The organism is Streptomyces sp. NBC_00820, assembly GCF_036347055.1.
Taxonomy (GTDB): Bacteria; Actinomycetota; Actinomycetes; order Streptomycetales; family Streptomycetaceae; genus Streptomyces.
On the sequence record NZ_CP108882.1, the window covers coordinates 2,161,535 to 2,276,877 of the forward strand.

95 protein-coding genes and 1 tRNA gene (2 of these 96 running past the window's edge) are annotated in these 115,343 nt (G+C 71.7%); 41 read left to right on the plus strand and 55 right to left on the minus strand.

Translation table 11 applies throughout. The features are described 5' to 3' along the window. Nucleotides 1-700, minus strand: partial view of a 30S ribosomal protein S1 gene (rpsA, locus tag OIB37_RS09895; protein ID WP_330457173.1) — the 5' end (the start) only. Its footprint begins 800 nt before the window's first position; the window shows 700 of its 1,500 coding nt (coding positions 1-700); its start codon is at nucleotides 698-700; the stop codon falls past the left edge of the window. A 388-nt stretch (nucleotides 701-1,088) separates the two neighbouring features. Between rpsA and OIB37_RS09900 the strand changes: the two genes are divergently transcribed. Together OIB37_RS09900 and hrpB are read left to right on the plus strand one after the other, a co-directional pair. Continuing rightward, a complete protein-coding gene (locus OIB37_RS09900) occupies nucleotides 1,089-1,916 on the plus strand; it encodes a class I SAM-dependent methyltransferase (protein ID WP_443058259.1) in 828 nt (275 codons plus the stop codon). Between the two features lie 185 nt (nucleotides 1,917-2,101). Beyond that, nucleotides 2,102-4,699, plus strand: a complete 2,598-nt coding sequence (gene hrpB / locus OIB37_RS09905) for an ATP-dependent helicase HrpB (protein ID WP_330457174.1) — start codon at nucleotides 2,102-2,104, stop codon at nucleotides 4,697-4,699. Nucleotides 4,700-4,802: 103 nt separating this feature from the next. Here hrpB and OIB37_RS09910 read toward each other — a convergent pair whose 3' ends face one another. Continuing rightward, nucleotides 4,803-6,566, minus strand: a complete 1,764-nt coding sequence (locus tag OIB37_RS09910) for a lytic transglycosylase domain-containing protein (RefSeq protein ID WP_330457175.1) — start codon at nucleotides 6,564-6,566, stop codon at nucleotides 4,803-4,805. A 324-nt stretch (nucleotides 6,567-6,890) separates the two neighbouring features. Here OIB37_RS09910 and OIB37_RS09915 point away from each other — a divergent pair, with 324 nt between their 5' ends. Next, nucleotides 6,891-7,874, plus strand: a complete 984-nt coding sequence (locus OIB37_RS09915; RefSeq protein WP_330457176.1) for a DUF4184 family protein — start codon at nucleotides 6,891-6,893, stop codon at nucleotides 7,872-7,874. A 738-nt stretch (nucleotides 7,875-8,612) separates the two neighbouring features. Here OIB37_RS09915 and polA read toward each other — a convergent pair. Beyond that, nucleotides 8,613-11,336 carry a DNA polymerase I gene (gene polA, locus OIB37_RS09920; protein WP_330457177.1) on the minus strand — a complete coding sequence of 908 codons (2,724 nt, stop codon included), beginning with the start codon at nucleotides 11,334-11,336 and terminating at the stop codon, nucleotides 8,613-8,615. Nucleotides 11,337-11,827: 491 nt separating this feature from the next. Between polA and OIB37_RS09925 the strand changes: the two genes are divergently transcribed. The 15 genes from OIB37_RS09925 to OIB37_RS09995 all read left to right on the plus strand — a co-directional run bounded on the left by OIB37_RS09925 (nucleotide 11,828) and on the right by OIB37_RS09995 (nucleotide 29,930). Then, entirely contained in the window at nucleotides 11,828-14,107 is a 2,280-nt protein-coding gene (locus OIB37_RS09925; RefSeq protein WP_330457178.1) for an FdhF/YdeP family oxidoreductase, read from the plus strand. Between the two features lie 56 nt (nucleotides 14,108-14,163). Next, nucleotides 14,164-14,628, plus strand: coding sequence for a hotdog fold thioesterase (locus OIB37_RS09930; RefSeq protein ID WP_330457179.1), 465 nt, complete (start codon nucleotides 14,164-14,166; stop codon nucleotides 14,626-14,628). Between the two features lie 699 nt (nucleotides 14,629-15,327). Further along, the gene (locus tag OIB37_RS09935; protein WP_330457180.1) at nucleotides 15,328-16,341 is read left to right on the plus strand and encodes a threonine ammonia-lyase; all 1,014 of its coding nucleotides are present in this window, start codon (nucleotides 15,328-15,330) and stop codon (nucleotides 16,339-16,341) included. Nucleotides 16,342-16,461: 120 nt separating this feature from the next. Next, complete coding sequence (locus tag OIB37_RS09940) at nucleotides 16,462-17,679, plus strand: hypothetical protein (RefSeq protein ID WP_330457181.1); 1,218 nt, start codon at nucleotides 16,462-16,464, stop codon at nucleotides 17,677-17,679. Then, nucleotides 17,676-18,887 (plus strand): aminotransferase class V-fold PLP-dependent enzyme, encoded by a 1,212-nt coding sequence (locus OIB37_RS09945; RefSeq protein WP_330457182.1) that lies wholly within the window; start codon nucleotides 17,676-17,678, stop codon nucleotides 18,885-18,887. The genes OIB37_RS09940 and OIB37_RS09945 overlap by 4 nt, the downstream gene beginning before the upstream one ends. Continuing rightward, nucleotides 18,884-20,452, plus strand: a complete 1,569-nt coding sequence (locus tag OIB37_RS09950) for an amino acid adenylation domain-containing protein (RefSeq protein ID WP_330457183.1) — start codon at nucleotides 18,884-18,886, stop codon at nucleotides 20,450-20,452. The genes OIB37_RS09945 and OIB37_RS09950 overlap by 4 nt, the downstream gene beginning before the upstream one ends. Continuing rightward, the gene (locus tag OIB37_RS09955) at nucleotides 20,449-20,706 is read left to right on the plus strand and encodes a phosphopantetheine-binding protein (RefSeq protein ID WP_330457184.1); all 258 of its coding nucleotides are present in this window, start codon (nucleotides 20,449-20,451) and stop codon (nucleotides 20,704-20,706) included. The genes OIB37_RS09950 and OIB37_RS09955 overlap by 4 nt, the downstream gene beginning before the upstream one ends. After that, nucleotides 20,703-21,707: a TauD/TfdA family dioxygenase gene (locus tag OIB37_RS09960; RefSeq protein ID WP_330457185.1), complete on the plus strand. Its 1,005-nt coding sequence runs from the start codon at nucleotides 20,703-20,705 to the stop codon at nucleotides 21,705-21,707. Before OIB37_RS09955 ends, OIB37_RS09960 begins: the two co-directional genes overlap by 4 nt. Before the next feature lie 73 nt (nucleotides 21,708-21,780). After that, the gene (locus OIB37_RS09965; protein WP_330457186.1) at nucleotides 21,781-22,746 is read left to right on the plus strand and encodes a DMT family transporter; all 966 of its coding nucleotides are present in this window, start codon (nucleotides 21,781-21,783) and stop codon (nucleotides 22,744-22,746) included. Continuing rightward, entirely contained in the window at nucleotides 22,739-23,635 is an 897-nt protein-coding gene (locus OIB37_RS09970) for a thioesterase II family protein (protein WP_330457187.1), read from the plus strand. Before OIB37_RS09965 ends, OIB37_RS09970 begins: the two co-directional genes overlap by 8 nt. Nucleotides 23,636-24,024: 389 nt before the next feature. Then, on the plus strand, nucleotides 24,025-25,254 hold the full coding sequence (locus tag OIB37_RS09975) for a branched-chain amino acid ABC transporter substrate-binding protein (protein ID WP_330457188.1): 1,230 nt from the start codon (nucleotides 24,025-24,027) through the stop codon (nucleotides 25,252-25,254). Nucleotides 25,255-25,379: 125 nt separating this feature from the next. Beyond that, complete coding sequence (locus OIB37_RS09980; protein ID WP_330457189.1) at nucleotides 25,380-26,312, plus strand: branched-chain amino acid ABC transporter permease; 933 nt, start codon at nucleotides 25,380-25,382, stop codon at nucleotides 26,310-26,312. A gap of 5 nt (nucleotides 26,313-26,317) precedes the next feature. After that, nucleotides 26,318-28,135, plus strand: a complete 1,818-nt coding sequence (locus OIB37_RS09985; protein ID WP_330457190.1) for a branched-chain amino acid ABC transporter permease — start codon at nucleotides 26,318-26,320, stop codon at nucleotides 28,133-28,135. A gap of 5 nt (nucleotides 28,136-28,140) precedes the next feature. Further along, nucleotides 28,141-29,217, plus strand: coding sequence for an ATP-binding cassette domain-containing protein (locus OIB37_RS09990; protein ID WP_330457191.1), 1,077 nt, complete (start codon nucleotides 28,141-28,143; stop codon nucleotides 29,215-29,217). Continuing rightward, nucleotides 29,214-29,930, plus strand: a complete 717-nt coding sequence (locus OIB37_RS09995) for an ABC transporter ATP-binding protein (protein ID WP_330457192.1) — start codon at nucleotides 29,214-29,216, stop codon at nucleotides 29,928-29,930. Before OIB37_RS09990 ends, OIB37_RS09995 begins: the two co-directional genes overlap by 4 nt. Nucleotides 29,931-30,023: 93 nt before the next feature. On the opposite strand, the gene OIB37_RS10000 is transcribed toward OIB37_RS09995, so the two are convergent. Next, nucleotides 30,024-30,680: an ANTAR domain-containing response regulator gene (locus OIB37_RS10000; protein ID WP_330457193.1), complete on the minus strand. Its 657-nt coding sequence runs from the start codon at nucleotides 30,678-30,680 to the stop codon at nucleotides 30,024-30,026. 100 nt (nucleotides 30,681-30,780) lie between these two features. Here OIB37_RS10000 and OIB37_RS10005 point away from each other — a divergent pair. Both OIB37_RS10005 and OIB37_RS10010 read left to right on the plus strand, forming a co-directional pair. Continuing rightward, nucleotides 30,781-30,853, plus strand: a tRNA-Leu gene (locus OIB37_RS10005). A gap of 103 nt (nucleotides 30,854-30,956) precedes the next feature. After that, nucleotides 30,957-31,718, plus strand: coding sequence for a helix-turn-helix domain-containing protein (locus tag OIB37_RS10010; protein ID WP_330457194.1), 762 nt, complete (start codon nucleotides 30,957-30,959; stop codon nucleotides 31,716-31,718). A 6-nt stretch (nucleotides 31,719-31,724) separates the two neighbouring features. On the opposite strand, the gene pyk is transcribed toward OIB37_RS10010, so the two are convergent. The 6 genes from pyk to OIB37_RS10040 all read right to left on the minus strand — a co-directional run bounded on the left by pyk (nucleotide 31,725) and on the right by OIB37_RS10040 (nucleotide 40,615). Next, nucleotides 31,725-33,161: a pyruvate kinase gene (pyk, locus tag OIB37_RS10015; protein ID WP_330457195.1), complete on the minus strand. Its 1,437-nt coding sequence runs from the start codon at nucleotides 33,159-33,161 to the stop codon at nucleotides 31,725-31,727. 217 nt (nucleotides 33,162-33,378) lie between these two features. Continuing rightward, complete coding sequence (locus tag OIB37_RS10020) at nucleotides 33,379-34,083, minus strand: SIMPL domain-containing protein (RefSeq protein WP_330457196.1); 705 nt, start codon at nucleotides 34,081-34,083, stop codon at nucleotides 33,379-33,381. Nucleotides 34,084-34,260: 177 nt separating this feature from the next. Beyond that, nucleotides 34,261-35,679, minus strand: a complete 1,419-nt coding sequence (locus tag OIB37_RS10025) for a lysine N(6)-hydroxylase/L-ornithine N(5)-oxygenase family protein (protein ID WP_330457197.1) — start codon at nucleotides 35,677-35,679, stop codon at nucleotides 34,261-34,263. Next, the gene (locus OIB37_RS10030) at nucleotides 35,676-37,034 is read right to left on the minus strand and encodes a pyridoxal phosphate-dependent decarboxylase family protein (protein ID WP_330457198.1); all 1,359 of its coding nucleotides are present in this window, start codon (nucleotides 37,032-37,034) and stop codon (nucleotides 35,676-35,678) included. The genes OIB37_RS10025 and OIB37_RS10030 overlap by 4 nt, the downstream gene beginning before the upstream one ends. A 514-nt stretch (nucleotides 37,035-37,548) precedes the next feature. After that, a complete protein-coding gene (pepN, locus tag OIB37_RS10035) occupies nucleotides 37,549-40,038 on the minus strand; it encodes an aminopeptidase N (RefSeq protein WP_330457199.1) in 2,490 nt (829 codons plus the stop codon). Nucleotides 40,039-40,264: 226 nt separating this feature from the next. After that, nucleotides 40,265-40,615, minus strand: coding sequence for a chorismate mutase (locus tag OIB37_RS10040; RefSeq protein WP_330457200.1), 351 nt, complete (start codon nucleotides 40,613-40,615; stop codon nucleotides 40,265-40,267). A gap of 115 nt (nucleotides 40,616-40,730) precedes the next feature. Between OIB37_RS10040 and OIB37_RS10045 the strand changes: the two genes are divergently transcribed. Further along, nucleotides 40,731-41,645, plus strand: coding sequence for a hypothetical protein (locus OIB37_RS10045; protein ID WP_330457201.1), 915 nt, complete (start codon nucleotides 40,731-40,733; stop codon nucleotides 41,643-41,645). Nucleotides 41,646-41,873: 228 nt separating this feature from the next. Continuing rightward, nucleotides 41,874-42,794: a rhomboid family intramembrane serine protease gene (locus OIB37_RS10050; RefSeq protein ID WP_330457202.1), complete on the plus strand. Its 921-nt coding sequence runs from the start codon at nucleotides 41,874-41,876 to the stop codon at nucleotides 42,792-42,794. Between the two features lie 134 nt (nucleotides 42,795-42,928). On the opposite strand, the gene OIB37_RS10055 is transcribed toward OIB37_RS10050, so the two are convergent. The 3 genes from OIB37_RS10055 to OIB37_RS10065 form a co-directional block, all read right to left on the minus strand. Then, nucleotides 42,929-44,392: a glutamate synthase subunit beta gene (locus OIB37_RS10055; protein ID WP_330457203.1), complete on the minus strand. Its 1,464-nt coding sequence runs from the start codon at nucleotides 44,390-44,392 to the stop codon at nucleotides 42,929-42,931. Next, a complete protein-coding gene (gene gltB / locus OIB37_RS10060; protein WP_330461809.1) occupies nucleotides 44,385-48,902 on the minus strand; it encodes a glutamate synthase large subunit in 4,518 nt (1,505 codons plus the stop codon). The genes OIB37_RS10055 and gltB overlap by 8 nt, the downstream gene beginning before the upstream one ends. A 500-nt stretch (nucleotides 48,903-49,402) precedes the next feature. Then, nucleotides 49,403-50,134 carry a VIT1/CCC1 transporter family protein gene (locus tag OIB37_RS10065; RefSeq protein ID WP_330457204.1) on the minus strand — a complete coding sequence of 244 codons (732 nt, stop codon included), beginning with the start codon at nucleotides 50,132-50,134 and terminating at the stop codon, nucleotides 49,403-49,405. 384 nt (nucleotides 50,135-50,518) lie between these two features. On the opposite strand from OIB37_RS10065, the gene OIB37_RS36280 reads away from it, so the two are divergent. From OIB37_RS36280 to OIB37_RS10100, 7 genes are all read left to right on the plus strand, one after another. Continuing rightward, nucleotides 50,519-52,375 carry an ADP-ribosylglycohydrolase family protein gene (locus OIB37_RS36280; RefSeq protein WP_443058134.1) on the plus strand — a complete coding sequence of 619 codons (1,857 nt, stop codon included), beginning with the start codon at nucleotides 50,519-50,521 and terminating at the stop codon, nucleotides 52,373-52,375. Next, complete coding sequence (locus OIB37_RS10075; RefSeq protein WP_330457205.1) at nucleotides 52,372-53,487, plus strand: ADP-ribosylglycohydrolase family protein; 1,116 nt, start codon at nucleotides 52,372-52,374, stop codon at nucleotides 53,485-53,487. Before OIB37_RS36280 ends, OIB37_RS10075 begins: the two co-directional genes overlap by 4 nt. An 8-nt stretch (nucleotides 53,488-53,495) precedes the next feature. After that, nucleotides 53,496-54,680, plus strand: coding sequence for an ADP-ribosylglycohydrolase family protein (locus tag OIB37_RS10080; protein WP_330457206.1), 1,185 nt, complete (start codon nucleotides 53,496-53,498; stop codon nucleotides 54,678-54,680). Further along, nucleotides 54,668-56,029 carry an ADP-ribosylglycohydrolase family protein gene (locus OIB37_RS10085; protein ID WP_330457207.1) on the plus strand — a complete coding sequence of 454 codons (1,362 nt, stop codon included), beginning with the start codon at nucleotides 54,668-54,670 and terminating at the stop codon, nucleotides 56,027-56,029. Before OIB37_RS10080 ends, OIB37_RS10085 begins: the two co-directional genes overlap by 13 nt. Continuing rightward, nucleotides 56,026-56,919 carry a ribokinase gene (rbsK, locus tag OIB37_RS10090; RefSeq protein ID WP_330457208.1) on the plus strand — a complete coding sequence of 298 codons (894 nt, stop codon included), beginning with the start codon at nucleotides 56,026-56,028 and terminating at the stop codon, nucleotides 56,917-56,919. Before OIB37_RS10085 ends, rbsK begins: the two co-directional genes overlap by 4 nt. A gap of 230 nt (nucleotides 56,920-57,149) precedes the next feature. After that, nucleotides 57,150-58,277 carry a CaiB/BaiF CoA transferase family protein gene (locus OIB37_RS10095; RefSeq protein WP_443058260.1) on the plus strand — a complete coding sequence of 376 codons (1,128 nt, stop codon included), beginning with the start codon at nucleotides 57,150-57,152 and terminating at the stop codon, nucleotides 58,275-58,277. Then, nucleotides 58,274-59,095, plus strand: a complete 822-nt coding sequence (locus OIB37_RS10100) for an HpcH/HpaI aldolase/citrate lyase family protein (protein ID WP_330457210.1) — start codon at nucleotides 58,274-58,276, stop codon at nucleotides 59,093-59,095. Before OIB37_RS10095 ends, OIB37_RS10100 begins: the two co-directional genes overlap by 4 nt. Nucleotides 59,096-59,215: 120 nt before the next feature. Here OIB37_RS10100 and lgt read toward each other — a convergent pair whose 3' ends face one another. The 11 genes from lgt to hisI all read right to left on the minus strand — a co-directional run bounded on the left by lgt (nucleotide 59,216) and on the right by hisI (nucleotide 68,571). Then, entirely contained in the window at nucleotides 59,216-60,289 is a 1,074-nt protein-coding gene (gene lgt / locus OIB37_RS10105) for a prolipoprotein diacylglyceryl transferase (RefSeq protein ID WP_330457211.1), read from the minus strand. An 84-nt stretch (nucleotides 60,290-60,373) separates the two neighbouring features. Then, nucleotides 60,374-61,144: a DsbA family protein gene (locus OIB37_RS10110; protein ID WP_330457212.1), complete on the minus strand. Its 771-nt coding sequence runs from the start codon at nucleotides 61,142-61,144 to the stop codon at nucleotides 60,374-60,376. 128 nt (nucleotides 61,145-61,272) lie between these two features. Then, complete coding sequence (trpA, locus tag OIB37_RS10115; protein ID WP_330457213.1) at nucleotides 61,273-62,091, minus strand: tryptophan synthase subunit alpha; 819 nt, start codon at nucleotides 62,089-62,091, stop codon at nucleotides 61,273-61,275. Further along, the gene (trpB, locus tag OIB37_RS10120; protein ID WP_330457214.1) at nucleotides 62,088-63,371 is read right to left on the minus strand and encodes a tryptophan synthase subunit beta; all 1,284 of its coding nucleotides are present in this window, start codon (nucleotides 63,369-63,371) and stop codon (nucleotides 62,088-62,090) included. The genes trpA and trpB overlap by 4 nt, the downstream gene beginning before the upstream one ends. 387 nt (nucleotides 63,372-63,758) lie before the next feature. Further along, nucleotides 63,759-63,950, minus strand: a complete 192-nt coding sequence (gene trpM, locus OIB37_RS10125; protein ID WP_330457215.1) for a tryptophan biosynthesis modulator TrpM — start codon at nucleotides 63,948-63,950, stop codon at nucleotides 63,759-63,761. A 24-nt stretch (nucleotides 63,951-63,974) separates the two neighbouring features. Continuing rightward, the gene (gene trpC / locus OIB37_RS10130; RefSeq protein WP_330457216.1) at nucleotides 63,975-64,784 is read right to left on the minus strand and encodes an indole-3-glycerol phosphate synthase TrpC; all 810 of its coding nucleotides are present in this window, start codon (nucleotides 64,782-64,784) and stop codon (nucleotides 63,975-63,977) included. Nucleotides 64,785-64,930: 146 nt separating this feature from the next. Continuing rightward, entirely contained in the window at nucleotides 64,931-65,323 is a 393-nt protein-coding gene (locus tag OIB37_RS10135) for a DUF2752 domain-containing protein (RefSeq protein ID WP_330461810.1), read from the minus strand. 175 nt (nucleotides 65,324-65,498) lie between these two features. Further along, nucleotides 65,499-65,759: an HGxxPAAW family protein gene (locus OIB37_RS10140; protein ID WP_330457217.1), complete on the minus strand. Its 261-nt coding sequence runs from the start codon at nucleotides 65,757-65,759 to the stop codon at nucleotides 65,499-65,501. 215 nt (nucleotides 65,760-65,974) lie between these two features. Then, a complete protein-coding gene (locus OIB37_RS10145) occupies nucleotides 65,975-66,616 on the minus strand; it encodes a TIGR02234 family membrane protein (protein WP_330457218.1) in 642 nt (213 codons plus the stop codon). 60 nt (nucleotides 66,617-66,676) lie between these two features. Then, nucleotides 66,677-68,158: an anthranilate synthase component I gene (locus tag OIB37_RS10150; protein ID WP_330457219.1), complete on the minus strand. Its 1,482-nt coding sequence runs from the start codon at nucleotides 68,156-68,158 to the stop codon at nucleotides 66,677-66,679. A gap of 11 nt (nucleotides 68,159-68,169) precedes the next feature. Beyond that, nucleotides 68,170-68,571 carry a phosphoribosyl-AMP cyclohydrolase gene (gene hisI, locus OIB37_RS10155; RefSeq protein WP_330457220.1) on the minus strand — a complete coding sequence of 134 codons (402 nt, stop codon included), beginning with the start codon at nucleotides 68,569-68,571 and terminating at the stop codon, nucleotides 68,170-68,172. 82 nt (nucleotides 68,572-68,653) lie between these two features. On the opposite strand from hisI, the gene OIB37_RS10160 reads away from it, so the two are divergent. Both OIB37_RS10160 and OIB37_RS10165 read left to right on the plus strand, forming a co-directional pair. Then, nucleotides 68,654-69,289, plus strand: coding sequence for a TIGR03085 family metal-binding protein (locus tag OIB37_RS10160; protein ID WP_330457221.1), 636 nt, complete (start codon nucleotides 68,654-68,656; stop codon nucleotides 69,287-69,289). Between the two features lie 19 nt (nucleotides 69,290-69,308). Further along, nucleotides 69,309-69,707, plus strand: coding sequence for a VOC family protein (locus OIB37_RS10165; RefSeq protein WP_330457222.1), 399 nt, complete (start codon nucleotides 69,309-69,311; stop codon nucleotides 69,705-69,707). A gap of 83 nt (nucleotides 69,708-69,790) precedes the next feature. On the opposite strand, the gene OIB37_RS10170 is transcribed toward OIB37_RS10165, so the two are convergent. The 10 genes from OIB37_RS10170 to hisD form a co-directional block, all read right to left on the minus strand. Continuing rightward, a complete protein-coding gene (locus tag OIB37_RS10170) occupies nucleotides 69,791-70,987 on the minus strand; it encodes an MFS transporter (protein WP_443058261.1) in 1,197 nt (398 codons plus the stop codon). Between the two features lie 104 nt (nucleotides 70,988-71,091). Continuing rightward, nucleotides 71,092-71,679: an ArsR/SmtB family transcription factor gene (locus tag OIB37_RS10175; RefSeq protein ID WP_330457224.1), complete on the minus strand. Its 588-nt coding sequence runs from the start codon at nucleotides 71,677-71,679 to the stop codon at nucleotides 71,092-71,094. An 85-nt stretch (nucleotides 71,680-71,764) separates the two neighbouring features. Next, nucleotides 71,765-72,520, minus strand: a complete 756-nt coding sequence (gene hisF / locus OIB37_RS10180) for an imidazole glycerol phosphate synthase subunit HisF (RefSeq protein ID WP_330457225.1) — start codon at nucleotides 72,518-72,520, stop codon at nucleotides 71,765-71,767. Continuing rightward, nucleotides 72,517-72,912: a RidA family protein gene (locus OIB37_RS10185; protein WP_330457226.1), complete on the minus strand. Its 396-nt coding sequence runs from the start codon at nucleotides 72,910-72,912 to the stop codon at nucleotides 72,517-72,519. The genes hisF and OIB37_RS10185 overlap by 4 nt, the downstream gene beginning before the upstream one ends. Further along, nucleotides 72,909-73,634: a bifunctional 1-(5-phosphoribosyl)-5-((5-phosphoribosylamino)methylideneamino)imidazole-4-carboxamide isomerase/phosphoribosylanthranilate isomerase PriA gene (priA, locus tag OIB37_RS10190; RefSeq protein WP_330457227.1), complete on the minus strand. Its 726-nt coding sequence runs from the start codon at nucleotides 73,632-73,634 to the stop codon at nucleotides 72,909-72,911. Before priA ends, OIB37_RS10185 begins: the two co-directional genes overlap by 4 nt. 3 nt (nucleotides 73,635-73,637) lie before the next feature. Further along, nucleotides 73,638-74,279 (minus strand): imidazole glycerol phosphate synthase subunit HisH, encoded by a 642-nt coding sequence (gene hisH, locus OIB37_RS10195; RefSeq protein ID WP_330457228.1) that lies wholly within the window; start codon nucleotides 74,277-74,279, stop codon nucleotides 73,638-73,640. Next, entirely contained in the window at nucleotides 74,276-74,440 is a 165-nt protein-coding gene (locus OIB37_RS10200; protein ID WP_330457229.1) for a hypothetical protein, read from the minus strand. The genes hisH and OIB37_RS10200 overlap by 4 nt, the downstream gene beginning before the upstream one ends. A 4-nt stretch (nucleotides 74,441-74,444) precedes the next feature. After that, nucleotides 74,445-75,038, minus strand: coding sequence for an imidazoleglycerol-phosphate dehydratase HisB (gene hisB / locus OIB37_RS10205; protein WP_330457230.1), 594 nt, complete (start codon nucleotides 75,036-75,038; stop codon nucleotides 74,445-74,447). Continuing rightward, nucleotides 75,035-76,159: a histidinol-phosphate transaminase gene (locus tag OIB37_RS10210; protein WP_443058135.1), complete on the minus strand. Its 1,125-nt coding sequence runs from the start codon at nucleotides 76,157-76,159 to the stop codon at nucleotides 75,035-75,037. Before OIB37_RS10210 ends, hisB begins: the two co-directional genes overlap by 4 nt. After that, entirely contained in the window at nucleotides 76,156-77,505 is a 1,350-nt protein-coding gene (gene hisD, locus OIB37_RS10215; protein ID WP_330457231.1) for a histidinol dehydrogenase, read from the minus strand. The genes OIB37_RS10210 and hisD overlap by 4 nt, the downstream gene beginning before the upstream one ends. A 226-nt stretch (nucleotides 77,506-77,731) precedes the next feature. Between hisD and OIB37_RS10220 the strand changes: the two genes are divergently transcribed. The 4 genes from OIB37_RS10220 to ybaK all read left to right on the plus strand — a co-directional run bounded on the left by OIB37_RS10220 (nucleotide 77,732) and on the right by ybaK (nucleotide 81,929). After that, on the plus strand, nucleotides 77,732-79,309 hold the full coding sequence (locus tag OIB37_RS10220) for an oxidoreductase (RefSeq protein WP_330457232.1): 1,578 nt from the start codon (nucleotides 77,732-77,734) through the stop codon (nucleotides 79,307-79,309). 234 nt (nucleotides 79,310-79,543) lie between these two features. After that, nucleotides 79,544-80,602, plus strand: coding sequence for a hypothetical protein (locus OIB37_RS10225; protein ID WP_330457233.1), 1,059 nt, complete (start codon nucleotides 79,544-79,546; stop codon nucleotides 80,600-80,602). Nucleotides 80,603-80,613: 11 nt separating this feature from the next. Then, entirely contained in the window at nucleotides 80,614-81,354 is a 741-nt protein-coding gene (locus OIB37_RS10230) for an LON peptidase substrate-binding domain-containing protein (RefSeq protein ID WP_330457234.1), read from the plus strand. 23 nt (nucleotides 81,355-81,377) lie between these two features. Then, nucleotides 81,378-81,929 (plus strand): Cys-tRNA(Pro) deacylase, encoded by a 552-nt coding sequence (ybaK, locus tag OIB37_RS10235; protein ID WP_330457235.1) that lies wholly within the window; start codon nucleotides 81,378-81,380, stop codon nucleotides 81,927-81,929. 90 nt (nucleotides 81,930-82,019) lie between these two features. Here the strand turns inward: ybaK and OIB37_RS10240 are convergent, their stop codons facing one another. The 4 genes from OIB37_RS10240 to OIB37_RS10255 all read right to left on the minus strand — a co-directional run bounded on the left by OIB37_RS10240 (nucleotide 82,020) and on the right by OIB37_RS10255 (nucleotide 86,147). Next, nucleotides 82,020-82,700 (minus strand): AAA family ATPase, encoded by a 681-nt coding sequence (locus OIB37_RS10240; RefSeq protein WP_330457236.1) that lies wholly within the window; start codon nucleotides 82,698-82,700, stop codon nucleotides 82,020-82,022. Between the two features lie 34 nt (nucleotides 82,701-82,734). Next, nucleotides 82,735-83,556 carry an ABC transporter permease gene (locus OIB37_RS10245; protein ID WP_330457237.1) on the minus strand — a complete coding sequence of 274 codons (822 nt, stop codon included), beginning with the start codon at nucleotides 83,554-83,556 and terminating at the stop codon, nucleotides 82,735-82,737. A 214-nt stretch (nucleotides 83,557-83,770) separates the two neighbouring features. Continuing rightward, on the minus strand, nucleotides 83,771-84,784 hold the full coding sequence (locus OIB37_RS10250; RefSeq protein ID WP_330457238.1) for an ABC transporter ATP-binding protein: 1,014 nt from the start codon (nucleotides 84,782-84,784) through the stop codon (nucleotides 83,771-83,773). Nucleotides 84,785-84,929: 145 nt separating this feature from the next. Next, nucleotides 84,930-86,147, minus strand: a complete 1,218-nt coding sequence (locus OIB37_RS10255; protein WP_330457239.1) for an NYN domain-containing protein — start codon at nucleotides 86,145-86,147, stop codon at nucleotides 84,930-84,932. 225 nt (nucleotides 86,148-86,372) lie between these two features. Between OIB37_RS10255 and OIB37_RS10260 the strand changes: the two genes are divergently transcribed. Then, complete coding sequence (locus OIB37_RS10260) at nucleotides 86,373-86,549, plus strand: hypothetical protein (RefSeq protein WP_330457240.1); 177 nt, start codon at nucleotides 86,373-86,375, stop codon at nucleotides 86,547-86,549. Between the two features lie 71 nt (nucleotides 86,550-86,620). Here OIB37_RS10260 and dnaE read toward each other — a convergent pair whose 3' ends face one another. Continuing rightward, nucleotides 86,621-90,160, minus strand: a complete 3,540-nt coding sequence (gene dnaE, locus OIB37_RS10265) for a DNA polymerase III subunit alpha (RefSeq protein WP_330457241.1) — start codon at nucleotides 90,158-90,160, stop codon at nucleotides 86,621-86,623. Nucleotides 90,161-90,460: 300 nt separating this feature from the next. On the opposite strand from dnaE, the gene OIB37_RS10270 reads away from it, so the two are divergent. From OIB37_RS10270 to OIB37_RS10285, 4 genes are all read left to right on the plus strand, one after another. After that, entirely contained in the window at nucleotides 90,461-91,801 is a 1,341-nt protein-coding gene (locus tag OIB37_RS10270) for a DUF2252 domain-containing protein (protein ID WP_330457242.1), read from the plus strand. A 69-nt stretch (nucleotides 91,802-91,870) separates the two neighbouring features. Continuing rightward, nucleotides 91,871-92,560, plus strand: coding sequence for a hypothetical protein (locus OIB37_RS10275; RefSeq protein ID WP_330461812.1), 690 nt, complete (start codon nucleotides 91,871-91,873; stop codon nucleotides 92,558-92,560). A 105-nt stretch (nucleotides 92,561-92,665) separates the two neighbouring features. After that, entirely contained in the window at nucleotides 92,666-93,484 is an 819-nt protein-coding gene (locus OIB37_RS10280) for a thioredoxin domain-containing protein (RefSeq protein WP_330457243.1), read from the plus strand. Between the two features lie 94 nt (nucleotides 93,485-93,578). Then, nucleotides 93,579-95,258, plus strand: coding sequence for an alkaline phosphatase D family protein (locus OIB37_RS10285; RefSeq protein WP_330457244.1), 1,680 nt, complete (start codon nucleotides 93,579-93,581; stop codon nucleotides 95,256-95,258). Nucleotides 95,259-95,262: 4 nt separating this feature from the next. Here the strand turns inward: OIB37_RS10285 and OIB37_RS10290 are convergent, their stop codons facing one another. The 6 genes from OIB37_RS10290 to OIB37_RS10315 form a co-directional block, all read right to left on the minus strand. Beyond that, nucleotides 95,263-95,835, minus strand: a complete 573-nt coding sequence (locus OIB37_RS10290) for a dienelactone hydrolase family protein (RefSeq protein ID WP_330457245.1) — start codon at nucleotides 95,833-95,835, stop codon at nucleotides 95,263-95,265. An 83-nt stretch (nucleotides 95,836-95,918) separates the two neighbouring features. After that, complete coding sequence (locus OIB37_RS10295) at nucleotides 95,919-97,505, minus strand: Na+/H+ antiporter (protein ID WP_330457246.1); 1,587 nt, start codon at nucleotides 97,503-97,505, stop codon at nucleotides 95,919-95,921. 128 nt (nucleotides 97,506-97,633) lie between these two features. Then, complete coding sequence (locus OIB37_RS10300) at nucleotides 97,634-98,101, minus strand: GNAT family N-acetyltransferase (protein WP_330457247.1); 468 nt, start codon at nucleotides 98,099-98,101, stop codon at nucleotides 97,634-97,636. Continuing rightward, complete coding sequence (locus tag OIB37_RS10305) at nucleotides 98,098-99,042, minus strand: RluA family pseudouridine synthase (protein WP_330457248.1); 945 nt, start codon at nucleotides 99,040-99,042, stop codon at nucleotides 98,098-98,100. Before OIB37_RS10305 ends, OIB37_RS10300 begins: the two co-directional genes overlap by 4 nt. Before the next feature lie 102 nt (nucleotides 99,043-99,144). Further along, the gene (lspA, locus tag OIB37_RS10310; RefSeq protein ID WP_330457249.1) at nucleotides 99,145-99,789 is read right to left on the minus strand and encodes a signal peptidase II; all 645 of its coding nucleotides are present in this window, start codon (nucleotides 99,787-99,789) and stop codon (nucleotides 99,145-99,147) included. A 67-nt stretch (nucleotides 99,790-99,856) separates the two neighbouring features. Beyond that, entirely contained in the window at nucleotides 99,857-100,825 is a 969-nt protein-coding gene (locus tag OIB37_RS10315) for a TraR/DksA family transcriptional regulator (RefSeq protein WP_443058262.1), read from the minus strand. A gap of 1,054 nt (nucleotides 100,826-101,879) precedes the next feature. Here OIB37_RS10315 and ileS point away from each other — a divergent pair. Beyond that, nucleotides 101,880-105,017, plus strand: a complete 3,138-nt coding sequence (gene ileS / locus OIB37_RS10320; protein ID WP_330457251.1) for an isoleucine--tRNA ligase — start codon at nucleotides 101,880-101,882, stop codon at nucleotides 105,015-105,017. Between the two features lie 548 nt (nucleotides 105,018-105,565). Here the strand turns inward: ileS and OIB37_RS10325 are convergent. The 10 genes from OIB37_RS10325 to murD form a co-directional block, all read right to left on the minus strand. Continuing rightward, on the minus strand, nucleotides 105,566-106,837 hold the full coding sequence (locus OIB37_RS10325; RefSeq protein ID WP_330457252.1) for a DivIVA domain-containing protein: 1,272 nt from the start codon (nucleotides 106,835-106,837) through the stop codon (nucleotides 105,566-105,568). A gap of 52 nt (nucleotides 106,838-106,889) precedes the next feature. Beyond that, nucleotides 106,890-107,180: a YggT family protein gene (locus OIB37_RS10330; RefSeq protein ID WP_330457253.1), complete on the minus strand. Its 291-nt coding sequence runs from the start codon at nucleotides 107,178-107,180 to the stop codon at nucleotides 106,890-106,892. A 50-nt stretch (nucleotides 107,181-107,230) separates the two neighbouring features. Continuing rightward, nucleotides 107,231-107,872: a cell division protein SepF gene (locus OIB37_RS10335; protein WP_330457254.1), complete on the minus strand. Its 642-nt coding sequence runs from the start codon at nucleotides 107,870-107,872 to the stop codon at nucleotides 107,231-107,233. 128 nt (nucleotides 107,873-108,000) lie between these two features. Then, a complete protein-coding gene (locus tag OIB37_RS10340) occupies nucleotides 108,001-108,720 on the minus strand; it encodes a YggS family pyridoxal phosphate-dependent enzyme (protein ID WP_330457255.1) in 720 nt (239 codons plus the stop codon). A gap of 6 nt (nucleotides 108,721-108,726) precedes the next feature. Beyond that, nucleotides 108,727-109,491 (minus strand): peptidoglycan editing factor PgeF, encoded by a 765-nt coding sequence (gene pgeF / locus OIB37_RS10345; RefSeq protein ID WP_330457256.1) that lies wholly within the window; start codon nucleotides 109,489-109,491, stop codon nucleotides 108,727-108,729. Next, nucleotides 109,488-110,702: a cell division protein FtsZ gene (ftsZ, locus tag OIB37_RS10350; protein WP_330457257.1), complete on the minus strand. Its 1,215-nt coding sequence runs from the start codon at nucleotides 110,700-110,702 to the stop codon at nucleotides 109,488-109,490. Before ftsZ ends, pgeF begins: the two co-directional genes overlap by 4 nt. Nucleotides 110,703-110,980: 278 nt before the next feature. After that, complete coding sequence (locus OIB37_RS10355) at nucleotides 110,981-111,775, minus strand: cell division protein FtsQ/DivIB (protein ID WP_330457258.1); 795 nt, start codon at nucleotides 111,773-111,775, stop codon at nucleotides 110,981-110,983. Between the two features lie 26 nt (nucleotides 111,776-111,801). Continuing rightward, nucleotides 111,802-112,890: an undecaprenyldiphospho-muramoylpentapeptide beta-N-acetylglucosaminyltransferase gene (gene murG, locus OIB37_RS10360; protein ID WP_330457259.1), complete on the minus strand. Its 1,089-nt coding sequence runs from the start codon at nucleotides 112,888-112,890 to the stop codon at nucleotides 111,802-111,804. A 6-nt stretch (nucleotides 112,891-112,896) separates the two neighbouring features. Then, nucleotides 112,897-114,258, minus strand: coding sequence for a putative lipid II flippase FtsW (gene ftsW / locus OIB37_RS10365; RefSeq protein ID WP_330457260.1), 1,362 nt, complete (start codon nucleotides 114,256-114,258; stop codon nucleotides 112,897-112,899). A gap of 67 nt (nucleotides 114,259-114,325) precedes the next feature. Next, nucleotides 114,326-115,343: the 3' portion of a UDP-N-acetylmuramoyl-L-alanine--D-glutamate ligase gene (gene murD / locus OIB37_RS10370; RefSeq protein ID WP_330457261.1), read on the minus strand. It continues 425 nt past the right edge of the window; 1,018 of the gene's 1,443 nt are visible here — the last part of the coding sequence; its start codon lies off the right edge, out of view; its stop codon occupies nucleotides 114,326-114,328.

Below are 115,343 nucleotides of genomic sequence, written 5' to 3' on the forward strand. Positions count from 1 at the left end.
CGCCACCCAGGTCCACGAAGGCACCGAAGTTGACGATCGAGGAGACGACGCCGGAGCGGACCTGACCCTTCTGGAGGGTCGTGAGGAACGTCTGGCGAACCTCGGACTGGGTCTGCTCCAGCCAGGCACGGCGGGACAGGACCACGTTGTTGCGGTTCTTGTCCAGCTCGATGATCTTGGCCTCGAGCTCCTTGCCCACGTAGGGCTGGAGGTCGCGGACACGGCGCATCTCGACGAGGGAAGCCGGCAGGAAGCCACGGAGGCCGATGTCGAGGATGAGACCACCCTTGACAACCTCGATGACGGTACCGGTGACGATGCCGTCCTCTTCCTTGATCTTCTCGATGGTGCCCCAGGCGCGCTCGTACTGGGCGCGCTTCTTCGAGAGGATCAGGCGGCCTTCCTTGTCCTCCTTCTGGAGAACCAGGGCCTCGATCTCGTCGCCGACCTTGACGACCTCGTTCGGGTCGACGTCGTGCTTGATCGAGAGCTCGCGGCTCGGGATGACACCTTCGGTCTTGTAACCGATGTCGAGCAGGACCTCGTCCCGGTCGACCTTCACGATGACGCCGTCGACGATGTCGCCGTCGTTGAAGTACTTGATCGTCTCGTCGATCGCGGCGAGGAAGGCTTCCTCGTTACCGATGTCGTTGACCGCAACCTGCGGGGTGGTGGCGGTGGTCTCGGTGCTGCTCGTCATGTGGAAAAGGGCTCCGGTACGGACATTGAAGTCGTAGGCACAACTCACGCCAGGAACCCGTTTCGCACTGATGAAGCCGGACAGCCAAGGAAGCGCCACACCTACGAGCACCAAGTGCCCTGTGGCGCCTCGAAAACCGAGGGGACATACAACAGATGCGAGCACAGCCTGCTAGGTCTGAGGTGCGCAGGCTCGCAGCGCAACTTGTAGCATACGGGGGCAGCCGGGCAGGGTCAATGCGCGAAGGCGCACACCCCGGGCGGATCACCGCATACCCGGCACAAGAAATGTCCCAACAGGCCGCGCAGGACTGCGAAACCCCTTCTTTGAGACGCGTTTCCTGACACGCGCCCGGCGGGATGCACGGAAGAGTACGACGAGGGAGCCCATCATCCAAGAGCCGGAGCAGCTCGACCCTGAGGGGATCGAGCCCGAAGCCACCCGACGTGACGCCGGGATCGCGGAGAGCAGCCGCGCCAACCGGGGCTGGTGGGACCGCAACGCGGACGAGTACCAGGTCGAGCACGGCACCTTCCTCGGTGACGACCGCTTCGTGTGGGGCCCGGAGGGCCTGGACGAGGTGGAGGCCGAGCTGCTCGGCCCGATCGAGGAGCTGAAGGGCAAGGACGTCCTGGAGATCGGCGCGGGTGCGGCCCAGTGCGCGCGCTGGCTGGCCGCCCAGGGTGCCCGGCCGGTGGCCCTGGACCTCTCGCACCGCCAGCTCCAGCACGCGCTGCGGATCGGCGGATCGTTCCCCCTCGTCTGTGCCGACGCGGGCGCGCTGCCCTTCGCGGACGGTTCCTTCGACCTGGTCTGCTCGGCCTACGGGGCGCTGCCCTTCGTCGCGGACCCGCGGCTGGTGCTGCGCGAGGTGCGGCGGGTGCTGCGGCCGGGCGGGCGGTTCGTCTTCTCGGTGACCCACCCGATCCGCTGGGCGCTCCCCGACGAGCCCGGCCCGGAGGGGCTGACGGTGGTGTCGTCGTACTTCGACCGCACCCCCTACGTCGAGCAGGACGAGCAGGGGAACGCGGTGTACGTCGAACACCACCGCACCGTCGGTGACCGTGTCCGGGACGTCGTCGCCTCGGGCCTGCGGCTGGTGGACCTGGTGGAACCGGAGTGGCCGGCCTGGAACACCTCGGAGTGGGGTGGCTGGTCCCCGCTGCGCGGCAACCTGATCCCCGGCACGGCGATCTTCGTCTGCGAGCGGGACTGAGAGCTCCCTTCTTATGCGCGCCCGTGCGCGCGTGCCTTGTGCGCGCGCACGGGCGCGCACGGCGTGGCCCGGCCACGCGTGGCCCGGCCTCGCGTGGCCCGGCCTCGCGTGAGCCCGCGCGCGTGCGGGGCCGTGCCCGCCGTCGTACGGCACGTGCGTGCCCGCCGTCGTACGACACTGGGGGCGTGATCCGCTACGACGCCCTGGACGCGCTGCCCGTGCGCACCGCCCTGCCCGCCCTGACCGAAGCGCTGGACGGGGACGGCACGGCCGTCCTGGTGGCGCCGCCCGGTACCGGCAAGACGACGCTGGTGCCGCTGGTGCTGGCGGGGCTCGTCGGCGGCGGTCCCGCGCGGCGGGTCGTGGTGGCCGAGCCGCGGCGGATCGCGGCGCGGGCGGCGGCCCGGCGGATGGCGTGGCTGCTCGGCGAGAAGCCCGGCGAGAGCGTCGGGTACACCGTGCGCGGCGAGCGGGTCGTGGGGCGGCACACTCGCGTGGAGGTCGTGACGACCGGCGTGCTGCTGCAGCGGCTCCAGCGTGACCAGGAGCTGGCCGGCGTCGACGACGTCGTGCTCGACGAGTGCCACGAGCGGCATCTGGACGCCGACACGGCGGCCGCGTTCCTGTGGGACGTACGGCAGACGCTGCGGCCGGAGCTGCGGCTGGTGGCCGCGTCGGCGACCACGGACGCGCAGGGGTGGTCGCGGCTGCTGGGCGGGGCGCCGGTGGTCGAGGCGGCGGGTGTCTCGTATCCGGTCGAGGCGGTGTGGGCGCCTCCGGTACGGCCGGTACGGCCCCCGCACGGGATGCGTGTCGATCCGGCGCTGCTCGCGCACGTGGCCTCGGTGGTGCGGCGGGCGCTGGCTGAGCGGGACGGCGATGTGCTGTGTTTCCTCCCCGGAGTCGGGGAGATCGCGCGCGTGGCGGGTCAGCTGGGGAATCTGGGGGATCTGGACGTGCTCCAGGTGCACGGCCGGGCGCCGGCCGCCGTACAGGACGCGGTGCTGACGGCCGGGGAGCGGCGCCGGGTGGTGCTGGCGACGTCCGTGGCGGAGTCGTCCCTGACGGTGCCCGGGGTGCGGGTGGTGGTCGACTCGGGGCTGGCCCGGGAGCCGCGGGTGGATCACGCGCGCGGGCTGAGCGGCCTGACGACCGTACGGGCGTCGCGGGCGGCCGGCCGGCAGCGGGCGGGGCGCGCCGGGCGTGAGGCGCCGGGTGTGGTGTACCGGTGCTGGTCCGAGGCCGAGGACGTGCGGCTGCCTGCTTTCCCGGCGCCCGAGATCAAGGTGGCCGACCTGACCGCGTTCGCCCTGCAGACGGCCTGCTGGGGCGATCCGGACGCCTCCGGGCTGGCGTTGCTGGATCCGCCGCCGGGCGGGGCGATGGCGGCGGCGCGGGACGTGCTGACGGCCGTGGGCGCGGTCGACTCCGCGGGCCGGGCCACGGAACTCGGCGTGCGGCTGGGGCGGCTGGGGGTGCACCCCCGACTGGGACGGGCCTTGCTGGACACCTCCGGCGGGGGCGCCGGGGCGGTCGCGCTGCTCTCCGAGGAGGCGCCGCGGGAGTACGGGGACGATCTGGCCGGCGCTCTGCGGCGCGCCCGGCGTGGGGGTGACGCCTACGCGGGACGGTGGCGGAGCGAGGTACGCCGGCTGCGGGGCGTCTCCACGGAGTTCTCCCACCTGCCCGCCCCTGCGCCGCTCTTCCCGGCGGACCGCAGCGGAGTTCCGCCGGCGCGCGCGGACCGGGACGCGGCCGCCGCTTCGATCGCCGCTTCCCCGTCCCGGGTGAGCGGGCGGACGGACGCCGAGGAGGACGGCCTCGTCGGACTGACCGCCGCCCTCGCCTTCCCCGAACGGGTCGCCAGGCTCGATGGCGGGTCGTACCTCATGGTGTCCGGGACGCGGGCCGAGCTCACCGAGGGATCGGCGCTGCGGGGGGCGCCCTGGATCGTCGTGGCCGTCGCCGACCGGCCCGGCGGCAAGGGGCACGCGCGGGTGCGGCTCGGGGCGGCCGTGCACGAGGACGTGGCACGGGCGGCCGCGGGGGCGCTGCTGGAGGAACGCGACGAGGTGCGCTGGGCCGACGGGGACGTCGTGGCGCGGCGCGTCGAGCGGCTGGGAGCCGTCGAGCTGGCCGTACGGCCGCTGCGGGACGTGGCGTCCGGTCCGCTGCGCCGTGCTCTTCTCGACGGGCTCCGGCAGGAGGGGCTCGGACTGTTGCGCTGGTCTCCGGAGGCGGTGGTGCTGCGGCAGCGGCTGGCGTTCCTGCGCGCGCACCTCGGGGAGCCGTGGCCGGACGTGTCGGACGAGGCGCTGTACGCGCGCGTGGACGAGTGGCTGGAGCCCGAGCTGGGCCGGGCCCGGCGGCGGGCCGATCTCGGGCGGATCGACGCCGGGGAGGCTCTCGCGCGGCTGCTGCCCTGGGCGGGCGGGGAGGCCGCCCGGCTGGAGGAGCTGGCTCCCGAACGGATCGCCGTACCGAGTGGGTCCAGGATCCGGATCGACTACGGGGATCCGGAACGGCCGGTGCTCGCGGTGAAGCTGCAGGAGATGTTCGGGTTGCGGGAGACGCCGGCCCTCGCGGGGGTGCCGCTGCTCGTGCACCTGCTCTCCCCCGCCGGCCGGCCCGCCGCCGTCACGGCCGACCTCGCGTCCTTCTGGCGGGACGGCTACCGGGCCGTGCGGGCCGAGCTGCGCGGGCGCTATCCGAAGCATCCGTGGCCCGAGGACCCGGCCGCGGCCGAGCCCACCCGGCACACCAACGCGCGCCTCAGGCGCTGACCCGCAGCGGAGCACGGAGCGGGGCACGGAGCGGGGCGCCCCCTCCGCTCGGGTGGCGAGGTGGAGGGGGCGCCCCGGTGTGCCGTGCGCGTGCGCCGGTCCGTCAGGAGGTCGCCGACGGGTCCGGAGACGGGGTGGACGGGTCGGCCGACGGGGTGGTGGAGGTGTCGGCCGGGGCGACCTTCAGCTCGACGATGAGGGTGGCTCCGCCGGGGGTGGTGAGGCGGAGCAGGAACGTGCCGGTGGTGTCGTCCGCATAGAGCTTCGGCAGGGTGAGCAGGCCCTTGTCGTCGGTCTGGAGGGCGGCGAGGGTGCGTACGGGCTTGCCGTCGGCGTCCTTGAAGTAGGGGCCCTTGTCGTTCTCGGTGGAGTCGTCGGCCGCCTTGATCAGCGTGGCGGTGACCGCCACCTTGTCCGCGACGGCGCCCTTGTAGGCGGCCTTCACCTGGACCTGGTCGGCGAACTCGCCGCCCGGGGTGCAGGTCAGCGGGGTGTCCGCGGTGCGGGCCAGGGTGTCGGCGGCGCGGGCGGTGACGGTGGCGGTGTAGTCGACGCCCTTGGCCTTGTGGCCGACGACCGCGGTGGTGACCTTGAAATCGCCGGTCTTCTCGCCCGCCTGGAGCGCCGGCGCGAGGGCCACTCCCTTGGCGTCGGTGGCGATCGTGGCGACGCTCTCGCCGCCGGCGAAGGTGGCGTCGGTGTCGCCGGTGATGGTGAACCGGACGCGTACCTTGCCCACGGCCGTCCCGGACTTGGTCTCGGCGCGGGTGGCGATCCGCTCGCCGAACGTGTCGCCGGCCATCGCGGTGAGCTGCGCGGTGTCCGCGTCCGCCAGGTGGTCCACGGTGGCGGACGGGGTGGGCGGCTGTGACGGGACCGGCGGGGCCGGGGGCGTGGGGTGCGGGCTCTCGCCGCCACCGCCGGGCTTGTCGGGGCGCGGGTCCGGTGCGGGCGTGGGCTTCGACTGCGGCTTCTGCGGCTTCCGCGGCTCGGAGGGCGTGGTGGGCCTGGAGCGCGGGGTGCTGTCGTCGCTGCGGTGGGAGGGCAGGGTGCCGGTGCCGTCGGGCACGGAGTGGGTGCCCTTGCCGTAGTACTCCATCCAGTTCAGGACCAGGCGCAGGTAGTCCTGGGAGTTGTTGTAGCTGAGGATCGCGCTGTGCAGGTCGGCGTCGCTCGACAGGTCCCAGCCGTTGCGGCACAGGTAGTGGCCGGCGGCGAGCGCGGCGTCGTAGACGTTGTTGGGGTCCTTCTTGCCGTCGCCGTTGCCGTCGCGGCCGGCCCAGGCCCAGGTGGAGGGGATGAACTGCATGGGTCCGACGGCCTGGTCGTAGGCGCTGTTGCCGTCGTAGGCACCGTGGTCGGTGTCCGGGATGAGCGCGAAGCCGTTGCCGTCGAGCTGCGGGCCGAGGATGCGGCCCAGTGTGGTGCCGTCGGCGTCCACCCGGCCGCCGCGGGCCTGGCCGGACTCCACCTTGCCGATGGCGGCGAGGAGTTGCCAGGGCAGGTTGCAGCCCGGCTTGGCGGCGCGCAGGTCGGTCTCGGCCTTCTGGTAGGCCGCGAGGACGGTCGCGGGAATGCCGGCCTCGGCATCACCCTGGACGACCGGCGTGCCGGAAGCAGGCGACGACGGGCCGGGGTTGGGGCTGTTCAGTGGCGGCAGGTCCGTGTAGTAACGCGAGTTGCCGGTGGCGGTCCCGTCGGACGCGGGGTCGGGGACGGGGGTGCTGGCGCCGGCGGCGGCCTGTCTCCCGGGGTCCTCGCCGGTCGCACCCGGAGCCTGGGACGCGGACAGAGCCGCGACCGCTGCCGCTGCCACGGCGGTGGTCGCCGCTCCCTTGCGCAGTCGCCTGCCGAAATGCGCCGCCATAGAGTGAACCCCTCCCGTGGACGTCCCTGACGTCCTTCGCCGTCTGTCTGCCTCGCTCTGGTGTGACGGTCGAGCCGGTGTTCTGGTTGCCCCTGTTCCGCCCTTGCGTCACTGCGACGTGTGTGCAGCCGTGCACCCCGCAGGTCGACCCAGGTGACACTACGACAACATGCTTGGCCCAGACACCCGTTCGCGCCCGTTTTCACCGGTTGACCGACTCCCTTTGTGGCGTCCGGTCCCGATGGGAGGGGGCACCCATACTGGGCGGACTCGATCTCCGGTTCCCCCCCGTCACACAGCCGACGACCGCTCCAGGAGGCTTCGTTGCCGTTCACACTCAGCCACGCGGCGGCCGTGCTGCCCGCCGTCCGCGGGGACGGCAGTGGCCGTGGCCGGCTGGTGCCCTCGGTGCTCGTCGCGGGCTCCTTCGCCCCCGACATGCCCTACTTCGCGGCGAGCGTCGTACCAGGCGGCATGGAGTTCGGGGCGGTCACTCACTCCTTCGCGGGGGTGGTGAGCGTCGACGTGCTCATCGCCTGGGCGCTGGTGACGGCGTGGCTGCTGGTCCGGGAGCCGCTCGTGGCACTGCTGCCCCCGGCCCGGCAGGGCCGGCCGGCCGCCCTCCTGCGCTGTGGCGCGCCACGCACGCGCTTGCGGGCGGTCACCGTGCGGGCGGTCTCCCCGCGGGCCGTCTCCGTGCGGGCGGTCTCCGTGCTGCGGTGGTACGGCTGCGCGGTGCTCGGTGCGCTGACGCATGTCGTGTGGGACGCGTTCACGCACCACGACCGGTGGGGGTCACGGCTGATCCCCGCCCTCGGCCGGGACCTCGCGGGCATGCCGGTGTACACGTGGACGCAGTACGGCTCGTCGGCGCTGGGCGCCATGGTGATCGCGGTCTTCTCGGTACGAGCGCTGCGGCTGACCCCCGCCGGGCAGCCGGCGGGGGTGCCCGCGCTGTCCGTACGGGACCGGTGGTGGGCCGGTGCCGTGATCGGCGGGTGCGCCCTGGCCGGTGCGGTGCTGCGGGCGGCCCGGTGGTGGGACCACCACGCCGCGGCTGCGGCGGCACGGCCCTGGGACCTGGTGCCCACCCTCTGCTTCGGGGCGGGCGCCGGGCTGCTCCTGGGGGTGCTTCTGTACGCGGCCGGGGTCAGGCTGTGGCGTCCGGCCCGGATTCCGGGCGGTCCCGGCGATCACCCGGAACGTCCCGGGCGTCCCGGGCGTCCTGAGGGCCCGCGGAGCCCTGCGCGTGCCGCGCGTCCCGGTGGGACGGTCGGTGCGGGGCGGGACCGGTCGGGCGCTCGGTGAGGGACGCGACGAAGACGGTGAGGGTGCGCCGGGGGCGCGCCTTCGGGACCAGGGCGAGCAGCAGCGCGAGGTAGCCGCGTGCCAGGTCGGGCCACGCGCGCCAGTCGGGGGCGCGGTGGATCCGGGCGGTGAGCCGGCGTCTGAGGTCCTTGACGGTCCTGCGCACCGTCGTGGCCGGGTCGGCGGGGATGCGGGCGGTGCTTGCGTCGTCCGCGAGGGGCGGGACCGGCGAGGCGGGCGTGGCCTGGGCCGAGACGGTGTCCGCCCAGACCAGGATGCCGTTGCGCGCCTCGGGCGTCCGGCGGTGGAGCATGCGTATACCCATGCTCGCAGTGTTGCCGGTACGCGCGGCGGGCGGCGTTCTGGCGGGGGCCACGTGAGTGAAACACCCTCCGGGGGCCGGTGCGGGTGCCTGCGGAGTGAGGGCGACCTTGGCACAGGGCGGGACCGGCGTCGCGGGGTGCGTTGTGGGGCTGCGGTGGGGTGCGGGGGCTGCGGGGGTTGCGGGGGTGCGGTGGGACCGGCACCGCCGGTGCGGCCCGTGGGCGGGCGCCTGCCGGCCCGGCCGTTGCCGGTGCGGCGCAGGGAGCCGGTGCGGCGCAGGGAGCCGGTGCGGCTCTGTGGGGAAGCGCGGCTCTGTGGGGAGGCTGTGGGGCGGGAGGCCCGCGCTGAGGGGGCGCGCTGCGGGGAGGGTGGGCCGTGGTGTGCGGCCCGCCCTCCCCGCTGGATCGCCGAAGGCTAGTGCGCCGCCGACTCCCAGTCCGGGCCTACGCCCACCGAGACGTCCAGGGGGGCGCGGAGGTCGACGGCGTCGGCCATTTCGCGGCGGACGATCTCCTCGACGGTCGCGCGCTCCCCGGGGGCGATCTCCAGGACGATTTCGTCGTGGACCTGGAGCAGCGTGCGGGACTTGAGGTCCGCCGCGCGCAGGGCCCGGTCGACGTTGAGCATGGCGATCTTGACGATGTCGGCCGCGGTGCCCTGGATCGGGGCGTTCAGGGCCATGCGCTCGGCCATCTCGCGCCGCTGGCGGTTGTCGCTGTTGAGGTCGGGCAGGTAGCGGCGGCGGCCGAACAGGGTCTCGGTGTAGCCGGTCGCGCGGGCCTCGTCGACCACCCGGCGCAGGTAGTCCCGTACGCCGCCGAAGCGCTCGAAGTAGGTGTCCATCAGGGCACGCGCCTCGCCCGCCTCGATGTTCAGCTGCCCGGAGAGGCCGAAGGCGGACAGGCCGTAGGCCAGGCCGTACGACATCGCCTTGATCTTGCGGCGCATCTCCGCGTCCACCGCGTCCCGCTCGACCGAGAACACCTGGGAGGCGACCGTGGTGTGCAGGTCCTCGCCGGTGGCGAAGGCCTCGATCAGGCCCTCGTCCTCGGAGAGGTGGGCCATCACGCGCAGCTCGATCTGGCTGTAGTCGGCGGTCATGAGGGACTCGAAGCCCTCGCCGACCACGAAGCCCCGCCGGATCGCGCGGCCCTCGTCGGTGCGGACGGGGATGTTCTGGAGGTTCGGGTCCGTGGAGGACAGCCGGCCGGTCGCGGCCACGGTCTGGTTGAAGGTGGTGTGGATACGGCCGTCGGCGGCGACGGTCTTGATCAGGCCTTCGACCGTGACGCGCAGCTTCGCCTGCTCCCGGTGGCGGAGCATGATCACCGGCAGTTCGTTGGTGGTCTGGCCGGCGAGCCAGGCCAGGGCGTCGGCGTCGGTGGTGTAGCCGGTCTTGGTCTTCTTCGTCTTGGGCAGGGCCAGTTCGCCGAAGAGGACCTCCTGGAGCTGCTTGGGCGAGCCCAGGTTGAACTCGTGGCCGGCGGCCGCGTGCGCCTCCTTCACGGCCTGCTGCACGGCGCCCGCGAAGGTCTGCTCCATGGCCTCCAGGTGGGCGCGGTCGGCGGCGATGCCGTGGCGCTCCATGCGGGCGAGCAGGGCGGAGGTGGGCAGTTCCACGTCCCGCAGCAGGCCGGCGGCGCCGACCTCCTCGAGGCGGCCCTCGAAGGCCTCGCCCAGGTCGAGGATGGCGCGGGCCTGGACCATCAGGGCCTCGGCCTCGGCACCCTCGTCCGCGCCGAAGGCCAGCTGGCCGTCGGCCGCGGCGGCGGGGGCCAGCTCGCGGTGCAGGTACTCCAGGGACAGCGCGTCCAGGTCGAAGGAGCGGCGGCCGGGCTTGACCAGGTAGGCGGCGAGCGCGGTGTCCATGCGCACGCCCTCGACGCTCCAGCCGTGCTCGGCGAGGACGCGCATGGCGCCCTTGGCGTTGTGGAACACCTTGGGGCGCTCGGCGTCGGCGAGCCAGGCCGCGAAGGCGTTCTCGTCGGACTCGTCCAGCTCGGCGGGGTCGAACCAGGCGGCCGCTCCCCCGGCCGCGGCGAGCGCGACCTCGGCGACCGAGCCGGTGCCCAGCGCCCAGGTGTCGACCGTGGCGACGCCGAGCGTCCCGGTGCCGTGCTCGGCGAGCCAGGCGGCCAGTTCGCCGGTGCGCAGGACCGTGCCGTCCAGCTCGACGCCCTCGGTGGCGACCGGGGCGGTCTCGGCCTCCTCCGCGCCGGGGTCGACGGCGTAGAGCCGCTCGCGCAGGGACGGGTTCCTGATCTCCAGGGTGTCCAGGATCATCGCGACGGTCTTGCGGTCGTACGGGGCGCGCTCCAGCTCGGTGACCGTCTTCGGCAGCTCGACCTGGCGCTCCAGCTCCGTGAGGACGCGGTTGAGCTGGACCGACTCCAGGTGGTCGCGGAGGTTCTGGCCGGCCTTGCCCTTGACCTCGTCGACGCGCTCGACCAGCTCGGCGAAGGAGCCGAACTGGTTGATCCACTTCGCCGCCGTCTTCTCGCCGACGCCGGGGATGCCCGGGAGGTTGTCCGACGGGTCGCCGCGCAGGGCCGCGAAGTCGGGGTACTGGGAGGGCGTCAACCCGTACTTCTCGAAAACCTTCTCCGGGGTGAACCGGGTCAGCTCCGAGACGCCCTTCGTCGGGTACAGCACGGTCGTGTTCTCGGTGACCAGCTGGAAGGAGTCGCGGTCGCCGGTGACGATCAGCACCTCGAAGCCCTCGGCCTCGGCCTGGGTGGCGAGGGTGGCGATGACGTCGTCCGCCTCGAAACCGGGTACGGCGAAGCGGGGGGCGTGCATCGCGTCGAGCAGCTCGCCGATCAGCTCGACCTGGCCCTTGAACTCGTCCGGGGTCTTGGAGCGGTTCGCCTTGTACTCGGTGAACCGCTCCGAGCGCCACGTCTTGCGGGACACGTCGAAGGCCACCGCGAAGTGCGTGGGCGCCTCGTCACGCAGGGTGTTGGCCAGCATCGAGGCGAAGCCGTAGATCGCGTTCGTCGGCTGGCCCGTCGCGGTGGTGAAGTTCTCCGCGGGCAGCGCGAAGAACGCGCGGTACGCCAGCGAGTGCCCGTCCATGAGCATCAGACGGGGACGGCCGCCGGGGTTGTTGTCGGTCTTCTTCGCTGCTTTCTCTGCCACGCCCCCGATCCTGCCACGGCCCACTGACACCTGTGGCTCCGCCTGGGTGGGGGCATGGGGTGCCGGGTGCGTGGGGGTCGTCTTTCGGGTGCGGGTGGGTGGGGGCTGGGCGCGCAGTTCCCCGCGCCCCTGGGGGGTGGCCGTGGCGGTCGTCGGGGAGGCGCTGCCCGCCCAAGGGGCGCCGGGTCGGTGCGGAGCGCTTTTCGGGTGCGGGTGGGTGGGGGCTCGGCGCGCAGTTCCCCGCGCCCCTGGGGGGCGGCCGTGGCGGTCGTCGGGGAGGCGCTGCCCGCCCAAGGGGCGCCGGGTCGGTGCGGAGCGCTTTTCGGGTGCGGGTGGGTGGGAGCTCGGCGCGCAGTTCCCCGCGCCCCTGGGGGGTGGCCGTGGCGGTCGTCGGGAGGTGGGGCTGGGACTACCCGGGCGGAATCATTGTCGGTGGGGCGTGGGAGGATCGGCGGCGGTTTGTATCCCGTGCAGTCGAAGGGGAGCGTGCGATGGCGACGAAGCCGCCGATGGGTGATCCGGTTCAGGACGCGCCGGAGGTCGCGGAGCCGAAGCACGCGGCGGCGGGGCTGCCGGCCATCGGGCACACGCTGCGGATCGCGCAGCGGCAGATGGGGGTGCGGCGCACCGCGCTGACGCTGCTGCGGGTGAACCAGGCGGACGGCTTCGACTGCCCGGGCTGCGCCTGGCCGGAGCCGGAGCACCGGCACAAGGCGGAGTTCTGCGAGAACGGCGCCAAGGCGGTGGCCGAGGAGGCCACGCTGCGCCGGGTCACCCCCGATTTCTTCGCCACGCACTCCGTCTCGGCCCTCGCCGGGCGCAGCGGGTACTGGCTGGGGCAGCAGGGGCGGCTCACCCACCCCATGTATCTGCCCGAAGGGGCCGACCACTACGAGCCGGTGACCTGGGAGCGGGCCTTCGGCATCATCGCCGAGGAGATCGCCGCGCTCGGCTCCCCCGACGAGGCCGTCTTCTACACCTCGGGGCGGACCAGCAACGAGGCCGCGTTCCTGTACCAGTTGTTCGCGCGCGAGCTGGGCACCAACAACCTGCCCGACTGCTCGAACATGTGCCACGAGTCGTCCGGCTCGGCGCTGACGGAGACGATAGGCATCGGCAAGGGAAGCGTCCTGCTGGACGACCTCCACCAGGCCGACCTGATCATCGTCGCGGGGCAGAACCCGGGGACCAACCACCCGCGCATGCTCTCGGCGCTGGAGAAGGCCAAGGCGGCCGGCGCGAGGATCATCAGCGTCAACCCGCTGCCCGAGGCGGGCCTGGAGCGGTTCAAGAACCCGCAGACCCCAAAGGGCATGCTCAAGGGCGCGGCCCTCACCGACCTGTTCCTGCAGATCCGCATAGGCGGCGACCAGGCCCTGTTCCGTCTGCTCAACAAGCTGATCCTGGAGACCGGGGGCGCAGTCGACGAGGAGTTCGTGCGCACGCACACCCACGGTTACGAGGAGTTCGCCGCCGCCGCCCGCGCCGCCGACTGGGCGAAGACGCTGGAGGCGACCGGCCTCACCCGCGCGGAGATCGAGGAAGCCCTCGCCATGGTGCTCGCCTCGAAGCGGACCATCGTCTGCTGGGCCATGGGCCTCACGCAGCACAAGCACTCCGTGCCGACCATCCGCGAGGTGGTCAACTTCCTGCTCCTGCGCGGCAACATAGGCCGGCCGGGCGCGGGCGTGTGCCCGGTACGCGGCCACTCCAACGTGCAGGGCGACCGCACGATGGGCATCTTCGAGCGGCCGGCCACGGCGTTCCTGGACGCGCTGGAGAAGGAGTTCGGGTTCACGCCCCCGCGCGAGCACGGCTTCGACGTCGTACGGGCCGTACGGGCGCTGCGTGACGGCGAGGCGAAGGTGTTCTTCGCGATGGGCGGCAACTTCGTCGCCGCCACCCCCGACACCGACGTCACCGAGGCCGCCGTGCGGCGGGCCCGGCTGACCGTGCACGTGTCGACCAAGCTCAACCGCTCGCACGTGGTCACGGGCGCGCGCGCCCTGATCCTGCCGACGCTCGGCCGTACCGAGCGCGATGTGCAGGACGGCGGCGCCCAGTTCGTCACCGTCGAGGACTCCATGGGCATGGTGCACGCCTCGCGCGGGCGGCTGGAGCCGGCGAGCGCGCAGCTGCTGTCCGAGCCGGCGATCGTGTGCCGGATGGCGCGCGCGGTGCTCGGCGAGAACAGCGTCGTGCCGTGGGGGGAGTTCGAGCGGGACTACGCGGCGATCCGGGATCGTATCGCGCGGGTGGTCCCCGGTTTCGAGGACTTCAACGCGCGCGCGGCCCGCCCGGGAGGGTTCACGCTGCCGCACGCCCCGCGTGACGAGCGCCGGTTCCCGACGGCCACCGGCAAGGCGAACTTCACGGCGGCGCCGGTGGAGTACCCGGACCTGCCCGAGGGCCGGCTGCTGCTGCAGACGCTGCGCTCGCACGACCAGTACAACACCACGGTCTACGGCCTGGACGACCGCTACCGGGGCATCACGGGCGGTCGCCGGGTGGTGCTGGTGAACCCGGAGGACGCGCGGGCCCTCGGTGTCGCCGACGGGTCGTACGTGGACCTGGTCGGCGAGTGGAAGGACGGCGTGGAGCGGCGGGCGTCCGGGTTCCGTGTCGTGCACTATCCGACGGCCCGGGGCTGCGCGGCGGCGTACTACCCGGAGACGAACGTGCTGGTGCCGCTGGACGCCACCGCGGACGTCAGCAACACCCCGGCCAGCAAGTCCGTCGTGGTCCGTCTGGAACAATCGGCGACCGACTGAGCGTTTGCTCAGTCGACACCGGATCGACCGGATCGACGAGAACGGAGCCTGGTCCCATGGGCGAGCAGCAGCACGTGAAGTTCCCGCAGGAGATCATCGACGAGTACGCGGCCCTCGGTGTCGACCTGCCCGCGCTGTTCTCGGCAGGACACCTCGGGACGCGGATGGGTGTGCAGGTCCTGGAGGCCTCGCCGGAGCGGGTCGTCGGGACGATGCCGGTGGAGGGCAACACCCAGCCGTACGGGCTGCTGCACGGCGGCGCCTCCGCGGTGCTCGCCGAGACCCTCGGCTCGGTCGGTTCCATGCTGCACGGCGGCGCCTCGAAGGTCGCGGTGGGCGTGGACCTGAACTGCACCCACCACCGCGGGGTCCGCTCCGGCCTGGTCACCGGCGTGGCCACGCCCGTGCACCGGGGCCGCTCGACGGCGACGTACGAGATCGTGATCAGCGACGAGGAGGGGCGCCGGGTGTGCAGCGCCCGGCTGACCTGCCTGCTGCGGGACACCCAGGCGCCGGCCTGAGCCGAGCCGCTCCGGCCCGAGGCCGGGGCGCGCGACGCCGGAACCTGAGCGCGCGACGCCGAGGCCGGGGCACGCACGACCGGGGCCGGGGCATGCGCGGCCCGGGCCGTTGCGCACCGCTGCGGGCCATGTCCCGCAGCGCCGCACCCTGTCCACGCCGGCCGCACCATGCCGCACTGAACATGCCCCGCTGAAACATGCCCCACTGAGCATGTCCCACCGAACCGAGCCGGCGATGCCCCAACCGGACCGGACCGCACCGGACATGACCGCACCGCACCGCACCGGCTGCGCCCCGTTCGAACCGAGCCAATTCCCGCTCGAACCCAGCCAATTACCGCTGTACCGAGCCATCCCGCTCCGCGGCGCGCGGCGGCGGTCCGCACCCTCCGGAGGCGGCCGCCGCCGCGCGTGCTTTCGGCCAGGACACGCCTCCCGGACCCGCCGGACGTCCGCGAACTCCGAGCACGCCGGGCATTGATGCGACTGCTTTGCGCCAATCCCGCAGGCCCGTTCAACCATTTCAAGATCCCGGACCTTCGTTAACAGTCTGCGAAATACTCCAGAAATATTCGCAAGCCGTCCGGCGGCCTGTCGCCAAGAACGCGCAAACTCGCCCCTGTCGGGGGTTGAAGTCGGCGGATCCACTCATTAGGTTCCCATGGGTCGTAAATCTCGCCGGGCGCGTCAGGAGAGACGATGTCGGAGTCATCCGGATTACCTCTGGTGGAGGTCGGAGAGGTCGTGAGCGCCGCGAGGCGGTCCGCCGGGCTGATCCGCCGTACACCGGTTCTGCACCTCGACGTGCCCACGTCCGCGCGGGACGGGGCCGCCGAGCGGGCGGAGGGTCTGCTGCTCAAGGCCGAACACCTGCAACTGCTCGGCTCGTTCAAGATCCGCGGCGCGTACAACGCGATCGCCCTGCTGCCGGAGGACGTGCGCGGCCGCGGCGTCGTCACCTTCTCCAGCGGCAACCACGGCAAGGCGGTCGCCTACGCGGCGGCCCTGCACGGCGTCAAGGCCACCGTGGTCATGCCCGAGACGGCGCCCGGCGTGAAGATCGACGGGGTGCGGGCGCTCGGTGCCACGGTGGAACTGGTCACGCCCGAGCGGCGGGACACCTATCCGTACGAACTCGCGGAACGGACCGGCTCACGGGTCGTGCACCCCTTCGACGCCCGGGACGTCATCGCCGGACAGGGCACGCTCGGCCTGGAGATCCTGCGCCAGGTACCCGACGTCTCGGCCGTCCTGGTGCCCGTCAGCGGCGGCGGCCTGATCAGCGGTGTGGCCGTCGCCGTCAAGGCGCTGCGCCCCGACGTCGCCGTCATCGGCGTGGAGCCGGAGCTCGCGGCGGACGCGGCACAGAGTCTGCGCGACGGCGAGCGGGCCGTGTGGCCGACCGAGCACGTGTACCGGACCCGGGCCGACGGCCTGCGCGCCACCTCGCTGGGCGCACTGCCCTGGGAGCACGTGCGCCGGCTCGTGGACGGCATCGTGACGGTCCCGGAGGACGACATCAGCCGTGCGCTGCGCTGTCTGGCCCGGCACGGGAAGCAGTTGGTGGAGCCGTCGGGAGCAGTCGCCCCGGCGGCCTTTCTGTACGGGCACCACGTCCCCCCACCGGGGGCGGGGCCCGTGGTGAGCGTGGTGTCGGGCGGGAACGCGGATCCCGCCCTGACCGCCGCGGTGCTCACCGGACAGCAGTTCTGAGCGCGATCACCGAATCAGCTCTTTGGGGGACCCTTGTCACCACACATTCCCATGTCGCTGTCCGCGGCATGCGCGGAGGCGGAATTCGCCTACCGTTTCCTGCCTTTCTATCGCGATCTCGTGGACCAGCAGGGCCTGGCCCCGTCCGGGAAGTTATCCGTCGGCACTCCTGAGGCATTCCGGAAACTCCCCTTCACCGGCAAGGCCGATTTCCGGCGCGGATTTCCGGCCCGTGTCGTCAATCACGAGGAAACCCTGCCGGAACTGACGTACACCAGCAGCAGTTCGGGGACCACCGGCGACCGTCTGGTCACCGTGGTGCACCGGCCCCTGCTCGCCGAGCGGATGGCGGTCACCGCCGCCGCCCACCCGGGCCTGAGCGAGCGGCTGTTCGGCGTGGCGCAGCGCAAGGTGGCCCGGCTGGCCGCACCCAACTGCTCCGACGTGGAGTGCGCCACCCCGCTGTCCACCCTCACCGACCGCACGCTGCCCGACGGGACGCTGGTGCTGTCCGTCGCGCACGACGTACTGGCCACCTCCGAGGCGATGGTCGACAAGATCCTCGACGAGCTGACCGCCTACCGGCCCGCCTGGCTCTACGCCGACCCCACCCATCTGGCCTTCCTCTGCGGCCGGCTGCGCGAACGGGGCATCGGCTCGCTGCCCGTGCGCGCCGTCGTCCTCACCTACTCGCTGCTCACCCGGGCCGCGCGCCGCACCGTCACCGCCGCGCTGCCCGAGGGCACTCCGGTGGCCGAGGTGCTGTCCATGTCGGAGTTCGGCTGGCTCGGCATCGAATGCCCCGCCGGGGCACGGCACCTGAACGAGCGGAACTACCACCACGAGATCCTCCGCGACGACGGCAGCGAGGCCGCGACCGGCGAGATCGGCGAACTCGTCGTCACCAGCGTCGGGGACCAGCTCTCACCGCACGTGCGCTACCGCACCGGAGACCTCCTCGAACCCGGCGGCCGATGTCCCTGCGGGGCCGCGGGACGCACCGTGGTCCACCACGGCCGCGCCTCCACCTGCCTCGCCGACGGCACCACCGGCCGCTTCGTGACGGCACGGCAGGCCGACGACGCCCTCGGCGACATCCCGGGCGTGGACCACTACCGGATCGACCAGAGCACCCCCGACACCGCGCACTGCCGGATCATCGCCCGCGCCGACGCCCCGCACGACCCCGTCCCGGCCGTACGCGACCGGCTCCGCGACCTGCTCCCCCGGGTCGGACGCGTCCACGTCACCGCCGTACCCCACATCGAGGCCGAACGCTCGGGCAAGTTCAGCACCTGCTCCGGGCCCGGCCGCACAGCCGAAGGAGCCCTGCTGTGACCGCCGTCGTGGACCTGCGCGCCGACTTCCCGGTCCTCGGCCGCACGCTGGACACGGGCCCCCTCGTCTACCTCGACAACGCCGCCACCTCGCTCAAACCACGCTCGGTGATCGACGCGATGGCCGGCTACTACGACACCGTCAGCGCCAACATCCACCGGGGCAAGCACATCCTGTCCGAGGAGGCCTCCGAACGCTACGAGCAGGTGCGCGCCAGGATCGCCGCACGGCTCGGCGTCGCCCCGCACAACGTGGTGTTCACCGCCAACACCACCGACGGCATCAACCTGGTGGCGGCCGGCCTGCCCCTCACCGCCGACGACCTGGTCGCCCTCCCCCTCGACGCGCACCACTCCGCCCAGCTCCCCTGGCGGGAGCGGTGCCGCACGATGTGGCTGGACGCGAGCGAGCACGCCACCGTCGACGAGGACTCCTTCCGCGCCGCGCTGGACCGCTCGCCCCGGCTGGTCGTCCTCACCGCCTGCTCCAACATCACCGGACACACCGCCGACATCGACCGGCTCACCGCACAGGCCCACGAGGCCGGAGCCTGGACCGTGGTGGACGCCGCACAGCTCGCGCCGCACCGGCTGCCGCGCATCGGCGACCACGTCGACGCCCTGGCCTTCTCCGCACACAAGATGCTCGGCCCCACCGGCATCGGCGTGCTCTGCCTGAGCGACCGCGTGATCGACGCGCTCAGCCCGGCCCGGCTCGGCGGCGGCACCGTCGACTGGGCCGACGCACACGAGTTCCGCCTGCGCCGCGCCCCCTACCGCTTCGAACCCGGCACCCCGAACATCAGCGGCGTCTACGGCCTCGGGGCCGCCCTGGAGTATCTCGACCAGGTCGGCGAGGCCGAACTCGCCGCAAGCGACCACCGCCTGCTGACCGCACTCCTCGCGGCGGCCGAGGCCCGCCCCTACCTCACCGTCCTCGGCGGCCTGTCGGACAAGGACCGGCTGCCCGTGCTGACCGTGACCCTGCGGGGCATCCCCGACCCCTCCCCGCTGGCCCGCGCACTCAGCGACTCCTACGGGGTGATGTGCCGCTCCGGCTACTTCTGCGCCCAGCCGTACTTCGCCGCCCACCAACTGCCCGCGGGCCTGCGCATCGCGCCCTACCTCTACAACACCGAGGCGGAGATCGAGCACACCTTCACCGCGCTCGACGAACTCCACCGCCATCTGGCCCGGGACACGCGATGACCGTACCCGCCGAGGCCCTGTACGAGCGGTTCCGTACCGTCGCCGCCGCCTCCCCCGACCGCACGGCGGTCATCGGCGCCGACGGCGAACACCACACCTACCGGGAGCTGTCCGGTCTCGCCGACGCCGCCACCCAGGCGCTCAGTGCCCGCCTCGGCGGCGAGGACACCGTGGTCGTCGAGGCCGAGCGCTCACCACGCCACCTCGCGGCCCTGCTGGCCGCCTGGCGCCTGGGCCTGGCCTACGTCCCGCTGCGCCACCACGAGACACCGGCACGCCGCGCCCACGTACTGCGGCAGCTCGGCGGGCGCGCCCTGCTGGTCTCCGGCGACGCCCGCTCGGCCCGGGTCTCCCGCGTCGATCCGCGCGTGACCGGAGAGCTGGCCGCACCCCTGCGCTGGCCCACCGGACAGGCCGCCTACGTGGTGTTCACCTCCGGCAGCACCGGCACCCCGAAGGGCACCGTCCTGTCCGCGGAGGGCTTCGCCAACCGGCTCGACTGGAGCCAGGACGCCTACCCGCTCACCCCCGACGACGTACTGCTCCAGCACACCGCCGTCTCCTTCGACTTCGCGGTGTGGGAGACCGCCGCCGCGCTGCTGCACGGCGTCCCCCTGCTGCTCACCGAGGACGGCCGGTACACCGACCCCGAGGAAGCGGTGCACACCGCGGTCCGGCACGGGGCCACCGTCGCCCACTTCGTGCCCTCCGTGCTCTCCCTGGTGGAGATGTCCGGGCTGCTCGCCGACTGGCCCTCGCTGCGGCTGCTGTACTCCGGCGGCGAACAGCTGCGGGGCCCCCTGGCGGCACGGGTGCTGCGCCAGGCACCGCGGGCGCGCCTGGTCAACCAGTACGGCCCCGCCGAGACCTGCGTCGACTCCACCCACCACCCCTGCACACCGCCGCACCCCGAGGGACCGGTCCCCATCGGCCGGGCCATCGACCGCACCCGGCTCACACTCCTCGCGGCCGACGGGCTCGGCCCGGACGCGGGCGAGCTGGTGATCGGCGGCCCCGGCGTCGGCTTCGGCTACCTGGACCCCGCCCAGCCCGCCGGCGACCGCTTCGGACACGACCGGCACGGCCGTACGTTCCGCACCGGCGACCTGGTGCGCCGGCTGCCCGGCGGCGAACTGCTCTTCCTCGGCCGCCGCGACGACCAGCTCAAGGTCGGCGGGGTCCGCGTGGAACTGGGCGAGATCGAGTCGGTCGCCGCCGCCGTGCCCGGGGTGTCCGCCGCCGTGGCCCTCGCCGTGGACGGACCGGAAGGACCGGTCATCGACCTCGTGGTGGAGAGCCGCGACGGCAGCCTGGACCAGCGGGCACTGCGCGCCGCCCTCGCCGAACGCCTGATGGGACCGGTCGCGCCCCGGCGGCTGAAGGTCGTCACCGCGCTGCCCCGCACACCCGGCGGCAAGATCGACCGCTCCCGGCTGCCCGGCCGCGACCACCCCGGACCCCCGGGAACACCCCCGGAACCCCCGCAGTCCCGGTCCTCCTCAACACCGCCCCCGCCCCCAGCACGCCTCACACCTCCCGTACCTGCGAACAAGGAGACACGTTGAACCCCGCGAACAACGCCGTGACCGCGGACGCACAGGCCCGTGTCAGCCAGGTGTGGACGGAGGTCCTCGACTGCCCGCCACCCTCCGCGGACCAGCACTTCTTCGACGACCTCGGCGGCAACTCACTGCTCGCCTACCAGGCGACCGTACGACTGCGCGAGGCCCTGGGCCGGCACGTACCGCTGAAACTGCTCTTCACCGCGCCCAGGTTCGCCGACTACACCGCCCACCTGTCCGGGGAGGCCGCCGTATGACCGGCCAGGACCTCGCACTCGAGGACTGCACGACCCACGGGACGTTCCCGCTCGTGGTGAGCGCCGCCGGCGTCCGGGACGCCCAGGGCTGGGCCACGGCGCACGCCGAACCGCTGCGGGCGGCACTGCACCGGCACGGAGCACTGATCCTGCGCGGCTTCCCGGTGCCCGACGAGGGCGCCTTCCAGGACGTCGTCGGCGCCCTGAGCGGCGGCACCTGGGCCGAGTACCAGGAACGCGCCACGCCCCGCTCGCACGTGACGGGCGCGGTGTTCACCTCCACCGAGTACCCGCCCGACCGCTCGATCTTCGTGCACAACGAGAGCTCCCACGTGCTGCGCTGGCCGCGCCGCCTGTACTTCTGGTGCGGCACCCCCGCGGCCGAGGGCGGGGAGACCCCGGTGTGCGACACCCGGCGCGTGTACCGCGGGCTGGACCCGGCACTGCGGGAGCGGTTCACCACCGAAGGCTGGATCTACCAGCGCACCTTCGGCACCGGCATCGGCTTCAGCTGGCAGTCCGTGTACGGCGTGGACACCTTCGCCGAGCTGGAGGAGTACTGCGCCCGCAACCACGCGGCCCTGCGCCGCGACGGCGACACGGTCCAGGTCCGCTACCGCCGCTGGGCGGCCGTACGGCACCCCGACACCGGCGAGGACAGCTGGTTCAACCACGGTGTCTTCTTCAACCGCTGGAACCTCGAACCGGAGCTGCAGGAGTTCGCCGAGGAACTGGGCGAGTCGGCGCTGCCGTACAACACACTGCACGGGGACGGCACCCCCATCGACCGCGAGGTGATCGAGGAGATCCGGGCGGCCTACGACGCGGCGACGGTCGCCGAGCCGTACCGGGCCGGTGACGTCATGGTCGTCGACAACATCGCCGTCGCCCACGGCCGCAGGCCCTACCGGGGCGCCCGGCGCATCCTGGTCACGATGACCGACCCCACCGACGGCACGGAATTCGCGCCTCCGGACGTGGTGGCCACGCCCGGCTGGTAGAACGTCCGGGAACCGGTGCGGGCCCGCGCGGGGCCCGCACCCTCAGGAGCGAGCACCGAAGGAAGCAACTCTCGTGAACATCGTGCTGTACGCGGTCATCGTGCTCTTCTGGGGCACCACCTGGATCGGCATCAAACTCCAGCTCGGCAGCGTGGACCCGGCCGTGTCGGTCGCCTACCGCTTCCTGCTGGCCGCCGTCTGCATGTTCGTCTGGACCGGCGTACGCAAGCTGCCCATGCGCTTCCCCTTACGCAGCCATCTCCGGCTCGCGCTGGTCGGGTTGCTCATGTACTCCAGCAACTACGTGCTCTTCTACTACTGTTCCGAACACCTGGTCTCCGGCCTGGTGTCGATCATCTTCTGCCTGTCGGTCGGCTTCAACATCCTCAACGGCCGCCTCTTCCTCAAGCGGCCCGTCTCGCGCACCGTGGTCCTCGGCTCGCTCGCCGGAGTGCTGGGCCTCGCCCTGGTGTTCGGCAACGACATCACGCACACCAAGGCCTCCTCGGAGCTGCTGACCGGTGTCCTCCTCGGCCTCGGCGCGACCCTGCTGTTCTCCCTGGGGAACATCACCTCCTCCTGGAACCAGAGCGCGGGCGGCCTGCCGATCGTGCAGTCCACCGCCTGGAGCATGCTGTACGGCGGGGTGTTCACCTCCCTCGGCTGCCTGGCCGCCGGGAACTCCTTCACCGTCGAGCCCTCGTTCCGCTACCTGGCGGGGCTGGTGTACCTGTCCGTGTGCGGCTCGGCGATCGCCTTCGTCACCTATCTGACGCTGCTGTCCCGGATCGGACCGGACCGCGCCGCCTTCGCCACCGTGGCCTTCCCCATCGTCTCCCTCTCCCTGTCCACGGTCTTCGAGGACTACCGGTGGAGCGCCCTCGCCGTGCTCGGCGTGCTGGTCGTCCTGGCGGCCAACGCGGCCATCCTCGCCGGTCCCAGACTGCGCCGGCTGCTGGGCGGGACGGCCCCGGGCGGGACGGCCGAGACGACCGCGGAACCCCGGCCGGTACCGGAGAGCGGACCGCGCCGTGGCTGAGCCGCCGGCCACACCCCCGGACAGCGCGGCGCACACGGGAGGCGCGCCCTCGGACAGCGCGGCACACACGGGCGGCACGCACGCGGGTCTCCCGCCCCAAGGCCGTTACTACCTGCTCCCCTACGCGGGCGGGGGCCCCGCGGCCTACCGTCCGCTGACCGACCACTGGGCGGCCCGCCCGGACCACTCGCCCGCGGTGGTGCCGCTCGCCTGGCGGTCCGGGACGTATCTCGGCACGGGCGGACTGCGCGCCCTCGCGGACGACCTGGCCGGCCGTGTCGCCGCGGACCTTCGGCTTCGACCCGGGCTCCGTTACGGCCTGTTCGGGCACAGCATGGGCGCGCTGGTCGCCTACGAGACGGCCGTCGCGCTCGCCCGCCTCGACTGCCCGGCGCCCGCGGTCCTCGCCGTGTCGGGGCGGGTGGCGCCGCAGTACGGCTACCGGGCCGCCGTCGACCCCCAGGAGCCGGAGAGCACCGCCGAGTACCTGCGTTCCTGCGGCGGCGCGCTCGCCGAGGCCGCCGCGGACCCCGAGTTCGTCGAGCTCGTGCGGGAACGGCTGCGGGACGACGTCCTGCTCGGTGCCGGGCACACGCACCGGGAGCGGCCGCCGCTGCCGGTGCCCGTCGTCGCGTTCGGCGGACGCGACGACCCGCTCGCGGCGCACGCGGAGATGGCGGGGTGGCTGCGGCACGGCGCGGACTCCGGGCGGCTGTGGCTCTTCCCGGGCGGCCACTGGTTCCTGTGGGACCACGTTCCGGCCGTGGCGGCCAGGCTGGAAGAGGCCCTGCGAGCCGCACCGGCCACGGCGAGCGCGCCCACACACGGCGAAACGGCGAAAAGTCCTGCGGAATACCGGGATTCGTTTCCCGAAGGTAACCGTGCGTAATGCGAACGCAATGCGGATTCTTCGATTCCACCCGTCGCCCACCGGCGCACCACCCACCTCGGAGATCCCCCCGGCCGCCTGCGACAACAGAGTCGAGTCATTACCAAAACCCCTGAGACACCTGAAACGATCATGGTGGGTCCTGCGGGTTCTCAACATGCGGACAGGGCGAATCGACGTGAATTCCGTCGTTCCCCCCACGAGGTACCGCTCTGCATTACCTCGTGTCATAACAAGAACGTCACAGCATTGCGCAGACTCTCCTCCACGTTCCCCGCACACGCTTAGAGTCACGGCCAGTCACCGCGCCCACCAGAATCTCAACTTCGGCCTGGCGCGCGGCTCGACCGTTTCCACGGGGAGGCGGTTGTCCAGGGAAAGGACTGATCGTGCGTCAACGTTCGCTCATCGCCATCACCGCCGCTCTGGCCGCGGGAGCACTTACCCTCACCGCCTGCGGCTCGCGCGACAGTGGCGACAAGGACTCGCAGTCCGGCGGCACCACCGTCACCATCGGCGTCGATGCCCCCCTCACGGGCGACCTCTCCGCGATCGGCCTCGGCATCAAGAACTCCGTCGACCTCGCCGTCAAGCAGGCCAACAAGCAGAAGACCGTCGACGGCATCACCTTCAAGACGGAGGCCCTCGACGACCAGGGCCAGCCGTCCGCCGGCCAGCAGAACGCCACCAAGCTCGCCGGTGACAACGGCGTCTACGGCGTCGTCGGCCCGCTGAACTCCTCCGTCGCCCAGTCGATGCAGAAGGTCTTCGACAACGCCAAGCTGGTCGAGGTCTCCCCGGCCAACACCAACCCCAGCCTGACCCAGGGCGACAACTGGGCCACCACCAAGGCGCGCGCGTACAAGTCGTACTTCCGCACCGCCACCACCGACGCCATCCAGGGCCCGTTCGCCGCCGAGTACGTCTACGGCAAGGCGAAGCTGAAGAAGGCCTTCGTCATCGACGACAAGAAGACCTACGGCGCCGGCCTCGCCGCCACCTTCACCGCCAAGTTCAAGGAACTCGGCGGCAAGGTCGTCGGCACCGAGCACATCAACCCCGACGCCAAGGACTACTCCGCCGTCGCCACCAAGGTGAAGAACTCCGGCGCCGACGTCGTCTACTACGGCGGCGAGTACCCGCAGGCCGGCCCGCTCGCCAAGCAGTTCAAGGGCGCCGGCGCCAAGATCCCCCTGGTCGGCGGCGACGCCGTCTACGACCCGACCTACATCAAGCTCGCCGGCCCCGCCAGCAACGGCGACCTCACCACCTCCGTCGGCGCCCCGCTCGACACCCTGCCCTCCGCCAAGGCCTTCCTCGACAACTACAAGGCCGGCGGCTACACCGAGGCCTACGGCGCCTACGGCGGCTACGCCTACGACTCCGCCTGGGCCATCATCCAGGCCATCAAGAAGACCGTCGAGGACAACGACGGCAAGCTCCCCTCCGACGCCCGCGCCAAGATCACCGAGGCCATGCAGGGAGTCTCCTTCGACGGCGTGACCGGCAAGGTCGCCTTCGACGAGTTCGGTGACACCACCAACAAGCAGCTCACCGTGTACTCGGTCAAGGACGGCGCCTGGACCACCGTGACCTCCGGCACCTACAACGGCGGCTGAGGCCCGGCCCACTCCCGCACCACCACCGAGCCGCGCGGGGCGCTGTTCCACAAGCGCCCCGCGCGCACTCGCATCCGGACATCCGGGCACATCCGTCAACATCCGAAAGTCTCGGAGGACTTGCGGTGAACGAACTGCCGCAGCAGCTGGTCAACGGCCTGCTTCTGGGAGCCATGTACGGGCTGGTCGCCATCGGTTACACCATGGTCTACGGCATCGTCCAGCTCATCAACTTCGCCCATGGCGAGATCTTCATGACCGGCGCCTTCGGCGCCCTCACCGTCTACCTGTACGTACTGCCGGACGGCACGTCCATGTGGATCGCCCTGCCCCTCATGCTGCTCGGCGGCATCATCGTCTCCGTCCTCATCGCCGTAGGGGCGGAACGGTTCGCCTATCGCCCCCTGCGCAGCGCACCCCGCCTGGCCCCCCTCATCACGGCCATCGGCCTCTCCCTCGCCCTCCAGCAGGCCGTCTGGGCCTGGTACCCCGACGCCAAGTCCGCCATCACCTTCCCCCAGATCGACGGCGGCCCCTTCCACGTCGGCAGCGTCACCATCCAGACCGGCGACATCTTCCTGATGATCGCCGCCCCCATCAGCATGGCCGTCCTCGCCTACTTCGTCATGAAGACCCGCACCGGACGCGGCATGCAGGCCACCGCCCAGGACCCCGACACGGCCAAGCTCATGGGCATCAACACCGACCGCATCATCGTGGTCGCCTTCGCCCTCGGCGCCGCCTTCGCCGCCGTCGGCGGCGTCGCGGACGGCCTCAAGTACGGCCAGATCGACTTCAAGATCGGCTTCATCCTCGGCCTCAAGGCCTTCACCGCGGCCGTCCTCGGCGGCATCGGCAACATCTACGGCGCCATGCTCGGCGGCATCGCCCTCGGCGTCGCCGAGACCCTCGCCACCGCCTACATCGCCGACCTCCCCGGCATGGACAAATTCGGCAGCCAGTCCTGGGCCGACGTCTGGGCCTTCGTACTTCTCATCCTCGTACTGCTGTTCAGGCCCCAGGGCCTGCTCGGCGAACGCGTCGCGGACAGGGCGTGACACCGATGACCACACAGACCACCACCCCCGAAACCCCCACCGCCGCGACCACGGCCGGCCTCATCGGCATCCCGCCGCACATCGGCCGCGCCCTCGCCACCGCCGGCGGCGGCCTCACCGTCGTCTCCACCTTCCTCGCCTGGACCTGGACCCAGGCCTTCCCCGGCGACCTCACCGTCTACGGCTACCCCGGCGGCCTCCAGGTCCTCGTCCTCATCGGCGGCATCCTCACCACCCTCCTCGGCCTCGCCTCCTACCAGGTCAAGGGCCTGCACCGGCTCGCCCCCGCCGGAGCCGACGCCGCACTGAAGTTCGCGGCCCTCGCCACCTTCGCCACCGCCTGGTACACCGTCCTCGCCATCAGCTACGAACTCGGCGGACTCGTCAACCTCGAACCCGGCGCCTACATCGCCGCCGCCGCCACCCTCGCAGCGTTCACCGGCGCCCTCGCCCTGCCCTTCAAGCGGCCCCAGCCCGAACCCATCGACCCCGACGACACCGGCTGGGAGAAGTTCAAGCACGACGCCGCCCACCGCTGGGAAACCGTCAAGGCCGCCTTCTCCGCCGAAGCCCCCCGCCCCGTCGCCACACTCCCCGCCTACGCCGAGATCCTCATCATCGTCGGCATCATGGCCATCGCCCTGACCGTCTTCACCTACGGCATCGGCACCGAGTACGACGAGCTCTTCATCGGCTTCCTGCTGACCGCCGGCTTCGGCTTCGCCGCACTCAACAAGTCCGGCCTCATCGCCCACGCCTCCCAGATCACCAGCCGCCACCAGAACATCACCGTCTGCGGCGCCTTCGTGACAGCGGCCCTCTTCCCCTTCACCCAGACCAACGACCAGTACGCCACCCTCGGCGTCTACATCCTCATCTTCGCCACCGTCGCACTCGGCCTCAACATCGTCGTCGGCCTCGCCGGACTCCTCGACCTCGGCTACGTCGCCTTCCTCGGCGTCGGCGCCTACGCCGCCTCCCTCGTCTCCGGCTCCCCCAGCTCCCCCTTCCACGTCCACTTCCCCTTCTGGGCCGCCGCCCTCGTCGGCGCCGCCGCCTCCCTCGTCTTCGGCGTCCTCATCGGCGCCCCCACCCTCCGACTGCGCGGCGACTACCTCGCCATCGTCACCCTCGGCTTCGGAGAGATCTTCCGCATCACCGCCAACAACCTCGACGGCACCAGCGGACCCGACCTCACCAACGGCTCCAACGGCGTCTCCTCCATCCCCGACCTCGACATCCTCGGCCTCGACCTCGGCGCCCAGCACGACATCGCCGGCTTCACCATCGGCCGCTTCGCCAACTACTTCTTCCTCATGCTCATCATCACGGCCGTCGTCGTCCTCGTCTTCCGACGCAGCGGCGACTCCCGCATCGGCCGAGCCTGGGTAGCCATCCGCGAAGACGAGACCGCAGCCCTCGCCATGGGCATCAACGGCTTCCGCGTCAAACTCATCGCCTTCGCCGTCGGCGCCTCCCTCGCCGGACTCGCCGGCACCGTCCAGGCCCACGTCACCTACACCGTGACCCCCGAGCAGTACCTCTTCGCCGGCCCCATCCCGCCCAACTCCGCCTTCCTCCTCGCCGCAGTCGTCCTCGGCGGCATGGGCACCATCGGCGGCCCCCTCATCGGCGCCTCCCTGCTCTTCCTCATCCCCAACAAGCTGCAGTTCCTCGGCGACTACCAGCTCTTCGCCTTCGGCGTCGCCCTCATCCTCCTCATGCGCTTCCGCCCCGAAGGCCTCGTCCCCAACAGGCGCAACCAGCTGGAGTTCCACGAAGAAGCCGAAGCACCCGCAGTCCTCAGCAAGGCAGGGGCCTGACCACCATGACCACCGACACCACCACCACACAGGACACCGCCCCCGGCGAAACCGTCCTCGACGCACGCGGCGTCACCATGCGCTTCGGCGGCCTCACCGCCGTCCGCGACGTCGACCTCACCGTCAACAGCGGCGAGATCGTCGGCCTCATCGGCCCCAACGGCGCCGGCAAGACCACCTTCTTCAACTGCCTCACCGGCCTCTACATCCCCACCGAAGGCGAAGTCCGCTACAAAGACGCCGTCCTGCCCCCCAAGTCCTTCAAGGTCACCGCAGCCGGCATCGCCCGCACCTTCCAGAACATCCGCCTCTTCGCCAACATGACGGTCCTCGAGAACGTCCTCGTCGGCCGCCACACCCGCACCAAAGAAGGCTTCTGGTCCGCCGTCCTGCGCCTGCCCAGCTTCCACCGCGCCGAAAAAGCCTCCCGCGAACGCGCCATGGAACTCCTGGAGTTCGTCGGCCTGGAAAACAAGGCCGACCACCTCGCCCGCAACCTGCCCTACGGCGAACAGCGCAAGCTGGAAATCGCCCGCGCACTGGCCAGCGAACCCGGCCTGCTGCTCCTCGACGAACCCACGGCCGGCATGAACCCCCAGGAGACCCGGGCCACCGAGGAACTCGTCTTCGCCATCCGCGACATGGGCATCGCCGTCCTCGTCATCGAGCACGACATGCGCTTCATCTTCAACCTCTGCGACCGCGTCGCCGTCCTCGTCCAGGGCGAAAAACTCCTCGAAGGCGACAGCGCGACCGTCCAGGGCGACGAACGAGTCATCGCCGCCTACCTCGGCGAACCCTTCGAGAACGCCCCCGGCGCAGAGGAAGCCGCAGAGGTCGAAGCAGCCGAAGCGGGAGCCGCCCGAACCGACGCCGAAACCGACGCCGAAACCGACGCCGAGGCCGCCGACGAGGCCGGCACCGAAGCCCAGGCCGACACCGACGCCACCACCGAGGCCGACCCCGAGCCCGCCGACACCGAGCCCGCACCCACGACCGACGCCGCGCCCACGACGGACGACACACCCGCCACGGACGCCACGCCCGGCACGGACACCGCCGGCAAGGAGAACGACCGATGACCGCACTGCTCGAAGTCGAAGACCTCCGAGTCGCCTACGGCAAGATCGAAGCCGTCAAAGGCATCTCCTTCAAGGTCGAAGCCGGCGAGGTCGTCACCCTGATCGGCACCAACGGCGCCGGCAAAACCACCACCCTGCGCACCCTCTCCGGCCTCCTCAAGCCCGTCGGCGGCCAGATCAGGTTCAACGGCAAGTCACTCAAGAAGACCCCCGCCCACCACATCGTCCAACTCGGACTCGCACACTCCCCCGAAGGCCGGCACATCTTCCCGCGCATGACCATCGAGGACAACCTCCGCCTCGGCGCCTTCCTGCGCAGCGACAGAGCCGGCATCGAAAAAGACATCCAGCGCGCCTACGACCTCTTCGCCATCCTCGGCCAACGCCGCAAGCAGGCCGCGGGCACCCTCTCCGGCGGAGAACAGCAGATGCTCGCCATGGGCCGCGCCCTGATGTCCCAGCCCAAACTGCTCATGCTCGACGAACCCTCCATGGGCCTCTCCCCGATCATGATGCAGAAGATCATGGCGACCATCGCCGAGCTGAAGTCCCAGGGCACCACCATCCTGCTCGTCGAACAGAACGCCCAGGCCGCCCTCTCGCTCGCCGACCACGGCCACGTCATGGAAATCGGCAAGATCGTCCTCTCCGGCAGCGGACAGGACCTCCTCCACGACGAATCCGTCCGCAAGGCCTACCTCGGCGAGGACTGACACGGCCACGGCCATGGATTCGGATACGACGGAGGCCCGCGCCCCCACACAGGGGACGCGGGCCTCGTCGTACACACACACCGGATCCGGCGCTCAGCCCTTCTTGGCCTTCTTCTCCTGCGCGTCCGCGATGACCGCCTCCGCGACCTGCTGCATCGACATCCGGCGATCCATCGACGTCTTCTGGATCCAGCGGAACGCCGCCGGCTCCGTCAGCCCGTACTCCGTCTGCAGGATCGACTTCGCCCGGTCCACCAGCTTGCGCGTCTCCAGCCGCAACGAGAGATCCGCGACCTCCTGCTCCAACTGCTTCAGCTCCGCGAACCGCGACACGGCCATCTCGATGGCCGGAACCACGTCACTCTTGCTGAACGGCTTCACCAGGTACGCCATGGCACCGGCGTCCCGGGCCCGCTCGACCAGATCACGCTGCGAGAAGGCGGTGAGCATGAGCACCGGGGCGATCGACTCCTCGGCGATCTTCTCCGCCGCCGAGATGCCGTCGAGCTTCGGCATCTTCACATCGAGGATCACCAGGTCCGGCTTGTGCTCCCGCGCCAGCTCCACGGCCTCCTCCCCGTCCCCGGCCTCGCCGACGACGGAGTACCCCTCCTCCTCCAGCATTTCCTTCAGGTCGAGCCGGATCAGCGCCTCGTCCTCGGCGATGACGACACGGGTCGTCAGCGGAGGCACGTGCGACTTGTCGTCGTCGGGCGCGTCTTCGGGCTGGGGCGACTCGGGGGCGGTCACGGAGGCGGCTCCTTGTTCAGGCAGGGGTCTGACAAGAGCCTACCTAGCTGCGGTAAAGTGGGGGCACGGCGGGTGACCGCCAACCTTCATTTTACAGGAAGCCCCGGTAGTCCAGCGGAAGAGACACGGTGCTCAAACCACCGACAGCGTGGGTTCGAATCCCACCCGGGGCACTTTTCCTTCGATTCCAAGGTCACGATTAAGCGGATGTGCACGTTCTCGTGAACATCCGCTTAATGCTGCGTGTCGCCGCGATCACTCTCACAGAGTGGCCGCATGTACGACATCAGTACACGTAAACGAGCGCTGGCACTGGTCGCCCAGGGGCGCAGTCTGAACTCCGTCAGCAAGGAGACGGGAATCTCCCGGAGCGCAATCCGCTCCTGGCAAACCCGCATCAGTCCGCTGCCGCGCATGCAGCTCACGCCGTGCTCGATGTGCGGGCCGTCGGCCGAACCGCCTGCGGACAAGGCGTCATACAGCTACCTCCTCGGCCTCTACCTCGGTGACGGATGTATCAGCCCCGCGAAAGCCGGCTACTTCCTCCGCATCGCATGCGCCGATGCGTGGCCCGGCCTCATCGATGCCTGCGCCGCCGCGATCGAAGCCGTGAATTCCGGCAAGAAGGCCAGTCGGGTCCAAGCGGTCGGCTACACCTCTGTGGTCGGCTACAGCCGTCACTGGCCCTGCCTCTTCCCTCAGCACGGGCCTGGCAAGAAGCACACCCGCAACATCACGCTCAAACCCTGGCAGCGGGAAATCGTCGACGCTCATCCTTGGGAGTTCATCCGCGGCCTCATCCACTCCGACGGCTGCCGGATCACCAACTGGACGACCCGGATCATCGGTGGCGAGCGCAAGCGCTACGAATACCCGCGCTACTTCTTCACCAACCTGTCGGTGGACATCACGGGACTCTTCACCAGTGCACTGGACAGGGTCCACGTCGAATGGAAGCACGCGAACCGCCGGAACATCTCCGTCGCCCGCAAAGCCTCCGTAGCCCTCATGGACGCCCACGTAGGCCCCAAATACTGACCCCCGCTACTTCGGGCTGTCGTCCTCGCCGACGTGATGGACGCGGACCATGTTCGTGGCGCCGGACACCCCTGGAGGGGAGCCTGCCGTGATCACGACGGCGTCACCCCTCTCGCAGCGGCCGTAGCGGAGCAGCAGTTCGTCCACCTGGTCGACCATCGCGTCCGTGGAGTCCACGTGGGGTCCCAGGAACGTTTCGACACCCCAGGTGAGGCTGAGCCGGGAGCGGGTGGCCTGCTCGGGGGTGAAGGCGAGGAGGGGGATCGGGGAGCGGTAGCGGGAGAGGCGGCGGGCGGTGTCGCCGGACTGGGTGAAGGCGACGAGGAACTTCGCGCCGAGGAAGTCGCCCATCTCGGCGGCGGCTCTGGCGACGGCGCCGCCCTGGGTGCGGGGTTTGTTGCGGTCGGTCAGTGGGGGGAGGCCTTTGGTGAGGATGTCTTCCTCGGCTGCTGTGACGATCTTCGACATGGTGCGGACGGTTTCGACGGGGTGTTTGCCGACGCTGGTCTCGCCGGAGAGCATCACGGCGTCGGTGCCGTCGATGACGGCGTTGGCGACGTCGGAGGCTTCGGCGCGGGTGGGGCGGGAGTTGTCGATCATCGAGTCGAGCATTTGGGTGGCGACGATGACGGGTTTGGCGTTGCGTTTGGCGAGTTTGATGGCGCGTTTTTGGACGATGGGGACTTGTTCGAGGGGCATTTCCACGCCGAGGTCGCCGCGGGCGATCATGATGCCGTCGAAGGCTGCGACGATGTCGTCGATGTTGTCGACGGCCTGGGGTTTTTCGATTTTGGCGATGACGGGGAGGCGTCGGCCTTGTTCGTCCATGATGCGGTGGACGGGGGTGATGTCGTTTCCGCTGCGGACGAAGGAGAGGGCGATGGTGTCGAAGCCGGTGTGCAGGGCCCAGCGGAGGTCGTCCTCGTCTTTGGTGGAGAGGGCGGGGACGGAGACGGCGGCGCCGGGGAGGTTGAGGCCTTTGTGGTCGGAGACGATGCCGCCTTCGATGACGCGGGTGCGGATGCGGGGGCCGTCGATGGTGGTGACTTCGAGGCAGACTTTGCCGTCGTCGACGAGGATGCGTTCGCCTGGGGTGACGTCGGCGGCGAGGCCGGCGTAGGTGGTGCCGCATTGGTGGCGGTCGCCTTGGGCGCCGTCTTCGACGGTGATGGTGAAGGTGTCTGCGGGTTCAAGGAGTACGGGGCCTTCGGTGAAGCGGCCGAGGCGGATCTTCGGGCCTTGAAGGTCGGCGAGGATTCCGACGCTGCGGCCGGTTTCGTCGGCGGCTTTGCGTACGCGCTGGTACCGCTCCTCGTGTTCGGCGTGGGTGCCGTGGCTGAGGTTGAAGCGGGCGACGTCCATTCCGGCTTCGACGAGTGCTTTGATCTGGTCGTACGTGTCGGTGGCGGGTCCCAGTGTGCAGACGATTTTCGCTCGGCGCATGTTTTGAGCCTAGGCCTTACCGGTGGGTAGAGAATCCGGGCCGGGTGGCTGCTCAAGGTCCTTTAGGTAAAGGCTTGTTGACAAGTGTTGAATTGTGCGGCGGCCCGCTCCTTTGAGCGATTTTCGGCTCGGCTTTCGGTCGGCTTTCGGCTTCGCTCTCGGCTCGGCTTTCGGCTCGGCTTTCGGCTCGGTTTCCGGCTCTGCGGGGGTGGTGTGGTCACAGGTTCGGGGGTCGCATGGTGAATCGCGCGCTGACCTGTGCGCTCACGCGCAGGCGCGGGGGTTCGAGGTCGAGGGGTTCGGCGGGGCCTCCGGGTTCGGCGGGGCCGTTCAGGGGGGCCCGGCGAGCGGCGCGTCCGTAGGCCGCGTGGGCCGGGCGGCCGGGTTCTGTTCCGGTGTCGGTGAGTTCGATGAGTGCGGCGATCGTGGTGCCCAGGGATTCGGCGTATTCGCGGGCTCGCTGGAGGGCGTCGGCGACGGCGCGTTGCCGGGCCTGGGTGTGTATGGGTGAGCCGGGGCGCAGGGACCACCAGGGGCCGTCGACGCGGGTGAGTTCCTGGTCGGCGAGGCGGGTGGTGAGTTCGCCGAGGGCGGTGAAGTCGGTGAGTTCGGCGCTGAGGTGGACGTGGCCGAGGTAGGCGCGGACGCGTTCGCCGCGGCCGTGTTCGGAGAGTTCCGGGGTGAGGGTGAGGGTGCCGGTGGACACGTGGGTGACGGCCTGGTCGTAGGACTTGATCAGGTCGAGGGCGGTGGTGTTGCGGCGGGTGAGGTCGTCGAGGGTGGTGCGGCGGTCGCGGCCGCGGGCGGTGACGGTGACGCTGATTCGTGCGAGTTCGGGTTCGGCGTCGAGTTCGGCGTGGCCGCGGGTGGTGAGGAGGGGGGCGTCGGGGGTGCCGTGGGCGGGGGTCGGCGCGGTTGTCATGCGCGTCACTCTGCCATGGGGTCGGTGGGCTCGGTGCTGTCTGTGGGGGGGGCGGTTCGGGCGGGGGCCGTAAGGGGTGCGGGGGTTGCGGGCGGCGGTGCGTGGGGGGCTGTCCGGTAGGGGCTTGGTGGGGTCCGGCACCGCCGTCTTCGTGTTTTTCGTTGTTCTGGGTGTGTGTCACCTGCTGTCGGTGAGTGGGGTGAGTTGTCTGGCTTGGCGGGCTTCGGGGACTCGGGGGGTGGGTTGTTGGAGTCCGAAGGTGGTGAAGGCGGTTCGGGTGGGGAGGGGGTAGGGCTCGTTTCCGGTGAGGGTGTTGAGGATGGTGGCGCTGCGCCAGGCGGCGAGGCCGAGGTCGGGGGCGCCGACGCCGTGGGTGTGGAGTTCGGCGTTCTGGACGTAGATGTTGCAGCCGGTGCTGGTGATGGTGGGGTCGAGGACGAGTCGGAACTCTTCGTCGATGCGGGGGCGTTCGCTGTTGTCGCGGCGGAGGTAGGGGTCGAGTCCGGCGAGGAGTGGGCCGAAGGGGCGTTGGTGGTGGCCGGTGGCGAGGACGACGGCGTCGGTGGTGAGGCGGGAGCGGCTGCCTTGCTGGAGGTGTTCGAGGTGGAGTTCGACTTTGGTGGTGGCGAGGCGGCCTGCGGTGCGGACGCGGACGCCGGGGGTGAGGACGGCGTCGGGCCAGCCGCCGTGGAGGGTGCGGCGGTAGAGCTCGTCGTGGATGGCGGCGAGGGTGCGGGCGTCGATGCCTTTGTGCAGTTGCCACTGGGCGGTGATGAGGCGGTCGCGGACGGGTTCGGTGAGGGCGTGGAAGTAGCGGGTGTGGTCGGGGGTGAAGTGTTCGAGGCCGAGTTTGGAGTACTCCATGGGGGCGAAGGCGGTGGTGCGGCCGATCCAGTGGAGTTTTTCCTGGCCGGCGGGGCGGTGGCGGAGCAGGTCGAGGAAGATCTCGGCGCCGGATTGTCCTGAGCCGACGACGGTGACGTGGTCGGCGGTGAGGAGGGTGGTGCGGTGGTCGAGGTAGTCGGTGGCGTGGATGACGGGGACGCCGGGGGTGTCGGCGAGGGGTTTGAGGGGTTCGGGGATGTGGGGGGTGGTGCCGATGCCGAGGGCGATGTTGCGGGTGTAGGTGCGGCCGAGGGCTGTGGCTTCGCCGTCGGTGTCGAGTTGGGTGTAGTCGACTTCGAAGAGGGTGCGTTCGGGGTTCCAGCGGATGGCGTCGACCTGGTGGTGGAAGCGGAGGGCGGGGAGGTGGTGGGAGACCCAGCGGCAGTAGGCGTCGTATTCGGCGCGTTGGATGTGGAGGTGTTCGGCGAAGTAGAAGGGGAAGAGGCGTTCGCGGGTTTTGAGGTAGTTGAGGAAGCTCCAGGGGTTGGTGGGGTCGGCGAGGGTGACGAGGTCGGCGAGGAAGGGGACTTGGATGGTGGCGCCGTCGATGAGGAGGCCGGGGTGCCAGTGGAAGTCGGGGCGTTGTTCGTAGAAGACGGTGTCGAGGGTGAGGGGGTGGGCGAGGGCGGCGAGGGAGAGGTTGCAGGGGCCGATGCCGATGCCGACGAGGTCGCGGGGGGTGTCGGGCTGGTGGTGTGGGGGGTGGGTCATGCGGGGGTGTGTCCTTCGACGAGTTCGAGCAGGTGTGCGAGGTCGTCCGGTCGGGTGTGGGGGTTGAGGAGGGTGGCTTTGAGCCAGAGGCGGTCGTCGAGCCGGGCTCGGCCGAGGACGGCTCGGCCGTTGTGGAGGAGTGTGCGGCGTATCGCGGCGACGGTGGTGTCGTCGGCGCCGGTGGGCCGGAAGAGGACGGTGGTGAGGGTGGGTTCGCGGTAGAGCTCGAGGCGGGGGTGGTTCTGGACGAGGGTGGCGAGGTGGTGGGCGTGGGCGCAGATCTGGTCGATGAGGGTGGTGAGGCCGTTGCGGCCGAGGGTTTTGAGGGTGACGGCGATCTTGAGGACGTCGGGTCGGCGGGTGGTGCGTAGGGAGCGGTGGAGGAGGTCGGGGAGGCCTGCTTCGGTGTCGTCGTCGGCGTTGAGGTAGTCGGCGCGTTGGTGCAGGGCGGTGAGTTCGTGGGGGTGGGCGACGGCGAGGAGGCCGGCGGCGACGGGTTGCCAGCCGATTTTGTGCAGGTCGAGGGTGACGGTGTGGGCGGCTTGGAGTCCGGCGAGGTGGTGGCGGTGGTCGTTGCTGAGGGCGAGGCTTCCGCCGTAGGCGGCGTCGATGTGCAGGCGGGCGTGGTGGGTGGCGCAGACGGCGGCGATCTGGGGCAGGGGGTCGATGAGTCCGGCGTCGGTGGTGCCTGCGGTGGCGGCGACGAGGTGGGGGCCGGGGTGTGTGGTGAGGGCGGTGTCGAGGGTGGTGGGGTCGAGGGTGCCGTCGGGGGTGGGGAGGATGACGGGGTCGGGGAGGCCGAGGAGCCAGGCGGCGCGGGGCAGGGAGTGGTGGGCGTTGGCGCCGCAGACGAGTCGGAGGGTGGCGTTGTGGGTTTCGCGGGCGAGGAGCAGGGCGAGTTGATTGGACTCGGTGCCGCCGGTGGTGATGAGGGCGTCGGTGAGGCCGATCTCGTGGGCGAGGGCGCGGGTGACCTGGGTTTCGAGGGCGGAGGCGGCGGGGGCTTGGTCCCAGGAGTCGAGGGAGGGGTTGAGGGCGGCGGCGGCGAGGTCGGCGGCGGTGGCGACGGCGAGGGGTGGGCAGTGCAGGTGGGCGGCGCAGAGGGGGTGGGCGGGGTCTGCGGCGCCTTCGGCGAGGGCGTGGACGAGGGTGCGCAGGGCGTCGGGGTCGCCTTGGTCCGGCAGGAGTTCGCCGAGGGCTTGGGTGATGCGGGTGGTGACGGTTTCGGGTCCGCCGGCCGGCAGTGGTCCGCCTCGGGCGTGTGTGCCGGTGGTGAGTGCGTCGAGGACGGTGTCCAGCAGTGGTCGCAGTGCGTCGGGGCCGTGGGGTCCTGAGGCGAGGGGTGGCGTGCTCATGGGCTCTCCTCCGGGGGCGGGGGCTGGGTTCTGTCGTCGGTCTCCTGTTGTCTGCCCGGTGGGCGGGCTGGGCGGCGTCGGGTGGGTGCGTTCGGCGTGCCGGGCTTCGGCTCTCGTACTGGGTGTACGTGGGTCGGGGCCTGGTGCGGCGGGGGTGCGTGCGTGGCGTCGCGGGGCTGGGGGCGTCTCCCACGCCCTTGGGGCAGTGGGGGGAGGGTGTTCGACGGCGGGGCCCAGGGGTGTCCATGGGGTGTGCGACGGGTGCGGGGTGCGGGGTGCGCGGCTGTTCTTCTGCGGTGGTTTCTGCAGGTGCGGCGGTTTCCGTACGGGTGGTTCCCGCTTGTGGGGGAGGTGGCCGTGCGTCCGGACAGCCCAACGATCGGGACCCGAGGGGGGTACTGCCGTGCGGGGAAACCCGCTCGAAGGGGGCGGGGGGCGCGGCGAGGCCGGTCCGCCGTGGGGTGGGCGGACCGGCCTAGGGTGAGTTGAGCGGGTGGGTGGGGCGGGGTGGGTGTCAGGCGCCTCGTACGCGCAGGGCTCGTGCGAGGTCGTCGAGTTCGTCGCCGAGGGTGCGGCGCAGGGCGGGTACGGGGTCGGCGTCTTCGAGGCAGGCGTGGCCGAGGGCGAGGTGTTCGGTGTCGACGGCGTGGCGGGGGAAGGCCCAGCGGCCGGCGGCCATGGCGATGGCGGGGCCGCGGCGGGCGGCGACGGGGAGCGCGTCCTGGTAGTAGCGGGGTACGTATTCCCGTACGAGGTCGGCTTGTTCGGGTTGCCAGAAGCCCTTGGCGGTGGCGGCGAAGAGGTAGTTGGAGAGGTCGTCGCCGGCGAACATGGCGTTCCAGGCGGCGCGTTTGGCGTCGGGGTCGGGGAGGGCGGCGCGGCAGTGGGCGGCGCCTTCCTGGCCGCTGGCGGAGGGGTCGCGGGTGAGTTCGGCGGCGATGGCGGTTTCGTCGACGGCGCCGAGTACGGCGAGTCGGGCGAGGATGCGCCAGCGCAGTTCGGGGTCGAGTTCGGGGCCGCCGGGGACGGTGCCGTCGGTGAGCCAGGCGGCGATGGTGTCGGGGTGGGCGGCGACGTCGATGAAGTGCCGTACGGCGACCAGGCGCAGGCCGGGGTTGTCGCCGTCCTCGGTGCGGCGCATGAGGTCGCGGCAGAGGTCGCCGAGGGTGGTGAGGGCGGCGGGGCGGTCTTCGGGGGCGAGGTAGCGGTCGGCGATGTGGGTGGAGGCGAAGGCGAGGACGCCCTGGACGAGGGCGAGGTCGGTTTCCAGGGGGAGGTGGGCGCGGGCGGTGTCCAGGTAGGCGGCGGGCGGGAGTTCGCCGTCGCGGACGGCGTCCCTGAGGGCGTTCCAGATGACGGCGCGGGTGAGGGGGTCGGGCAGTGCGGAGAGCCCGGTGCGGATCGCTTCGAAGGAGTCGGTGTCGAAGCGGACCTTGGCGTAGGTGAGGTCGCCGTCGTTGAGCAGGAGGAGTGCGGGGCGTTTGCCGAGGGGTTGGGGGGTGGTCTGGGGGATGTCGAGGTCGATGCGTTCGCGCAGGGTGAGGCGGCCTTCGTCGGTGAGGTCGCGGTCGTAGAGGCCTGCGGTGACGCGGTGCGGGCGGCTGCCGGTGCGGTCGACGGTGAGGGTGCGGGTGCCGTCGGTGGTGTCGGTGGCGGTGATGACGGGGGTGAGGGTGTCGACGCCGGTGGTGCGCAGCCAGGCGTCGGCCCAGGCGTGGACGTCGCGTTCGGTGGCGGCGGCGAGGGAGTCGATGAAGTCGGCGAGGGTGGCGTTGGCGAACCGGTGGCGCTGGAAGTGGATGTTGATGCCGGCGAGGAAGTCCTTCTCGCCGAGCCAGGCGACGAGTTGGCGTAGGGCGGAGGCGCCCTTGGCGTAGGAGATGCCGTCGAAGTTGAGGAGGGCGGAGGCGGTGTCGTCGACGGCTTCGGGGGCGACGGGGTGGGTGGAGGGGCGCTGGTCGGCGTCGTAGCCCCAGGCCTTGCGGGTGACGCCGAACTCGACCCAGGGCTGGGTGAAGCGGGTGGCTTCGAGGGTGGTCTGGTAGCCCATGTACTCGGCGAAGGACTCGTTGAGCCAGATGTCGTCCCACCACTGGAGGGTGACGAGGTCGCCGAACCACATGTGGGCCATCTCGTGGGCGATGACCATGGCGCGGGTCTGGCGTTCGGTGTCGGTGACGGCGGAGCGGTAGACGAAGTCGTCGCGGAAGGTGACGAGGCCGGGGTTCTCCATGGCGCCGGCGTTGAACTCGGGGACGAACGCCTGGTCGTAGGAGTCGAAGGGGTAGGGCTCCTCGAACTTCTCGTGGTAGCGGTCGAAGCAGGCGCGGGTGATGTCGAGGATCTCGTCGGCGTCGGCATCGAGGTGGGGGGCCAGTGAGCGGCGGCAGTGGATGCCGAAGGGCAGGCCGCGGTGTTCGGTGGTGACGGAGTGCCAGGGGCCGGCGGCGACGGCGACGAGGTAGGTGGAGATGAGGGGGGTGGTGGCGGCGCGCCAGCGGCCCTGTCCGAGGTGTTCGGTGACGCCGTTGGCGAGGACGGTCCAGCCTTCGGGGGCGGTCACGGTGAGGTCGAAGACGGCCTTGAGGTCGGGCTGGTCGAAGGCGGCGAAGATGCGCTGGACGTCGTCCATGAACATCTGGGTGTAGACGTAGGTCTCGCCGTCGGTGGGGTCGGTGAAGCGGTGCATGCCTTCGCCGGTGCGGGAGTAGCGCATGGTGGCGTCGACGCGCAGTTCGTGTTCGCCGGGGTCGAGGTTCTTCAGCGGGAGGCGGCCGTCGTGGAGGTCGGCCGGGTCGAGGGGCTGTCCGTCGAGCGTGACGGTGCGCAGCTCGGCCGGCTTCAGCTCGACGAACGTGTCCCCGTCGGCCCGTGCGGTGAACCGGATCTCGGTGCGGGAGTCGAAGGTGTCGTCCCCGGTGGTGAGGTCGAGTTCGACGGAGTAGTGGTGGACGTCGAGGAGCTGTGCTCGGAGCTGCGCTTCGTCGCGCGTGAGTACGGACATGCGAGCCATGCTGCCTGATGGTGTGGGCAGCGGACAGGGGTGGCCCGGTACACGGCTTATGTCCGGTCCCGCGCGTTCTCGGGGCGGGTGGCCGGGCCGGTGGTCGGCCGGTGGCCGGGCCGGCCGCAGGGCCGATGTGGCGGGCCGGCCGTCGGGCTGGCCCCCGGGCCGGCCGTCGGGCCGGCCGTCGGGCCGATGTGGCGGGCCGATGTGGCGGGCCGGTGGGTCAGTCGGTCGGCGCGGGCTGTCCGTTGGCGGTGTCCTCGGCGATGCGCTCGTGGTGCCGGATCACCTCGGCGACGATGAAGTTCAGGAACTTCTCGGCGAAGGCGGGGTCGAGGCGGGCGCTTTCGGCGAGGTCGCGCAGGCGGGCGATCTGGCGGGCCTCGCGCGCGGGGTCGGCGGGCGGGAGCTGGTGGAGGGCCTTGAGGCGGCCGACCTGCTGGGTGGCCTTGAACCGTTCGGCCAGCATGTGGACGACGGCCGCGTCGATGTTGTCGATGCTCGCGCGCAGCCGCTCCAGCTCCTCGCGGACGGCGGGGTCGACGTCACCGGTACCGGTGTTGCTGAGGGTCATGGGCCTCAACCCTAAGGGGCGCGGCGCGTCCGGTTCACCAGGGCGGCGTCTTTCCCGGGCGGGCCGGGGCAGTCATAGAGTGGACGGGGACTCCGGCGTCTTTGGGGGTACGGGTGTGGCGAACGGCGGACCGGTCGAGCACGGCTACCCGCATCTGGAGACGGTGCAAGCCGCCGTCACGGCGCTGTACCGGCGGCTGTCGTACGACGTCGTGCGGACCTTCTCGACCAGTGTGGTCCCAGCCGATGTGGCGTTCTGCGACACGGACGACCTTCATCTGGGTGCGCAGCGGGTGGCCCGTGAGATCGTGGGGCACTTCCGGCTGCCGGACGCGCGGCTGATCGTCGGTTTCCGGGAGATGACCCATGCGGCGAACGTGGAACTGGCCGCGGGTCCCGAGTACTTCGTCGAGCTGAACGACCGGTTCCGTACGCATCGCGGGGACATCGGCGCGGCGCTGGCGCATGAGGTGGCCCATGTCTACCTGCACCGGCTGGGGCTGGCGTTCCCCACGACGGCGGAGAACGAGATCCTCACGGACACGGTGACGGCCTATCTCGGTGCGGGCTGGCTGTTGCTGGACGCCTACCGTGAGCACGGGGGCGCGTCGCAGAAGCTGGGCTATCTCACCCCGGAGGAGTTCGGGTACGTCCTCGCCAAGCGCTCCCTGTTCTTCGGTGAGGATCCTTCTGTGTGGTTCACCAGTCCGCAGGCCTACACGGCGTACGGCAAGGGCATGGACCGGGCCCGGCGGGACGGGCAGCAGCCTCCGCTGACGGCGGCGGGCTGGGCGGGGCGGCGCCGGTACGCCCACGACCGCCGGCGCGCCGCCGACTCCCCGGCGGGTTCCGCGTCCGGTTCCGCGGCCTCGGCGGCCGGTTCCGCCTATGCCTTCTCTTCCGGGCCCGGTGGCCTGCTGCGGGTCACCTTCCCCTGTCCCGTCTGCCACCAGCGGATCAGGGTGCCGGTGAAGGGGCGGGTCCGGGCGAGGTGCGCCCTGTGCCGGACCGTCCTGGAGTGCGACACCTAGGACCGTGACCGCGGACGCGGCGTGCACGGCCTGCACGGAATACGCGGCCGGCACGGGATGCACGGCCTGCACGGGATGCGCGGTCGGCACGGGGGCAGTGGTCGACACGGGGGCAGGTGGCCGGAGGCCCGCCTCTCCCTCCTGTCACCGGGGTTCGATATTTTGTTCGCCGCCGTCCCCCACCGGCTCACCCTGTCCCGTGTCTCGCAACATTCAGAGGAGCCGGCCGTGACCGCCGAGTCCGCCGTGACCACGTGTTTCCGTCATCCCAAGGTGGAGTCGCACGTCCGCTGCACCCGCTGTGACCGCTACATATGCCCCGACTGCATGCGTGAGGCCTCCGTCGGCCACCAGTGCGTGGAGTGCGTGAAGGAGGGGGCGCGGTCGATCCGGCAGGCGCGGACGGCGTTCGGGGGCCGGATCACGACACTGCCGCTGGTGACGTACGTCCTGGTCGGGCTGAACGTGCTCGCCTATCTGGCGCAGCTGGCCCGGCCGTCGGTCACGGACCGGTTCGCGATGCTGGGCGCGGGGCTCAAGGGCCCTGACGGCGGGCACTACTTGTGGCAGTACCCGTACGACCCGGTGCTGCGGCCCGAGGGCCTGGCGGGAGGCGAGTGGGAGCGGTTGCTGACCGGCGCGTTCCTGCACATGCCGCCGACCGAGGGCATCGGGGTGCTGCACATCGTGATGAACATGGCGTCGCTGCTGAGCATCGGCCGGGTGGTGGAGACGCAGTTGGGCCGCGTGCGCTATCTCGCGCTGTACCTGCTGTCGGCGCTCGGCGGTTCGGTCCTCGTGCTGCTGATCGCGCCGGACGAGCTGACGCTCGGCGCGTCCGGGGCCGTGTTCGGTCTGGGTGCCGCCTACTGGGTCATGGGGCGTCGGCTCGGGTACGACATGCGGGCGGTCAACCAGTACATGACGGGCCTGCTGTTGTGGCTGGTGATCTCGGCGTGGATGACGTCCTGGCAGGGGCACCTCGGCGGTCTGCTGGCGGGCGGGGTCGTCACGCTGGCCTACGCCTACGCGCCCCGGGACGGGCGCCGCACGCTGATCCAGGCGGGGGCCTGTGTGGCGCTGCTGGCGCTGTTGCTGGTCCTGGTCTGGGTGAAGGTGTCGGGTTTCACGGGCGGGGCCGTCGCGTAGAGCGTCGCGCGGGGCGGGCGTCCGGTCGGGGGTGTACGACGGCGCCTGCCCGGGCGTCCGGTCGGGGACAGGTGGGCAGGCGCCGTCGGTGTTCCGTCCGTACGCCGTTGTACGGAACGTCTCTTGCCGCCCTGTCAGACCGCCAGGGAGCGGTCGGTGGGGCGGATCGGGGCCGGCAGGTCGCTGGCTCCGGTCAGGTGGCGGTCGACGCCGCGGGCGGCCGAGCGGCCTTCGGCGATCGCCCAGACGATGAGGGACTGGCCGCGTCCGGCGTCGCCGGCGACGTACACGCCGGGGACGCTGGTGCGGAAGTCGGCGTCGCGGGCGATGTTGCCGCGCTCGTCCAGGTCCAGGCCGAACTGCTCGACCAGGCCGTTGTCGCGGTCGGTGCCGGTGAAGCCCATGGCGAGGGTGACCAGCTGGGCCGGGATCCTGCGCTCGGTGCCGGGCTTCTGGGTCAGCTTGCCGTCGACGAACTCGACCTCGGTGAGGTGCAGCGACTGGACGTTGCCGTCCTCGTCGCCCTCGAAGTGGGTGGTGGAGACGGAGTAGACCCGCTCGCCGCCCTCCTCGTGGGCGCTGGTCACCTTGTACAGCATGGGGAAGGTGGGCCAGGGCTGGTTCACCGGGTGCCGCTCGTCGTTCGGGCGGGGCATGATCTCCAGCTGGGTGACGGAGGCCGCGCCCTGGCGGTGGGCGGTGCCCACGCAGTCGGCGCCGGTGTCGCCGCCGCCGATGACGACGACGTGCTTGCCCTCGGCCGAGATGGGCGGGGCCACGTAGTCGCCCTCCTGGACCTTGTTGGCCAGCGGCAGGTACTCCATCGCCTGGTGGATGCCGGACAGCTCGCGCCCGGGGACCGGGAGGTCGCGGGCGGTGGTGGCTCCGACGGCCAGGACCACGGCGTCGTACCGCTTCTTCAGGTCCGTCGCCTTCAGGTCGCGGCCGATCTCGATGCCGGTGCGGAAGCGGGTGCCCTCCGCGCGCATCTGCTCGATGCGGCGGTTGATGTGCCGCTTCTCCATCTTGAACTCGGGGATGCCGTAGCGCAGCAGGCCGCCGACGCGGTCGGCGCGCTCGTAGACGGCGACCGTGTGACCGGCGCGGGTCAGCTGCTGGGCGGCGGCCAGGCCCGCGGGGCCGGAGCCGACGACCGCGACGGTCTTGCCGGACAGCCGCTCGGGGATGCGCGGGGCGACGTCCCCGGTCTCCCACGCCTTGTCGGTGATCGAGACCTCGACGTTCTTGATGGTGACCGCGGGCTGGCTGATGCCGAGCACGCACGCCGACTCGCAGGGGGCGGGGCACAGGCGGCCGGTGAACTCGGGGAAGTTGTTGGTCGCGTGCAGGCGTTCGGAGGCGGCCGCCCAGTCCTCGCGGTAGGCGTAGTCGTTCCACTCGGGGATGAGGTTGCCGAGCGGACAGCCGTTGTGGCAGAAGGGGATGCCGCAGTCCATGCACCGGCCGGCCTGCTTGCTGATGACGGGCAGCAGGGAGCCGGGGACGTAGACCTCGTTCCAGTCCTTGACGCGCTCGGCGACGGGACGGGTCTTGGCGACCTCGCGGCCGTTGTTGAGGAAGCCCTTCGGGTCAGCCATTGATCGCCGCCTCCATCATCTTCTCGGTGATCTCGGTCTCGGAGAGACCGGCTCGCTCGGCGGCGTCCTTGGCGGCGAGCACTGCCTGGTAGGTGCTGGGGATGATCTTGCTGAAGCGCTGCACGGCCGCGTCCCAGTCGGCGAGCAGCTTCTCGGCGACGGTGGAGCCGGTCTCCTCGGCGTGGCGGCGCACCACGTCGTGCAGCCACTGCCGGTCGGTCTCGTCCAGGGTCTGGACGGCCGCGGCGTTGCCGGCGTTGACGTTGTCGCGGTCGAGGTCGATGACGTACGCGATGCCGCCGGACATGCCGGCCGCGAAGTTGCGGCCGGTCGGGCCGAGGACGACCGCGCGGCCGCCGGTCATGTACTCGCAGCCGTGGTCGCCCACGCCTTCGGAGACGACCGTCGCGCCGGAGTTGCGGACGCAGAACCGCTCTCCGGTGCGGCCGCGCAGGAACAGTTCGCCGCCGGTGGCGCCGTAGGCGATGGTGTTGCCCGCGATCGTCGAGTACTCGGCGAGGTGGTCGGCGGCGCGGTCGGGGCGGACGGCGATGCGGCCGCCGGACAGGCCCTTGCCGACGTAGTCGTTGGCGTCGCCCTCCAGGCGCAGGGTGATGCCTCGCGGGAGGAACGCGCCGAAGGACTGGCCGGCGGAGCCGGTGAAGGTGATGTCGATGGTGTCGTCGGGCAGGCCGGCGCCGCCGAACTTCCGGGTCACCTCGTGGCCGAGCATGGTGCCGACCGTGCGGTTGATGTTGCGGATGGCGACCTGGGCGCGCACCGGGTGGGCCTCGGTGGCGTCGGAGGCGGCCAGGGCGTCGGCGGCGAGCTTGATCAGCTCGTTGTCCAGGGCCTTCTCCAGGCCGTGGTCCTGGGAGACGTTCTGGTGGCGGACGGCGCCGGCGGGCAGTTCGGGCACGTGGAGCAGCGGCTCCAGGTCCAGGCCCTGTGCCTTCCAGTGGTCGACGGCGCGGGTCACGTCGAGGACCTCGGCGTGGCCGACGGCCTCCTCGATGGAGCGGAAGCCCAGTTCGGCGAGGAGTTCGCGGACCTCTTCGGCGATGAACCGGAAGAAGTTCACGATGTGCTCGGCCTTGCCGGTGAAGCGTTCGCGCAGGACCGGGTTCTGGGTGGCGATGCCGACCGGGCAGGTGTCCAGGTGGCAGACGCGCATCATGACGCAGCCGGAGACGACGAGCGGCGCGGTGGCGAAGCCGAACTCCTCGGCGCCGAGGAGCGCGGCGATGACGACGTCGCGTCCGGTCTTGAGCTGGCCGTCGGTCTGGACGACGATCCGGTCGCGCAGGCCGTTGAGGAGCAGGGTCTGCTGGGTCTCGGCCAGGCCCAGTTCCCAGGGGCCGCCGGCGTGCTTGAGGCTGGTCAGCGGGGAGGCGCCGGTGCCGCCGTCGTGGCCGGAGATCAGGACGACGTCGGCGTGTGCCTTGGAGACGCCGGCGGCGACCGTGCCGACGCCGACCTCGGACACCAGCTTCACGTGGATGCGGGCGCCGGGGTTGGCGTTCTTGAGGTCGTGGATCAGCTGGGCGAGGTCTTCGATGGAGTAGATGTCGTGGTGCGGCGGTGGGGAGATGAGGCCGACGCCCGGAGTCGAGTGACGCGTCTGGGCGATCCACGGGTAGACCTTGGGGCCGGGCAGCTGGCCGCCTTCGCCTGGCTTGGCGCCCTGGGCCATCTTGATCTGGATGTCGTCCGCGTTGACGAGGTACTCGCTCGTGACGCCGAAGCGGCCGGAGGCGACCTGCTTGATCGCCGAGCGGCGCGCGGGGTCGTAGAGGCGCTCGGGGTCCTCGCCGCCCTCGCCGGTGTTGGACTTGCCGCCCAGCTGGTTCATGGCGATGGCGAGGGTCTCGTGCGCCTCCTGGGAGATGGAGCCGTACGACATGGCGCCGGTCGAGAACCGCTTGACGATCTCGGAGACCGGCTCGACCTCCTCCACCGGGACCGGCTGCCGGCCGGACGTGAGGCCGAACAGGCCGCGCAGCGTCATCAGGCGCTCGGACTGCTCGTTCACGCGTTCGGTGTACTTCTTGAAGATGTCGAAGCGGCCGGAGCGGGTGGAGTGCTGGAGGCGGAAGACCGTCTCCGGGTCGAACAGGTGCGGCTCGCCCTCGCGGCGCCACTGGTACTCGCCGCCGATGTCGAGGGTGCGGTGCGCGGGGGCGATGCCGCTGGCCGGGTAGGCCTTGGCGTGGCGGGCGGCGACCTCGCGGGCGATGACGTCGATGCCGACGCCGCCGATCTTGGTGGTGGTGCCGTTGAAGTACTTCTCGACGAAGGCGCCGTCCAGGCCGACGGCCTCGAAGACCTGGGCGCCGCGGTAGGAGGCGACGGTGGAGATGCCCATCTTCGACATGACCTTCAGGACGCCCTTGCCGAGGGCGTAGATCAGGTTGCGGATGGCCTGCTCGGGTTCGATGCCGCTGATGAAGGTGCCGGCGCGCAGCAGGTCCTCGGCGGACTCCATGGCCAGGTAGGGGTTGACGGCGGCGGCGCCGAAGCCGATGAGCAGGGCGACGTGGTGGACCTCGCGGACGTCGCCGGCCTCGACGAGCAGGCCCACGTGGGTGCGCTGCCTGGTGCGGATGAGGTGGTGGTGGACGGCGGCGGTGAGCAGCAGCGAGGGGATCGGCGCGTGCTCGGCGTCGGAGTGCCGGTCGGACAGGACGATCAGGCGGGCGCCGTTGCCGATGGCCGCGTCCGCCTCGGCGCAGATCTCCTCGATGCGGGCGGCGAGGGCGTCGCCGCCACCGCCGACCCGGTACAGGCCGGAGAGGGTCGCGGCCTTCATTCCGGGCATGTCGCCGTCGGCGTTGATGTGGATGAGCTTGGCCAGCTCGTCGTTGTCGATGACCGGGAAGGGCAGGACGACGGAGCGGCAGGAGGCGGCGCTGGGGTCGAGCAGGTTGCCCTGCGGGCCCAGCGAGCTGCGCAGGGAGGTGACCAGTTCCTCGCGGATGGCGTCCAGCGGCGGGTTGGTGACCTGTGCGAACAGCTGGGTGAAGTAGTCGAAGAGCAGGCGGGGGCGCTCGGAGAGGGCGGCGATCGGCGAGTCGGTGCCCATCGAGCCGATGGGTTCGGTGGCGGACTTGGCCATCGGGGCGAGGATGACGCGCAGCTCTTCCTCGGTGTAGCCGAAGGTCTGCTGGCGGCGGGTGACCGAGGCGTGGGTGTGGACGATGTGCTCGCGCTCGGGCAGGTCGCTCAGCTCGATCTCGCCGGCTTCCAGCCATTCGGCGTACGGCTGCTCGGCGGCGAGGGACGCCTTGATCTCGTCGTCCTCGATGATGCGGCCCTCGGCGGTGTCGACGAGGAACATCTTGCCGGGCTGGAGGCGGCCCTTGCGGACGACCCTGGCGGGGTCGATGTCGAGGACGCCGACCTCGGAGCCGAGGACGACGAGGCCGTCGTCGGTGACCCAGTAGCGGCCGGGGCGCAGTCCGTTGCGGTCGAGGACGGCGCCGACCTGGGTGCCGTCGGTGAAGGTGACGCAGGCGGGGCCGTCCCACGGCTCGATCATCGTGGAGTGGAACTGGTAGAAGGCGCGCCGGGCGGAGTCCTTGGAGCTCATGGACTCGTGGTTCTCCCAGGCCTCCGGGATCATCATCAGCACGGAGTGCGGCAGGGAGCGGCCGCCCAGGTGCAGGAGTTCGAGGACCTCGTCGAAGGAGGCGGAGTCGGAGGCGTCCGGCGTGCAGACCGGGAAGGTCCGCTCCAGGGAGCCCTCGGCGAAGAGGCCGGAGGCGAGCTGGGACTCGCGGGCGCTCATCCAGTTGCGGTTGCCCTTGACGGTGTTGATCTCACCGTTGTGGGCGACGAAGCGGTAGGGGTGCGCGAGGGGCCACGACGGGAAGGTGTTGGTGGAGAACCGGGAGTGCACGAGCGCGATCGCGGAGGCGAAGCGGCGGTCGGACAGGTCCGGGAAGAAGGGCTCCAGCTGGCCGGTGGTCAGCATGCCCTTGTAGACGATCGTGCGGGCGGACAGCGAGGGGAAGTAGACGCCGGCCTCGCGCTCGGCGCGCTTGCGCAGGACGAAGGCCTTGCGGTCGAGGGCGATGCCCTCGCTCCGGTTGTCCGTGACGAAGATCTGCCGGAAGGCCGGCATGGTGGAGCGGGCGGTGGCGCCGAGCAGTTCCGGGGCGACCGGAACCTCACGCCAGCCGAGGACCGTCAGTCCTTCCTCTGCCGCGATCGTCTCGATCCGCGAGACGGCTTCCCCGGTCTCCCGGGTGGGCAGGAAGGCGATGCCGGCGGCGTACGAACCCGCCGCCGGGAGGTCGAATCCGGCGACCTCGCGGAAGAAGGTGTCGGGGACCTGGGAGAGGAGGCCTGCGCCGTCTCCGGAGTCGGGCTCTGAGCCGGTGGCGCCGCGGTGTTCGAGGTTGCGCAGAACGGTCAGCGCCTGCTCGACCAGCGCATGGCTCGCCTCACCGGTGAGGGTGGCCACGAAGCCGACGCCACAGGCGTCGTGCTCGTCGCGGGGGTCGTACATACCCTGCGCGGCAGGGCGAGCATCCATGAACGACCAGTTCTGGCCATTCGCGGAATGCTGGGACGGCTGGCGCGTCGTACGCATCGGCTCTCCCGTCGTCGTCAACTAGTGGCATTTGGGGGTGCCGAGGGACGACGCTGGCCCTCTGCGGGGTGCAAAATTTCGAGCAGGTTACATGATGGGGCGGTTCTCGGAAACTGGATACAGCGTTCCAACATGCGGACACCGCGGGGGGTGCGGCGGGCGCCCCGGGGGGACGGCGGGGCCGCTCACCGGTGGCTGAAAAGTATGGGGGCCCGAGCCGGAGACGATCGGTCGGATCGGCGTCCGTCGGCCTGTGGAGGGAGGGGGGCGGGGGAAAGCGTCTTCGCCCACCCCGCGGGTACGCCACAGGCGTCATTGCCCGCAGCGCTTACGGCTCATGCCCGTTCGTCAGGCGTTCGAAACCAGCGAGTAACGGCTACTTATGCCACGTGACGCATAAGTTACGGACCGCCCGGTCATCCTATGGCGGTTCCGAACAGGCTGCCCAGGGCGTACGTCACACCGGCCGCCGCACCGCCCAGCGCGAGCTGCCGGAGCCCGCTGAACCACCAGGTCCGCGCGGTCACCTTGGCCACGACGGCACCGCAGCCGAAGAGCCCGGCGAGCGCGAGGAGCAGGGCCGGCCACAGGGCGGTCGCGCCGAGCAGGAACGGCAGGACGGGCAGCAGGGCGCCCAGCGCGAAGGACGCGAACGAGGACACGGCGGCGACCAGCGGCGACGGCAGATCGCCGGGGTCGATGCCGAGCTCCTCACGGGCGTGGATCTCCAGGGCCTGCTCGGGGTCCCTGGACAGCTGCCGTGCGACCTCCCGGGCCAGCGCGGGCTCGACACCGCGGGTCGTATACAGGGCCGCCAGCTCGTTCTCCTCGTCCTGCGGGTGTTTGCGCAGCTCACGGCGCTCGACGTCCAGCTCGGCCTCGACGAGTTCGCGCTGCGAGGCGACCGAGGTGTACTCGCCGGCCGCCATGGAGAAGGCGCCGGCCGCGAGCCCGGCGAGCCCGGTGATCACGATCGTCTGGTGGCCGACCGACCCGCCCGCGACACCGGTCATCAGGGCGAGGTTGGAGACCAGGCCGTCCATCGCGCCGAAGACCGCGGGGCGCAGCCAGCCGCCGTTCACGTCGCGGTGCGTGTGGTTGTCGCGGTGCGCCTCGTGCAGCGCGGCCTCGGTTTCGATGATGGCCATATGGACCCCCGGGAAGCTTAGCCAAAGCTAACTTTGGACGAGTTCTACTTTTCGACAGATCTAAACGTACGCCGAAAGCCTGCCTCCTGCCAGCAAGGAAAGGCTGGGCTAACCTGCGGCTTTACCTTCCCTTGCTCATTCGCGCACCCTTCCGCTCAAATGCCGAGCGGGTGATGCTGAGCCTCCGCAGGCTGGTGCGGGGCCGTCCCGTGGGACACATCCGCAAAGGGGGCTCCGCGGGGGCCCTGCCGTACCCGCCGCACCCACCACGCCTCCTGTACCCGCCGCATCACCACACCTGCTGTACCCGCCGCCCACCCCCGCCTGCTGTACCCGCCGTGCCTGCTGTGCCGCCCCGCTGTGCCCCGCTGAAGGAGAGGCCCCATGGCATCGATCGCCCGCACTTCCCCGGCTCCGGCGCCCGGGGGCTCCGCCGGACTCCGCGAGCGGGCGCGCGGCGCGCTGCTCGGCCTGGCTGTCGGCGACGCGCTCGGGGCACCCGCGGAGAACCTCAAGCCCTCCGAGATCCGCGCCCGCTGGGGCCGCATCACCGGGTACGTCGCCGAGAACCCGTCGGGCACGGACGACACCGAGTACGCGATCTTCTCGGGACTCCTGCTGGCCCGGCACGGCTCGGCGCTCACCCCGGCGCACGTCGAGGCGGCCTGGCACCAGTGGATCGCCGGCCATGCCGAGGGCCCCTTCCGCGGGGCAGGCTTCAGCGAGCGCGGCACGCTGGAGAACCTCCGCCGCGGCCTCGCGGCCCCCATCTCCGCCCAGCACCGGCACGCCTGGAGCGACGGCCTGGCGATGCGCGCGGCGCCCTTCGGGGTCTTCGCCGCGGGGCGCCCCACCGAGGCGGCCCGCCTGGTGGCGATCGACGGCTCGGTCAGCCACGAGGGCGAGGGCATCTACGGCGGTCAGGCGGTCGCGGCGGGAGTGGCGGCGGCGATGGCGGGCGCGGCGCCCCCGGTGGTCATCGCCGCGGCCCTCGCCGCCGTCCCCGACGACTCCTGGACCGCCCGCTCCCTGCGCCGCGCGGTCACCGTCGCCCACCGCGGCGAACGCGCGGTGCGCTCCGCGGTGGTCATCGGCGGCTACCCCTGGACCGACCTCGCCCCCGAAGCCGTCGCCCTCGCCTTCGGCGCGTACGCGGCGGCCGACGGCGACTTCCGCGAGGCCGTCCTCACCGCCGTCAACATGGGCCGCGACGCGGACACGACGGCGGCGGTCGCGGGCGCCCTCGCCGGCGCGACACGGGGCGCCGGCGCGATCCCACCGGAGTGGGCGTCCGCGATCGGCCCCGCCCGCGGCCGCTGCCTCCCCGCCATGACCGGCCACCACATCCTCGACGTGGCGGAACTCCTGGTCCCGGAGGAGGGAGGCAAATGGGGAGAGGGCGTGGTCACGCCGGACTTCCTGCCACTCACGACGAGAACCCTCCATCCAACCCAACCGGCCCAACTCCCCAGCCCCCCGGCCCCCACCTCCACCCCAACAGAACCGCCCACACCCACACCACTCACCACGGTCCCCGCGGAGCCGCTCCCCCTCACCGCCCAGCCCACCGAGCAGCCTTCGCCGCTGCCCCTCGCCGCCGGCCCCACCGAACCAACCACCCCACTACCGCTCAGCCCCCGGCCCACCGAACCGCCCTCACCCCTGCCCCTCACCGCTGGACCCGCAGAGCCAACCACCGCGCTACCGCTCGACGCCGGACCCACCGAACCAACCACCGCGCTCCCCTTCACCGCCGGACCCGCCGAACCACCCGCACCCCAGCCACTCGCCGCCCAGCCCACCGAACCGATCGCACCCCCACCACCCGCCACCCGGCCCACCGAGCCGATCGCACCCTCACCCTCCACTTCGCAGCCCACCGAGCCCACACCCCCTCCGAGCACTTCACAGCCCACCGATTCGGGTGGTGGGTGGGCGGAGGAACGGGGGTCCAGGGGGCGGAGCCCCCTGGTGGGCGCGGCGGACACCGGGCACGAGGACAGCACAGGCTCACTGGTGAGCGCGGCAAGCGCAGGGCACGAGGACAGCACAGGCTCACCGACGGAGACGGGGAACCCCGGGCGCCAGAACAGCACAGGCACGCTGGTGAGCGAGGCAAGCACAGGGCACGAAGACAGCACAGGCACACCGGTGAGCGAGGCAGACGCAGGGCGAGAAAGCACAGGCACACTGGTGAGCGCGGCAAGCACCGGGCACGGGAACCGCGAGGACCGGCGGTGACCCGCCGTATCGAGGGGCTGCTCCTCGGACTCGCCGCGGGAGACGCCGCCGGCTGGCCCGCCGCCCGCCACCGAGCCGCCCGCATGCCCGAGTGGACCCGCCGCCTCACCCGCGAACTGGACACCTTCGCGGAGCAGAACGCGACCACGACGCTCCCCGTGCCGATCGCCCTGAACCAGCCCCCCGAACCCCTGCGCCTCGGCCCCTCGGACGACGCCGAGTGGGCGGCGTTCGCCGCGGAGGCGGTGCTGCGGGCCGGCGACGACGACGTACTCGGCGACCTCAGCCGGGACCGCCGTATGCGCGCCGCGATCGACCTCACCTGGACCGCGGTCGCCGCCGAGGTCTCCGCGGCAGCGGACCGCGCCCCGGAGATCGAGTCCGCCGTACTCCCGCTGCGCGCCCGCATCTCGGTCCGCGCCGGCCTCGGCAATCTCGCCGCCGGCCTGCGCCCGCCCGCCACCGGCCACGACAACCCGCACTACTTCGACGACGCCGCCTGCGTCCGCGCCTGCGTCCTCGCGGTGGCGCACCCCGGCGACCCCCGCCGCGCCGCGGACCTCGCCGAGTTCGACGCCCGCTACACCCAGGACGGCGACGGCGTGCACGGCGCCCGCGCCATGGCGGCGGCCCTGTCGCTGGCCCTCGACGGAGCGGACACGGACGCCTGCGTGACGGCCGCGCTCGCCGAACTCCCCGCGGAGACGGAGATCGGCCGCAACGCCCGCCACGCACTCGCCCTGGCCGAGCACACCGGCCCCGCGTTCGCCCTGGTCCCCCTCCTGGAACACCAGATCGTCGACCACGTCTACAGCTACGGCATCGCCGCCGCCGAAACCGTCCCCGTCGCGCTCGCCCTGACCGTCGCCGCCCGCGGCCGCATCGCGGAGGCGGTCCCGGCCGCCGCCTGCCTGTCCCGGGTCGCCGACTCCGCCCCCGCCCTCGCCGGCGCGCTCACCGGCGCCCTGGGCGGCGGCGCGTCCGTCCCGGCCGCCTGGCGGGAGGCCTGCCGCACCCTGTCCGGCTGCACGCTGCCCCGCCTCACCGGCACCGATCTGGTGGAACTCGCCGGACTCCTGGAAACCGCGCAACGGGCCCGACCAGGAGGATGATTCGGGGCATGACGCCCACAAGAGAAGAAAGCGGCGAATCCTGCTCGAACGGTCTCGATGACCGGATCACCGGAGCCCTGGTCGGAGCCGCCGTCGGCGACGCGCTCGGCGGCCCCGTCGAGGGGTACTCCCCCGAGCAGATCACCGAGCGGCACGGCGGCCGCGTCCACGGCGTCGTCGGCCCCTGGCACGGCGACGACTGGCGCACCGCCCGGCCCATCGCCCCGTACCACAAGGGCGACGGCCACGTCACCGACGACACCTTGATGACCCACGCGCTGGTCCGGGTCTACGCCCGTGTCCGCGACCACCTCGACGCCTACGCCGTCGCGGACCACCTGGTCCCGGACCTGATGACCACGCCGCGCTGGATCCCCGAGCTGGAGGCCGAGGCCCTGCCGCTGCAGCGCCTCTTCCTCGCCGAGAAGTGGCTGGTGGCCCGGCTGGCCTACGGCCACGCCGACCCCCGGGAGGCGGGCACCGGAAACATCGTCAACTGTGGCGCGGCGATGTACATGGCCCCCGTCGGCCTGGTCAACGCGGCGAACCCGGCCGCCGCGTACGCCGAGGCGCTGGACATCGCCGGGGCGCACCAGTCGTCGTACGGCAGGGAGGCCGCCGGGGTCTTCGCCGCGGCCGTGGCCGCCGCCACCACGCCCGGCGCGACCCCGGACTCGGTCGTGACGGCCTGCCTCGCCCTGGCCAAGGACGGCACGCGTGAGGCGATCGAGAAGGTCTGCGAAGTGGCCGCCTCCTTCAGTGACTTCGAGTCGGCGCTGCGCCCGCTCAGGGCGGCGGTGGCCCCGTACGACACGGTCGGCCCCGACTACCGCGCCCCCTCGCTCGGCGCCCGCCGCCCCTCCCGCCTGCACTCCATCGAGGAACTGCCCGTCGCGCTCGGCATGCTGCTGGTGTCCGGCGGCGACTACCGCCACGCGGTCCTCGGCTCGGTCAACTACGGCCGCGACTGCGACTCCATCGCCACGATGTCCGGAGCCCTCGCGGGTGCCCTCGGCTCGCCCGTCCCGGAGGACTGGTCGAAGACGGTGGCCGAGGCGAGCCGGCTGGACCTGTGGGCACCGGCCCGTGAACTGGCCGGGGTGACCGTCGAGATCTTCGCCCGGGACGTGCGGCGCCACCGCGCCCACGAGCGGGCCTTCGCCGCACTGGGAGGCGTGGCATGCTCCGACTGACCTGGGTCCAGCCCGAGGACCTGCTCGGCCACGAACTCCGCCAGGCGCTGCTGGACGGCCGGGAGCCGTCGCGGATCGCGGCGCGCTGGCGCGCGGCCGGCGGCCTGGACGCCCCCGAACGGGCCGGCGCCTCCACCGACCGTGCCTCGCGCTACCTGCGCCTGCTGGCGGAGGACCTCCTCGACGAACTCGCCGACCTCCCCAGCACGTTGGCGGAGGACGAGCCGACCGACCTGGCGCGGATCAGGGCCGCCTGTCCCGACTGGCCCGCGGCGAACCGTGCCGCGCGAACGGTCCCGCACGCGCTGGAGGCCGCCTGGCTCGGCCGGGCCGTCGGCTGCCTGCTGGGCAAACCGGTGGAGAAACTCCCCCTGGACGCCATCCGCGCCCTGGCCCGGTCGACCGGCAACTGGCCCCTCACCACCTGGTTCACCGCGAAGGGCGTCCCCGAGGACCTGCTCGCCCGGCATCCGTGGAACCGCCGCTCGGCCGCCACCTCCCTCGCCGAGAACATCGACGGCATGCCCGAGGACGACGACCTCAACTACCCCCTGCTGAACCTCCTCCTGCTCCAGCGTCACGGCAGGGCCTTCACCACCGACGAGGTGGCACGGCTGTGGCTCGACGAACTCCCGCCCGGCCGCACCTTCACCGCCGAGCGCGTCGCCCACCGCAACCTCCTCACCGGTATCGAACCCCCGCACACCGCGCGTCACCGCAACCCGTTCCGGGAGTGGATCGGCGCCCTGATCCGCGCCGACCTGCACGGCTGGACGAACCCGGGCGCCCCGGCGGCCGCCGCCGAGCAGGCGTACCGCGACGCGACCCTCACCCACACCGCCAACGGCGTGTACGCGGCGATGTTCACGGCCGCCGTCATCGCCGCCGCGGCCACCGGCACCGAGGACGTCCACGCCTGCCTGCGCACCGGCCGCGCGGTGATCCCGTCCCGCTCCCGGCTGGCCCGGGCGGTCGACCACGCCCTCGAACTGGCCGTACGGCACGCGGACTTCGACGACGTGGTGGACGAGCTCCACGCCCTCTACTCCCCCACCCACCACTGGGTCCACGCCCTCCCCAACACCGCCCTGATCACCGCCGCCCTCGCCCACGCGGACGGCGACTTCACCGGCTCCGTCTGCCGTGCGGTGTCGGGCGGCTGGGACACGGACTCCAACGGCGCGGCCGCCGGCAGCGTCGCCGGTCTCCTCGCGGGCTCCCCCGACGCACTGCCCGAGCGCTGGCGGGCCCCGCTGAAGAACCGGCTCGCCACCACCGTCGCCGACTTCGACGGCACCGGCTTCGACACGCTCGCCCATCTCACCCACCTGGAGGCGACCCGCCCATGATCCACATCGCCGTGCTCGGCAGCACGAACATGGACCTCGTCACCTATGTCGCCAAGGCCCCGCAGCGCGGCGAGACGGTGACGGGACGGGAGTTCCGCACGATCCCCGGCGGCAAGGGCGCCAACCAGGCGATCGCCGCCGCCCGCGCCGGCGCCACCGTGTCGATGATCGGGGCCGTCGGCAACGACGACTTCGGCGCGCGGCTGCGCGACACCCTCGAACACTCCGGCGCGGACACCGACTCCCTGCGTACGGTCGAGGGCCAGTCCGGCACCGCGCACATCGTCGTGGACGACGAGGGCGGCAACGCGATCGTCGTCATCCCCGGCGCGAACGGCACCGTCGACCACCTCTCCCCCGGTGACGAGGGCGTCATCGCCTCCGCCGACGCCCTGCTGCTGCAACTGGAGATTCCGCTCGACGCGGTCATCGCGGGCGCGGAGGCGGCCCGCCGGCACGGGGTCCGTACGATCCTCACCCCGGCCCCGGCCCAGCCGCTGCCGCCCGAACTCTTCGCCGCTACCGACCTGCTGGTGCCGAACGAGTACGAGGCGGTGACCCTCACCGGCCGTACCGATCCGCGCGAGGCGGCCATCGCCCTGCTGGAGGTGGTGCCGGAGGTCGTCGTCACCCTGGGCGCGGTCGGCAGCCTGTACGTCGCGCGAGGCACGGAGCCACTGCTCGTGCCCGCGCCGCGGGTCACCGCGGTGGACACGACCGGTGCGGGCGACACGTTCGCGGGCGCGCTCGCGGTCGCCCTCGCCGAGGAGAAGCCGGTGCGCGAGGCGCTGTCCTGGGCGGCAGCGGCGGCGGCGCTGTCCGTGCAGCGGGAGGGGGCGTCGGTGTCGATGCCGTACCGCCCGGAGATCGAGGCGCAGTACACCGCATGAACACACCCACACGCCCCACACGCCCCGGGAACACGTCCCGCACACCCGCACCCCCTGCCGCGGACCCCTCCCCGGCCCCGTCCCCGGGTCCGTCCCGGTCCGCGGCCCCTTCCCGGTCCCCCGCCCCGCCCCGCTCCCCGTCTCCTTCCCCGGCCTCTTCCGGGCCCCCGCGCGGCCGCCCTCTCGACGGGCTGCGGGTGCTCGACCTGGCCACGCTCTTCGCCGGGCCCATGGCCGCCACGCACCTCGGTGACTTCGGCGCCGAGGTGATCAAGGTGGAGCATCCGGGGCGGCCCGACCCCTCGCGCGGGCACGGCCCGTCGAAGGACGGGGTGGGCCTGTGGTGGAAGGTGCTCGGCCGCAACAAACGGACGATCACCCTCGACCTGTCCAGACCCGGCGGCCGGACCACGCTGCTGCGCCTCGCCGCCACCGCCGACGTGGTGATCGAGAACTTCCGCCCCGGCACCCTGGAGAAGTGGGACCTGGGCTGGGCGGAGCTGTCCGCCGCCAACCCGCGGCTGGTCCTCGCCCGGGTCACCGCCTTCGGCCAGTTCGGTCCGTACGCGCACCGGCCCGGCTTCGGCACCCTCGCCGAGGCGATGAGCGGCTTCGCGGCCCTCACCGGCGAACCGGACGCGCCGCCGACGCTCCCGCCGTTCGGGCTCGCGGACGCGGTCGCGGGCCTGGCGACGGCGTACGCGGTCATGACGGCGCTGGCCGCCCGCGAGCGGACCGGCGAGGGCCAGGTCGTGGACATGGCGATCATCGAGCCGATGCTCGCGGTCGTCGGCCCCCAGCCGACCTGGTACGACCAGCTCGGCTACGTGCAGGAACGCGCCGGCAACCGGTCGGCGAACAACGCCCCGCGCAACACCTACCGCACCGCCGACGGCTCCTGGGTCGCCGTCTCCACCTCCGCGCAGTCGGTGGCCGAGCGGGTCGTACGGCTGGTTGGCCGCCCCGAGCTGGCCGAGGAGCCGTGGTTCGCCACGGGCGCGGAGCGCGCCGCGCACGCGGACGTCCTGGACGCGGCGGTCGCCCCGTGGATCGCCGCCCGCACCCGCGACGAGGTCCTGGCGGCCTTCGAGAAGGCGGAGGCCGCGGTGGCTCCCGTCCAGGACGTCCGCGGTGTGCTGGACGACCCCCAGTACCAGGCGCTGGACACGGTCACCACCGTGCCCGACCCGGAGCTGGGACCGCTGCGCATGCAGAACGTCCTCTTCCGGCTCTCCGCGACCCCCGGCGCGATCCGCTGGGCGGGCCGCCCGCACGGCGCCGACACGGAGGCCGTCCTCACCGAACTGGGCCTCACCCCGTCCGACCTGCACGCCCTGCGCGAGGAAGGTGCCCTGTGACCGAGTTTCCGAGGTGCCCGCTCACCTGGCTCTACGTCCCCGGAGACCGCCCGCACGTCGTCACCAAGGCGCTGGCCGCGGGCGCCGACGTGGTGGTGATCGACCTGGAGGACGCGGTCGGCCCCGACCGCAAGGAGTACGCCCGCGCCGCCACCGCCGAGCGCCTGGCCGAGCCGCAGCAGGTCCCGGTGCACGTCCGCGTCAACGCCCTGGACACCGACCGGGCGGCGGCGGACCTGGCCGCGCTGGCCGGCCTGCCGGGGGTGTCCGGGCTGCGGCTGCCGAAGGTGACGTCGGCATCCGAGATCCGGCAGATCGCCGTGGCCACCCCGCTGCCGCTGTACGCGCTGCTGGAGTCGGCCCTCGGCATCGAGCACGCCTACGCGATCGCCACCGCCCACCCCTCCCTGCGGGGCATCTCCCTCGGTGAGGCCGACCTCCGGGCCGACCTGGGCCTGCGGGCCGACGCCGGCCTCGACTGGTCCCGCTCCCGCGTGGTCGTCGCCGCCCGTGCGGCCGGTCTGGCCCCACCGTCCCAGTCCGTCCACCCCGACATCCGCGACCTGGACGGTCTCGCCGCGTCCTGCGCCCGCGGCCGCGCCCTCGGCTTCCTGGGACGCGCCGCGATCCACCCCCGCCAGCTCCCGGTGATCGAGCGGGTCTACCTCCCCACCCCCTACGAGATCGAGGAGGCCGAGACGGTCCTCAAGGCGGCGGCCACCGACCAGGGCGCCCAGGCGCTGCCCGACGGCCGGTTCATCGACGCGGCGGCCGTGGCGCTGGCCCACCGGACGCTGTCCCTGACCCGCAGGAACTGAGACCGGGCCGGCACCGCGCCGCCACGCGAACGGCGGGGGCCGATCGCGCCGTGACCACCCCCGCACACGACGAGGGCGCCCGGAGAGTTCCGGGCGCCCTCGTCGGCGTGCGAGCGGTCGTCAGCCCTTCTTCGCCGACTCCGCCGTGTCCTTCGCCTCCACCGGTTCCGGCTCGGCCTCGGCGTCGGGCTCGACGTCGGCCTTGCCCGCGGTCTCCTTGCCCTTGGCCTCCGCCTTGCCCTTGGCTTCCGCCTTGGTCATGGTCACGGCGTCGGCCTTCGCGTCCGCGTCGGTCCCGGCCTTGGCGTCCGCGCCGGCATCCGGCTCGGCGTCGGCCTCCGCGTCTTCGGCGGCGCCTTCTTCAGCCGGGCCGTCGGGGGCGGCCGGTTCCACCACGGCCTCCTGTCCCGGTCGCAGCTTCGCGGAGAGCACGATGTACGTGACCGCCAGCAGGAAGACGATCAGGGCGGTCCAGTCGTTGAGGCGCAGGCCCAGGATGTGGTGGGCGTCGTCGACCCGCATGTACTCGATCCAGCCGCGGCCCACGCAGTACGCGGCGACGTACAGCGCGAAGGTCCGCCCGTGACCGAGCGCGAAGCGGCGGCCGGCCCAGATGGCCAGGAATCCGACGCCGACGCACCACAGGGACTCGTAGAGGAAGGTCGGGTGGTAGTAGCCCGGGACCCGGCCGCCCTCGGAGGAGGTGATGTGCAGGGCCCACGGAACGTGGGTCGCGTGGCCGTACAGCTCCTGGTTGAACCAGTTGCCCCAGCGGCCGATGGCCTGCGCGAAGGCGATACCGGGGGCGATGGCGTCGGCGTAGGCGGGCAGCGGGATCCCGCGGCGACGGCAGCCGATCCACGCGCCGACCGCGCCGAGCGCGATCGCGCCCCAGATGCCCAGGCCGCCCTCCCACACCTTGAAGGCGTTCACCCAGTCACGGCCGTCGCTGAAGTACAGCTCGTAGTCCGTGATCACGTGGTAGAGCCGGCCGCCGACGAGGCCGAAGGGCACGGCCCAGACCGCGATGTCGGCCACCGTGCCGGGCCGCCCGCCGCGGGCGATCCAGCGCTTGTTGCCGAGCCAGACGGCGACGAAGACACCGATGATGATGCAGAAGGCGTAACCGCGCAGCGGAACGGGGCCGAGGTACAGCACCCCGTGCGACGGGCTGGGAATGTAGGCAAGTTCCATGGCAAGGTCGACGCTACCGTGCCGGGCCGCGTGGGCGGCAGGCGGACCGGCTACGGCTCCATAACGGGCGCGTGAGAAACACGCTTACCCTCGGTCCGCCGCCTCCACCATCTGCTTGAGCTTCGCCGGGGTCATCGTCTGGTCCTGGTAGATGTTCTTGCCGTCGAACAGCACCGTGGGCGTCCCGGTGAAGCCGCCGGTCTGGAAGGCCTGGTGGGACTTGTTCACCCAGCTGTTGTGGGTGCCGTCCTTGACGCACTTGCGGAACGCGGGGGTGTCCAGGCCCGGCACCTTGCCGGCCAGCTCGATCAGCTTCGCGTCGTCGAAGGCGTCGCTGCTCTCCGGAGGCTGGTTCGCGTACAGCACGTCGTGGTAGTCGCGGAACTTTCCGGCGTCCTGGGCGCAGGCCGCCGCGTTGGCCGCGCGCAGCGAGCCGGTGCCGCCCATGTTGCCGTCGATCAGCCGGACCAGGTGGTAGTCGATTCTGAGCTTGCCCGCGTCGGCCAGCTCGTGCAGGACCGGGCGGTAGCGCGTCTCGAAGTCCTGGCAGGCCGGGCAGCGGAAGTCCTCCCAGACCGTGAGCGTGGACTTGGCGCCGTCCTTGCCGACCGGGATCGCGAGGCTGTCCTTGCCCTGCGCGCCGGAGGGCGCCACGACCGGGCCGGCGCTGCTTCCCTTCTTCTTTCCCGCGTTCGCGGCGATCACGCCGATCACCGCCGCCAGCCCGAGGACGCAGACGACACTCGCGCCCACGATCAGGGCGCGCCGGCGCTTCTCCGCGGACTTCTGCTTCTCGCGCTCGACCACCAGCCGCTCGCGGGCGGTCCGCTTTCCGTCACGGTTCTTCTCGCTCACACCCCCAGAACGAACCGGGGAGGCGCAGCGCGCCTCCCCGGCCGGAGGTCCACCCGTTCGAGTGACCGAAATATTCCGTTGTCGCCTGATGGGCGCCCATGTGAAGCGCGTCGCGCGCTCCGGTGTGGCTACGCCTGTCGGCGCACGCCCTTGGCCAGGTCGCCGGCCAGCTCGCGGACCGCGTCGATCCCGGAGGCGTGGTCGGCGGCGTCCAGCATCCGCTTCACGAACGCCGAGCCGACGATGACACCGTCGGCGAAGCCGGCGACCTCGGCGGCCTGGGTGGCGTTGGAGACGCCGAGGCCGACGCAGACCGGGAGGCCGCTGCCGGTGGCCCGGGTGCGCTCCACCAGGTCATGGGCCTGCGCGCCGACGGACTCACGGGTGCCGGTGACGCCCATCAGCGAGGCGGCGTAGACGAAGCCGCTGCCAGCAGCGGTGATCTCGGCGAGCCGCTCGTCCTTGCTGCTGGGAGCCACGACGAAGACCGTGCCGAGGCCGTGCTTCTCGGCGTGCTCGCGCCACAGCGCCGACTCCTGGACCGGCAGGTCGGGCAGGATGCAGCCCGCGCCGCCCGCCTCGGCCAGCTCGGCGGTGAACCGCTCCACGCCGTAACGGTCGATGGGGTTCCAGTACGTCATGACGAGCACCGGCTTGCCGGTGGCCTCGTGGGCCTCGCGGACCGTGCGCATGACGTCGGCGATCTTCACGCCGCCGCGCAGGGCGATGTCGTCGGCGGTCTGGATGACCGGACCGTCCAGGACGGGGTCGCTGTGCGGCAGGCCGACCTCGACGATGTCGGCGCCGCCGTCGAAGACGGCCTTGATCGCCTCGATGCCGCCGTCCACGGTCGGGAACCCGGCCGGGAGGTAGGCGATGAGCGCGGCGCGCCCCTCGGCCCTGGCGGCGGCGAGGGTGTCGGACAGCAGGTGGATGTTGCCGCTCACTTGGCGTCCCCCTCGATCTCGGCGGTGTCGGCTTCGTTGGCGGCAACCTCGGCGTCGGCTTCGTAGAGGCCGAAGTAGCGGGCGGCGGTGTCCATGTCCTTGTCGCCGCGGCCGGAGAGGTTGACGATGATCAGCCCGTCCGGGCCCAGCTCCTTGCCGACCTCCAGGGCGCCGGCGAGGGCGTGGGCGCTCTCGATGGCCGGGATGATGCCCTCGGTGCGCGACAGCAGGCGCAGGGCCTGCATGGCCGCGTCGTCGGTGACCGCGCGGTACTCGGCGCGGCCGGAGTCCTTGAGGTAGGCGTGCTCGGGGCCGATGCCGGGGTAGTCGAGGCCGGCGGAGATCGAGTACGGCTCGGTGATCTGGCCCTCCTCGTCCTGCAGGACGTAGGAGCGGGAGCCGTGCAGGATGCCGGGCTCGCCCGCGGTCAGGGTGGCCGCGTGCTCGCCGGTCTCCACGCCGTGTCCGGCGGGCTCGCAGCCGATCAGGCGGACGTCCGCGTCGGGGATGAAGGCGTGGAAGAGGCCGATGGCGTTGGAGCCGCCGCCGACGCAGGCGATGGCGGCGTCGGGCAGCCGGCCGGCCTGCTCCAGGATCTGCCGGCGGGCCTCCACGCCGATGACGCGGTGGAAGTCGCGGACCATCGCCGGGAAGGGGTGGGGTCCCGCGACGGTGCCGAAGAGGTAGTGGGTGTTGTCGACGTTGGCGACCCAGTCGCGGAAGGCCTCGTTGATGGCGTCCTTCAGCGTGCGGCTGCCGGACTTCACCGCGACGACCTCGGCGCCCAGCATGCGCATGCGGGCCACGTTGAGGGCCTGGCGCTGGGTGTCGATCTCGCCCATGTAGATGGTGCACTCGAGGCCGAACAGGGCGCAGGCGGTGGCGGTGGCGACGCCGTGCTGGCCGGCGCCGGTCTCCGCGATGACGCGGGTCTTGCCCATGCGCTTGGTGAGCAGGGCCTGCCCGAGCACGTTGTTGATCTTGTGCGAGCCGGTGTGGTTGAGGTCCTCGCGCTTGAGGAACACCCGTGCGCCACCGGCGTGTTCGGCGAACCGCGGCACCTCGGTGAGGGAGCTGGGGCGGCCGGTGTAGTTCACCAGCAGGTCGTCGAGCTCGCGGGCGAACTCGGGGTCGGCCTTGGCCTTGTCGTACTCGACGGCGACCTCGTCCACGGCGGCGACCAGGGCCTCCGGGATGAACTTGCCGCCGAACGCGCCGAAGTAGCCCTCGGCGGTGGGGACGTGACCCTCGGGGTCGGGAATGAAGAACTGGCTGGGCATGCGGATACCTCGCAGGGGCAGGGCCCCGGGTTGCTCGGACTTGGGGTACGTGCTGGTGCGCGCGCTGTGTTTCGGGCGTGCTGACCCACCTGCCCGACGGCCGCGTTCTCGGCGGGGCCGGGCAAAGATCTCACAGAATCCGGTGCCATCGGGGGCGGCCGGTCCGGAACGGTCCCGGCCGGTCCGCCGCGAGGGCGCCCGGCCGCGGCGTCGCGGACCGGTGGTGCCGGACCGTCCGCGGCTTCATCGTGCGTCACGAGCTGGGCTTCGTACATCACGAGCCGGACTTCGCGCACCATGAGCCGGGCCTCGTGCACCACGAACCCAGGGGGTGTGGGGTGTCACGAGCCGGTGAAGGCGGCCGGTGTTCCGTCTGGAGGGGGCGGTTCAGCTCACCGCGGGGGACACGCGCACAGCGTGCTGCCATCGCATGCCGTTGACCTGGCCGGGTTCGTCGCCGATCACATAGCGGACCCGCCGCCCGTGCACCCGCCGCGCGGGGGCACGGCAGCCTCGGGGCCGGCAGCCGCGGGCGAGGCGGGCATGGGGGTCCCGCGTCGCGAAGGTGATCGGAAGCATCTCGACGCCCAGCTTAGCGAAGGTTCAGTTCCGGCCGTGCCGCAGTGCGGGGTGCTCGCCCGCCGCGACCAGGTCGGCTACGGCCGTCTTGGGGTCGCGGCCGGTGACGAGGGACTCGCCGACCAGTACCGCGTCGGCGCCCGCGTTGGCGTAGGCGATCAGGTCGTGCGGTCCGCGCACGCCGGACTCGGCGATCTTGACGATGTGGTCGGGGATCTCCGGGGCGACCCGCTCGAACGTGGCGCGGTCGACCTCCAGGGTCTTCAGGTTGCGCGCGTTGACGCCGATGATCTTGGCGCCCGCGTCCACGGCACGCTCGACCTCGTCCTCGTCGTGCACCTCGACGAGCGGGGTGAGGCCGATGGAGACGGCACGCTCGATCAGCGACTCCAGGGCCGGCTGGTCCAGGGCCGCCACGATCAGCAGCGCGAGGTCGGCGCCGTACGCGCGGGCCTCCCACAGCTGGTACGACGTGACGATGAAGTCCTTGCGCAGCACCGGGATGTCGACGCGGGCGCGGACGGCCTCCAGGTCGGCCAGCGAGCCGCCGAAGCGGCGCTGTTCGGTGAGGACGGAGATGACGGCGGCGCCGCCGGCCTCGTAGTCGGCGGCGAGCCCGGCCGGGTCGGCGATCGCGGCCAGCGCGCCCTTGGACGGGCTGGAGCGCTTGACCTCGCAGATCACCTTGACGCCGTCGCCCTTGAGGGCGGCGACGCCGTCCTTGGCGGCGGGCGCCTTGGCCGCGCGCTCCTTGAGCTCGTCGAGGCTGACGCGTGCCTGCCGCTCCGCGAGGTCGGCCCGGACTCCGTCGATGATCTCGTCGAGCACACTCACGCGAGCGGCCCCCTTTCAGACGGTGGTACCTACGGTGGTTCCTGATGGGTTCGTGAACCCATGGTCACTTCGATGGTATCCGCAGGAGGGCCGAGGGCTCGCATCCGGTGCCCTCCGGTTCCATTACCTGGACACCCCCTGTTCGATCAAGGGTGCAACCAGCCACCGAACGGCAGGTTCCGGACAACGGTGAAGGCCAGCAGCAATGTGCCGGCGATCCACAGCGGGGCCGGGCCCGGATCGATCCGCACCGGTCTCCCGCGCGCGGCCCGGACCACCCAGGCGGTCCACAGCACGGCGAAGCCGAGGTAGGCCGCCACGCCCGCCGCGTTGTCCCGCAGGGCGGCGAGGAGGTCGCCGTGGATGAAGGCGTGCGCGCTGCGCAGTCCGCCGCAGCCGGGGCAGTACAGGCCCGTGAACCGGTACAGCGGGCAGACGGGGTAGTGGCCGGGCTCGCCGGGGTCGACGGCGCCGACGTAGGCGAAGGCCGTGGCCACGGCCGCGAGGGCCCCGGCCGGGGCGGCGAGGCGCTGCCACAGGGGGCCGGGCGGGTCCGCCGGGCGCGGTGCGGTGAGCGGGGTCGGGCCCGGGGCGAGACGGCGGTCGGCGTTCACCCTGGCATTCTGCCCGGCGGGCCCCCGGAACGCGCGCGAGGGGCGGCCCGGCACCGGTGGGGTGCGCGGGCCGCCCCTCGCGGGACGTGCGGGGCGGCGCTCAGCTCTGGGCGCCGGCCGGCTCGCGGGTCGCGGCCGGGGCGGCCTGGTAGGTGAGGGCGGTGGCCTGCTTGGGCATGCCGAGCCCCATGGCCCGCATGACGGCGCCCACGACGCCACCGAGGACCACGATCGCCATGCCGGCCCAGAAGCCGACCGGCTGGGCCATCACCATGAAGGCGCCCGCGACGCAGAAACCGATGAAGGCGATGGTGACGCCGGTCCAGGCGGCCGGGGTGTGACCGTGGCTGCTGCCCGCCATGACTTGCTCCTCGTTGCTGTACGTGTCGTAGTTCGCGACGTTCGTGTCGTACGTTTCCGGGCCCGCCCGTCACCGTCAGGGCCGGAACCGTCCGACCCGGAACTGTCCGAGCCGGACACTCGCCCTCCATTGTCCCGTACGCGTGCGCGTGCCGGACGCGGGGGTGCCGTCTGGTTCGCCACAGTCGGCGGCGTGGGCCGGGGAAGGGACGCGGCTCAGGCTCCGGTGGGGTCCTCGCCGCGGTCCAGGGCCTTCCAGATCTCCTCGGGGCGCTCTGGGTCGACCGGGCGGGCCGTGCGCCGGGGGCGCTCGCCGCCGCGCTCGTAGCGGCCGGACATGGCGGGCCACAGGCCGCCGTAGCGCAGGGCGAGCAGCCCGGCGAGCAGGATCAGGACGCCGCCGGCGGCCGCGACGTAGGGCCAGCCGGTGTGGGTGAGGGAGGCGACGGTGGCGGAGGCGTCTCCGGTGGCCTCGGCTGCCTTGTCGTCCAGCGCGGAGTCGTCCGAGGCGCCGGAGAGCGCGGCCACGACGATGCCGGCGCCGGAGAGCGCGAGCAGGGCGGCGACGAGGAGACGGCCGGCCCGGCGGACGGCGAACACGGCGACGAGCGCGGCGAGGCCCACGACGGCGAGGGCGGCGGGGACGCCGGTGACGTCGCTGCCCTTGGCGACCAGCGGGAAGGCGCCGCCGGCCACCGTCGCGGTGCCCTCCGACCAGCGCTGCCGGGTGGAGAGCAACGCGACGGCCGCGCCGAGCGCACCGAACATCAGGGCCATGGCGAGGCTCCGCCGGCCGGACCGGACGGGTGCGGAGGCCGTCGAGGAGTCGGAACGGGGGTGGGGTACGGCAGTAGTCACGTCATCCACTATCGCCTGAACCCCGGGCGAACCGTCACCCGGGGTTGGTCCCGGATCCGCTCAGGCCCGTCCCAGCCGGTTGGCGGTGTGCACCGCCCGCAGCACGGCCGCCGCCTTGTTGCGGCACTCGTTGTCCTCCGCGACCGGATCGGAGTCGGCGACGATGCCGGCGCCGGCCTGGACGTAGGCGGTGCCGTCCCGGAGCAGGGCGGTGCGGATGGCGATGGCGGTGTCGGAGTCGCCGGCGAAGTCGAGGTAGCCGACGCACCCGCCGTACAGGCCGCGGCGGGAGGGCTCGAGTTCGTCGATGATCTGCATCGCGCGGGGCTTGGGGGCGCCGGAGAGGGTGCCCGCCGGGAAGCACGCGGTGAGCACGTCGAAGGCGGTGCGGCCCTCGGACACCTTGCCGGTCACCGTGGAGACGATGTGCATGACGTGCGAGTAGCGCTCGATCGACATGAAGTCGACGACCTCCACCGAGCCGGGTTCGCAGACCCGTCCGAGGTCGTTGCGGCCGAGGTCGACGAGCATCAGGTGCTCGGCACGCTCCTTGGGGTCGGCGAGCAGTTCCTCGCCGAGCGCCTGGTCCTCCTGCAGGGTGGCGCCGCGGTGCCGGGTGCCGGCGATGGGGTGGACCATCGCGCGCCCGTCCTCGACCTTCACCAGCGCCTCGGGCGAGGAGCCGACGACGTCGAAGCCGTCGAAGCGGAACAGGTACATGTACGGCGAGGGGTTGGTGGCCCTGAGGACCCGGTAGACGTCCAGCGCGCTCGCCGTGACCGGGGTCTCGAAGCGCTGGGAGGGCACGACCTGGAAGGCCTCGCCCGCGCGGATGCGCTCCTTGACGTCCTCGACGGCTTCCTGGAAGTCGGGGCCGCCCCACAGCGCGGTGTACTCGGGCAGTTCGGAGGGCGGCAGGACAGCCGGAGGCTGGGCGACCGGCCGGGCCAGGTCGGCCTCCATGGCGTCCAGGCGGGCGACGGCGTCGGCGTAGGCGTCGTCGATGCCGGTGTCGAGGTCGTTGTGGTTGATCGCGTTGGCGATCAGCAGGACCGAGCCCTCCCAGTGGTCCATCACGGCGAGGTCGCTGGTGAGGAGCATGGTCAGCTCGGGCAGCTTCAGGTCGTCGCGCTCGCCGGGGCCGATCTTCTCCAGGCGGCGGACGATGTCGTAGCCGAGGTAGCCGACCATGCCGCCGGTGAAGGGCGGCATGCCCTCCTGGTGCGGGGTGTGCAGGGCCTGGAGGGTGGCGCGCAGGGCGGCGAGCGGGTCGCCGTCGACGGGGACGCCGACCGGCGGGGTACCGAGCCAGTGCGCCTGTCCGTCGCGCTCCGTCAGTGTCCCGGCGGACCGGACACCGACGAAGGAGTAGCGGGACCAGGATCGGCCGTTCTCGGCGGATTCCAGCAGGAATGTTCCGGTTCGCTCGGCGGCGAGCTTGCGGTAGAGGGCGACCGGGGTGTCGCCGTCGGCGAGGAGCTTGCGGGTGACCGGGACGACACGCCGGTCGGTGGCGAGCTTGCGGAAGGTCTCGAGATCCATGGCGGCAGACCTTACTGATCCGAGGCGGGCGTGCCGGAGACGTCGTCCCTCAGCAGGACGTCGGCGTCGAAGCAGGTGCGGTCGCCGGTGTGGCAGGCGGCGCCCACCTGGTCCACCCGGACCAGCAGTGTGTCGGCGTCGCAGTCCAGGGCGACGGACTTGACCCACTGGTAGTGGCCGGAGGTGTCGCCCTTGACCCAGTACTCCTGCCGGCTGCGGGACCAGTACGTGCAGCGGCCGGTGGTCAGGGTGCGGTGCAGCGCCTCGTCGTCCATCCAGCCGAGCATCAGCACCTCGCCGGTGTCGTACTGCTGGGCGACGGCGGGGACGAGGCCGTCGGCGTCGCGCTTGAGGCGGGCGGCGATCGCTGGATCGAGGCTGGTGGGGCGGGGGCCGCCGGTCGTACTGGTCATGGGTGCCATTGTGCCGCCTGGCACGGACAGTCACTGCGCGTGTCCGGTGGGCAGGCGTTTTGTATGGTCGTACGCTGGCTCCATGTCGACCTTCGCCAAGCGTGAACGGCTGCTGCTCGCCGACCTTTTGGAAACCGTCGGACCGGATGCCCCGACACTGTGCGAGGGGTGGCGGGCCCGGGATCTGGCCGCGCACGTGGTGGTGCGCGAGCGGCGCCCGGACGCGGCCGGGGGCCTTGTCATCAAGCAGCTCGCGCCGCGCCTGGAGCGGGTGACGGCTGAGTACGCGGCGAAGCCGTACGAGGAGCTGCTCCAGCTGATCCGCACGGGGCCGCCGCGGTTCTCGCCGTTCGCGCTGAAGCAGGTCGACGAGGCGGCGAACACGGTCGAGTTCTACGTCCACACCGAGGACGTCCGCCGCGCGCAGCCCGACTGGAGCCCGCGCGAGCTGGACCCGGTGTTCCAGGACACGCTGTGGTCGAACCTGGAGCGTTCGGCCCGGCTGATGGACCGGGGCGCGCCGACCGGCCTGGTGCTGCGCTGCCCGGACGGCCGGACGACGGTGGCGCACCGGGGCACTCCGGTGGTCACGGTGACCGGTGAGCCCTCGGAGCTGCTGATGTTCGCGTACGGCCGGCAGGGTGTCGCCGCCGTGGCCCTGGAGGGGGACGCGGACGCGATCGAGAAGGTGCACGAGTCCAGGCAGCTGGGCATCTGAGACCGGGGGCGCCGCCGCCATGATCAAGGTCGCGATGACGCACGTGTACGTGGAGGACGTGGCGAAGGCGCACGCCTTCTACACCGAGGTCCTGGGGTTCGAGACCCGGCTGCACATGGACCTCGGCGACGGCGCGCTCTTCGTCACGGTCGGCGCGCCCCACGGGGCCCAGCGGGATGTGCAGTTACTGCTGGAGCCGGGCCGCAACCCCATCGCCGACCCGTACCGCACGGCGCTGTACGACGCCGGGATCCCCTGCATCGTGTTCTCCGTGACCGACCTGCCGGCGGAGTACGACCGCCTGCGCGCCCTGGGCGTCCGCTTCACGCATCCGCCGCAGGAGCAGGGGCCGGTACTGGCGGCGGTGTTCGACGACACGGTCGGCAACCTGGTGCAGCTGACAGAGCCGCTGGGCTGAACACCGGCGGCCGGGCGGGGAGTCCGGGACAGCCGCCGGGCCGGGCCCGTACGATCCGTCAGGCCGGGTCCCCGTGCGGTCCGTCAGGCCGGGAGTTCCGCGCGGCGCAGGGCCGGGAAGCAGAGGAAGACGACTCCGCCGAGCCCGCAGACGGCCGCGCTGACCAGGTAGACCGGGCCGAGGCCCCAGGCGCCGATCGCGGCGGCGGCGAACGGCATGCTCAGCGGGGCGAAGCCGAGGCTGACCAGGCTGGCGACGGAGGTGACCCGGCCGAGGTAGGAGGGGTCGCCCTGGGTCTGGAGCAGGGCGCCGCACATGGCGCCGCTGAGCCCGCTGACCAGCCCGATGAGCAGGGCGATGCCGACGGCGACGGGGAGGCTGGAGGCCTGGCCGAGGGAGCCCACGGCGACGGCGCCGGCGGTGCAGGCGCACCCGGCCACCAGTCCGGCGCGCGGCAGGCGGCCCCGCACGGTCAGCAGCAGCGAGACCGTGGCCGCGCCGACCCCGAACCCGGCGAGCACCCAGCCCATCCCGGAGGCTCCCCAGCCGCGGCGGTCGGCGAGCAGGGTCAGGCCGACGTTGAGGGGGCCGACGAAGCCGAGGTCGCCGAGGGCTATGGCCAGCATCAGCGGGGCGAGGACGCGGTGGCCGCGGATGTAGGCGAGTCCGGCCTTGAGGTCCTGCCAGGCGCCCGCGGAGACCTTCTCGGAAACCCGCTCCGAGACCTGCTCGGAGTCGGAGCCCTCCTCGGAGACCTGCTCGCCGGGCAGCTCCCGCATCCGTACGGAGATCAGCAGCGGCACCGACACCGCGATGAGCAGCCCGGCCAGGCCGAACGCGGCCGCCGCGCCGCCGACCGCCACACCGAGTCCACCGAGCGGGGCGCCGACCACACTGGCGAAGCGGATGGCGAGGCCCCGCATGCCCTGGACCCGGGTGAGCTGGTCCCGGCCGGTGATCCGGGCGGGCAGCGCGCCCACCGCGGGCATGAACACGGCGTCGACGGTGCCGAAGAGCAGCGCCAGCAGCGCGAGCGGCCACAGCCCGGGGCTGGTGAGGAAGAGCAGGGCGGCCACCGCGAGCACCGCCGCGCAGCGCACGGCGTCGCTGCCTATGACGACCCGGCGCGGGCCGAAGCGGTCGGCGATCACGCCTCCGCCCAGCATCAGCACGGCCCTCGGCAGCGCGCTGACCGACATCACGAGCCCGGCCTGGGCGGGGGTGCCCGCCTGGACGGCGGCCCAGGACAGGGCGAGGTAGTAGACGTTGTCGCCGAGCATCGAGGAGGTGTAGGCACCCAGCCAGCGCAGGACGTTGGGGTCGCGGTGGGCGTGCCGCTGCGCGACGGGTACGGCGGTGACGGTGGTCAAGTCAGCAGTCCTTCTCAGACACGGAACGGGAAGCCGTACGCATGCAGCGCGACGTTCTCGCGCCCTTCGGTGTCGCCGGCGGCCTCGGCACGCCGGCCCTTCTCGTCGTACTTCCTCGCCAGAGCGATCAGTTCCTCACGCAGCTCGCCCAGTTCGGCCGCGGTGAGGCGCAGCAGGGACTCGGTGTCCGGTGCGGCGGCGTTCCACTCGGCGCCCCAGGTGGCGCGCTCGTCGAGGTAGCGGCGGTGCATGTCGGCGCGCTGTTCGTGGAAGAGCCGGGTCGCCGCCAGGTGCGCGGCCGCCTTCTCGGGAGCGTCCCGGAAGTCCTCGCCGCGGATGCTGACCCCCTGCGAGGAGGGCTGCCACCAGCGTTCCCGGCCGTCGGCGCTCTGCGCCTCGGCCTCTTCGATCAGGCCGTGCGAGGCGAGCTTGCGCAGGTGGTAACTGACCAGCGAGACGGCCTCGTCGACCTGGTCGGCCAGGTGCGAGGCGGTCGCCTCGCCACCCACGCAGAGGGCTCGGTACAGCCTCATGCGCAGCGGGTGTGCGAGCGCCTTCAGTGTGCCCACATCGGTGATGGGACGGTTCCCCCCGGATGTCATGAACCGAACACTAGACAGGAAAGGAAAGTTGCACAACAAATCTTGCGCAACTTTCCTTTCGCATCTGTCGCGGCTCGGTGCGAGGTCACCGCACCGGGTGCCCCGCCTCCCGCAGCGTCCGCTTCACGTCGCCGATGCGCAGGTCGCCGAAGTGGAAGACGGAGGCGGCCAGCACCGCGTCCGCGCCGGCGTCGACGGCCGGCGGGAAGTCGGTCAGCCGGCCCGCGCCGCCGGAGGCGATCACCGGCACGGACACGTGCTTGCGGACGGCGGCGATCATCTCCAGGTCGTAGCCGTCCTTGGTGCCGTCGGCGTCCATGGAGTTCAGCAGGATCTCCCCGGCGCCCAGCTCGGCGGCGCGGTGCGCCCACTCCACGGCGTCGATGCCGGTGCCCTTGCGGCCGCCGTGGGTCGTCACCTCGAACGAACCCGACGCCGTGCGGCGCGCGTCCACCGACAGCACCAGCACCTGCCGGCCGAAGCGCTCGGCGATCTCCTGGATCAGCTCCGGGCGGGCGATGGCCGCGGTGTTCACGCCGACCTTGTCGGCGCCCGCGCGCAGCAGCTTGTCCACGTCCTCGGCCGTGCGGACGCCGCCGCCGACCGTGAGCGGGATGAACACCTGCTCGGCGGTGCGCCGCACCACGTCGTAGGTCGTCTCCCGGTTGCCCGAGGACGCGGTGATGTCCAGGAAGGTCAGCTCGTCGGCGCCCTCGGCGTCGTACACCTTGGCCATCTCGACGGGGTCGCCCGCGTCGCGCAGGTTCTGGAAGTTGACGCCCTTGACGACCCGGCCGTTGTCCACGTCCAGGCAGGGGATGACTCGTACGGCCAGGGTCATGCGGGAACTCCTCGGAACGCCTCCACCTCGATCTCGACGACCAGGCTGGGGTCCACGAAACCGGAGACGATGATCATGGTTGCGGCGGGCCGGACGGTGTCGAACAGCTCCTTGTGGGCGCGCCCGACCTCGTCTACGTCCCGCGCATGGGTGATGTACATGCGGGTGCGCACGACGTCGTCACGGCCGAGCCCCAGCCGCTCCAGCGCGGCCAGGGCGACATTGAAGGCGTTGACCGCCTGCTCGTACGGGCCGCCCCCGGCGATCTGCCCGTCCACGATGGACGTGCATCCCGAGACCAGCACCAGGCCGCTGGGCAGTTCCACCGCACGGGAGTAGCCGAACTGCTCCTCCCAGGGCGCACCCGTGCTCACACGTCGTACGTCGCTCACCGGGCCACAGCCTCCAGTGCCTCTTCCAGCGTGAACGCCTTGGCGTACAGGGCCTTGCCGACGATGGAGCCCTCCACACCGAGGGGTACCAGGTCGGCGATGGCCCGGAGGTCGTCCAGCGACGACACGCCGCCGGACGCCACGACCGGCCGGTCGGTGACGGCGCAGACGCCCCGCAGCAGCTCCAGGTTGGGGCCCTGGAGGGTGCCGTCCTTGGCGATGTCGGTGACGACGTAGCGGGCGCAGCCCTCCTTGTCGAGGCGCGCCAGCGTCTCGTAGAGGTCGCCGCCGTCGCGGGTCCAGCCGCGGCCGCGCAGGGTGGTGCCGCGCACGTCCAGGCCGACCGCGATCTTGTCGCCGTGCTCGGCGATGACCTTGGCGACCCACTCCGGGGTCTCCAGGGCGGCGGTGCCGAGGTTGACGCGGGTGCAGCCGGTGGCCAGGGCGGCGGCGAGCGTGTCGTCGTCGCGAATGCCGCCGGACAGCTCCACCTTGATGTCCATCGCCCCGGCCACCTCGGCGATCAGGTCCCGGTTGTCACCGGTGCCGAACGCGGCGTCCAGGTCGACCAGGTGCAGCCATTCGGCGCCGGCGCGCTGCCAGGCGAGAGCGGCCTCCAGCGGGGAGCCGTACGACGTCTCGCTCCCGGACTCGCCGTGCACGAGGCGGACGGCCTGGCCGTCGCGGACGTCGACGGCGGGGAGCAGTTCGAGCTTGGCCATGGTCTACAGGGTTCCGATCCAGTTGGTGAGGAGCTGGGCGCCGGCGTCGCCGGACTTCTCGGGGTGGAACTGGGTGGCCGACAGGGCACCGTTCTCCACCGCGGCCACGAAGGGCCCGCCGTAGGTCGACCAGGTCACCTTCGGCGGCACCATGGCGGCGTTGAGCTGCTCGAAGGTCCAGTCCTGCACGGCGTAGGAGTGCACGAAGTAGAAGCGGTCGTCCGGGTCGAGGCCGGCGAACAGTTCCGAGTCGGCCGGGGCGTCCACGGTGTTCCAGCCCATGTGCGGGACGACGGGGGCGTCGAGCGGGCCGACCGTGCCGGGCCACTCGTCCAGGCCCTCGGTCTCCACGCCGTGCTCGATGCCGCGTGCGAAGAGGATCTGCATGCCGACGCAGATGCCCATCACAGGCCGTCCGCCGGACAGCCGGCGGTCCACGACCCAGTCGCCGCGGGCGGCGCGCAGGCCCTCCATGCAGGCGGCGAACGCGCCCACGCCCGGCACCAGCAGGCCGTCGGCGTTCATCGCCTTGTCGAAGTCACGGGTGATCTCGACGTCGGCCCCCACGCGCGCGAGGGCGCGTTCGGCGGAGCGGACGTTGCCGAAGCCGTAGTCGAAGACCACGACCTTCTTGGGGTCGCTCAACTCCACACCCCCAGCCGCATGACGCCCGCGACCAGACACATGCCGGCGCCGATGGAGAGCAGGACGACGAGGCTCCTCGGCATGTCCTGCTTGACGAAGGAGATGATGCCGCCGACGAGGAAGAGGCCGACGACGATCAGGACGGTGGACAGACCGGTCATGGGTTTACAGCGCGCCCTTCGTGGACGGGAGGATGCCGACGGCGCGCGGGTCGCGCTCGCTGGCATAGCGCAGCGCCCGGGCGAGCGCCTTGAACTGGCATTCCACGATGTGGTGCGCGTTGCGCCCGTAGGGGACGTGCACGTGCAGCGCGATCTGCGCCTGGGCGACGAAGGACTCCAGGATGTGCCGGGTCATCGTGGTGTCGTACTCGCCGATCATCGGCGCCATCTTCTCGGGCTCGGTGTGCACGAGGTAGGGGCGGCCGGAGAGGTCGACGGTGACCTGGGCGAGGGACTCGTCCAGCGGGACCGTGCAGTTGCCGAAGCGGTAGATGCCCACCTTGTCGCCGAGCGCCTGCTTGAAGGCGGCGCCGAGCGCGAGGGCGGTGTCCTCGATGGTGTGGTGGGAGTCGATGTGCAGGTCGCCGTCGGTCTTCACGGTGAGGTCGAACAGACCGTGCCGGCCGAGCTGGTCGAGCATGTGGTCGTAGAAGCCGACGCCGGTGGCGATGTCGGTCTTGCCGGTGCCGTCGAGGTCGATCTCGACCAGGACCGAGGTCTCCTTGGTGGTGCGCTCCACGCGCCCTACGCGGTTCATGCGTCAAGCTCCTTCTTCAGTTCGCGTACCGCGTCCAGGAACGCGTCGTTCTCCTCGGGGGTTCCGGCGGACACCCGCAGCCGTCCGGGCACGCCGTTGTCCCGGACCAGCACGCCCCGGTCGAGGATCCGCTGCCAGGCCGCGTGGGAGTCCTCGAACCGTCCGAACTGGACGAAGTTCGCGTCGGACTCGGTGACGTCGTAGCCGATCGCGCGCAGCTCGGTGACCAGCCGGTCCCGCTCCGCCTTCAGCTGCTCGACGTACTTCAGCAGCGTGTCGGTGTGCTCCAGGGCGGCCAGGGCGGTCGCCTGGGTGATCGCGGACAGGTGGTACGGCAGCCGTACGAGCTGGACGGCGTCCACGACCGCGGGGTCCGCGGCGAGGTAGCCCAGGCGCAGGCCGGCCGCGCCGAAGGCCTTAGACATGGTCCGCGAGATCACCAGATGCGGCCGGCCTTCGAGCAGCGGCAGCAGCGAGTCGCCGTGGCTGAACTCGACGTAGGCCTCGTCCACGATCACCATGGACGGCCCCGCCGCCTGGGCGGCGTCGTACAGCGCGAGGACCGTCTCGGGCGGGACCGCGTTGCCCGTGGGGTTGTTGGGGGTGGTGATGAAGACGACGTCGGGCCTGTTCTCGGCGATCGCCCGCTCGGCGGCGGCGAGGTCGATGGTGAAGTCCTCGCCGCGGGGGCCGGAGATCCAGCGCGTCCCCGTGCCGCGCGCGATGAGCGCGTGCATCGAGTACGACGGCTCGAAGCCGATGGCGCTGCGGCCCGGTCCGCCGAAGGTCTGCAGCAGCTGCTGGATGACCTCGTTGGAGCCGTTGGCCGCCCAGACGTTCTCGATGCCGAGCGGGTACTTGCCGGTCTTCGTCAGGTACTTGGCCAGCTCGGTGCGCAGCTGGACCGCGTCCCGGTCGGGGTAGCGGTTCAGGTCGCGGGCGGCCTCGCGCACCCGCTCCACGATCCGCTCGACCAGCGGTTCGGGCAGCGGGTAGGGGTTCTCGTTGGTGTTCAGCCGTACGGGGACGTCGAGCTGGGGCGCGCCGTAGGGGGACTTGCCGCGCAGCTCGTCGCGGATGGGGAGCTCGTCCCAGGGGGACAGGGAGGGGTTGCCGGTCACTTGCTCGTCGGTACCTTCCAGCCGCGCTTCCATGGTTCGCCTTCGGCAAAACGTGCCTTGATCGCCGCGCCGTGCGCGGGCAGGTCCTCCGCCTCCGCCAGCGTGACCACGTGGTGCGCGACGTCGGCCAGCGCGTCCTTGGTGTAGTCGACGATGTGGATGCCCCGCAGGAAGGACTGCACGGACAGGCCCGAGGAGTGGCACGCGCAGCCGCCGGTGGGCAGCACGTGGTTGGATCCGGCCGCGTAGTCGCCCAGCGAGACGGGCGCCCAGGGGCCGACGAAGATCGCGCCCGCGTTCTTCACGCGGTCGGCTACGGCGGCGGCGTCGGCGGTCTGGATCTCCAGGTGCTCGGCGCCGTACGCGTCGACGACCCTGAGGCCCTCGTCGATGCCGTCCACGAGGACGATCGCGGACTGCTTGCCGGCCAGCGCCGGGCGGACGCGGTCCTCGATGTGCTTGGTGGCCGCGACCTGCGGCTCCAGTTCCTTCTCCACCGAGTCGGCCAGTTCGGCCGAGTCGGTGACGAGGACGGCCGCCGCGAGCGGGTCGTGCTCGGCCTGGCTGATCAGGTCGGCGGCGATGTGCACCGGGTCGGCGGTGTCGTCGGCGAGGACCGCGATCTCGGTGGGGCCGGCCTCGGCGTCGATGCCGATCTTGCCGGTGAAGTAGCGCTTGGCGGCGGCCACCCAGATGTTGCCGGGGCCGGTGACCATGTTCACGGGCGGGCAGGACTCGGTGCCGTGGGCGAACATCGCGACGGCAGTGGCGCCGCCGGCCGCGTAGACCTCGTCCACGCCGAGCAGGGCGCACGCGGCGAGGATCGTCGGGTGCGGCAGCCCACCGAACTCGGCCTGCGCCGGGGAGGCGAGGGCGATCGACTCGACGCCGGCCTCCTGCGCGGGCACCACGTTCATGATCACGGACGAGGGGTAGACCGAACGGCCGCCGGGCGCGTACAGCCCGACCCGTTCGACCGGCACCCACTTCTCGGTCACCGAGCCGCCGGGTACGACCTGGGTGGTGTGCGTGGTGCGGCGCTGCTCGCGGTGGACGAGGCGGGCCCGGCGGATGGACTCCTCCAAGGCGGCGCGGACGGCCGGGTCCAGGGTCTCCAGCGCGTCGGTGAGCGCCTGCGCCGGGACACGGACGGATTCCAGCCGTACCCCGTCGAACTTCTCCGCGAAGTCGATCAGTGCCGCGTCGCCACGATGATGCACGGCCTCGCAGATCGGACGCACCTTCTCCAGGGCGGCCGAGACGTCGAAGTCGGCTCGGGGCAGCAGGTCGCGCAGGGCGGGGCCCTCGGGGAGGGCGTCGCCGCGCAGATCGATTCGGGAGATCACAGTCCCAATTCTCTCAGACCGGCACCGGGACCCGTCCGCGCGTATCAATGGCTGATACAGAGCGTGGGACAACGGACGCTACAGAGAGTGGCCAAAACCCGGAAGATCGCCTTCACATCTTGTGTTGCGAGTGTCACTCAGCGGGCATGACCGGCTGTGACGGAAGACGTGACTCGCGAGTAGCCGAGTCGCGAGTATCCGAAGGGTCGAGAGAGAAGGAACTGCGGTGACCGAGGAAACCGGCCTTCACGCCGGGGACCTGCCGGACGACCTGACCGCGGCCGAGGCGGGCATGTGGCAGGCCTTCCGCAACGGCAGCGTGTACGACCTGAGCAGCGGGGACCGGGTCGTGGACGATCCGCACGGCGGGCACCCCTGGGGGCCCGGGCGAAGTGTCCGGGCCCGTGTCGTCTGCTGGCTGCTGCTGGACGGGCCGCCCGCGCTCGCGGGCCGGGTGCCTGCGCTGAAGCTGGCCGGCGTGCGGATCACCGGCACGCTGGACCTGGCCGGCGGCGCGGTCACGCCGTACGTGGAGCTGCGCGGCTGCCGCTTCGACGAGCAGGTCCTGGTGCCGGAGGCCCGCTTCACGACCCTGCGCCTGGTGGACTGCGCGGTGCCGCGCCTGGAGGCGGCCCGGGTGCACACGGAGGGTGACCTGCATCTGCCGCGCTGCCGCTTCCAGAACGGGGTACGGCTGACCGACGCGCACATCGGCACGGACCTGCTGCTCAACCAGGCGGTCGTGTACCGGGACCGCAGCGGTCGCTCGATCGCCGCGGACGGCCTGACCGTCGGCCAGGACCTGCAGGCGGAGCTGCTGGAGTCGCACGGCGAGCTGAGCCTGCGCAGCGCCAAGGTCGGGGTCTCGCTCAGCCTGCGCGGCGCGCGGCTGGCCAACCCCTACGCGCGCCTCGCCCTCAACGCCCCCCAGCTGACGGTGGGGCGCACCCTGTACCTGACCCCGGCCGGCGTGGGCAGCCCGCTGCTGAGCGGGACCACCCCCGCGCGCGGGACGCGGATCCAGCGCTTCGAGTGCCGGGGCGGGATGCGGCTGGACGACGGGCGGTTCGGGGACGCCGTCGACCTGGAGCGGGCCCGGTTCACGTTCTCGGACGACCAGGAGCTGTCCCTGCGCCGCATCCAGACCCCGGAGCTGCGCTTCCTCGGGGACCGGCCGCAGCGCGGCAAGGTCGTGCTGTCCGGGGCCCGGATCGTCAACCTGGTGGACCACGCGGGCAGCTGGCCGGAGCCCGGCAACCTGCACATGGGCGGCTTCGCGTACGAGAGCCTGGTGCCGCAGGGGCCGTTCCCGCTGACCCGGCGCCTGGACTGGATCGCGGCGGCCACCGCCGAGTACAACCCGGAGCCGTACGAGCGGCTGGCCGCCGTGCTGCGCGCGGCCGGGGAGGACGAGGACGCCCGCGAGGTACTGCTCGCCAAGCAGCGGCGGCGCCGCGAGACCCTGCCACTGGCCGCCAAGTTCTGGGGGTACGTGCAGGACTGGACGGTCGCCTACGGCTACCGGCCGGGGCGGGCCGCGGTGTGGATGGCGGTGCTGTGGGCGGCGGGCACGCTGGCGTTCGCGCACGCCGCCCATCCGCCGATGAACACCGGCGGCCATCCGAACTGGAGTCCGGGCCTGTTCACCCTGGACCTCCTGCTGCCGGTGATCGACCTGGGCCAGGTCGGCCAGTGGCAGCTGCGCGGGGGCTGGCAGTGGCTCGCGGCGACGATGGTCCTGCTCGGCTGGATACTCGCCACGACGGTGGCGGCGGGCGCGACCCGCCTGCTGCGGCGCGGGTGAGGCGAGGGCGGGGCGCGGCGGCGGGATGCCCCGTCCGGTCGCAAGTACCCCGTCCGGTCGCGAGTGTCCCGTCCGGCCGCGGGGCGGGTGTCACGTCTGATCGTCGATGCCCGACTGGTGGCTGCCGCCGGACATATTTGAACAATCAAGCTTTACGGTACCTTGACCACCGGCCGTACAACTTTCCACAACTTGCCCGGACCCTCTGGCGCACTCCCGACCTGCGGTCTTTCAATGGTCAACACCATGGCATTGCTGTCCGCGCTCCTCCGCACCGCCCGGATGACACGACGCGCCTCGCTCACCGCCGCGTCCACGCCCGCACCGGCCGACGACGAGGCCGTACTCGACGCGCCCGACGACCGGCTGGCCCCGGCGCTGGTCGCGGCCGCCCGCGGCGAGTACGCCGTCGCCTCCGCCCTGCTCGCCGCCACCCGCGCGGCGGCCGAGTGGGAGGACCGCGACCGGTACGTGGGACGTCTGGCCGCCTTCGCCCGGTCGCGCCCCGAGTGGTTCGACCGCTGGCACGCGGCCTCCCCGCACGACCCGGACGCGCTGCTCGTGGGGGCCCAGCTGGCGGTGGACCGCGCCTGGCCCTCCCCGGCCCGGACCGAGCTGCTGCGCGAGGTGAGCCCGCTGATCACGGCCGCCGCCCGCGCCGACGACCGGGACCCGGTGCCCTGGCGGATCGCGCTGGACCACGCGCGCGGCTCGCAGGCCGGCCACCGGTACTTCGAGGAGCTGTGGGAGGCGGCGGTCCGCCGCGCCCCGCACCACTACGGCTGCCATGTCGCCGCCCTGCGCTACCTGGCCACCTTCTGGCACGGCTCGCACCACGAGTGCTTCGACTTCGCCGAGCTGGCCGCGCAGGACGCCGCGCCCGCGTCACTCGTCCAGGCCCTGCCGGTCCGGGCGGCCTTCGGCTACCTGACGGACACCTGCGGTCCCGAGGTGCCGCGCGAGCGGCTGGACGCGGCGGCCGACCGGGCCGTGGCGCTCTCCGGCCGGCTCCCGGCGGCCGACCCCGGGCCCGCCGAGTTCCGCAACAAGCTGCTCTACGTCCTGCTGCGCCTGGAACGCTGGGAGGACGCCCGCGCCCAGCTGCCCCTGATAGGCCCCTACGCCACGTCCTTCCCCTGGAACCGGGTGTCCGAGGACCCGCTGGGCCTCTTCCTGCGGCTTCGCGAGGAGCTCCGGGCGGACGCCGCGGGGGCCGCCGTGACCCGGCTGCTGCCGACCTCGCCACGGCCCGGCAGCGAGCGCCGCGGGCGCGGTACCGCCCCCGACCATTAGGCTGGGGCGCCGTGACCACCGTCCATCTGCCCCTCTTCCCGCTGAACTCGGCGCTGTTCCCGGGCCTCGTGCTGCCCCTGAACATCTTCGAGGAGCGCTATCGCGCCATGATGCGCGAGCTCCTGAAGACCCCCGAGGACGAGCCCCGCCGCTTCGCCGTCGTGGCGATCCGTGACGGCCATGAGGTGGCGCCGAGCGCCCCGGGCATGCCGGACCTGACGGCACAGCCCGAGCAGGGCCCGGCCGCCGGTTTCGGCCCCGACCCCCGCAAGGCCTTCCACGGGGTGGGCTGCGTGGCGGACGCGGCGTCCATCCGGGAGCGCGCCGACGGCACGTTCGAGGTGCTGGCGACCGGGACGACGCGGGTACGGCTGGTGTCCGTGGACGCCTCGGGGCCGTTCCTGACGGCGGAGGTGGAGGAGCTGACGGAGGAGCCCGGCGACGAGGCGGGCACGCTCGCGGAGGGTGTCCTGCGCTCCTTCCGCCAGTACCAGAAGCGGCTCGCGGGCGCCCGCGAGCGTTCCCTGTCCACCGGCGCGGACCTGCCGGACGACCCCAGTGTGGTCTCCTACCTGGTCGCGGCGGCCATGGTCCTGGACACCCCGACCAAGCAGCGGCTGCTGCAGGCCCCGGACACCGCCTCCCGCCTGCGCGACGAGCTGAAACTCCTTCGCTCGGAGTCGTCCATCATCCGTAGCCTGCCGTCGGTGCCCGCGTTCGAACTGACGCGGACTCCGACCAGTCTCAACTGAGGGAACCGAGGCGGACACCCGCGATGGCGAAGAAGTCCAGCAAGAAGCAGCACGAGACAGGGGCGCGCGAAGCGCACGCGAACAAGGGTGGTGCGCGACGGGCGGGCGGCACGCCCGCGACCGTCGCCCTCACGGCGGCGGGCGTGGACTACACGGTGCACGCCTACGAGCACGACCCCGCCCACCCGTCCTACGGCGAGGAGGCCGCCGAGGCGATGGGCGTCTCCCCCGACCGCGTCTTCAAGACCCTCGTCGCCGACGTCGACGGCGCCCTGACGGTCGCGGTGGTCCCCGTCTCCGGCACCCTCGACCTCAAGGCCCTCGCCGCCGCGGTGGGCGGCAAGCGGGCCGCCATGGCCGACCCCGCCCTCGCCGAACGCACCACGGGCTACGTCCGCGGCGGCATCTCCCCCCTCGGCCAGCGCAAGAAGCTCCGCACCGTCCTCGACGACTCGGCCGACGCCCACCCCACGATCTGTGTCTCGGCGGGACGCCGGGGCCTGGAGGTCGAGGTGGCCCCGGAGGACCTGCGAAAGCTCACGGACGCGGTACTGGCCCCGATCGGCCGGGGCTGACACGGCGAGCCCCCGGTTCGCCGCCCGCGCGTCGCGGCAGGCGGATCCGGGGGCGGGTGGGCGAACGGGGCCCGAGGGCGAGCCCCGGGGTCAGGTCAGCGGTGCGCCGTAGCCGTCCTTGGACAGGGGATCGTGCGGGTACTCCTCGGGGTCCCGCGGCCCGAACATCGCCGTGAGCCCGAGATGCACCAGCAACCCGGCCAGCGGCCACGCCAGCAGCGCACCCTTGGCCCCCAGCTTCAGCGGCGCCGAGAAGGTGACCCCCTTGCCCACGGCCCTGGCGTGCGCGATCACGTCCGACGTGGGTCCCAGCCACACCCCGAGCCGCCACGCCAGCAGCGAGCCGAGCAGGCCGCCGACCCCCAGCGCCACGACCAGCGGCACGCCCCCGCGCCGCCGCCACAGAAACGCCCCCACCGCGCTGACGAGCCCGAAGGCCAGCCCCAGCAGGGTGAACGTTCCGTCCACGCCGGCCGACTGCTCGCCCTCGGAGTCCTTGAGGTACACGACCCAGCTCCGGTCGACCTCGTCCCCCACCAGCGGCACATGCGGCGCCAGCCACCACCACAGCAGCCCGAGCAGCAGCCCGGCCAGCGCCAGGCCGACCGTGATCACGGCGGCCTCACGCAGTTCGGTCTTCATCCCAGGGCCGTCCTGTCCGTAGCTGTCCGCTTCGTAACCGTCCGCGGCCTCCCCGGCAGGCGGAACCTGCCGGACCTGGTGCGCGGAGTCGTCGTGCGGCGGCGGGGGCGGCGTCAGCGGTGCGGTCACCCTGACATCGTGCCAGGTCGTGCCGCGCGCCGCGTCACCGGACGGCGGCCCTGCGGTACGCCCGGGTGGCCGCGGCCAGCGAGATCACCCCGACACCGGCGCAGACCCCCAGGTCACCGAGGACGGCGGCCCAGTCGGGGTGCGCCACGAAGGTCCGGGCGTACGCCTCCACGCCGTACGTCGAAGGCAGCAGATCCCGCGCCAGCCGGACGATCCCCGGCATCCGGTCGGCCGGCAGCACCCCCAGCAGCAGCGCCGCCGACATGCCCAGCTGCCCGAGCAGCGTGGCCAGTTCGGGCCGGGGCGCGAGCAGCCCGAAGGCGGCGCCGAGCCCGGACAGCGCGGCCCCGGCGAGCGGGATCACGGCCAGCAGGACCCACAGGTTGGTCAGCGGCAGACCGAACAGCACGCACCCGAAGACGGCGGTCACGAGGGTCCCCGGCACGGTGAAGGAGGCGTACGCCGCCGCCGCGCCCAGCACCACCGCCGCCGGGGGTACCGGGAGAGTGGCGTAGTGGTCGAGCCCGCCGCTGGCCCGCAGCTGCCCGAAGTACTGGGACAGCAGGTTCAGCGCGACGTACGCGACGACCAGCACCGAGGATCCGGCCACCACGGACCGGGCCTCGCCGCCGCTGTCGACGACGCCCCGCATCATCACGGAGATGCCGACGGACTGGAAGGTCGCCACGAACAGCAGCGGGATGCGCGACACCCGGGCCCGGGACAGCTGGGCCCGGTAGACGGCCACCAGGGACGGCCACAGCCGCGCGGGCGGCCCGAGTTCGGCCGCGACCCGGGCCTGCTCCGGCACGGTCCGGGCACCTTCCGGCACGACCTGCACGGATACGACACTCACGACGAGCTGCTCCTCTTCCCGACGGCAGCCGGGCCACCGTCGACCAGGGACCACGGGGACCACGGGTCCCGAACGCGCGGGGACCGAGGGGACCGGACGCGCGGGGACCGAGGGGACCGGACGCGCGGGGACCGAGGGGACCGGACGCGCGGGGACCGAGGGGACCGGACGCGCGGGGCCCACGAGGACCGTACGGATGCGGCGCACCACCCGTTCACGCCTTCACCAGCCCCTGCCGTGCCGCGCCGCCCAGCGCCAGGTAGACGTCCTCCAGGCTGGGCGTGGTGAGCGTGAAGTCGTCCAGGGCGGCGAACGCGGCCCCGCCGGTCACCGTGGCGACGGCGGCCCGTGCCTCCTCGGGCGCGAGCCGGAGCGTCCAGCGCCGGCCGGACTCCGCGGCCCGCTCGCGCAGGGCGGCGACCTCGGGCACCTCCAGCGGCGCCCGCTCCCGCCAGACCAGTTCCACCCGCACCTCGCCGGAGACCTGTTCCTTCAGTCCCGCCGGGGTGTCGCAGGCGATGACCCGGCCCTGGTCGAGGACGGCGACCCGGTCGAGGACCGTCTCGGCCTCGATGACGTTGTGGGTGACCAGCAGCACGGTCGTCCCGTGCTCGGCCCGCCTGCGGTCCACGGCCGCCCAGACCGCGCGCCGGGCCACCGGGTCCATGCCGGTGGTCGGCTCGTCCAGCACGAGCAGCGGACGCTGCCCGACGAGCGCGGCGGCGAAGCAGGCGAGCCGCCGCTGTCCGCCGGACAGCAGCCGCAGCGCCCGCCCGGCGATCGGCGTGAGCCCCAACTCCTCGAGTACGGCGTCCCGCTCGGCCCGCGCCCGGCGCACGTCCAGGCCGCGCAGGCGTCCGGTGGTCTCGGCGGCGAGCGCCACGGTCAGCTCGTCCAGGGCGGAGGACTCCTGGCCCAGGTAGGCCAGCAGCCGTGCGGCCCGCTCGGGATGGCGCACGATGTCGTGGCCGAGGATCTCGACGCTGCCGGAGTCCGGGCGCAGCAGCCCGGTGAGCTGGCGTACGAGGGTGGACTTGCCGGCGCCGTTCGGCCCGAGCAGCCCGAAGATCTCCCCGCGCCGCACCTCCAGCGCCACCTCGTCGGTGGCCCGCACGGCGGGTGTGCCCGGCGCGCCCCTCCGCTCCCTGACGGGCGGATAGGTCTTGGTGAGTCCGCGTACGCGTACGGCCTCACTCTGCCGAAGTGCCTGTCCCGCGCCCGTACTCACAAGGGACGAGGGTACGGGGTGCGAACCCTTTACTCGCCTTTGGGGCCGCTTCTCGTCCCGCACCCCGGAAACGGCCCGCGACGGGCACCCGCCGCACCGCCGGCCGGTGACGGCGGTACGGTCCGGGCCGGGGCGTTCTGCGGCCTCACTCCCCCGCCGAGACGTTCTCCGCGGCCGCCGGTACGTCGATCTCACGCCAGAACCCCGCCCGGATGGCGTAACGGTCGTGCTCGTCGATCTGGTCGTCCTTGTGGGCCAGCAGTCCGAAGCGCGCGGCGTACCGCAGCAGCTCGCCGTCGATGCGGTGCGGGATGCGCGGGTACATCGTGGACAGCCGCTGCACATGGGTCTGGTCGCCGAGCCGGGCGATCCAGCGGCGGGCGAAGACCTGCCCCACCTCGTAGGGGTCGCCGCCGACGGTGGTGATGTCCTCCTCGCGGTCGGCCCACCGTTGCTCGGCGGTGGTGAGCTGGGCCAGCGTCGGCATGGAGGCGACCTCGGGCGGCTCGGCGACCGCGCCGGGGCGGTCGACCCAGCCCTTGTCGGAGGACCAGCGCAGGGTCGCCGTCGCGGGGTGCTGGACGGCCGGCGCGCCGGGTGCGCGCAGTGCGGCGAGGTCCTTGGGGGTCGGTACGCCCTTGGACGCGGGCAGCCGCTCCGGGGCGCCGTCCTCGGCGGGTGCGGCCACCGGCCGCGGGCCCTCCTCGCCACCGCGCTCGGCGGCCGGGGCGAGCGAGGAGTCGGGCAGCGGCGCGGAGAGGATCGCCGCGATGTCGGGGCGGGTCACGGGCGGCGGCGCGCAGACGCCGGTCAGTTCCTTGGCGCGGACGGCCTGGGTGATCCAGGCCCGGTCCAGCACGCGCCGTTCGTCGGCCTCGGCGACCAGGTCCTCGGACTGGTTGTAGTCGCCGTCGGCGGCCTGTACAGCCCACAGGTGGACGGCGACGCCGTGCTCCTTGGCGGCCATCATGCCCGGCAGCAGGTCGCCGTCGCCGGTGACCAGGACGACGTCGGAGCAGGCGCGGTTGCGGGCCAGCTCGGTCAGCTCGGCGTGCATGGCGGCGTCCACGCCCTTCTGCGCCCAGCGTCCGTCGCTTCGCGTGAGGGCGCCGAGCCGGACGGTGACCCGGGGCATCACGCGCAGCCGGCGGTGCTCCGGCTGGGGGACGCGGTCGGGGGCGCCGTCGAACCAGTAGATGCGCAGCAGCGGGCGCTCGGTGTCCGACTCGGCGCGTTCGCGCAGGGCCTGGATCAGCGCGGCGTGGTCGACGGTGATCCGGGACCGCGAGGGCTCACCGGCGAGGAGGCTGGCGGCGGCCCCCAGCAGATATCCGGCGTCCACCAGGACGATGCAACGGTCCACGCGACTCACCCTCTTCCCGGGAGGTTTTGCTTCGGACTTCCTTCGAGTCTGCCCGACCGCGCGGGGGTTAACGGCCCGAACTCGATCTTCGGCGTGGCGTTTGCGCGTTCCGCGTGCCCAGTTGCCCTGTCACACACGGTAATTATCCGACATGCGCCTGTTGTCAGCCTATGTGAATCTGAATCCGGCCCTGGCCCCTAGATCCCCCTCAGGAGGCAGATCACCATGGCCAAGAACAAGAACCGCAAGCAGGGTGGCGCGCAGACCCGCGCTTCGCAGTCCGAGCAGGCCCAGGAGCACGCGCAGCGGTCGTCCTCGGAGGCGCACGAGTCCCCGGTGCACGTGCCGGGCAGCCCCGCCGATGTTGCCCGTAAGCAGCAGAAGCGCTTCGGCCACAACTAAAGGGCAGTTGAAGCCCAGGCACACGGAAGGGGCGCACCCGCCTTGGGTGCGCCCCTTCCCGCCTCACCGGCTCAGCCCGCCAGGCAGGACGGGCCGAGCAGCACCTTCAAGTCGCCGAAGAGTGCCGGGTCGGGCTTGACGCGGTGCCGGTCCAGGCGCAGCACGGTCGTCTTGCTCGGGCCCTGGAGCCTGATCCGGACCTCGCTGTCGCCCTTGTGGTGGCTGAGGATCTCGCCGAGGCGGCTGATCATGGGCGGGGTGACCCTGGTGGCCGGGATGGTGAGGATCACCGGCGCGTTGGTGCCCGCGTTGGACAGGTCCGGGACCATCAGCTCCATGGCGACGAGCCGGGGCACGTCCTCGCGCTTGTCGAGGCGTCCCTTGACGAACACGACGGCGTCCTCGACGAGTTGGGTCGACACCAGCTGGTAGCTGGCCGGGAAGAACATGCACTCGATGGAGCCGGCGAGGTCCTCGACCGTGGCGATGGCCCAGGCGTTGCCCTGCTTGGTCATCTTGCGCTGGAGGCCCGAGATGATGCCGCCGATGGTGACGACCGCCCCGTCGGCGTGCTCGCCGCCGGTGAGCTGGGAGATGCCCGCGTCCGCCTTGTCGGACAGGACGTGCTCCAGGCCGAAGAGCGGGTGGTCGGAGACGTACAGACCGAGCATCTCGCGCTCCTGGGCGAGCAGATAGGTCTTGTCCCACTCCTCGGTGGTGAACTCCACGTCGAGGCCGAAACCGGGCTCGTCGCCGGCCTCCTCGCCCATGCCGCCGAAGAGGTCGAACTGTCCCTCGGCCTCCTTGCGCTTGACCGCGACCACGTTGTCGATCATCGGCTCGTACTGCGCGGTGAGGCCCTTGCGGGTGTGCCCCATGGTGTCGAAGGCGCCGGCCTTGATCAGTGATTCCGTGGTGCGCTTGTTGCAGACCACGGCCTCGACCTTGTCGAGGTAGTCGGGGAAGGAGGCGTACTTCCCCTTGGCCTTGCGGCACTTGATGATCGACTCGACGACGTTGGTGCCGACGTTGCGGACGGCGGAGAGGCCGAAGAGGATCACGTCGTCGCCCTGGGCGGCGAAGTTCGACTGGGACTCGTTGACGTTCGGCGGGAGCACCTTGATGCCCATGCGGCGGCACTCGTTGAGGTAGACCGCCGACTTGTCCTTGTCGTCCTTGACGGAGGTGAGCAGTCCGGCCATGTACTCGGCCGGGTAGTTCGCCTTCAGGTAGGCGGTCCAGTACGAGACCAGGCCGTACGCGGCCGAGTGCGCCTTGTTGAAGGCGTAGCCGGCGAAGGGGACCAGCACGTCCCACAGCGCCTGGATGGCCTCGTCGCTGTAGCCCTTGTCCCGCGCGCCCTTCTGGAAGAGGACGAAGTTCTTGGCCAGCTCGTCGGGCTTCTTCTTGCCCATGACGCGGCGGAGGATGTCGGCCTCGCCGAGCGAGTAGCCGGCGATGATCTGGGCGGCCTTCTGCACCTGCTCCTGGTAGACGATCAGGCCGTAGGTGACCGAGAGGACCTCCTCGAGAGGCTCCTCCAGCTCCTTGTGGATCGGCGTGATCTCCTGCAGCTTGTTCTTGCGCAGGGCGTAGTTCGTGTGCGAGTCCATGCCCATCGGGCCCGGACGGTAGAGCGCCGAGACGGCGGAGATGTCTTCGAAGTTGTCGGGCTTCATCAGGCGCAGCAGCGAACGCATGGGGCCGCCGTCGAACTGGAAGACGCCCAGGGTGTCGCCGCGCTGGAGCAGTTCGAAGGTCTTGGGGTCGTCCAGCGGGAGGCTCAGGAGATCGATGTCGATCCCCTTGTTGGACTTCACCATCTTGACGGCGTCGTCCATGATCGTCAGGTTGCGCAGGCCGAGGAAGTCCATCTTCAGCAGGCCGAGCGACTCGCACTGCGGGTAGTCCCACTGTGTGATGGTCACGCCGTCCGTGTGCCGCACCCAGATCGGGGCGTGGTCGACGATGGGCTCGCTGGACATGATCACGCCGGCGGCGTGCACGCCCATCTGCCGCACCAGGCCCTCCACACCGCGCGCGGTGTCGATGACCTTCTTCACGTCCGGCTCGTTCTCGTACATCGCGCGGATCTCGCCCGCCTCGCTGTAGCGCGGGTGCGAGGGGTCGGTGATGCCGTTCAGGTCGATGCCCTTGCCGAGGACGTCGGCGGGCATCGCCTTGGTGAGGCGGTCGCCCATGGCGTACGGGTAGCCCAGCACGCGCGCGGAGTCCTTGATGGCGTTCTTCGCCTTGATCTTGCCGTACGTGCCGATCATGGCGACCTTGTCGGCGCCGTACTTCTCGGTGACGTACCGGATCACCTCGACGCGCCTGCGCTCGTCGAAGTCGATGTCGACATCGGGCATGGAGACGCGCTCGGGGTTGAGGAACCGCTCGAAGATCAGGCCGTGCGGGATCGGGTCGAGGTCGGTGATGCCCATGGCGTAGGCGACGATCGAGCCGGCCGCGGAGCCTCGGCCGGGGCCGACGGCGATGCCGTTGTTCTTGGCCCACATGATGAAGTCGGCGACGACGAGGAAGTAGCCCGGGAACCCCATCTGGATGATGACGTCCATCTCGTACTCGACCTGCTTCTGGCGGTCGTCGGGGACGCCGCCGGGGAAGCGGCGCTCCATGCCGAGGCGCACCTCCTCCTTGAACCAGGTGATCTCCGTGTAGCCCTCGGGGATGTCGAACTTCGGCATGAGGTCGCGCTTCTCGAACATGCCGGTGGTGTCGACCATCTCGGCGACGAGGAGCGTGTTGGCGCAGCCCTCCTGCCAGGCGTCCGAGGAGTCGATGGCGTACATCTCGTCCGTGGACTTCAGGTAGTAGCCGGTGCCGTCGAACCTGAAGCGGTCGGGGTCGGAGAGGTTCTTGCCCGTCTGGATGCACAGCAGCGCGTCGTGGGCGCCGGCCTCGTGCGCGTAGGTGTAGTGCGAGTCGTTGGTGACCAGCGGGGGGATGCCGAGCTTCTTGCCGATGTCGAGGAGGCCCTGGCGGACCCGGCTCTCGATCTCGATGCCGTGGTCCATCAGCTCCAGGAAGTACCGGTCCTTGCCGAAGATGTCCTGGTAGTCGGCGGCCGCCTTCAGCGCCTCCTCCTCCTGGCCCAGGCGCAGCCGGGTCTGCACCTCGCCCGAGGGGCAGCCGGTGGAGGCGACGATGCCCTCGGACCACTGGGAGATGGTCTCCTTGTCCATCCGGGGCCACTTCTGCAGCCAGCCCTCGGCGTAGGCGTCGGAGGAGAGCCGGAAGAGGTTGTGCAGACCGGTGCTGTTCACGGCCCACATCGTCTTGTGGGTGTAACCGCCGGAGCCGGAGACGTCGTCGCGCTTCTGGTGCGGCTGGCCCCACTGGATCTTGCGCTTGTTGCGCCGGGACTCGGGAGCGACATACGCCTCGATCCCGATGATCGGGGTGACTCCGGCGTTCTTCGCGGTGTGGAAGAAGTCGTACGCCCCGTGGAGGTTGCCGTGGTCGGACATGGCGATGTGCGTCATGCCCATTTCATTGCAGGCGTTGAACATGTCCTTGAGCCGCGCGGCACCGTCCAGCAGCGAGTACTGGGTGTGGACGTGCAGGTGCGTGAAGGGCGGCTTGGACACGGTTTCGGCCTCCAGGGGAAACGGGGGGCGTCGGTCTCGCGACCGGCTGCGGACCGTCTGCGGACGGACGGGGGGACAGCTCGGAAGTCTATGCCCCGCCACTGACACCGGAATGAATTCTGTGGCGCGAAGCGCCTCGATGAGGGGCGGCGGCCGGGAGACGGGCGGGATCGGCCGCGTACCTTCGTGCGGGAACCGGGCACTCCCGCGTGGCGTCGCCCGTTGGAGACGGCGGAAGCGCCGCCGTGCGCGTTCCCGCACATGCACGCACCACCCCACAGCACCAGGAGGCACCCCGCGATGCCGGTCCCCCAGCTCAGCGACGAGCAGCGCGGCGAGGAGATCCTCGCCGTCTTCGACACCGCCTTCGGCCGGCTCCTGGCCGCCGACCCCGCCGCCTTCCGGGTGAAGTTCCGCAAGATGGCGGCCTCGGCGTTCGCGTTCTACCGGGGCACGGCGGGCCTCTTCTACCACGACCTCACCGCGAACGCCCAGTTCGGCTCGAAGCGCGGCGGCCCGTACCTGGACGAGCGCACCTCGCGGGTGTGGATCCACGGCGACCTGCACGCCGAGAACTTCGGCACCTACATGGACTCCAACGGCCGCCTGGTCTTCAACGTCAACGACTTCGACGAGGCCTACGTCGGCCCGTTCACCTGGGACCTCAAGCGCTTCGCCGCCTCCGTCGCCCTGATCGGGTACGCGAAGGCGCTCAGCGACGAGCAGATCACCGAGCTGGTGACGGTGTACGCGGCGGCCTACCGCGAGCGCGTCCACTCCCTGGCCACGGGCGCCAAACGCGACGAGGTTCCGCCCTTCACGCTGGACACCGCGCAGGGTCCGCTGCTGGACGCGCTGCGTGACGCCCGCGCGCTCACCCGCTTCGAGCTGCTGGACTCGATGACCGAGATCCGCGACTTCGAGCGCCGTTTCGCGGCCGGCGGCGGTTCCATCGAGCTGGACGCGGCCACCCGCTACAAGGTGCTGGCGGCCTTCGACGGCTACCTGGAGACGCTGCCGGACTCCTCGCTGGCCCGCCCGGACTCCTACCGGGTCAAGGACGTCGTCGGCCGCCGGGGCATCGGCATCGGCTCGGCCGGTCTGCCGTCGTACAACATCCTCCTGGAGGGTCACAGCGACGCCCTGGAGAACGATGTCGTGATCTACATCAAGCAGGCCCAGACCCCGGCCGTCTCCCGGCACGTCACCGACGCGGAGATCGGCGGGTACTTCCAGCACGAGGGCCACCGCACGGTGATCTCCCAGCGCGCCCTGCAGGCGCACGCCGACCCGTGGCTGGGCTGGACCGAGCTGGACGGCGCCGGCCAGCTGGTCGCCGAGGTCTCGCCGTACGCCGTCGACCTGGACTGGAGCGACATCGACGACCCGGAGGAGATCGCGGCGGTCGTCGCCGACCTCGGCCGGGCCACGGCCACGATGCACGCGGCCGCCGACGACACCTCCGGCGAGTCCCTGGTGCCGTTCTCCACCGAGCGGGCCATCGACGCGGCACTCGCGGCCGACGAGGAGGGCTTCGCGCCCCTGCTGGTGGACTTCGCGCACGCCTACGGCGCACGCGCGCGTGCCGACCACCAGATCTTCGTGGACCTGTTCCGCAACGGCCGCATCCCGGGGCTGTGACCGTCCCCGGACTCACAGCCACCCTTTAAGGGTCCTTTACTCGCGGACGTGACAGACTCTGCCTTCGCTATGGACATATCCGGGACCCAGCTCAGAGCCGCGCGCGCGGCGCTGTTCACGGCCTTCGTCGTGACGATAGGCACCGCGTCGCACGTGCTGCTGTCCCGGGCCCCGCTGCCGGTCGCGGCCGTGCTCGCGGTCGCCGCCGGGGTGTTCGTCACCGCGTACGCGCTGGCGGGCCGCGAGCGCGGCTTCGGCCGGATCGCGGCCCTGCTGATCCCGCTGGAGCTGGCCGCGGACACGGTGTTCACCACCGGCCAGCACGCCTGCTACGGCCGGGCGGGCGGCCCCGTGGCCGGACCACTGCACGCGGTCGGCCTGGACGTGCTGTGCCAGGGCGGCCCCGTGGGCGCCCCGCTCGCGCAGGTGGCCGCGGGGCCCGGCCGCGCCGGCGTCCTGCTCGCGCACGCGAGCCCGGCCACCGCCTGGCTGCTGCTCGCCGCGCACGTCGCGGTGGGGCTGCTGGCCGCGGCCTGGCTGCGCCGGGGCGAGCGGGCCCTGGCCGAGCTGCTGCGCGCGGTCGCCGCGACCACGTTCCGGCCGCTGCTGGTGGCCGTGGCCGCCGTGGCCGTACGGCTGGCCCCGGCCCGCCGGCTGCCGCGTCCGGCCCCGCGTCCGGCCGCCGTCCGCGAGCTTCTGCGCACGCACTCCCTGGGACGGCGTGGACCGCCGTGCTCGGCCGGCCTCGCCCTCGCCTGACCGACGGCACCGGCCCTCGCCCGGCGGCGGCACCCGAGCACGACGACCAGCCCCCACACGTATTCCGCGTACGACAGGTACGCGTCCCACAGGGAGATCACCCACATGAGCCAGCGGAACACCCAGTCGGCGAAGACGGCGGCCCGGGAGCGGCTGCGCGAGGAGCGCGAGCGGCAGGCCAAGCGCGACAAGGCCAAGAGGCAGCTCGTCGTGGCCGCCTCGGTCGTGGCCGTGCTGGCCGCGGCCGGCGGCATCGGCTACTTCGTCGTCCAGGCGAACAAGCCCAGCCACTGGGAGGCCGTGAAGAAGGACACGGTCGTCGCCCCGGCCCACACCACGGACGACAAGGGCACCACCGTCGTCATCGGCAAGGACACCGCCAAGAAGACCCTCAAGGTCTACGAGGACCCGCGCTGCCCGGTCTGCGCCCAGTTCGAGCAGACGGCCGGCTCGGCGCTGAAGAAGGACGTCGACGACGGCAAGTTCAAGATGCAGTACGTCGGCGCCACGTTCATCGACAGCCACGACAACGGCGAGGGTTCCAAGAACGCGCTGAGCGCCCTCGGTGCCGCGCTGGACGTCAGCCCCGAGGCGTTCCTGGAGTACAAGAGCGCGCTGTACTCGACGAAGTGGCACCCGGACGAGACCACCGACAAGTTCAAGGACGACGGCTACCTCCTCAAGGTCGCCGACACGGTGCCCGCGCTGAAGAGCAACGCGAAGTTCCGCGACGCGGTCGAGAAGGGCACCTACGACGCCTGGGCGATGGCCATGTCGAAGACCTTCGACGACAACAAGGACGGCGTGAGCGGCACGCCGAGCTTCGTCATGGACGGCAAGAAGGTCACGGCCGACGCCCAGGGCAACCCGCCCATGACGGTGGCCGACTTCAACCGGGTGGTGGATGCGGCCCTCAAGGGCTGACGGACCCCACGAAAAACCGATCACCGCGTGAAGAGCGGGCGAACTTTCGGAGTTCGCCCGCTCTGACGTGTACCGATCAGTAACCTGATCGGTCGTGACCAGTCGACACCCATCACTCGCCGCCCTCAAGGGCCTCAAGGGCCTCAACTCCCTTGCCCCCAGCCGCCGTACGGTCGTGAAGGCCGCGGCGGCCACCGCGGTCCTGGCCGGCCCGCTGGCCGCCGCCCTCCCGGCCCGCGCCGCCGCGGACGCCCCCGCCTTCCTGCACGGTGTCGCCTCCGGCGACCCCCTCCCCGACGGCGTCCTGCTGTGGACGCGCGTGACCCCCGCCCCCGACGCGACACCCGGCTCCGGGCTCGGCCCGGACACCGAGGTGAGCTGGACCGTCGCCAGGGACAAGGCGCTGACGAACGTCGTCGCCCGGGGCTCCACCACCGCCACGGCCGCCTCCGACCACACCGTGAAGGCCGACATACGCGGCCTCGAACCGGCCACCGACTACTGGTTCCGCTTCTCGGCCGGCAGCACCGTCTCCCCCGTGGCACGCACCCGCACCGCGCCGGCCGCCGACGCCGCCGTGCCCGGCCTGCGCTTCGGCGTGGTCTCCTGCGCCAACTGGGAGGCGGGCTGGTTCTCCGCCTACCGGCACCTCGCCGCCCGCGCCGACCTCGACGCGTGGCTGCACCTGGGCGACTACATCTACGAGTACAAGTCCGGCGAGTACGCGGCCCGGGGCACGGTCGTCCGCCCGCACGCACCGGCCAACGAGATCCTCACGCTCGCCGACTACCGGATCCGGCACGCCAACCACAAGACCGACCCCGACCTCCAGGCGCTGCACCTGAAGGCCCCGGTCATCGCGATCTGGGACGACCACGAGTTCGCCGACAACGCCTGGTCGGGCGGCGCGGTCAACCACACGGAGGGCGCCGAGGGCACCTGGTCGGCCCGTCAGGCCGCCGCCAAGCAGGCCTACTTCGAGTGGATGCCGGTCCGCCCCGCGATCGCCGGCACCACCTACCGCCGGCTGCGCTTCGGCAAGCTCGCCGACCTGTCCCTGCTGGACCTGCGCTCCTTCCGCTCCCAGCAGGCCGCCACGGCCAGCGGCGCGGTGGACGACCCGGACCGTACGCTCACCGGGCGCGCCCAGCTCGACTGGCTCAAGGCGGGGCTGAAGGCCTCCGACACCAGGTGGCGGCTGGTCGGCAACTCGGTGATGATCTCGCCGGTCTCCTTCGGTTCCCTGTCCGCGGACCTGCTCAAGCCGCTCGCCAAGCTGCTGGGGCTGCCGCAGGAGGGCATCGCCGTCAACACCGACCAGTGGGACGGCTACACCGACGACCGCCGCGAACTGCTGGACCACCTGCGCGCCAACGCCATCGGCAACACCGTCTTCCTGACCGGTGACATCCACATGGCGTGGGCCAACGACGTGCCCCACGACGCGGGCACCTACCCGCTGTCGGCGTCGGCGGCCACCGAGTTCGTGGTCACCTCGGTCACCTCCGACAACCTCGACGACATCGTCAAGGTCCCCGAGGGAACCGTCTCGGCGATCGCCTCACCGGTCCTGCGTGCCGCCAACCGGCACGTGCACTGGGTGGACACCGACCGCCACGGCTACGGCGTCCTGGACATCACGGCCGACCGCGCGCAGATGGACTACTACGTGCTGTCCGACCGCACGGACCCCGACGCGACCTCCACGTGGGTGCGTTCGTACCGCACCCCCAGCGGCAGCCAGCGGGTCGAGCGGGCCTACGACCCGGTGTGACGCCTCAGTCCAGGGAGTCGAGGAAGCCGAGTGCCACCCGCCAGGTGGCCTCGGCGGCCTCCTCGTCGTAGTCCGGCAGCTCGGGGTCGGTGTAGACGTGACCGGCCCCGGGGTAGCGGTAGACCTCCACGTCGGCGCCGGTGCGGCCCATCTGCAGGTACCAGGCGCTGAGCCAGTCGTCCGTCTCGAACGGGTCCGGCTCCGCCACGTGCAGCTGCACCGGCAGGTCCTCCGCCGTCGCGTTCGGCGCGATGTCCGACGTGCCGTGCAGGAGCAGCAGCCCCTTCGCCTTCTCGTCGCCGAGCGCCAGGGTCTGCGCGACGGAGGCGCCGAGCGAGAGTCCCGCGTACACCAGGCCCCGCTCCGAGTAGGGCGCGGAGGCCAGCACCGCCCGCTTCAGCAGCTCCTCCTTGCCGAGCTGCTCCTTGAACTCCATGCCCTCCTCGACCGTGTCGAAGGTGCGCCCCTCGAAGAGGTCCGGCGTCCACACCTCGTGCCCGGCCGCCCGCAGCCGCTCAGCGGCCTCGCGCACGGCAGGCGTGAGCCCGTAGACCGAGTGAAAGAGCATGATGTTCATGAGCCCATGGTGCCAGCAGCCTCTGACAACCAGGCACCTCGGCCCCACCACCGCCGGCGTGTCGAACCGCGAGGCGCAAGGGGTCAGCGCAGGCTCCGCACGTCGAGATGTCGGAGCACCCGGTCCACGATCTCCGGGTCCGCGCCCGGCTCGCTCCGTGCCGCCAGCACCTCATGGCGTGCGGCGCTGAGCATCTCCGACTGGATGAGCCGCGCGCGTTTCAGCCGCCGCCCGCGCTGCTCGTACCCCGCGCGCCGCTCCTCGTCCCCGATGCCCGGACTGATCCGCAGCCCGATGTCGAAGGCCCGCCGCAGCAACTGCTCGGACAGCTCCTCCGGGAGTTCCTCCGCCGCCTCGATCTCCCGCAGCCGCATTTTCGCCGCTCTCGTCGCCCGCGTCGCCAGTTCCTCCTCGAACTCCTTCTCCCGGTCCGTGTCGGCCCGCACCCCCAGCCGCTTCACCAGCCACGGCAGGGTCAGCCCCTGCAGCACCAGCGTCGCCATGATCACCCCGAACGCGATGAACACGATCTCGTCGCGGTCGGGAAACGGCGAACCGTCATGGATCGTCAGCGGCACGGCCAGCGCCAGCGCCACCGACGCCACCCCCCGCATCCCCGACCACCACATGACGACGGTCTCCCGCCACGTCATCGGGATGTCCTCGTCGCGGCCCCGGGTGGCGTGCAGCCGCTTGGTCAGCGTGGCGGCGGGCAGCAGCCACAGCAGTCGTACGATCACGACCACCGCCGTCACCGCGGCCGCCCAGCCGAGCAGTTGACCCCACCGCCCGGCCGCCGTCCGGATCGCGCTGTGCAGTTCGAGCCCGATCAACCCGAACGCGACACCGGTGACGAGCGTTTCGACGACGCCCCAGAAGGCGTGCCCGGTGAGCCGCCTCGTCACGTCGTCGGCGTCGGTGGCGTACTCGGCGAGGTACAGCGCGGTGGTGAGGACGGCGAGCACGCCGGATCCGTGCAGCCGCTCGGCGAGCAGATAGGACGCGTACGGCACCAGCAGCGTCAGCCCGATCTGCAGCGTCGCGTCCCCGAGGATGTCCAGCAGCCGGTTCGCGCACCAGCCCAGCGCGAGCCCCACGGCGACCGCGACCACGGCGGACAGGATCAGGTCGAGCCCGGCCCGCCACGGTGAGAAGCTCCCGCTGACGACGGCGGCGATCGCCACGTGGTACAGCACGATGGCCGTCACGTCGTTGAACAGCCCCTCGCCCTCCAGGATCGACACCAGCCGGCGCGGCAGCCCGAGCTGCCCGGCGACGGCGGTGGCGGCGACCGGGTCGGGCGGGGCGATCAGCGCGCCGAGCGCCACGGCGGCGGCGGCCGGCAGTCCGGGCACGATCGCGTGGGCGACCGCGGCCACACACACGGTGGTGACGAACACCAAGGCCACGGCCAGCAGGAAGATCGGCCGTTTGTTGGCCGCGAACTGCCGCCACGACGTGCGCCGCACCACGGCGTACAGCAGCGGCGGGAGCAGCGCGGGCAGGATCAGCTCGGGCGGGATGTTCACGTCCGGCACGAAGTCGAGCAGCGCGAGGACGATCCCGAGCAGCGTCATGAGCACCGGCGCGGGCAGTCCCAGCCGGTCCCCGACCGGGACGCTCAGCACGGCCCCGAGCAGCAGCACGAACAACAGGCCCAACTGGTCCACGGCCGGCACTCCGGGAGTCGACGACGATCACACGCGGGCCTCAAGCCTGCCATGTGACGCAGCTCACCGAGCTTTTCTGCGACCCGGCCGCAGAGCGCGCCGCATCTTCTCCGCCGCCTGTGCCGTGTCTACAGCGCGCGCCGCATCCCCTGATGCGGGATGCCGGCCTCGGCGTACTCCGGGCCGTACGCCTCGTAGCCGAGCCGCTCGTAGAAACCCAGGGCGTGCGTCTGGGCATGCAGGTCGACCGTCGTCAGCCCCCGCGCGCGGGCCGCGTCCTCGATGGCCCGCACCAGGGCCACGCCGACACCCAGTCCGCGCGCCTCCTTGACGACGGCCAGCCGCCCCAGGGAGCCGGCAAGGGCGTCCCCGCCGGTCTGTCCGGCCGCCGCCTCGCCGTGCAGCAGCCGCCCGGTGCCCAGCGGTACGCCGTCCTCGCGGACCGCCAGCACATGCACGGCGCCGGCATCGTAGGCGTCGTACTCCAGGTCCTCCGGGACGCCCTGCTCGGCGACGAAGACCTCCTTGCGCACCGCGAAGCAGGCCTCGCGGTCGGCAGGGTCCTCGGCGATCCGGACGGTGTACGGCGCACTCACGCGTACGTCTCCTCACGGACCCGGTCGAGGGCCTGCCGCAGGTCCTCCGGGTAGTCGCTCTCGAACTCCACCCACTGCCCGTCCGCGGGGTGCTCGAAGCCGAGCCGGACGGCGTGCAGCCACTGGCGCTGCAGGCCCAGCCGCTTGGAGAGTGTGGGGTCGGCGCCGTAGGTCAGGTCACCGACGCAGGGGTGGCGGTGGGCGGCCATGTGGACGCGGATCTGGTGGGTGCGGCCGGTCTCCAGCTTCACGTCGAGCAGGGAGGCGGCGCGGAAGGCCTCGATGAGGTCGTAGTGGGTGACGGAGGGCTTGCCCTCGGCGGTGACCGCCCACTTGTAGTCGTGCTGGGGGTGACGGCCGATGGGCGCGTCGATCGTGCCGCTCGTCGGGTCCGGGTGGCCCTGGACGAGGGTGTGGTAGCGCTTGTCGACCGTGCGCTCCTTGAACTGGCGCTTGAGCGAGGTGTACGCGCGCTCCGACTTGGCGACGACCATCAGGCCGGAGGTGCCGACGTCGAGGCGGTGCACGATGCCCTGGCGCTCGGCGGCGCCAGAGGTGGAGATCCGGTACCCGGCGGCGGCGAGGCCGCCGATGACGGTCGTGCCGGTCCAGCCCGGCGAGGGGTGCGCGGCCACGCCGACCGGCTTGACGATAACCACCACGTCATCGTCGTCGTACACGATCTCCATGCCCTCGACCGGCTCGGCGACCACCTGGACCGGCGCGGGCGCCTGCGGCATCTCGACCTCGAGCCACGCGCCGCCGTGCACCCGCTCCGACTTGCCGACCACCGCGCCGTCGACCTGGACCTTGCCGGCCGCGGCCAGCTCCGCAGCCTTCGTGCGGGAGAAGCCGAACATGCGGGAGATGGCGGCGTCTACGCGCTCGCCCTCCAGGCCGTCCGGCACGGGCAGGGTTCGGATCTCGGGAATCGTGCTCACCCGTCGAGTATGACGGACGGCCCCGACACCGCCGACCGAGCCTGTGGACAACGCCCCGCCGCAGGGTCCGCGCCGGGCCCGGCGCGGACCCGCGCCGGGCCGTCAGTCCTTGTGGACCGTGCCGTCCGGGTCCAGGCCGCGGAAGGACAGCAGCACGATCAGGATGCCGCCGCAGACGATCGCCGAGTCGGCCAGGTTGAACACCGCGAAGCCCTTGGGCGCGATGAAGTCCACCACCTTGCCCTCGAAGAGCCCGGGCGACCGGAAGACGCGGTCGGTGAGGTTGCCGAGCGCGCCGCCGAGCAGCAGGCCCAGCGCGACGGCCCAGGGCAGGCTGTAGAGCTTGCGGGCCAGCCGGATGATCACCACGATCACGATGGCCGCGATCAGGGTGAAGATGATCGTGAAGGCCGCGCCGACGCCGAAGGCCGCGCCGGGGTTGCGGATGGCGTTCAGCTCCAGCAGGTCGCCGATCACCTTGATCGGCGCGTGGTTCTCCAGCTTGGCGACCACGAGCATCTTGCTGACCAGGTCGAGGGCGTACGCGAACGCGGCCACCGCGAACAGCACGGCGATCCGGCGCCTGCGCCCGGTCTTCCGCTCGTCGGCCGGACCCTGCCCGTCCGCACCGGACACGCCGGGCCCGTGGGGCGCGCCGGACCCCGCGGGCGCTCCGGGCGTCCCCGTCCGCTCGCCACTGTCCCCCGGGATGTCCGACGTACCGATGGTGCGCTCCGCCTCTGCCACGTGAGTCCCTCAACCTAGGTGCCTGACTGAGGACGAGACTACGGCACACCCCGGCGGTCCCCGCTGCTCAGGAGCGACGTTCCTGCTTCTGTTTGCACTCCACGCACAGGGTGGCCCTCGGGAACGCCTGCATGCGGGCCTTGCCGATGGGATTGCCGCAGTTCTCGCACAGGCCGTAGGTGCCCGCGTCAAGCCTTTCCAGGGCGCGCTCGGTCTGGATCAGCATCTCGCGCGCGTTGGCGGCCAGCGCCATCTCGTGTTCGCGGGTGATGTTCTTGGTCCCGGTGTCGGCCTGGTCGTCGCCGGCACCGTCCCCGGAGTCCCGCATCAGGCCCACCAGGGAGGCCTCGGAGGAGCTGATCTCCTTCCTCAGGCGCTCCGCCTCGGCCGTCAGCTCCGCACGGGCCTCCTCGACCTCCTTCGGAGTCCAGGGATCCTCGCCAGGGCGCACCGCCAGTTCGCCGGGCTCCACCGCGGCTAGGCGCGCCTTGGGAACGGCGGTCTGTGCCGCCGTGGCCGTGCCAGGAGTCTTCTTCGCAACCACTGTCGTGGCTCCCGTCTGCTTCGCGGCCCGCGCCGCGCCCGCCTTGTTGGCCGTGCTCTTGCCTGCGGCCGCCTTCTCCGCGACGGCCTTCCCCTCCCGGACCGGCCTCTTCCCGGCGGGCTTCTTCGCAGCCGCGCGCCGGGAGGTGGACTTCTTGGCGGAGGGCTCCGCGGAGGACGGTTCCCTAAGGACCGCCTCCTCGGCACCCGCCCCTACGACAACCGCCTTCTCGGCAGCCGTCTCCTTGGCGGCAGCCGTCTCCTTGGCGGCCGCCTTCTCGGCAGCCGTCTTCTTGGCGGCCGCCCGCTTCGACGACGGCTTCTTCGTAGGAGACTCCCCGGACGCCTTCTCCTTGGCAGCTCCCGCCGCCTCGGACGCCTCATCCTTGGTGGCCGTCTTCTTCGCGGCCGCGGTATCGGCCGCCTTCCTGGCGCCCGCCTTCTTGTCGACCGCCTTCTTGTCGGCTGTCTTCGTCTCGGCCGCCGTCTTCAAGTTCTTCGCGCTCTTCGCGGCTTTCTCGGTCTTCGCGGCGGTCTCAGCCTTCGCGGTCTCGGTCTTCGCGGTCTCGGTCTTCGCGGTCTTCGTCTTCGCGGTCTTCGTCTTCGCGGTCTCAGCCTTCGCGGGCTCCTTCTTGGCCTCCGACGTCCTGGCCTGCGATCCGGCGTCCGCCTCGCCCTTGCCACCCGCCTTCTCGGCGCGTACCCGCTTCGCGGGAGGGTGCGGCTCCTGCCCGGACGGCTTCCCGAGTGTCTTGACCGGCCCCGCCCGCCCCGCGGAAGCGGCACCCGCGCGTGTGCTCTTCTTCCCGCCGGCCCCCTTGGCCTCACCGCCGGAGGCCGATGCGGAGGCCGATGCGGAGGCAGGGACAGAGGCGGCCGCGCCCCTGGACCGGCCGGTCGCCGGGTGCTGTACGGCGGTCTTCTTCGCCACCATGGCCGCGGCCCCTTCACATATTGTGATCTTGCGCGCGAATCGTGCTGGGACGATAAATCGACTTGGAGTCCCGCGGCAACGGGGCACGCCGCCCGATCCGCCTGCCCCGCACCCCCCGCGCCGCAGACCTGCATCCGTTGTGCCCAACTCCCCGCCGGGTAATCCGCCGGGAAGCCCCGTGCCCGGACACGCACGCCGCCACCCTCGCCATTCGGGTCACTCCCGCACCTCCCGGGCCCGCTCCGCGCGGCCCCGAAATGCGGTCGGCCGCTGTCGGCGCGGCGCCGTACACTGGGCGGAGCGAAAAGCATGGATGGGGACGAGTAGCGTCGTACGCAGCCCAGAGCGACCCGGGGACGGTGTGAGCCCGGGGGCGAGCGCGGTGTGAAGATCACCCCGGAGTGCCGGAAGAAAGCCGTGAGGACCCGCGAGGACCTCCGCGGCGAGTAGAACCGGATTCGCGACCCCAATGAGGGGGCTCATCGGCGTGTACGGCGCGCCGGAGGGCCAAGGAGGGTGGTACCGCGGGAGCGCGCCGCACACGGCGTCCACAGATGGAAGGCTCTCGTCCCTCCGACGGAAGGCAGCCAGTTCCGTTGGAGGATGCTCGCAGATGACAGAGCCGACGTACCGCCAGGTGCCCGCCCAGGTCGACCTGCCCGCGCTGGAGCACGCGGTGCTCGACTTCTGGCGCGACCAGAAGATCTTCGCCAAGACCCTGGAGCAGTCCGAGGGCCGCCCCGAGTGGGTGTTCTACGAGGGCCCGCCCACCGCCAACGGCATGCCCGGCGCCCACCACATCGAGGCGCGCGTCTTCAAGGACGTCTTCCCGCGCTTCCGCACCATGCGCGGCTACCACGTGGGCCGCAAGGCCGGCTGGGACTGTCACGGCCTGCCCGTGGAGCTGGCGGTCGAGAAGGAGCTGGGCTTCTCCGGCAAGCAGGACATCGAGGAGTACGGCATCGCGGCGTTCAACGCCAAGTGCCGCGAGTCGGTGACCCGGCACACGGACGCCTTCGCCGAGCTCACGACCCGCATGGGCTACTGGACCGACCTCGACGACCCGTACCGCACGATGGACCCCGAGTACATCGAGTCGGTCTGGTGGTCGCTGAAGGAGATCTTCGACAAGGGCCTGCTGGTCCAGGACCACCGCGTCGCCCCCTGGTGCCCGCGCTGCGGCACCGGCCTGTCGGACCACGAGCTGGCGCAGGGCTACGAGACGGTCGTCGACCCCTCGGTCTACGTCCGCTTCCCGCTCACCTCGGGCCCGCTGGCCGGCGAGGCCTCGCTCCTGGTGTGGACGACGACCCCGTGGACCCTGGTGTCCAACACGGCGGTCGCCGCGCACCCGGACGTCACCTACGTCGTCGCGACCGACGGCGAGGAGAAGATCGTCGTCGCCGAGCCGCTGGTCGGCAAGGCGCTCGGCGAGGGCTGGGAGACCACCGGCCAGAGCTTCACCGGCGCCGAGATGGAGCGCTGGACGTACCAGCGCCCGTTCGAGCTGGTCGAGTTCCCCGAGCCGGCCCACTACGTGGTGAACGCCGACTACGTCACCACCGAGGACGGTACGGGTCTGGTCCACCAGTCCCCCGCCTTCGGTGCGGACGACCTCCTGGTCTGCCGCGCCTACGGCCTGCCCGTGGTCAACCCGGTCCGCCCCGACGGCACCTTCGAGGAGGACGTCCCGCTGGTCGGCGGCGTCTTCTTCAAGAAGGCCGACGAAAAGCTCACCGAGGACCTCAAGCAGCGCGGCCTGCTCTTCCGGCACCTGCCGTACGAGCACAGCTACCCGCACTGCTGGCGCTGCCACACCGCGCTGCTCTACTACGCGCAGCCGTCCTGGTACATCCGCACCACGGCCGTCAAGGACCGGATGCTCGCGGAGAACGAGAAGACCAACTGGTTCCCGGAGACGGTCAAGCACGGCCGCTTCGGCGACTGGCTGAGCAACAACATCGACTGGGCGCTGTCCCGCAACCGCTACTGGGGCACCCCGCTGCCCATCTGGCGCTGCGCCGAGGACCACCTCACCGTCGTCGGCTCCCGCGCGGAGCTGTCCGAGCTGACCGGCACCGACCAGTCCGAGCTGGACCCGCACCGCCCGTTCATCGACGACGTGACGTTCCCCTGCCCGCAGTGCGGCGAGACCGCCACGCGCGTGCCGGAGGTCATCGACGCCTGGTACGACTCGGGTTCGATGCCGTTCGCGCAGTGGGGCTACCCGCACAAGAACAAGGAGCTGTTCGAGAGCCGCTACCCGGCGCAGTTCATCTCCGAGGCGATCGACCAGACCCGCGGCTGGTTCTACACGCTGATGGCCGTCGGCACGCTCGTCTTCGACAAGTCGTCGTACGAGAACGTCGTCTGCCTGGGCCACATCCTCGCCGAGGACGGCCGCAAGATGTCCAAGCACCTGGGCAACACCCTGGAGCCGATCCCGCTCATGGACCAGCACGGCGCGGACGCGGTGCGCTGGTTCATGGCGGCCGGCGGTTCCCCGTGGGCGGCCCGCCGGGTCGGTCACGGCACCATCCAGGAGGTCGTGCGCAAGACGCTGCTGACGTTCTGGAACACGGTGGCGTTCCAGGCGCTGTACGCCCGTACGGCGAACTGGGCGCCCAGCGCGGCGGACCCGGCCCCGGCCGAGCGCCCGGTGCTCGACCGCTGGCTGCTGTCCGAACTCCACGCGCTCACCGACCAGGTGACCGAGGCCCTGGAGGCGTACGACACCCAGCGCGCCGGCAAGCTGCTGTCCGCGTTCGTCGACGACCTGTCGAACTGGTACGTGCGCCGTTCGCGCCGCCGGTTCTGGCAGGGCGACAAGGCCGCGCTGCGCACGCTGCACGAGGTCGTGGAGACGGTCACCAAGCTGATGGCCCCGATCACCCCGTTCATCGCCGAGCGGGTCTGGCAGGACCTGGTGGTCCCGGTGACCCCGGGCGCCCCGGAGTCCGTGCACCTGGCCTCCTGGCCGGAGGCGGACCTGTCGGCGATCGACCCGGAGCTGTCGAAGCAGATGGTCCTGGTCCGCCGGCTGGTGGAGCTGGGCCGCGCCACGCGCGCGGAGTCGGGCGTCAAGACGCGTCAGCCGCTGTCCCGCGCGCTCGTCGCCGCGAGCGGCTTCGCCGCGCTGGACCCGGAGCTGCACGCGCAGATCACGGAGGAGCTGAACGTCGAGGCGCTGGCGTCGCTGTCCGAGGTCGGCGGCTCGCTGGTGGACACGACGGCCAAGGCCAACTTCCGTGCCCTGGGCAAGCGGTTCGGCAAGCGGGTGCAGGACGTGGCGAAGGCAGTCGCCGCCGCGGACGCGGCCGCGCTCTCCCTGGCGCTGCGCGAGGGCACGGCGTCGGTCGAGGTCGACGGGGAGACGGTCACCCTCGCCCCGGACGAGGTGATCATCACGGAGACCCCGCGCGAGGGCTGGTCGGTGGCCTCCGACTCCGGTGCCACGGTGGCACTGGACCTGGAGATCACCGAGGAGCTGCGGCAGGCGGGCCTCGCCCGTGACGCGATCCGGCTGATCCAGGAGGCCCGCAAGAACAGCGGCCTGGACGTCGCCGACCGCATCGCGCTGCGCTGGACCTCCACGGACCCGGCGGTCGTCGCGGCCCTGTCCGAGCACGCCGGCCTGATCGCCGAGGAGGTCCTCGCGACCGACTTCGGCCAGGGTGAGGCGGACGGTACCTACGGCGGCGCCTTCACCGACGAGGGTCTGTCGCTGACGTTCCGGCTGCGCAAGGCGTAGTACTTCTCCTAGGGGGTGTCGTTTGGATCAGCTCGGGTCCGCGACGCCCGGCACGGCACCTCGCCGCGTTGTCGGGTCAGCCGAGTACGTCCAGTACGCGGCAGATCCTCCGCCTTGCGAGGCACCGCACCGGACGCCGCGGCCTGATCCGACCTGATCCAAACGACACCCCCCAGCCCCGACAACGGCGGCTGTCCGCGGCATCACGCCTGCGGACAGCCGCCGTTGTCGTGTGCGCACAGCGCCCCCGAGTCCGCCCCGCGCCCCTCCGCCTCCGGACCGTCCGACGCCCCTCCAAGGCCGGCCCGCGCCCTACGACTCCGGGCCGCCCCGCACCCCTCCAAGGCTGCCCCCGCGCCCCTCGGACCGCCCCGAGCCCGTAGATCCGGCCCGCGCCCCGTCGGCGGCCGCGACCACCCCCGTCCGCCCCGTCCCACCCCGCGCACAACCCTCACCTGCACCTGTCAACACGCGTAAATAGGGCGAGGCCCCGGATCAAAGATCCGGGGCCTCGCCCTGACTACTGCCGACGCCTATGGCGCGTTACCTCAGTTGTCGTCCTCGTCGATCAGGAACCCGCGCATCGGCGAGGGAGCCTGGCCCATCGGCGACGGACCCTGCGGACGGACCGGGGCCATGGGCTGGGTCATGGCCGGGGTCATCTGCTGCTGACCGCCGTAGGACGGGGCGGCCGGGGCCGGCGGGCCGCCCATGCCCTGGTTGCCACCGTAGGACGGGGCACCCGCGCCGGCCGGAGCCATGGAGGGCGCCGGGGACGGCGGCAGGGACGCGGCGGCCGGGGTGCGCGGCGGAGCGAGCGAGTCGTCGGCCTGGGTCTCCAGCTGACGCAGCTGGGACTCGAGGTACGACTTCAGACGCGTGCGGTACTCGCGCTCGAAGCCGCGCAGGTCCTCGACCTTGCGCTCCAGCGTGGCGCGGGCGGACTCCAGGGAGCCCATGGCGACGCGGTGCTTCTCCTGCGCGTCCCGCTCCAGGGCGTCGGCCTTGGCACGGGCGTCGCGCTCCAGACCCTCGGCGCGGCTGCGGGCCTCGCCGACGATCTTGTTGGCCTCGGAGCGGGCCTCGGCGATCGCCTGGTCGGCGGTCTGCTGGGCCAGCGAGAGGACGCGGGCGGCGCTGTCGCCACCGGGACCCTGACCGGGACCACCCATGGGGCCGCCCATCGGACCGCCCATGGGGCCGCCCATCGGGCCACCCATCTGCTGCGGCATGGGGGGCTGACCGCCCATCGGACCCTGGCCCATCGGACCGGGACCCTGGCCCATCTGGCCCTGACCCATGGGGCCCTGACCCATCTGACCCTGACCCATCGGACCGGGACCCATGGGGCCCTGGCCCATCTGGCCCTGGCCCATCTGGCCCTGGCCCATCTGCCCCTGACCCATCTGCCCCTGACCCATCGGACCGGGACCCTGCGGGCCACCCTGGCCGCCGGGACCGGCGGGCAGCTGCGGGGCGCCGCTCGGCAGCTGCGGCGGGCCGCCCATGGGGCCGCCCATCTGCTGCTGCGGCGGGCCCGATATGCCGGCGGGCACCGGGGCGCCCGGACCTCGCATGCCCTGCTGCTGCTGCTGTTGGTCCTGCTGCTCCGGGGGCTTGCGCATGTTCTGCTGGTTCTGGGCAGCAGCGCGCGTGGCCGCGGCCAGCTTGGCGCGCAGGTCCTCGTTCTCGCGGAGCAGTCGCGTCAGTTCGGCTTCGACCTCGTCGAGGAAGGCATCGACCTCGTCCTCGTCATAGCCTTCTCGGAGGCGGACGGTCGTGAACTGCTTGTTCCGCACGTCCTCGGGGGTCAACGGCATCTCTTCACCTCAACGTAGTCATCGGCAGTCGGCAAGACCGTATCGTCCACTGTCATCTCGCAAATCCCTGCGCAATGGTGATGAGAATGTAGACGATGATCATCAGTACGAAGAAGGACAGGTCTAGTGCCACGCCCCCGAGACGCAACGGCGGGATGAACCGCCGCAGAAGCTTCAACGGTGGATCGGTGACAGTGTAGGTGGCCTCCAGTACGACCACCATCGCCTTGCCGGGTTGCCACGAGCGGGCGAACTGGAAGACGTAGTCCATGACCAACCGAAAGATGAGCACGATGAGGAACACCATCAGCGCGATGTAGATCACCTGCGCGAACACGCTCATGGTCTGCGCTTCCCTCTCCCCTGTTTCATGCTTCCTGCCGGTGGTACGTCTCAGCTCTGGTTGAAGAACCCGCCCTCTGCGATGCGGGCCTTGTCCTCCGCCGTGACATCGACGTTAGCAGGAGACAACAGGAACACCTTCTGCGTCACCCGCTCGATGCTGCCGTGGAGACCGAAGACCAAACCGGCCGCAAAGTCGACAAGTCGCTTGGCGTCGGTGTCATCCATCTCCGTCAGATTCATGATCACCGGAGTGCCCTCGCGGAAGTGTTCCCCGATGGTACGGGCCTCGTTGTAGGTCCGCGGGTGGAGCGTGGTGATCCGGTAAGGCTCTCGTTCGGACACGACCTTGGGCATGATCACCGGCGCGTTCTTCTCCAGGGGCTGACGTTCTTGTGTGATGGACGCCACGGGTGCGATCCGCGCCGGGCGCCCCGATTCCCCACCCAACGAGGCGGAATGGGAGATCGGGTCACGAGGCGCCGGAGGCTGCACCACTCGCACCGATTCGTCCCTTTGGGGCTGATGTGCACTGTGCGACTGGTGTGACGGCTCGTGCCGCCGGTGGTCCCGCTCGGGCTCCGGGTCCAGTTCGGGCTCGAAGTCGTCGTCGGGGTCGAATCCCCGGCCGTCGTACCCATCGTCCTCCACGAGGCCGAGGTAGACCGCCATCTTGCGCATCGCGCCGGCCATGCTCTGAGTCCTCCGCTCTGTGGTGGATCGGCTGACGACTGCCAAGTGCCCGCGATCCACGTGGTCGTTGTGCCCGCCTTCGGCGGCACTGACCATATTTTCTGCTGTGGTCCGACTTCTTGGCGACGTTACCCGAGCCTGGGGCGGACTCCGAGTACCGCAGTGCCGACGCGCACATGTGTCGCTCCGGCCGCCACGGCCTGCTCGAGGTCCGCACTCATCCCTGCCGACACCATGGTTGCAGCCGGATGGGTCCGGCGCAGGTCAGTCGACAAATCCATGAGCCGTTCGAACGCCGCCCGTTCATGTCCCGCGTACTCTCCGGTCAACGGGGCCACGGTCATCAGCCCGTCGAGCCGCAGTCCGGGCGAGCCGGCGACGAGGTCGGCCAACTCTTCGATTCCGGCGGGCGCCACCCCACCCCGCTCGCCACGTCCGCTCGCGCCCGCGTCGAGCGCGACCTGGACGAGGCACCCCACCTCGCGCTCCGCCCGCACCGCCTCCTTCGACAGCGCCGAGACGAGCCGCGCGCGGTCGATGGACTGTACGACATCGGTGTAACCGACCACGGAGCGGACCTTGTTGGTCTGCAGTTGCCCCACGAAGTGCCAGCTCAGAGAGAGATCCGCACACGCCGCGGCCTTGGGCGCCGCGTCCTGGTCCCGGTTCTCGGCGACATCGCTCACACCGAGTTCCGACAGGATCCGCACATCACTCGCCGGATAGGTCTTGGTGACCACGATCAGGGTCACCTCTCCCCGGTCGCGCCCCGCCGCCGCGCAGGCGGCGGCGATGCGCTCCTCGACTCTCGCCAGGTTCGCGGCGAGTTCGGTCTTACGGTCCGTCATGCCCCATCAGTCCAGCCACACATAGCCGGCGAGCCGCCCCGTGGCGCGGTCGCGGCGGTACGAGAAATGGTCGCCCGACTCCAGCGTGCACACCGGGGACTGCGCCCGGTCGCACACCCCGAGCCGTTCGAGCTGCGCGTGCACTCCGGCGCTCACGTCGACCGCCGGTGTGCCCCAGCTCGTCACGGCGTGCGCGCCCGGCTCGACTGCCGCCACCTCGGCGCGCATCCGCTCCGGGACCTCGTAACAACGGCCGCACACGGCCGGTCCGGTCCGGGCGACGATGCGGTCCGGTTCGGCGCCGAGTTCGGTCATGGCCCGTACGGCTGCGGGAACGACGCCCTTGACCATCCCGGGCCGCCCGGCGTGCGCCGCCGCGACGACGCCCGCGACCGGGTCCGCGAGGAGCACCGGTACGCAGTCGGCGGTCAGGACGGCGAGGGCAAGTCCGCGGCGGGTGGTGACGATCGCGTCGACCTCCGGCACCGGCCTGCCACCCTCCCCGCTTCGTTCGAGCGGGGGGACCCCCGTGCCCCAGGGCTCGTCCACCACGGCGACGTCGGCGCCGTGCACCTGGTTCATCCACACGACCCGCTCCGGGTCCAGGCCCAGGGACTTGGCCGCGATGTCGCGGTTGGCGCGCACGGCGACGGGGTCGTCGCCGACCGCGCCGCCGAGGTTGAGCTGCTCATACGGAGCGGCGCTCACCCCGCCCCACCTGTCGGTGAAGGCGAAGTGCGCGCCGCTCACGCTCTCGCGCTGTCCTATCACTTCAGGAAGTCCGGCACGTCCAGCTCCTCGATCCCGCTGTCCGAGTAGGAGCGGGACTGCGGGACCGGCGGGGCGACCGGGATCTCGGCCACCGGCTCGGGAGCCGGCGCCGGCTCCTCCTTCGGGGTCACGCTGCCGAGCGAACCGAAGGACGGGCGGCTCTCCTGCTGGTGCCGTGCCGGAGCGGGCTCCTCGCGCCGGGAGGGCGCGGAGGACGACGATCCGGAGGCGGAGCCGAGGACGTTGTCCCGGCGGGCCGGCGGCTGGCCGCCGTCGAAGCCGGCCGCGATCACGGTGACCCGCACCTCGTCGCCGAGGGCGTCGTCGATGACCGCGCCGAAGATGATGTTGGCCTCGGGGTGGGCGGCCTCGCTGACCAGCTGGGCGGCCTCGTTGATCTCGAACAGGCCGAGGTCGGAGCCGCCGGAGATGGAGAGCAGGACGCCCCGGGCGCCGTCGATGGACGCCTCCAGCAGCGGCGAGGAGATCGCCATCTCGGCGGCGGCCACCGCGCGGTCGTCGCCGCGGGCCGAGCCGATGCCCATCAGGGCCGAACCGGCCTCGGACATGACCGACTTGACGTCGGCGAAGTCGAGGTTGATCAGACCGGGGGTGGTGATGAGGTCGGTGATGCCCTGGACACCGGAGAGCAGGACCTGGTCGGCGGACTTGAAGGCGTCCAGGACCGAGACCTGGCGGTCCGAGATGGACAGCAGCCGGTCGTTGGGGATGACGATGAGGGTGTCGACCTCTTCGCGCAGCTCGGCGATGCCGTCCTCGGCCTGGTTCGCGCGGCGCCGTCCCTCGAAGGTGAACGGGCGCGTGACCACGCCGATGGTCAGGGCGCCCAGCGAGCGCGCGATGTTGGCCACGACGGGGGCGCCGCCGGTGCCGGTGCCACCGCCCTCGCCTGCCGTCACGAAGACCATGTCGGCCCCCTTGAGGACCTCCTCGATCTCCTCGCGGTGGTCCTCTGCGGCCTTCCGGCCGACGGCCGGGTTGGCGCCGGCGCCGAGTCCGCGGGTGAGTTCGCGGCCGACGTCGAGCTTGACGTCGGCGTCGCTCATCAACAACGCCTGAGCGTCGGTGTTGATGGCGATGAACTCGACGCCCTTGAGTCCGACTTCGATCATCCGGTTGATGGCATTGACACCACCGCCGCCGACACCGATGACCTTGATGACTGCGAGGTAGTTCTGCGGTGCTGCCACGTCGAAGGCCTCTCGCCTCGAATTACGTTGTCGTCGCCGGACGGTTCCCCGTACCGGGACGACGGATGCCGAATGGGACGGTCCGAACGCCGACCCGAACCCTAACCCTGAAGTTTAGGGTTACCAGTGTGTCTGTTCCCTGGAGTCTTCTGAACAGGACACTAAGTCGACAAGCGGCGCCCGTTCAACGAACACGCCGAACCTCCCGTTTTTCTTTTCACCCTATGTGATCAGCCATAGCGGTGCCCAACCAGGGTGCTGGCCTGCGCTGATGTGCGTCAACTCCCGGCTGACGCAGGGGCGGTGGGCATGCTGACATCGAAGTGCCGCGCGTCGGGAGATGCTTTCATGAGAGCTGTGAGGGCCCGTGCCTTGGCACGGCCGTTCTCGCCGCTCCCCCAGTCGACCGTGCGGCCGTCGCCGAGCTCCAGTGAGATGGCGTCGTAGGAGCGGACTTTGACGGTCCGTGTGCCCTTCGCCACTGCGGCCGGCAGGTCCCCGGCCACCCGCACCGCCTCGCGCACCAGCCGGCCGGTGCCGAAGCGCCGGAAGCTGGCGGCGCCCGAACCGGAGCGGGACGCGGTCATCTCCAGCGTGGGAACGCCCTTGGGCGCCCGGTGGACGGTGGCGAAACGGACGCCGTCGTCGTCGACTTCGACAAAGCCCCGGGCCTCGCGGACGAGGAGCACGGGGGTGCGCTCGGTGATGTTCAGACTGATGGCGCGCGGCCAGGACCGGACGACGTCGACCGTGTCAACCCGGTGCAGCCTGCGGCGGATTCGGGCTTCGATGGCGTCCGTGTCGACGGAGACCAGCGGTGCTCCGACCGGCACGGCCGCGGCCGTGCGCACCTCGGCCGGGGTCAGCACGCGCGTGCCCGAGACCGGGACGCGCCGCACCCGCAGCCACCCGGAGCCGTACAACACCCAGGTGACACCCGCCCCGAGGAGTACCAGGGCCACGGCCAGGATGACGATCCTACGAAAGCGCGGTGTTCTCCATCGCCGGACGAGCGGCGGGCCGGACGACTCCTGCTGACGTGCACCGCGCTCGGCGGTCGTCGCTCCGGCCACGCTCACTGCCCTTTCGTCATACGGTCTTAACGGTTCGAGGCGATCGCCTCGTACACCATGCCGACGAGCAGGTCGTCGGCGTCCCGGCGGCCGAACTCGCCCGCGGCGCGGGACATCTCGTACAGCCGGTGCGGGTCGGCGAGCACGGGCAGCACGTTCTGCTGCAGCCACTCGGGCGTCAGTTCCGCGTCGTCGACGAGGAGTCCGCCGCCGGCCTTGACCACCGGCTGGGCGTTCAGCCGCTGTTCGCCGTTGCCGATGGGCAGCGGGACGTAGGCGGCCGGGAGTCCGACGGCGGAGAGCTCGGCCACGGTCATCGCGCCCGCGCGGCAGAGCATCATGTCGGCCGCGGCGTACGCGAGGTCCATCCGGTCCAGGTAACTTACCGGGATGTACGGGGGCATCCCCGGCATCTGGTGCACCTGCGGCAGTTCGTTCTTCGGGCCGACCGCGTGCAGGATCTGGATTCCGGCCTGCTGGAGCCACGGGGCGACCTGCTGGACCACCTCGTTGAGGCGGCGGGCGCCCTGGGAGCCGCCGGAGACGAGCAGCGTGGGCAGGTTGGGGTCGAGACCGAAGCGCGCGCGGGCCTCGGGACGGACCGCGGCGCGGTCCAGGGTGGCGATGGAGCGGCGCAGCGGGATGCCGATGTAGCGGGCGTCACGCAGCTTGCTGTCCGGGGTGGAGACGGCGACCCGGGCTGCGTAGCGCGAGCCGATCTTGTTGGCCAGGCCGGGACGGGCGTTGGCCTCGTGGATCACGATGGGCACACCGAGGCGCTTGGCGGCCAGGTAGGCGGGCAGGGCGACGTACCCGCCGAAGCCGACCACGGCGTCCGCCTTGGTGCGCTCCAGGATCTGCTCGGTGGCCTTGATCGTGCCGCGCAGCCGGCCCGGGACGGTGATCAGCTCGGGGGTGGGCTTGCGGGGCAGCGGCACCGCGGGGATGAGCGCCAGCTCGTAGCCACGTTCCGGGACGAGCCTGGTCTCCAGCCCCCGTTCCGTGCCCAGGGCTGTGATCCCCATGGTCGGGTCCTGCCTGCGCAGGGCGTCCGCGAGGGCGAGCGCGGGCTCGATGTGGCCTGCGGTTCCCCCGCCGGCGAGTACGACATGCACCGAAATTCACCGCTCTCCGGACGTACGCGCCACCGAGGCACGCCGTCTCATCGTGTTCCATCTCCGAGACCCCCGCTCGACACCGGGGCCTCCAGTCCGCTTTCTACCAAAGCGGGGTTGCCGCATCGCAAGCGCCGCCCGCGCAGCGGGCTCGTCGCGTGCGAAGGCGATCAGCAGCCCGATGGCGAACATGGCAGGCAGCAGGGCGGACCCTCCGTAGGAGAACAGCGGGAGCGGGACGCCGGCGATCGGCAGCAGGCCGAGCACCGCACCGATGTTGATCACCGCCTGGGCGGTGATCCAGGTGGTCACGCCTCCCGCGGCGTACCTCACGAAGGGGTCCTCCGTGCGTCCGGCCACGCGGATACCCGCATAGCCTAGAGCCGCGAACAGGGCGAGCACCGACAGCGTCCCCGCCAGGCCCAGTTCCTCACCGGTGACGGCGAAGATGAAGTCGGTGTGGGCTTCGGGGAGTTGGCCCCATTTTTCCACACTCGCACCGAGCCCGGATCCGAACAGTCCGCCCGAGGCCAGCGCGTAGATTCCGTGCACGGCCTGCCAGCAGTCGGTGACGCCGGCCTTGGGCTCGGTGGCGCCGATGCAGGCGAGGCGGGCCATCCGGTTGGGGCTGGTCTTGATGAGGAGCACACCGATCGCACCGGCGACCGACAGCACCCCGACGAACAGCCGGGTCGGGGCTCCCGCCAGCCACAGCAGGCCGAACAGGATCGCGGTGAGGATGATCGCCGTACCCATGTCGCCGCCGAGCATGATCAGCCCGAGCAGCAGGAAGGCCACCGGCACGAGCGGAACCAGCATGTGCTTCCACTGGGCCAGCAGCCGCTTCTCCTGCTTGCGGGCGATCAGGTCCGCGCCCCACAGCACCAGCGCGAGCTTGCCGAACTCGCTGGGCTGGACCAGGAAGGAACCGCCGAGGGAGATCCAGTTCTGGTTGCCGTTGATCGACACGCCTATCCCGGGGACCTGCACCAGGGCCATCATGAAGACGGCTCCGGCCAGGATCGGGTAGGCCAGCGCCCGGTGCAGCTTCACCGGCATGCGGGCGGCGGCGAACATCAGCGTCCCGCCCATGAGCGCGGCCAGGAACTGCTTGCGGAAGAAGAAGGAGCCGGGCAGGGAGAGCTGCAGCGCGGTGATCTGGGAGGCCGAGTAGACCATCACCAGGCCCAGCACGGTGATCAGCAGGCTGCCGCCGAGGATCAGGTAGTAGGCGGTCAGCGGGCGGTCCCAGGCCTTGTGCGCACGCGTGTGGAGCCGTCGCAGGGGATTGTCCCGCGCCTGCCGGGCTACGGCGGGACGGCGGGACGCCCGCTGCACGGGTGGCCCGCCGGTACGGCTACCGGCCATGAACGCCTCCAGTGAACGTCGACCGTCCCACGCGTCCCTCCCAAGATCCGCCCGGCGGGCGGCCGGGTCAGGCGCCGAGTTCGCGGACCGCCGCCGCGAACGCGTCACCGCGCTGGTTGTAGTTGGTGAACATGTCCATGGAAGCGCAGGCCGGGGCCAGCAGCACCGTGTCGCCGGACCGGGCCAGCCGCTTCGCCTCCGTCACCGCCTGGAGCATCGCCCCAGTGTCGGTCCGGTCGAGGTCGACGACGGGTACTTCCGGGGCGTGTCGCGCGAGGGCCTCGCGGATCAGCTCGCGGTCGGCGCCCATCAGGACGGCGGCGCGCAGCCGCTTCGCGGACTTGGCGACCAGCTCGTCGAAGACGGCGCCCTTCGCCAGACCGCCCGCAATCCATACGATCGACTCATATGCCGCCAACGAGGCTTCCGCGGCGTGGGTGTTGGTCGCCTTGGAGTCGTCCACGTACGCCACGCCGTCGAGGTCGGCGACGTGCTCGATGCGGTGGGGGTCGGGCCGGAAGGCCCGCAGGCCGTCGCGTACGGCAGTGGCGGGCACCCCGAAGGAGCGCGCGAGGGCCGCCGCGGCAAGGGCGTTGGCGATGTTGTGCGGCACCGGCGGGTTGACGTCACAGACCTCGGCCAGCTCCTGCGCGTTCTTGTGCCGCATCTCCACGAAGGCCCGGTCGATCAGGAGACCTTCCACCACGCCGAGTTGTGAGGGACCGGGGGTGCCGAGGGTGAACCCGACGGCCCGGCAGCCCTCCTCGACGTCGGCCTCGCGCACCAGGTCCTCGGTGAGGCTGTCGGCCACGTTGTAGACGCAGGCGACCTTGTTGCCCTCGTAGATGCGGCCCTTGTCGGCCGCGTAGGCCTCCATGGAGCCGTGCCAGTCGAGGTGGTCGGGCGCGAGGTTGAGCACGGCGCCGGAGTAGGCGCGCAGCGAGGGGGCCCAGTGCAGCTGGTAGCTGGACAGTTCGACGGCGAGCACGTCGTAGCGCTCCTCGCCGAGGACCGCGTCCAGCAGGGAGACGCCGATGTTGCCGACCGCGGCCGTGCGCAGGCCCGCCGCCTTCAGGATGGAGGCG

Coding starts and splice junctions, on each gene's coding strand:
- OIB37_RS09910 (WP_330457175.1), bottom strand. CDS start 6,566: ATGGCGGCGCATTTCGGCAGGCGACTGCGCAAGGGAGCGGCGACCACC.
- OIB37_RS10325 (WP_330457252.1), bottom strand. CDS start 106,837: ATGCCGTTGACCCCCGAGGACGTGCGGAACAAGCAGTTCACGACCGTC.
- OIB37_RS10140 (WP_330457217.1), bottom strand. CDS start 65,759: ATGGCGGGCAGCAGCCACGGTCACACCCCGGCCGCCTGGACCGGCGTC.
- hisI (WP_330457220.1), bottom strand. CDS start 68,571: ATGACCAGTACGACCGGCGGCCCCCGCCCCACCAGCCTCGATCCAGCG.
- hisF (WP_330457225.1), bottom strand. CDS start 72,520: ATGACCCTGGCCGTACGAGTCATCCCCTGCCTGGACGTGGACAACGGC.
- OIB37_RS09990 (WP_330457191.1), top strand. CDS start 28,141: ATGACCACCGACACCACCACCACACAGGACACCGCCCCCGGCGAAACC.
- OIB37_RS10085 (WP_330457207.1), top strand. CDS start 54,668: ATGCTCCGACTGACCTGGGTCCAGCCCGAGGACCTGCTCGGCCACGAA.
- OIB37_RS10010 (WP_330457194.1), top strand. CDS start 30,957: ATGTACGACATCAGTACACGTAAACGAGCGCTGGCACTGGTCGCCCAG.
- OIB37_RS10030 (WP_330457198.1), bottom strand. CDS start 37,034: ATGAGCACGCCACCCCTCGCCTCAGGACCCCACGGCCCCGACGCACTG.
- OIB37_RS10095 (WP_443058260.1), top strand. CDS start 57,150: ATGGCCGCCACGCACCTCGGTGACTTCGGCGCCGAGGTGATCAAGGTG.
- OIB37_RS10225 (WP_330457233.1), top strand. CDS start 79,544: ATGGTCAACACCATGGCATTGCTGTCCGCGCTCCTCCGCACCGCCCGG.
- priA (WP_330457227.1), bottom strand. CDS start 73,634: ATGGCCAAGCTCGAACTGCTCCCCGCCGTCGACGTCCGCGACGGCCAG.
- OIB37_RS09985 (WP_330457190.1), top strand. CDS start 26,318: ATGACCACACAGACCACCACCCCCGAAACCCCCACCGCCGCGACCACG.
- OIB37_RS10055 (WP_330457203.1), bottom strand. CDS start 44,392: ATGGCTGACCCGAAGGGCTTCCTCAACAACGGCCGCGAGGTCGCCAAG.
- lgt (WP_330457211.1), bottom strand. CDS start 60,289: ATGGAACTTGCCTACATTCCCAGCCCGTCGCACGGGGTGCTGTACCTC.
- OIB37_RS10175 (WP_330457224.1), bottom strand. CDS start 71,679: ATGACATCCGGGGGGAACCGTCCCATCACCGATGTGGGCACACTGAAG.
- pyk (WP_330457195.1), bottom strand. CDS start 33,161: ATGCGCCGAGCGAAAATCGTCTGCACACTGGGACCCGCCACCGACACG.
- OIB37_RS09935 (WP_330457180.1), top strand. CDS start 15,328: ATGTCGGAGTCATCCGGATTACCTCTGGTGGAGGTCGGAGAGGTCGTG.
- OIB37_RS09930 (WP_330457179.1), top strand. CDS start 14,164: ATGGGCGAGCAGCAGCACGTGAAGTTCCCGCAGGAGATCATCGACGAG.
- ftsW (WP_330457260.1), bottom strand. CDS start 114,258: ATGGCCGGTAGCCGTACCGGCGGGCCACCCGTGCAGCGGGCGTCCCGC.
- OIB37_RS10290 (WP_330457245.1), bottom strand. CDS start 95,835: ATGAACATCATGCTCTTTCACTCGGTCTACGGGCTCACGCCTGCCGTG.
- rbsK (WP_330457208.1), top strand. CDS start 56,026: ATGATCCACATCGCCGTGCTCGGCAGCACGAACATGGACCTCGTCACC.
- OIB37_RS10165 (WP_330457222.1), top strand. CDS start 69,309: ATGATCAAGGTCGCGATGACGCACGTGTACGTGGAGGACGTGGCGAAG.
- OIB37_RS10170 (WP_443058261.1), bottom strand. CDS start 70,987: ATGCTCGGCGACAACGTCTACTACCTCGCCCTGTCCTGGGCCGCCGTC.
- trpB (WP_330457214.1), bottom strand. CDS start 63,371: ATGCCCAGCCAGTTCTTCATTCCCGACCCCGAGGGTCACGTCCCCACC.
- OIB37_RS09995 (WP_330457192.1), top strand. CDS start 29,214: ATGACCGCACTGCTCGAAGTCGAAGACCTCCGAGTCGCCTACGGCAAG.
- gltB (WP_330461809.1), bottom strand. CDS start 48,902: ATGTACGACCCCCGCGACGAGCACGACGCCTGTGGCGTCGGCTTCGTG.
- OIB37_RS10040 (WP_330457200.1), bottom strand. CDS start 40,615: ATGACCCTCAGCAACACCGGTACCGGTGACGTCGACCCCGCCGTCCGC.
- OIB37_RS10280 (WP_330457243.1), top strand. CDS start 92,666: ATGAGCCAGCGGAACACCCAGTCGGCGAAGACGGCGGCCCGGGAGCGG.
- OIB37_RS36280 (WP_443058134.1), top strand. CDS start 50,519: ATGGCATCGATCGCCCGCACTTCCCCGGCTCCGGCGCCCGGGGGCTCC.
- hisB (WP_330457230.1), bottom strand. CDS start 75,038: ATGAACCGCGTAGGGCGCGTGGAGCGCACCACCAAGGAGACCTCGGTC.
- OIB37_RS10200 (WP_330457229.1), bottom strand. CDS start 74,440: ATGACCGGTCTGTCCACCGTCCTGATCGTCGTCGGCCTCTTCCTCGTC.
- OIB37_RS10080 (WP_330457206.1), top strand. CDS start 53,496: ATGACGCCCACAAGAGAAGAAAGCGGCGAATCCTGCTCGAACGGTCTC.
- OIB37_RS10150 (WP_330457219.1), bottom strand. CDS start 68,158: ATGGATCTCGAGACCTTCCGCAAGCTCGCCACCGACCGGCGTGTCGTC.
- OIB37_RS09950 (WP_330457183.1), top strand. CDS start 18,884: ATGACCGTACCCGCCGAGGCCCTGTACGAGCGGTTCCGTACCGTCGCC.
- OIB37_RS10020 (WP_330457196.1), bottom strand. CDS start 34,083: ATGACAACCGCGCCGACCCCCGCCCACGGCACCCCCGACGCCCCCCTC.
- OIB37_RS10025 (WP_330457197.1), bottom strand. CDS start 35,679: ATGACCCACCCCCCACACCACCAGCCCGACACCCCCCGCGACCTCGTC.
- pepN (WP_330457199.1), bottom strand. CDS start 40,038: ATGTCCGTACTCACGCGCGACGAAGCGCAGCTCCGAGCACAGCTCCTC.
- OIB37_RS10340 (WP_330457255.1), bottom strand. CDS start 108,720: ATGACGGACCGTAAGACCGAACTCGCCGCGAACCTGGCGAGAGTCGAG.
- OIB37_RS10275 (WP_330461812.1), top strand. CDS start 91,871: ATGGACATATCCGGGACCCAGCTCAGAGCCGCGCGCGCGGCGCTGTTC.
- OIB37_RS09960 (WP_330457185.1), top strand. CDS start 20,703: ATGACCGGCCAGGACCTCGCACTCGAGGACTGCACGACCCACGGGACG.
- ileS (WP_330457251.1), top strand. CDS start 101,880: ATGACAGAGCCGACGTACCGCCAGGTGCCCGCCCAGGTCGACCTGCCC.
- ybaK (WP_330457235.1), top strand. CDS start 81,378: ATGGCGAAGAAGTCCAGCAAGAAGCAGCACGAGACAGGGGCGCGCGAA.
- OIB37_RS09925 (WP_330457178.1), top strand. CDS start 11,828: ATGGCGACGAAGCCGCCGATGGGTGATCCGGTTCAGGACGCGCCGGAG.
- OIB37_RS10260 (WP_330457240.1), top strand. CDS start 86,373: ATGGCCAAGAACAAGAACCGCAAGCAGGGTGGCGCGCAGACCCGCGCT.
- OIB37_RS10270 (WP_330457242.1), top strand. CDS start 90,461: ATGCCGGTCCCCCAGCTCAGCGACGAGCAGCGCGGCGAGGAGATCCTC.
- OIB37_RS10160 (WP_330457221.1), top strand. CDS start 68,654: ATGTCGACCTTCGCCAAGCGTGAACGGCTGCTGCTCGCCGACCTTTTG.
- OIB37_RS10065 (WP_330457204.1), bottom strand. CDS start 50,134: ATGGCCATCATCGAAACCGAGGCCGCGCTGCACGAGGCGCACCGCGAC.
- trpM (WP_330457215.1), bottom strand. CDS start 63,950: ATGCTTCCGATCACCTTCGCGACGCGGGACCCCCATGCCCGCCTCGCC.
- OIB37_RS10335 (WP_330457254.1), bottom strand. CDS start 107,872: ATGGCCGGCGCGATGCGCAAGATGGCGGTCTACCTCGGCCTCGTGGAG.
- OIB37_RS10330 (WP_330457253.1), bottom strand. CDS start 107,180: ATGAGCGTGTTCGCGCAGGTGATCTACATCGCGCTGATGGTGTTCCTC.